The sequence below is a fragment of the Rhizobium acaciae genome (assembly GCF_025941625.1).
GTDB lineage: Bacteria > Pseudomonadota > Alphaproteobacteria > Rhizobiales > Rhizobiaceae > Rhizobium > Rhizobium acaciae.
Window position 1 is genome coordinate 1 of the sequence record NZ_JAPCZO010000026.1, and the last position, 109,083, is coordinate 109,083.

General features: G+C 60.3%; 110 protein-coding genes and 4 pseudogenes. 44 read left to right on the plus strand and 70 right to left on the minus strand.

Translation table 11 applies throughout. The annotated features are described in order from the left end of the window. The 10 genes and pseudogenes from OLZ32_RS31390 to OLZ32_RS31430 form a co-directional block, all read right to left on the minus strand. Positions 1 to 763, minus strand: a 763-nt coding sequence (locus OLZ32_RS31390; RefSeq protein ID WP_264424330.1) for an anti-sigma factor family protein, incomplete at its 3' end; no start/stop codon positions are given. Continuing rightward, positions 760 to 1,287, minus strand: a complete 528-nt coding sequence (locus OLZ32_RS31395; protein WP_003550265.1) for an RNA polymerase sigma factor — start codon at positions 1,285 to 1,287, stop codon at positions 760 to 762. The genes OLZ32_RS31390 and OLZ32_RS31395, both read right to left, overlap by 4 nt. Before the next feature lie 51 nt (positions 1,288 to 1,338). Next, positions 1,339 to 2,799: a YncE family protein gene (locus OLZ32_RS31400; RefSeq protein WP_264396233.1), complete on the minus strand. Its 1,461-nt coding sequence runs from the start codon at positions 2,797 to 2,799 to the stop codon at positions 1,339 to 1,341. A gap of 17 nt (positions 2,800 to 2,816) precedes the next feature. After that, positions 2,817 to 3,290 carry a DUF305 domain-containing protein gene (locus OLZ32_RS31405; RefSeq protein ID WP_264396234.1) on the minus strand — a complete coding sequence of 158 codons (474 nt, stop codon included), beginning with the start codon at positions 3,288 to 3,290 and terminating at the stop codon, positions 2,817 to 2,819. Positions 3,291 to 3,580: 290 nt separating this feature from the next. Further along, positions 3,581 to 3,764 (minus strand): annotated as a pseudogene (locus tag OLZ32_RS39275) (DUF302 domain-containing protein); the annotation flags it as partial. 16 nt (positions 3,765 to 3,780) lie between these two features. Next, positions 3,781 to 6,987, minus strand: a complete 3,207-nt coding sequence (locus tag OLZ32_RS31410) for an efflux RND transporter permease subunit (protein WP_264396235.1) — start codon at positions 6,985 to 6,987, stop codon at positions 3,781 to 3,783. After that, positions 6,984 to 7,946 (minus strand): efflux RND transporter periplasmic adaptor subunit, encoded by a 963-nt coding sequence (locus tag OLZ32_RS31415; protein ID WP_003550261.1) that lies wholly within the window; start codon positions 7,944 to 7,946, stop codon positions 6,984 to 6,986. Before OLZ32_RS31415 ends, OLZ32_RS31410 begins: the two co-directional genes overlap by 4 nt. Before the next feature lie 11 nt (positions 7,947 to 7,957). Beyond that, the gene (locus tag OLZ32_RS31420) at positions 7,958 to 8,158 is read right to left on the minus strand and encodes a YgaP family membrane protein (RefSeq protein WP_003550260.1); all 201 of its coding nucleotides are present in this window, start codon (positions 8,156 to 8,158) and stop codon (positions 7,958 to 7,960) included. A gap of 31 nt (positions 8,159 to 8,189) precedes the next feature. Then, entirely contained in the window at positions 8,190 to 9,497 is a 1,308-nt protein-coding gene (locus OLZ32_RS31425) for an NAD(P)/FAD-dependent oxidoreductase (RefSeq protein WP_264396236.1), read from the minus strand. A gap of 98 nt (positions 9,498 to 9,595) precedes the next feature. Beyond that, positions 9,596 to 9,943, minus strand: coding sequence for a carboxymuconolactone decarboxylase family protein (locus OLZ32_RS31430; RefSeq protein WP_264396237.1), 348 nt, complete (start codon positions 9,941 to 9,943; stop codon positions 9,596 to 9,598). Between the two features lie 76 nt (positions 9,944 to 10,019). On the opposite strand from OLZ32_RS31430, the gene OLZ32_RS31435 reads away from it, so the two are divergent. The 3 genes and pseudogenes from OLZ32_RS31435 to OLZ32_RS31445 form a co-directional block, all read left to right on the plus strand. Beyond that, entirely contained in the window at positions 10,020 to 10,316 is a 297-nt protein-coding gene (locus tag OLZ32_RS31435) for an ArsR/SmtB family transcription factor (RefSeq protein WP_264396238.1), read from the plus strand. A gap of 711 nt (positions 10,317 to 11,027) precedes the next feature. Further along, entirely contained in the window at positions 11,028 to 12,308 is a 1,281-nt protein-coding gene (locus OLZ32_RS31440; RefSeq protein ID WP_264424332.1) for an adenylate/guanylate cyclase domain-containing protein, read from the plus strand. 121 nt (positions 12,309 to 12,429) lie between these two features. Then, positions 12,430 to 12,648, plus strand: a pseudogene (locus OLZ32_RS31445) (ArdC-like ssDNA-binding domain-containing protein); the annotation flags it as partial. A gap of 172 nt (positions 12,649 to 12,820) precedes the next feature. Here OLZ32_RS31445 and OLZ32_RS31450 read toward each other — a convergent pair. Next, the gene (locus tag OLZ32_RS31450; protein ID WP_264396240.1) at positions 12,821 to 13,771 is read right to left on the minus strand and encodes a LysR family transcriptional regulator; all 951 of its coding nucleotides are present in this window, start codon (positions 13,769 to 13,771) and stop codon (positions 12,821 to 12,823) included. 95 nt (positions 13,772 to 13,866) lie between these two features. Between OLZ32_RS31450 and OLZ32_RS31455 the strand changes: the two genes are divergently transcribed. The 10 genes and pseudogenes from OLZ32_RS31455 to OLZ32_RS31500 form a co-directional block, all read left to right on the plus strand. After that, positions 13,867 to 14,730, plus strand: coding sequence for a dioxygenase family protein (locus OLZ32_RS31455; RefSeq protein ID WP_264396241.1), 864 nt, complete (start codon positions 13,867 to 13,869; stop codon positions 14,728 to 14,730). Beyond that, positions 14,727 to 15,785, plus strand: coding sequence for a maleylacetate reductase (locus OLZ32_RS31460; RefSeq protein WP_264396242.1), 1,059 nt, complete (start codon positions 14,727 to 14,729; stop codon positions 15,783 to 15,785). Before OLZ32_RS31455 ends, OLZ32_RS31460 begins: the two co-directional genes overlap by 4 nt. A gap of 55 nt (positions 15,786 to 15,840) precedes the next feature. Continuing rightward, complete coding sequence (locus tag OLZ32_RS31465; RefSeq protein ID WP_264396243.1) at positions 15,841 to 17,121, plus strand: ABC transporter substrate-binding protein; 1,281 nt, start codon at positions 15,841 to 15,843, stop codon at positions 17,119 to 17,121. Between the two features lie 65 nt (positions 17,122 to 17,186). Then, entirely contained in the window at positions 17,187 to 17,906 is a 720-nt protein-coding gene (locus tag OLZ32_RS31470; protein WP_264396244.1) for an ABC transporter ATP-binding protein, read from the plus strand. Next, a complete protein-coding gene (locus OLZ32_RS31475; protein ID WP_264396245.1) occupies positions 17,906 to 18,625 on the plus strand; it encodes an ABC transporter ATP-binding protein in 720 nt (239 codons plus the stop codon). The genes OLZ32_RS31470 and OLZ32_RS31475 overlap by 1 nt, the downstream gene beginning before the upstream one ends. After that, complete coding sequence (locus OLZ32_RS31480; protein WP_003550246.1) at positions 18,612 to 19,475, plus strand: branched-chain amino acid ABC transporter permease; 864 nt, start codon at positions 18,612 to 18,614, stop codon at positions 19,473 to 19,475. The genes OLZ32_RS31475 and OLZ32_RS31480 overlap by 14 nt, the downstream gene beginning before the upstream one ends. 9 nt (positions 19,476 to 19,484) lie before the next feature. Further along, positions 19,485 to 20,570, plus strand: a complete 1,086-nt coding sequence (locus OLZ32_RS31485) for a branched-chain amino acid ABC transporter permease (protein ID WP_264396246.1) — start codon at positions 19,485 to 19,487, stop codon at positions 20,568 to 20,570. Continuing rightward, positions 20,563 to 22,317 carry an FAD-dependent oxidoreductase gene (locus OLZ32_RS31490; protein WP_264396247.1) on the plus strand — a complete coding sequence of 585 codons (1,755 nt, stop codon included), beginning with the start codon at positions 20,563 to 20,565 and terminating at the stop codon, positions 22,315 to 22,317. Before OLZ32_RS31485 ends, OLZ32_RS31490 begins: the two co-directional genes overlap by 8 nt. A gap of 7 nt (positions 22,318 to 22,324) precedes the next feature. Further along, a complete protein-coding gene (locus OLZ32_RS31495; protein WP_003550243.1) occupies positions 22,325 to 23,209 on the plus strand; it encodes an intradiol ring-cleavage dioxygenase in 885 nt (294 codons plus the stop codon). 310 nt (positions 23,210 to 23,519) lie between these two features. After that, a pseudogene (locus OLZ32_RS31500) lies at positions 23,520 to 23,693 on the plus strand (helix-turn-helix domain-containing protein); the annotation flags it as partial. Between the two features lie 50 nt (positions 23,694 to 23,743). Here OLZ32_RS31500 and OLZ32_RS31505 read toward each other — a convergent pair. Genes OLZ32_RS31505 through OLZ32_RS31525 form a run of 5 tightly spaced genes read right to left on the minus strand, consistent with a single transcriptional unit; the run spans position 23,744 to position 27,654 of the window. Next, the gene (locus OLZ32_RS31505) at positions 23,744 to 24,901 is read right to left on the minus strand and encodes a glutathionylspermidine synthase family protein (protein ID WP_264396248.1); all 1,158 of its coding nucleotides are present in this window, start codon (positions 24,899 to 24,901) and stop codon (positions 23,744 to 23,746) included. A gap of 1 nt (position 24,902) precedes the next feature. After that, the gene (locus OLZ32_RS31510; protein ID WP_003550238.1) at positions 24,903 to 25,496 is read right to left on the minus strand and encodes a DUF1190 domain-containing protein; all 594 of its coding nucleotides are present in this window, start codon (positions 25,494 to 25,496) and stop codon (positions 24,903 to 24,905) included. A 12-nt stretch (positions 25,497 to 25,508) separates the two neighbouring features. Next, positions 25,509 to 25,910 carry a DUF350 domain-containing protein gene (locus OLZ32_RS31515; protein ID WP_003550237.1) on the minus strand — a complete coding sequence of 134 codons (402 nt, stop codon included), beginning with the start codon at positions 25,908 to 25,910 and terminating at the stop codon, positions 25,509 to 25,511. A gap of 35 nt (positions 25,911 to 25,945) precedes the next feature. Continuing rightward, entirely contained in the window at positions 25,946 to 26,602 is a 657-nt protein-coding gene (locus tag OLZ32_RS31520) for a YjfK family protein (protein WP_264396249.1), read from the minus strand. Beyond that, positions 26,599 to 27,654 (minus strand): ion channel, encoded by a 1,056-nt coding sequence (locus OLZ32_RS31525; protein WP_264396250.1) that lies wholly within the window; start codon positions 27,652 to 27,654, stop codon positions 26,599 to 26,601. Before OLZ32_RS31525 ends, OLZ32_RS31520 begins: the two co-directional genes overlap by 4 nt. 103 nt (positions 27,655 to 27,757) lie before the next feature. Here OLZ32_RS31525 and OLZ32_RS31530 point away from each other — a divergent pair, with 103 nt between their 5' ends. The 6 genes from OLZ32_RS31530 (at position 27,758) to OLZ32_RS31555 (ending at position 30,936) form a co-directional block, all read left to right on the plus strand. Beyond that, positions 27,758 to 28,204 (plus strand): YjfI family protein, encoded by a 447-nt coding sequence (locus OLZ32_RS31530; RefSeq protein WP_032992943.1) that lies wholly within the window; start codon positions 27,758 to 27,760, stop codon positions 28,202 to 28,204. Then, on the plus strand, positions 28,201 to 28,935 hold the full coding sequence (locus OLZ32_RS31535) for a PspA/IM30 family protein (protein ID WP_017991277.1): 735 nt from the start codon (positions 28,201 to 28,203) through the stop codon (positions 28,933 to 28,935). The genes OLZ32_RS31530 and OLZ32_RS31535 overlap by 4 nt, the downstream gene beginning before the upstream one ends. Positions 28,936 to 29,208: 273 nt before the next feature. After that, positions 29,209 to 29,694, plus strand: a complete 486-nt coding sequence (parS, locus tag OLZ32_RS31540) for a type II RES/Xre toxin-antitoxin system antitoxin (RefSeq protein WP_003550231.1) — start codon at positions 29,209 to 29,211, stop codon at positions 29,692 to 29,694. After that, the gene (locus tag OLZ32_RS31545) at positions 29,691 to 30,197 is read left to right on the plus strand and encodes an RES family NAD+ phosphorylase (RefSeq protein WP_003550230.1); all 507 of its coding nucleotides are present in this window, start codon (positions 29,691 to 29,693) and stop codon (positions 30,195 to 30,197) included. The genes parS and OLZ32_RS31545 overlap by 4 nt, the downstream gene beginning before the upstream one ends. A gap of 110 nt (positions 30,198 to 30,307) precedes the next feature. Further along, on the plus strand, positions 30,308 to 30,565 hold the full coding sequence (locus OLZ32_RS31550) for a ribbon-helix-helix domain-containing protein (RefSeq protein ID WP_003550229.1): 258 nt from the start codon (positions 30,308 to 30,310) through the stop codon (positions 30,563 to 30,565). Next, the gene (locus tag OLZ32_RS31555) at positions 30,565 to 30,936 is read left to right on the plus strand and encodes a type II toxin-antitoxin system RelE/ParE family toxin (protein WP_264396251.1); all 372 of its coding nucleotides are present in this window, start codon (positions 30,565 to 30,567) and stop codon (positions 30,934 to 30,936) included. The genes OLZ32_RS31550 and OLZ32_RS31555 overlap by 1 nt, the downstream gene beginning before the upstream one ends. A gap of 47 nt (positions 30,937 to 30,983) precedes the next feature. Here the strand turns inward: OLZ32_RS31555 and OLZ32_RS31560 are convergent, their stop codons facing one another. The 5 genes from OLZ32_RS31560 to OLZ32_RS31580 all read right to left on the minus strand — a co-directional run bounded on the left by OLZ32_RS31560 (position 30,984) and on the right by OLZ32_RS31580 (position 34,632). Then, positions 30,984 to 31,709, minus strand: a complete 726-nt coding sequence (locus OLZ32_RS31560) for an amino acid ABC transporter ATP-binding protein (RefSeq protein WP_003550227.1) — start codon at positions 31,707 to 31,709, stop codon at positions 30,984 to 30,986. Continuing rightward, the gene (locus OLZ32_RS31565; protein ID WP_003550226.1) at positions 31,687 to 32,346 is read right to left on the minus strand and encodes an amino acid ABC transporter permease; all 660 of its coding nucleotides are present in this window, start codon (positions 32,344 to 32,346) and stop codon (positions 31,687 to 31,689) included. The genes OLZ32_RS31560 and OLZ32_RS31565 overlap by 23 nt, the downstream gene beginning before the upstream one ends. Continuing rightward, positions 32,343 to 33,014 carry an amino acid ABC transporter permease gene (locus tag OLZ32_RS31570; RefSeq protein WP_264396252.1) on the minus strand — a complete coding sequence of 224 codons (672 nt, stop codon included), beginning with the start codon at positions 33,012 to 33,014 and terminating at the stop codon, positions 32,343 to 32,345. Before OLZ32_RS31570 ends, OLZ32_RS31565 begins: the two co-directional genes overlap by 4 nt. Before the next feature lie 77 nt (positions 33,015 to 33,091). Then, on the minus strand, positions 33,092 to 33,877 hold the full coding sequence (locus OLZ32_RS31575) for a transporter substrate-binding domain-containing protein (protein ID WP_003550224.1): 786 nt from the start codon (positions 33,875 to 33,877) through the stop codon (positions 33,092 to 33,094). Then, positions 33,871 to 34,632, minus strand: a complete 762-nt coding sequence (locus tag OLZ32_RS31580; protein WP_264396253.1) for a GntR family transcriptional regulator — start codon at positions 34,630 to 34,632, stop codon at positions 33,871 to 33,873. Before OLZ32_RS31580 ends, OLZ32_RS31575 begins: the two co-directional genes overlap by 7 nt. Before the next feature lie 256 nt (positions 34,633 to 34,888). On the opposite strand from OLZ32_RS31580, the gene OLZ32_RS31585 reads away from it, so the two are divergent. Both OLZ32_RS31585 and OLZ32_RS31590 read left to right on the plus strand, forming a co-directional pair. Continuing rightward, the gene (locus OLZ32_RS31585; protein WP_017991284.1) at positions 34,889 to 35,155 is read left to right on the plus strand and encodes a type II toxin-antitoxin system Phd/YefM family antitoxin; all 267 of its coding nucleotides are present in this window, start codon (positions 34,889 to 34,891) and stop codon (positions 35,153 to 35,155) included. Continuing rightward, positions 35,152 to 35,580 (plus strand): type II toxin-antitoxin system VapC family toxin, encoded by a 429-nt coding sequence (locus OLZ32_RS31590; protein ID WP_264396254.1) that lies wholly within the window; start codon positions 35,152 to 35,154, stop codon positions 35,578 to 35,580. Before OLZ32_RS31585 ends, OLZ32_RS31590 begins: the two co-directional genes overlap by 4 nt. 96 nt (positions 35,581 to 35,676) lie before the next feature. On the opposite strand, the gene OLZ32_RS31595 is transcribed toward OLZ32_RS31590, so the two are convergent. The 5 genes from OLZ32_RS31595 to OLZ32_RS31615 form a co-directional block, all read right to left on the minus strand. Further along, positions 35,677 to 36,447 carry an amino acid ABC transporter ATP-binding protein gene (locus OLZ32_RS31595; protein WP_264396255.1) on the minus strand — a complete coding sequence of 257 codons (771 nt, stop codon included), beginning with the start codon at positions 36,445 to 36,447 and terminating at the stop codon, positions 35,677 to 35,679. A gap of 12 nt (positions 36,448 to 36,459) precedes the next feature. Continuing rightward, complete coding sequence (locus tag OLZ32_RS31600; RefSeq protein WP_003550218.1) at positions 36,460 to 37,119, minus strand: amino acid ABC transporter permease; 660 nt, start codon at positions 37,117 to 37,119, stop codon at positions 36,460 to 36,462. A 4-nt stretch (positions 37,120 to 37,123) separates the two neighbouring features. After that, positions 37,124 to 37,786: an amino acid ABC transporter permease gene (locus OLZ32_RS31605; RefSeq protein ID WP_003550217.1), complete on the minus strand. Its 663-nt coding sequence runs from the start codon at positions 37,784 to 37,786 to the stop codon at positions 37,124 to 37,126. A 117-nt stretch (positions 37,787 to 37,903) separates the two neighbouring features. After that, complete coding sequence (locus OLZ32_RS31610; RefSeq protein ID WP_003550216.1) at positions 37,904 to 38,743, minus strand: transporter substrate-binding domain-containing protein; 840 nt, start codon at positions 38,741 to 38,743, stop codon at positions 37,904 to 37,906. 256 nt (positions 38,744 to 38,999) lie between these two features. Beyond that, positions 39,000 to 39,590, minus strand: a complete 591-nt coding sequence (locus OLZ32_RS31615) for a TetR/AcrR family transcriptional regulator (protein WP_406649146.1) — start codon at positions 39,588 to 39,590, stop codon at positions 39,000 to 39,002. Positions 39,591 to 39,678: 88 nt separating this feature from the next. On the opposite strand from OLZ32_RS31615, the gene OLZ32_RS31620 reads away from it, so the two are divergent. Further along, a complete protein-coding gene (locus OLZ32_RS31620; RefSeq protein ID WP_264396258.1) occupies positions 39,679 to 40,482 on the plus strand; it encodes a crotonase/enoyl-CoA hydratase family protein in 804 nt (267 codons plus the stop codon). Between the two features lie 39 nt (positions 40,483 to 40,521). On the opposite strand, the gene OLZ32_RS31625 is transcribed toward OLZ32_RS31620, so the two are convergent. The 3 genes from OLZ32_RS31625 to OLZ32_RS31635 all read right to left on the minus strand — a co-directional run bounded on the left by OLZ32_RS31625 (position 40,522) and on the right by OLZ32_RS31635 (position 45,599). Further along, positions 40,522 to 42,309, minus strand: coding sequence for a methyl-accepting chemotaxis protein (locus OLZ32_RS31625; RefSeq protein ID WP_406649123.1), 1,788 nt, complete (start codon positions 42,307 to 42,309; stop codon positions 40,522 to 40,524). A 218-nt stretch (positions 42,310 to 42,527) separates the two neighbouring features. After that, the gene (locus OLZ32_RS31630; RefSeq protein WP_264396260.1) at positions 42,528 to 44,711 is read right to left on the minus strand and encodes a DUF1217 domain-containing protein; all 2,184 of its coding nucleotides are present in this window, start codon (positions 44,709 to 44,711) and stop codon (positions 42,528 to 42,530) included. Between the two features lie 240 nt (positions 44,712 to 44,951). Beyond that, complete coding sequence (locus tag OLZ32_RS31635) at positions 44,952 to 45,599, minus strand: TetR/AcrR family transcriptional regulator (protein WP_003550211.1); 648 nt, start codon at positions 45,597 to 45,599, stop codon at positions 44,952 to 44,954. 164 nt (positions 45,600 to 45,763) lie between these two features. On the opposite strand from OLZ32_RS31635, the gene OLZ32_RS31640 reads away from it, so the two are divergent. From OLZ32_RS31640 to OLZ32_RS31675, 8 genes are all read left to right on the plus strand, one after another. After that, entirely contained in the window at positions 45,764 to 46,615 is an 852-nt protein-coding gene (locus OLZ32_RS31640) for an EF-hand domain-containing protein (RefSeq protein WP_264396261.1), read from the plus strand. Between the two features lie 320 nt (positions 46,616 to 46,935). Further along, a complete protein-coding gene (locus tag OLZ32_RS31645) occupies positions 46,936 to 48,228 on the plus strand; it encodes a flagellar hook protein FlgE (protein ID WP_264396262.1) in 1,293 nt (430 codons plus the stop codon). A 13-nt stretch (positions 48,229 to 48,241) separates the two neighbouring features. Then, positions 48,242 to 49,702: a flagellar hook-associated protein FlgK gene (gene flgK, locus OLZ32_RS31650; protein WP_264396263.1), complete on the plus strand. Its 1,461-nt coding sequence runs from the start codon at positions 48,242 to 48,244 to the stop codon at positions 49,700 to 49,702. A gap of 2 nt (positions 49,703 to 49,704) precedes the next feature. Next, positions 49,705 to 50,751, plus strand: a complete 1,047-nt coding sequence (locus tag OLZ32_RS31655; RefSeq protein WP_264396264.1) for a flagellar hook-associated family protein — start codon at positions 49,705 to 49,707, stop codon at positions 50,749 to 50,751. 11 nt (positions 50,752 to 50,762) lie between these two features. Further along, positions 50,763 to 51,137, plus strand: coding sequence for a DnaT-like ssDNA-binding protein (locus OLZ32_RS31660; protein WP_003550205.1), 375 nt, complete (start codon positions 50,763 to 50,765; stop codon positions 51,135 to 51,137). A gap of 155 nt (positions 51,138 to 51,292) precedes the next feature. Beyond that, the gene (locus OLZ32_RS31665) at positions 51,293 to 52,186 is read left to right on the plus strand and encodes a DUF6502 family protein (protein WP_017991295.1); all 894 of its coding nucleotides are present in this window, start codon (positions 51,293 to 51,295) and stop codon (positions 52,184 to 52,186) included. Next, positions 52,183 to 53,268: a DUF5666 domain-containing protein gene (locus tag OLZ32_RS31670; RefSeq protein WP_264396265.1), complete on the plus strand. Its 1,086-nt coding sequence runs from the start codon at positions 52,183 to 52,185 to the stop codon at positions 53,266 to 53,268. Before OLZ32_RS31665 ends, OLZ32_RS31670 begins: the two co-directional genes overlap by 4 nt. Positions 53,269 to 53,523: 255 nt before the next feature. After that, entirely contained in the window at positions 53,524 to 53,772 is a 249-nt protein-coding gene (locus OLZ32_RS31675; protein WP_264396266.1) for a hypothetical protein, read from the plus strand. Between the two features lie 40 nt (positions 53,773 to 53,812). Here the strand turns inward: OLZ32_RS31675 and OLZ32_RS31680 are convergent, their stop codons facing one another. Together OLZ32_RS31680 and OLZ32_RS31685 are read right to left on the minus strand one after the other, a co-directional pair. Then, positions 53,813 to 54,226, minus strand: a complete 414-nt coding sequence (locus OLZ32_RS31680; RefSeq protein ID WP_264396267.1) for a type II toxin-antitoxin system VapC family toxin — start codon at positions 54,224 to 54,226, stop codon at positions 53,813 to 53,815. Further along, positions 54,223 to 54,471, minus strand: coding sequence for a plasmid stabilization protein (locus OLZ32_RS31685; RefSeq protein ID WP_264396268.1), 249 nt, complete (start codon positions 54,469 to 54,471; stop codon positions 54,223 to 54,225). Before OLZ32_RS31685 ends, OLZ32_RS31680 begins: the two co-directional genes overlap by 4 nt. A gap of 210 nt (positions 54,472 to 54,681) precedes the next feature. On the opposite strand from OLZ32_RS31685, the gene OLZ32_RS31690 reads away from it, so the two are divergent. Then, on the plus strand, positions 54,682 to 56,499 hold the full coding sequence (locus OLZ32_RS31690) for a methyl-accepting chemotaxis protein (protein ID WP_264396269.1): 1,818 nt from the start codon (positions 54,682 to 54,684) through the stop codon (positions 56,497 to 56,499). Between the two features lie 44 nt (positions 56,500 to 56,543). Here OLZ32_RS31690 and doeB read toward each other — a convergent pair whose 3' ends face one another. The 10 genes from doeB to ehuR form a co-directional block, all read right to left on the minus strand. Continuing rightward, complete coding sequence (gene doeB, locus OLZ32_RS31695; protein ID WP_264396270.1) at positions 56,544 to 57,551, minus strand: N(2)-acetyl-L-2,4-diaminobutanoate deacetylase DoeB; 1,008 nt, start codon at positions 57,549 to 57,551, stop codon at positions 56,544 to 56,546. 7 nt (positions 57,552 to 57,558) lie between these two features. Further along, a complete protein-coding gene (doeA, locus tag OLZ32_RS31700) occupies positions 57,559 to 58,740 on the minus strand; it encodes an ectoine hydrolase DoeA (protein ID WP_003550197.1) in 1,182 nt (393 codons plus the stop codon). Positions 58,741 to 58,772: 32 nt separating this feature from the next. Further along, positions 58,773 to 59,765, minus strand: coding sequence for an ectoine utilization protein EutC (gene eutC / locus OLZ32_RS31705; RefSeq protein ID WP_264396271.1), 993 nt, complete (start codon positions 59,763 to 59,765; stop codon positions 58,773 to 58,775). Continuing rightward, positions 59,762 to 60,763: a hydroxyectoine utilization dehydratase EutB gene (eutB, locus tag OLZ32_RS31710; RefSeq protein ID WP_264396272.1), complete on the minus strand. Its 1,002-nt coding sequence runs from the start codon at positions 60,761 to 60,763 to the stop codon at positions 59,762 to 59,764. The genes eutC and eutB overlap by 4 nt, the downstream gene beginning before the upstream one ends. Positions 60,764 to 60,767: 4 nt before the next feature. Then, positions 60,768 to 61,547, minus strand: a complete 780-nt coding sequence (gene eutA / locus OLZ32_RS31715) for an ectoine utilization protein EutA (RefSeq protein WP_264396273.1) — start codon at positions 61,545 to 61,547, stop codon at positions 60,768 to 60,770. A gap of 2 nt (positions 61,548 to 61,549) precedes the next feature. Then, complete coding sequence (gene ehuD / locus OLZ32_RS31720) at positions 61,550 to 62,209, minus strand: ectoine/hydroxyectoine ABC transporter permease subunit EhuD (protein ID WP_130713013.1); 660 nt, start codon at positions 62,207 to 62,209, stop codon at positions 61,550 to 61,552. 4 nt (positions 62,210 to 62,213) lie between these two features. Further along, positions 62,214 to 62,873, minus strand: a complete 660-nt coding sequence (gene ehuC / locus OLZ32_RS31725) for an ectoine/hydroxyectoine ABC transporter permease subunit EhuC (RefSeq protein ID WP_003550191.1) — start codon at positions 62,871 to 62,873, stop codon at positions 62,214 to 62,216. Positions 62,874 to 62,943: 70 nt separating this feature from the next. Then, positions 62,944 to 63,792 (minus strand): ectoine/hydroxyectoine ABC transporter substrate-binding protein EhuB, encoded by an 849-nt coding sequence (gene ehuB, locus OLZ32_RS31730; protein WP_264396274.1) that lies wholly within the window; start codon positions 63,790 to 63,792, stop codon positions 62,944 to 62,946. A gap of 56 nt (positions 63,793 to 63,848) precedes the next feature. Further along, positions 63,849 to 64,634, minus strand: coding sequence for an ectoine/hydroxyectoine ABC transporter ATP-binding protein EhuA (ehuA, locus tag OLZ32_RS31735; protein ID WP_003550189.1), 786 nt, complete (start codon positions 64,632 to 64,634; stop codon positions 63,849 to 63,851). A gap of 122 nt (positions 64,635 to 64,756) precedes the next feature. Continuing rightward, complete coding sequence (gene ehuR / locus OLZ32_RS31740; RefSeq protein WP_264396275.1) at positions 64,757 to 66,142, minus strand: MocR-like ectoine utilization transcription factor EhuR; 1,386 nt, start codon at positions 66,140 to 66,142, stop codon at positions 64,757 to 64,759. Between the two features lie 101 nt (positions 66,143 to 66,243). Here ehuR and OLZ32_RS31745 point away from each other — a divergent pair, with 101 nt between their 5' ends. The 5 genes from OLZ32_RS31745 (at position 66,244) to OLZ32_RS31765 (ending at position 71,448) form a co-directional block, all read left to right on the plus strand. Beyond that, entirely contained in the window at positions 66,244 to 66,741 is a 498-nt protein-coding gene (locus tag OLZ32_RS31745; protein WP_017991305.1) for an Lrp/AsnC family transcriptional regulator, read from the plus strand. A gap of 120 nt (positions 66,742 to 66,861) precedes the next feature. Beyond that, a complete protein-coding gene (locus OLZ32_RS31750) occupies positions 66,862 to 68,358 on the plus strand; it encodes an NAD-dependent succinate-semialdehyde dehydrogenase (RefSeq protein ID WP_264424335.1) in 1,497 nt (498 codons plus the stop codon). A gap of 56 nt (positions 68,359 to 68,414) precedes the next feature. Beyond that, positions 68,415 to 69,794, plus strand: a complete 1,380-nt coding sequence (locus tag OLZ32_RS31755; protein WP_264424337.1) for an aspartate aminotransferase family protein — start codon at positions 68,415 to 68,417, stop codon at positions 69,792 to 69,794. A gap of 14 nt (positions 69,795 to 69,808) precedes the next feature. Further along, positions 69,809 to 70,882 (plus strand): alcohol dehydrogenase family protein, encoded by a 1,074-nt coding sequence (locus OLZ32_RS31760; protein ID WP_003550182.1) that lies wholly within the window; start codon positions 69,809 to 69,811, stop codon positions 70,880 to 70,882. Between the two features lie 170 nt (positions 70,883 to 71,052). After that, positions 71,053 to 71,448: a DUF4112 domain-containing protein gene (locus OLZ32_RS31765; protein ID WP_003550181.1), complete on the plus strand. Its 396-nt coding sequence runs from the start codon at positions 71,053 to 71,055 to the stop codon at positions 71,446 to 71,448. 146 nt (positions 71,449 to 71,594) lie between these two features. Here the strand turns inward: OLZ32_RS31765 and OLZ32_RS31770 are convergent, their stop codons facing one another. From OLZ32_RS31770 to OLZ32_RS31795, 6 genes are all read right to left on the minus strand, one after another. Next, positions 71,595 to 72,632, minus strand: a complete 1,038-nt coding sequence (locus OLZ32_RS31770) for a Gfo/Idh/MocA family protein (protein ID WP_264424339.1) — start codon at positions 72,630 to 72,632, stop codon at positions 71,595 to 71,597. A gap of 163 nt (positions 72,633 to 72,795) precedes the next feature. Further along, entirely contained in the window at positions 72,796 to 73,581 is a 786-nt protein-coding gene (locus tag OLZ32_RS31775) for a ThuA domain-containing protein (protein ID WP_017991310.1), read from the minus strand. 63 nt (positions 73,582 to 73,644) lie between these two features. Then, positions 73,645 to 74,670, minus strand: coding sequence for an ABC transporter ATP-binding protein (locus OLZ32_RS31780; RefSeq protein ID WP_017991311.1), 1,026 nt, complete (start codon positions 74,668 to 74,670; stop codon positions 73,645 to 73,647). 11 nt (positions 74,671 to 74,681) lie between these two features. Then, the gene (locus OLZ32_RS31785; RefSeq protein WP_264396277.1) at positions 74,682 to 75,512 is read right to left on the minus strand and encodes a carbohydrate ABC transporter permease; all 831 of its coding nucleotides are present in this window, start codon (positions 75,510 to 75,512) and stop codon (positions 74,682 to 74,684) included. Beyond that, positions 75,512 to 76,498 carry a carbohydrate ABC transporter permease gene (locus OLZ32_RS31790; RefSeq protein ID WP_003550171.1) on the minus strand — a complete coding sequence of 329 codons (987 nt, stop codon included), beginning with the start codon at positions 76,496 to 76,498 and terminating at the stop codon, positions 75,512 to 75,514. The genes OLZ32_RS31785 and OLZ32_RS31790 overlap by 1 nt, the downstream gene beginning before the upstream one ends. Before the next feature lie 69 nt (positions 76,499 to 76,567). After that, positions 76,568 to 77,830 (minus strand): ABC transporter substrate-binding protein, encoded by a 1,263-nt coding sequence (locus OLZ32_RS31795; RefSeq protein WP_264396278.1) that lies wholly within the window; start codon positions 77,828 to 77,830, stop codon positions 76,568 to 76,570. 269 nt (positions 77,831 to 78,099) lie between these two features. On the opposite strand from OLZ32_RS31795, the gene OLZ32_RS31800 reads away from it, so the two are divergent. Next, positions 78,100 to 79,113 (plus strand): substrate-binding domain-containing protein, encoded by a 1,014-nt coding sequence (locus OLZ32_RS31800; protein WP_264396279.1) that lies wholly within the window; start codon positions 78,100 to 78,102, stop codon positions 79,111 to 79,113. A gap of 122 nt (positions 79,114 to 79,235) precedes the next feature. Here OLZ32_RS31800 and OLZ32_RS31805 read toward each other — a convergent pair whose 3' ends face one another. From OLZ32_RS31805 to OLZ32_RS31840, 8 genes are all read right to left on the minus strand, one after another. Then, positions 79,236 to 80,201: an ROK family protein gene (locus tag OLZ32_RS31805; protein WP_264396296.1), complete on the minus strand. Its 966-nt coding sequence runs from the start codon at positions 80,199 to 80,201 to the stop codon at positions 79,236 to 79,238. A gap of 14 nt (positions 80,202 to 80,215) precedes the next feature. Next, the gene (locus OLZ32_RS31810) at positions 80,216 to 80,917 is read right to left on the minus strand and encodes a ribulose-phosphate 3-epimerase (protein WP_264396280.1); all 702 of its coding nucleotides are present in this window, start codon (positions 80,915 to 80,917) and stop codon (positions 80,216 to 80,218) included. 4 nt (positions 80,918 to 80,921) lie between these two features. Next, on the minus strand, positions 80,922 to 81,731 hold the full coding sequence (locus tag OLZ32_RS31815) for an alpha/beta fold hydrolase (protein WP_264396281.1): 810 nt from the start codon (positions 81,729 to 81,731) through the stop codon (positions 80,922 to 80,924). Next, positions 81,728 to 82,573: a sugar phosphate isomerase/epimerase family protein gene (locus OLZ32_RS31820; RefSeq protein WP_264396282.1), complete on the minus strand. Its 846-nt coding sequence runs from the start codon at positions 82,571 to 82,573 to the stop codon at positions 81,728 to 81,730. The genes OLZ32_RS31815 and OLZ32_RS31820 overlap by 4 nt, the downstream gene beginning before the upstream one ends. Then, a complete protein-coding gene (locus OLZ32_RS31825) occupies positions 82,573 to 83,649 on the minus strand; it encodes a Gfo/Idh/MocA family protein (protein ID WP_222407303.1) in 1,077 nt (358 codons plus the stop codon). Before OLZ32_RS31825 ends, OLZ32_RS31820 begins: the two co-directional genes overlap by 1 nt. 133 nt (positions 83,650 to 83,782) lie before the next feature. Further along, entirely contained in the window at positions 83,783 to 84,928 is a 1,146-nt protein-coding gene (locus OLZ32_RS31830; RefSeq protein WP_020047087.1) for an ABC transporter ATP-binding protein, read from the minus strand. A gap of 339 nt (positions 84,929 to 85,267) precedes the next feature. Then, the gene (locus OLZ32_RS31835; protein ID WP_003550160.1) at positions 85,268 to 86,209 is read right to left on the minus strand and encodes a PfkB family carbohydrate kinase; all 942 of its coding nucleotides are present in this window, start codon (positions 86,207 to 86,209) and stop codon (positions 85,268 to 85,270) included. 3 nt (positions 86,210 to 86,212) lie between these two features. Beyond that, entirely contained in the window at positions 86,213 to 87,013 is an 801-nt protein-coding gene (locus tag OLZ32_RS31840; protein ID WP_028744131.1) for a beta/alpha barrel domain-containing protein, read from the minus strand. Positions 87,014 to 87,267: 254 nt separating this feature from the next. Here OLZ32_RS31840 and OLZ32_RS31845 point away from each other — a divergent pair, with 254 nt between their 5' ends. After that, on the plus strand, positions 87,268 to 88,029 hold the full coding sequence (locus OLZ32_RS31845) for a DeoR/GlpR family DNA-binding transcription regulator (protein WP_003550157.1): 762 nt from the start codon (positions 87,268 to 87,270) through the stop codon (positions 88,027 to 88,029). 92 nt (positions 88,030 to 88,121) lie between these two features. Here OLZ32_RS31845 and OLZ32_RS31850 read toward each other — a convergent pair whose 3' ends face one another. Continuing rightward, complete coding sequence (locus tag OLZ32_RS31850; RefSeq protein WP_003550156.1) at positions 88,122 to 88,940, minus strand: sugar phosphate isomerase/epimerase family protein; 819 nt, start codon at positions 88,938 to 88,940, stop codon at positions 88,122 to 88,124. Positions 88,941 to 89,222: 282 nt separating this feature from the next. Between OLZ32_RS31850 and OLZ32_RS31855 the strand changes: the two genes are divergently transcribed. Together OLZ32_RS31855 and OLZ32_RS31860 are read left to right on the plus strand one after the other, a co-directional pair. Further along, the gene (locus OLZ32_RS31855; RefSeq protein WP_264396283.1) at positions 89,223 to 90,371 is read left to right on the plus strand and encodes a Gfo/Idh/MocA family protein; all 1,149 of its coding nucleotides are present in this window, start codon (positions 89,223 to 89,225) and stop codon (positions 90,369 to 90,371) included. Next, positions 90,368 to 91,303 (plus strand): alpha/beta hydrolase, encoded by a 936-nt coding sequence (locus OLZ32_RS31860; RefSeq protein ID WP_003550154.1) that lies wholly within the window; start codon positions 90,368 to 90,370, stop codon positions 91,301 to 91,303. Before OLZ32_RS31855 ends, OLZ32_RS31860 begins: the two co-directional genes overlap by 4 nt. A 15-nt stretch (positions 91,304 to 91,318) precedes the next feature. Here OLZ32_RS31860 and OLZ32_RS31865 read toward each other — a convergent pair whose 3' ends face one another. Beyond that, positions 91,319 to 92,353, minus strand: coding sequence for a LacI family DNA-binding transcriptional regulator (locus tag OLZ32_RS31865; RefSeq protein WP_264396284.1), 1,035 nt, complete (start codon positions 92,351 to 92,353; stop codon positions 91,319 to 91,321). 573 nt (positions 92,354 to 92,926) lie between these two features. Between OLZ32_RS31865 and OLZ32_RS31870 the strand changes: the two genes are divergently transcribed. The 3 genes from OLZ32_RS31870 to OLZ32_RS31880 all read left to right on the plus strand — a co-directional run bounded on the left by OLZ32_RS31870 (position 92,927) and on the right by OLZ32_RS31880 (position 96,050). After that, a complete protein-coding gene (locus OLZ32_RS31870; RefSeq protein WP_003550152.1) occupies positions 92,927 to 94,174 on the plus strand; it encodes an ABC transporter substrate-binding protein in 1,248 nt (415 codons plus the stop codon). 88 nt (positions 94,175 to 94,262) lie between these two features. Continuing rightward, entirely contained in the window at positions 94,263 to 95,201 is a 939-nt protein-coding gene (locus OLZ32_RS31875; protein ID WP_003550151.1) for a carbohydrate ABC transporter permease, read from the plus strand. Positions 95,202 to 95,204: 3 nt separating this feature from the next. After that, positions 95,205 to 96,050, plus strand: coding sequence for a carbohydrate ABC transporter permease (locus OLZ32_RS31880; protein ID WP_003550150.1), 846 nt, complete (start codon positions 95,205 to 95,207; stop codon positions 96,048 to 96,050). Here OLZ32_RS31880 and OLZ32_RS31885 read toward each other — a convergent pair. The 7 genes from OLZ32_RS31885 to ugpB all read right to left on the minus strand — a co-directional run bounded on the left by OLZ32_RS31885 (position 96,008) and on the right by ugpB (position 102,631). Next, positions 96,008 to 96,853: an HAD-IIB family hydrolase gene (locus tag OLZ32_RS31885; RefSeq protein ID WP_264424343.1), complete on the minus strand. Its 846-nt coding sequence runs from the start codon at positions 96,851 to 96,853 to the stop codon at positions 96,008 to 96,010. The genes OLZ32_RS31880 and OLZ32_RS31885 overlap by 43 nt on opposite strands. Next, the gene (locus OLZ32_RS31890) at positions 96,850 to 97,635 is read right to left on the minus strand and encodes a DeoR/GlpR family DNA-binding transcription regulator (protein ID WP_264396286.1); all 786 of its coding nucleotides are present in this window, start codon (positions 97,633 to 97,635) and stop codon (positions 96,850 to 96,852) included. The genes OLZ32_RS31885 and OLZ32_RS31890 overlap by 4 nt, the downstream gene beginning before the upstream one ends. A 9-nt stretch (positions 97,636 to 97,644) precedes the next feature. Next, positions 97,645 to 98,394, minus strand: coding sequence for a glycerophosphoryl diester phosphodiesterase (locus OLZ32_RS31895; protein WP_264424345.1), 750 nt, complete (start codon positions 98,392 to 98,394; stop codon positions 97,645 to 97,647). A 55-nt stretch (positions 98,395 to 98,449) separates the two neighbouring features. After that, a complete protein-coding gene (locus OLZ32_RS31900) occupies positions 98,450 to 99,496 on the minus strand; it encodes a sn-glycerol-3-phosphate import ATP-binding protein UgpC (RefSeq protein ID WP_264396288.1) in 1,047 nt (348 codons plus the stop codon). Position 99,497: 1 nt separating this feature from the next. Continuing rightward, positions 99,498 to 100,346 (minus strand): sn-glycerol-3-phosphate ABC transporter permease UgpE, encoded by an 849-nt coding sequence (gene ugpE, locus OLZ32_RS31905; protein ID WP_003562583.1) that lies wholly within the window; start codon positions 100,344 to 100,346, stop codon positions 99,498 to 99,500. 12 nt (positions 100,347 to 100,358) lie between these two features. Beyond that, a complete protein-coding gene (gene ugpA / locus OLZ32_RS31910; RefSeq protein WP_018073118.1) occupies positions 100,359 to 101,243 on the minus strand; it encodes a sn-glycerol-3-phosphate ABC transporter permease UgpA in 885 nt (294 codons plus the stop codon). A 65-nt stretch (positions 101,244 to 101,308) separates the two neighbouring features. Next, a complete protein-coding gene (gene ugpB, locus OLZ32_RS31915) occupies positions 101,309 to 102,631 on the minus strand; it encodes a sn-glycerol-3-phosphate ABC transporter substrate-binding protein UgpB (protein WP_026160235.1) in 1,323 nt (440 codons plus the stop codon). A 213-nt stretch (positions 102,632 to 102,844) separates the two neighbouring features. On the opposite strand from ugpB, the pseudogene OLZ32_RS31920 reads away from it, so the two are divergent. Continuing rightward, positions 102,845 to 103,271: pseudogene (locus OLZ32_RS31920) on the plus strand (anion permease); the annotation flags it as partial. Here OLZ32_RS31920 and OLZ32_RS31925 read toward each other — a convergent pair. The 6 genes from OLZ32_RS31925 to OLZ32_RS31950 are packed head-to-tail and all read right to left on the minus strand — an operon-like array spanning position 103,244 to position 108,967. Beyond that, entirely contained in the window at positions 103,244 to 104,242 is a 999-nt protein-coding gene (locus tag OLZ32_RS31925; protein ID WP_264396289.1) for a sugar kinase, read from the minus strand. The pseudogene OLZ32_RS31920 and the gene OLZ32_RS31925 sit on opposite strands and share 28 nt — an antisense overlap. 18 nt (positions 104,243 to 104,260) lie before the next feature. Further along, a complete protein-coding gene (locus OLZ32_RS31930; protein ID WP_003550140.1) occupies positions 104,261 to 105,076 on the minus strand; it encodes a carbohydrate ABC transporter permease in 816 nt (271 codons plus the stop codon). Further along, the gene (locus OLZ32_RS31935; protein WP_017991331.1) at positions 105,076 to 106,014 is read right to left on the minus strand and encodes a carbohydrate ABC transporter permease; all 939 of its coding nucleotides are present in this window, start codon (positions 106,012 to 106,014) and stop codon (positions 105,076 to 105,078) included. The genes OLZ32_RS31930 and OLZ32_RS31935 overlap by 1 nt, the downstream gene beginning before the upstream one ends. Continuing rightward, entirely contained in the window at positions 106,014 to 107,342 is a 1,329-nt protein-coding gene (locus OLZ32_RS31940) for an ABC transporter substrate-binding protein (RefSeq protein WP_003550137.1), read from the minus strand. Before OLZ32_RS31940 ends, OLZ32_RS31935 begins: the two co-directional genes overlap by 1 nt. Before the next feature lie 55 nt (positions 107,343 to 107,397). Further along, entirely contained in the window at positions 107,398 to 108,075 is a 678-nt protein-coding gene (locus OLZ32_RS31945) for a GntR family transcriptional regulator (RefSeq protein WP_017991332.1), read from the minus strand. A 7-nt stretch (positions 108,076 to 108,082) separates the two neighbouring features. Then, entirely contained in the window at positions 108,083 to 108,967 is an 885-nt protein-coding gene (locus OLZ32_RS31950) for a dihydrodipicolinate synthase family protein (RefSeq protein WP_017991333.1), read from the minus strand. Between the last annotated feature and the right edge of the window lie 116 nt (positions 108,968 to 109,083).

Genomic DNA, 109,083 nt, shown 5'->3' on the forward strand with positions numbered 1-109,083 from the left:
CTTGCGAGCGCACTGCATCGGCGAGCGGGTGAAGCTCTTCTGACGGCAACGATCCAACCAGGCTGTAGCCCATGCCGTTCTTTGCCCAGCTCCAGCCGCGGATATCGTCCTTGCCGCTTTTGACCATCGGCTTGTCCTGATCCACCGTCATGTGGCGCGCGAGCATGACGATCCGGCTGCCCTTGTCGTTGTCATACATCAGCATGAAGCCAGGACCATGCGCCGTCGGGATCACGCGACCGCCCATGAGGCGATAGCCCGACTTGCTGAGATCTGGGATAGCGGCAGAGCGCCCTAGCGTCGCGGCGGCAAACTGCTGCAGATTCTCGCTGCCGTCAAACCTGACTTCAACGGGGCGAAGCCGGTCGGGGGCGAAGACGCTGTAGCTCGCGGAAGCTTCCTGCGCGAGCGCAGCAACACCTTCCATCGATGGGATCGTGTAGCCTCTGGTGATCCAGCCGCCCGTCGCGCCGACGGCAAGCATAAGGACAGCAGCGGCAGCAAGCCGGAACCATTGCGGTCTACGGGAAATGGGGCGCGCTGCCATGATAGTCTTGAGGTTGAGCCTCGACGGCACAGGCTCGCGCGCCACAAGGTCCATTGTCGAGCGCAACGCCGCGGCTTGGGTCCGGTAGGAGGAGACACGTGCGGCAGCCTCGGGGTTCGCCAGCAGATATTCGGACACGTCGCGACGCCGCTCAGCATCGAGCGCATTGTCGACAAAGGCCTGGAGGTCGTCTTCGATAATTGGTCTCATGGTCATTTTACCCTCCAGATATACGGACGGCCGGCTGAGCCACCCGACGGCTTGGTTTCCAGTATCGTCCTCAACTGCTCCCGCGCTCGCGAAAGCCTTGACATCACCGTGCCGAGAGGAATTTCCAGTACCTTCGCCGCCTCCGCGTAAGTCAGATCTTCGACCGAGATCAGGAGCAGAATGCTGCGCTGATCCGGCGGCAGGCGTTCGATCGCCGCCATCACCTCATGGCCATAGACCGTATCCTCCTGCGTTGCCGCCCGCGCGCCCGTAGCCTCGGGAACGTCCTCGATTGGCACGGAGCCGCCACGCCGGGCATCCTGCCTGAGCCTATTCACTGCCAGGTTGTGCAGAATGGCGAACACCCACGAACGCGGATTGTCGTCGCGCCGGCGGCTCCAGTTGAGAACCACCCTCTCCAGGCAGTCCTGAACGATATCATCAGCAGCTTCGATGTCCCGCACAAGACCTCTGGCGTAACGCCTCAAGGCAGGGATCATCGGCTCTACCTGTAGAAGCAAGTCATCCATATCCTGACCTCCAGACAGACGGCCCGCTGTTCCGCGGGCCGTCGGTTCGCTTTACTCCGCAGTTTGTACCTGCAGGACGTTGCCCGACTTGCCGTCTTCAACCGAGGCAATCACGAGGTAACGCCGCTCGTCCTGGTGCTTGGCTTCCACGATCTGCCGGATCGGCCCGACAGCGTTGACGATCGCCGAGCCGGCTGGGTTGGTCATAAAGTTTGAGAGGCCCTGGAGTGGTCCGCTGCCATCTGCCTTTTCGGAAAGTGCCAAAACATACATCTTCTTCGGCTCCAGTCCAGTGACGGATGCCTGCAGAACTTGGGTCAGACCCTGATCGAACAGGGACACGCTCGTCGGTGCCTTGTTTACCTTGTCGCCCTTCATTTCGAGCTTCAGGTGAGCGGCGACGCCCGCGGTCCCGAGTGGTTGCAGGTTCTGCAGGCCATCGCCCTCCGGTACCGCGTTCGGGACATAATTGACAGCCTGCGCTGCTTGGCCGATCGGTATCGTGGCGATAACCTTGTTCGTCAGCGTGTCGATCGCAGCCATGGCGTCGGCGTTTTCCAGGCCGACATAGACGCGGGTCCCATCACCCGACGGCCAGATTCCGTGCGGCAGATTGCCGACCGGGATCGTCGCGACCTGCTCGAAATTGTCGGTCCGGAAGACCTTGACCTCGTTCAATCCGCCGACTGTCACGTAAGCGAAGCTGCCATTCTTGTTGGTGACGAGGTTGACGTGGTTGGTGATTGGTCCGGTATCGATCGTTTTGATCAGGTCGAATGGCGCCTGAGCATTGAACACCTGGGCCTTGCCGATGTCCTTCAGCGTGAACCAGACTTGCTTGCCATCCGGCGAGGCAGCGATATTCGGGCAGAACGGGCTCGCCTGCTTCACGTGGCCGACGATCTGATGGTCGGCGACGGTGACCACGACCGTCTCGGGGTTGAACGACGAGCAGATATAGCCGTACTTTCCGTCCGGCGAGAAGATCTGCATGCCAGGACCCGCAGGCACCTTGATCTGGGTCTTCTCCTCGAACGTGTTGGCGTCGATGACGGAAATGTAATCCTCACCCCGGACGGTGATCCAGACTTCCTTGCCGTCCGGGGTATAGAAGGCTTCATGCGGCGAGCGACCGACGTAGGTCGTATGCTTCACCGTGTTGGTCGCAGTGTCGATGAAGGTGACGGAGTTCGAGCCGATGGAGACGACCGCGATCGTCTTCTTGTCGGGCGAAAAGCCCATACCATGGACCAGAACCTGCCCCTTGTAGAGCGGCGAGAGGTTGCCGGGCTGAGGATCGCCAAGCTTGATCACGCCAAGAAGCTGGTTGGTCGCCGGATCGGTGACCGAGACCGTATTCGAAAACTGCTCGGCGGCGTAGACGCGGTCCTTACTGCTCACCGGAATATCCGGGGCGGAATCTGCGAAGGGCGCTTGGCCGGCGAAGGCAGAAAAAGGCAATAGCATGCTGCCCGCCAGCAAGCTGGCGGCGAAAGATGTCCGAATGTTCATGGGTAACGACCTTTGGGTTACATCTTCATTCCTGGATCCATGCCCTGCATGGATTCGGCGGGGGTAGTCTCCGGTGCGACCTGTGTCGGGGCGGCGTCGGATGGGGGAAGCGGATCGCCGATCGCAAGCTTCATTGCCGCAATCTCCTGCTGCTGATCCACGATGATCTCTTGCGCGATGCGCTTAAGCTGTTCGTTCTTGCCGTATTTCAGGACGGCGAGTGCCATATCGATCGCGCCCTGGTGATGCGGCGTCATCATCGCCACGAAATCACGATCGACATCGCCGGTCGGCTTGACCTCCATGTCCGCCATCATCTTGTCCATGGCCGTATTGTTCTCGGCGAGAAAGGCAGCCTCTGTAGAGTCGGCCACCAGCTTGGCCGGATGTGTGTGCTGCACCGGGTCATGCGCGAATGCCGCACATGTTCCGGCTGTGGCCAGGATCGCGGCCGCAAGGACCGTTGACGTACGGTGGGACCAGATGTTCATCGACTTCTTCCTTCTTGTTATATCCGGGGTAGACACCTGAGGGCGGTGTCTATTCCCGAAGAGAGCGTCTTTTTTTATGCCGTCGGGTCTTCGAGTCCGAAGGACGCGACAAGAGCGAAGGCGAGCAGACCGAGTGCGATCTCGAGGCCTGCACCGACCATCAGGACGTTTCTTGATGTCTCGGGATGATTTCGGTTGAGCGGCACGATCAAGTAACGGTTCGCGATTGCCAGGCATGCCATGGCCAGTGCGACACAGATTCGGTAGCCGGCTCTCCGTAAGATCGGGTATCAAATGTCCGTCACGACATCCGCAAGCACCGAGCGGACCTTGCCTGCCAGACTGGTCAGCATTTCGTTGTCGATCGCTCGCATAGGCGCGACCGGATCGATGGCGCTCACCATGACATTGCCGCCACCGACTGCGCGGATTGCAGGCTCCGAGGATGAGGTAGTCGTCGATGTCGGCGTCGAGATCCGCACGATCTCGGTCAGGTCTTCACCACGCGATAGATGGCCGGAATGACTAACACCGTCAGCAAGGTCGACGAGGCCAGGCCGAACAGTAGGGAGATTGCCAGCCCCTGGAAGATCGGATCGCTGAGGATGACGACCGCCCCGATCATCGCCGCAACAGCGGTGAGCAGAATGGGCTTCGAACGGATCGCGCCGGCCTCGATCAGGATTTCGGACAGTGGCTGGTTTGGCGCCTCGTTGTGGCGAATGAAGTCGACCAACAGGATGGAGTTACGGACAATAATGCCTGCGAGCGCGATAAAGCCGATCATCGACGTCGCCGAGAAGGGCGCGCCGAACAGCCAGTGCCCGCCGAGGATGCCGATGAAGGTCAACGGGATCGGCGTCAGAATAACCAGCGGCACCTTGAACGAACCGAACTGCGCGACGACCAGGATATAGATGCCGAGGAGAGCCACCATGAAGGCGGCGCCCATGTCGCGGAACGTTACCCAGGTGACCTCCCATTCGCCATCCCAGAGCAGCGTCGAGACGCTCTCGTCATCAGGCTGGCCATGCAGCGATATGCGTGGCTTGGAAAGGCCGGTCCAGTCTTCGGCATCGAGCGCCCTCTGGACGGCGATCATCCCGTAGAGAGGTGCCTCATAGGCGCCGGCGAGTTCGGCCGTCACCATTTCAGCGGCGCGGCCGTTGTGGCGGAAGATGGGAAAGGATGCCTTTTCCTCGGCGGTATGAAGGACATCACCAAGTTCGACGACACCGCGATCTCCCGGAAGAACATTTGCCGGGATCGGCGTAGTGAGAAACCGTTCGTTCAGCACGCGATCGCTTTTCGGCAACTCCAGCCGGATCGGGATCGGCTGCCTGCCACCGCCTCTATGCGAATAGCCGACGGTCTCACCGTTGTTGAGGATCGAGATGGTATCGAAGACATCGCTGTCCTCGACATGGAAAAATTCCGCGTCATCGGTCGAGATGGTCGCACGCAGACGCCGGGCCGGGGTTCCGTAGGAATTATCCGCATCGACGATGAATGGAACGGAACGGAAGGCTGTTTCGACCTTCCCGGCGACCTTTCTGCGGGTATCCCCGTCCGGACCATAGATCTCGGCAAGAAGCGTCGCGATCACCGGCGGCCCCGGGGGAGGCTCGACCACCTTCAGGCTGGTGTCAGCCGGAATCGGGATCTCGCCGAGGCGGTTCCGTATGGCGACGGCCAACTCATGGCTGGTTCGGGAGCGCTCGGCCTTCGACAGCAACTCGATGGCGACCTCCCCCTGTTCGGGACTGGCCCGCAGGTAATAGTGACGCACGAGGCCATTGAAATTGAAGGGCGCTGCACTGCCGGCATAGGTCTGTGCGGACTTCACCTCGGGGAATTGCATCACCAGCCGCGCGATCGATTGCGCCATCGCATCCGTCGCCTCAACGGAAGAGCCTTCAGGCAGGTCGACCATCACCGACAGTTCCGACTTGTTGTCGAAGGGCAACAGCTTGACCGTGACGTCCTCGGTATAGAAGAGGGCAAGCGAGCCGAGTGTCAGCAAGCCGACGACGACGAGGAATATCCAGCTCGACGTCTTCGAGGCAAGCAGCGGGCGCGCGACCAGCGTATAGAGACGACCGATCATGCCGCCCCGGGCATGGGACGACTGCCTTTCGTGAGCCTTGTCGCCCCTGCCAGCGATCTTCAGCATCAGCCAGGGCGTTACCGTTACCGCTATGAAGAAGGAAAAGATCATGGCGGCCGAGGCATTTGCCGGGATCGGGCTCATATAGGGGCCCATCATGCCGGAAACGAAGAGCATCGGCAGCAATGCCGTGACGACCGTCAGGGTGGCGATGATCGTCGGGTTTCCCACTTCCGCGACCGCGTCGATCGCAGCTTGCCGGCGGCTACGGTCATCTCCCATGCTCCAATGGCGGGCGATGTTCTCGATGATGACGATGGCATCGTCAACGAGAATGCCGATCGAAAATATCAATGCAAACAGCGAGACGCGGTTGAGCGTATAGCCCATCAGCTTCGAGGCAAAGAGCGTCAGCAGGATTGTCACCGGGATAACGACGGCAACCACCGATGCTTCACGCCAGCCGATCGAGACGCCAACGAGCACGATGATCGACACGGTTGCAAGGCCAAGATGAAGCAGCAGCTCGTTGGCCTTGTCATTGGCCGTCTCACCGTAATTGCGCGTGACGTCAATGCTCATCTCGGCGGGAATCAGTGTTCCCCTGAGAGCTTCGACGCGTGCCAGGACCGATTGCGCCACGGTGACGGCATTTGCCCCCGGCCTCTTGGCGATTGCCACGGTGACGGCGGGCAGCCGGACCACGCCCTTTTCGCCGTGCACGAGGCTTGCTGACACCGTCTCGTTGGAAGCGGTCGCCAGGCCAATGTTTGCGACATCACGCACATAGACCGGGCGGCCGTCGCGCGCGGTCAGGAGCAGATTGCCGATGTCGGTGGGGGACGCCAGCGTCTCGCCGGCGACGAGACCGATCTGCTCGCCCTTGTCACGGATCTGCCCCGCGGGAAAGGCGCGGTTCGCGCCGGAAACCTTGGCTGCCAATTGCTGGAGCGTCACGCCGTAGAGCGCCAGCCTGGCCGGATCGGGCGCGACGCGCATGACTTCGTCGGACTCGCCTACAAGATAGGTCAGTCCGACATTCTCCACCTTTGAAAGTTCGGTTTTCAGCTCGCGAGCGACACGGGTCAGGTCATTGCCCTTGGTGCGGCCGGCCGCGTCAATGGTCGGCGTCAGCGTCAGCGACAGGATGGCGACGTCGTCTATGCCCCGGCCGACGATTAGCGGCGCCGGAATCCCGACCGGGATCCTGTCCATATTGGCCTGGACCTTCTCGTGGACCCGCAAGACGGCGGAGTCGGATGAGGTCCCGACGAGAAATCGCGCCGTGACGAGAACCTGATCGTCGTAGGTCTGGGAATAGACGTGCTCGACGCCGTCTATCCCCTTGACGATGGTCTCCAGCGGCTCCGTAATCAGCTTGACGGCATCCTCCGCCTTCAATCCGTCGGCACGCACATGGATATCGACCATCGGAACCGAAATCTGCGGCTCTTCCTCACGGGGCAGCGTCATGAGCGCGATGACGCCGAAGGCCAGGGCGGCGAGCAGAAGCAATGGCGTCAGCGGCGAGACGATGAAGGTGCGGGTCAGACGGCCCGCAATGCCAAGGCTGGATTCATCCTGTCTCATGGAACGACGACCTCGTCGCCAGCGGCAAGGCCGGTCAGTATCTCGACAAAGCGGCCGTCCGGCCGGACGATGTGCTCGCCAGGGATGACGGTCCGTTCGACCTCGGTCGCGCCGTCGTTCACCTTGACGAAATCCAGTCCGGAACGGGTGAAGACTGCATCCTCCGGCACCAGCAGAGCCGCCCTTTGGCTCACCGGCACCTCGACCAGAACGCGAGCCTCGACAAAGGGGGTGTCGAGTTGATCCGCCTCCACGTCGGCGATCACCCGGCCGTTGTCGATCTGTGGATAGATCTTGACCAACTGTCCGGACAATTGCCTGCCATTGGCGCTGATCCTTATGGTCGCGCCCTGCTTCAGGAATGCCGCATGGCGCTCCGGAATGGCCAAGCGCAGGAACAGGCCGCCGCCACCGACGGTCGACACCGTTTCACCCGCCAAGATGACGGCGCCCCTAGTGATCGGCACTGTGAGAACCTTGCCATCCGTCGGAGCGTCGACCTCGCCTTCGGACTGTTGCTGCAAGACAACAGAACGCTGGGCATGGGTCGCAGAGATCTGGTTTTGAGTGACAACGACCTGCGTGCGCAATGCGTCAGACTGCTGAACGGTAACTGCGCCCCTTGCAACGAGAGTTTCCGCGCGGGCTAGATCCGCCTGCGCAGTCGACAATTGCGATTGAAGCGCGTTGATCTGAGCATCCAGGGCGGCAATTTGAAAGGCAAGCTTCTCATCCCGGACAAGAGCGATCTTCTGCCCCGACTTGACCGTATCGCCTTCGGTGACGTTCAGTTCGACGATCGTGCCGCCAATGCGGGCACGAGCTGCGACGGTGTTTCGCGCCTCTATGGTTCCGTAGACGGCTTTCCATTCGGTTATAGTGGTCGGTTGCAGCGTCATCGTCGCGGCCGAGGCCGAGCAGGCCAAGGCCAGCCCGGCCATCAGTAAGATCAGGCGCATGGGGCAGCATCCTAGAAAGCCGTGCCGGGCTTGATGCCCAGCTTACGAAAAACGATTGCCGCTGGGCAGAAACCGGTGAATGCGGACTGCAGCATGTTGGCGCCGACGAACACCGTCAGCCACACGAAATAGGCTGACACCCAGAAGGTCAGCGTCACTGATAGCAGCACCATGATACCCGCAAAGGCGAGAACGGATCGATCCAATGTCATTTCCCAAAACTCCGTTTGGAGGACCGTCCCGCTATTGCGGGGCGGATGCCTCAGTCTCTTCAATCTTGATGTCCTTGAGCTTCTCTATTCCGAGCGCATGAAGCGCCAGCCGCTCGTAGATCGGCTCGGCCGTGCCAGAGCGCATCTTGTGCAGGTAGTACTTCTCAAAGCCGACCTTGGCCGCATGAACCCAGGCACCACTGGAAGACCAGTTGACGTTCCGGGGCGGTATTTGCGGCTGGGCGACGAAGGCCACCCCGGAATCGCCGAAGTCGGCCAGGCAGACGGCATTCCAGGTCGCCTCGGCATCCGGGAGTTCATTCCTCAGCAATCGTTTGATGTTCCTGACCGTCGCGGTGACCATCGATTCGATCATGAAACCTGTCTTCGGTACGCCCACTGCCACCGGAGTGGTAGCCATGGGAGGAATTGCGACGCAGACGCCAACGGCAAAAATCTCGGGGAATGCCGGATTGCGCTGACGCTTGTCGATCAGGACGAAGCCGCGGGGATTGGTAAGCCCCGTTATTCCCCGGATGGCCTCGACACCGCGAAAAGCCGGCAACAGCATGGTGAAACTGCTGGCAAGCTCATGTACACGAATGACGGGGCCATCTTCGGCGAGTTCTGAAACAGAAATCTTGCCGCTCTCGATCTTTTCGACCTTTGCGTTACAGATCCATTTGATGTGCTTCTGCCGCAACTCGCTTTCGAGAAGCCCTTTCGTATCGCCGACACCATCGATGCCCAGATGGCCGATGTAGGGTTCGGAGGTCACGAAAGTCATTGGTACGCGATCACGAACCTTCGCATCGCGCAGCGCCTTATCGAGAATGAAAGCGAATTCGTAGGCCGGACCGAAACAGGAGGCTCCCTGGACCGCGCCGACCACCACGGGGCCCGGATGCCGAATGAGCCTCTCGACGGCCTCCTTAGTTTGCACGGCATGGTCGGCCCGGCAGATCGAATACGTGCCAGCGTCGGGGCCTAATCCCTCGATCTCATCGAATGCGAGATCCGGGCCTGTCGCGATAACGAGGTAATCATAAGAGACGGATGCGCCATCCATCAGCTCGATCCGCCGTTCGGCAGCGTCCAGACGGCGCGCACCCTGGGAATAGAAGCCGATCTTACGTCGTTTGAAGACTGGGACGAGATTGACTTCGATGGAGGACCGATCCCGCCAGCCAACCGCCACCCACGGGTTGGATGGGACGAAGCTGAAACGCTCACCCCAGCCAACCACGGAAACGTTGTGCTCCGCGCCAAGCTCGTCACGAAGCTGATAGGCTGCGATCGTCCCGCCCAAACCCGCGCCTATGACAACAATGTGCGCCATGTCTTCCTCCAACCATCTTTTCCTTCACGTTCTCCAGCAGACTAGCGCAACGTTGGTGCCCGCCATTGATGTCGATCAAGATCGGCAGAATCTTACGCCTATGCCGCTTCACTAAACTGGTCGTAGGCGCGAAGCGCATCCGCTGCGTACATCAGCGCCGGGCCTCCGCCCATGTAGACGCACGTCGCCATGATCTCAGCGATCTCTTCGCGGGTTGCACCGAGGTCCTTCAATGCCTTGGCATGGAAGGCGATGCAGCCATCGCAGTGCTGGATGACCCCGATTGCGAGCGCGACCAGTTCCTTGGTCTTGCGATCGACGCTACCACCCGCGCCCGCCGCTTTCGAAAGAGCATGGAAGCCTTGCATGGCGTCCGGGGTAAGCTTGCGCATTTCGGCCGTGTAAGCCGATATATCCCGTGCTATTTCCCGATAATCTTTTGGCATTTGATGTCGTCCTTGATCTGGCCCTCAATTCACGATATGCTAATATCATAGAAATATGAATTGTAAAGATGGCAATATGAACTTCGCACAAGCAATGGAGAAGAAAGCTGGTGATGCAGCCGACTTCGTCAGCGGTCTGGCCAATGAGCACCGTCTCTTGGTGTTATGCCAGTTGCTTGACGGGGAACGAAACGTCACCGCATTGATTGAAGCGACCAATATTCCGCAGACGTCGATGTCGCAGCATCTTGCGAAGCTCAAGAAGGAAGGGATCGTGGATTTTCGGCGGGAACACCGGACACTCTACTATTACATCAGGGATCCCGCGGTCATCGAGATCATGAAGATACTCTACGAGCGCTTCTGCCGGTGAATATATTGTCTCGACCTGCGCCTGGCGGAGCGGAGGCCGGAACGGCCTATCTTGCTTATTTCTTGACGTTCGCCGGCGACGGCATGCCCGAATAAGGAGGTGAAGGCATGGGTGAAGCTTCAAAACGCGAGGACCTTCCGCGTTGGAACAACGGTTTTCCAATGAGGTTTATCTCTTCTTGCTGAGCCTGCGCTGACAGAGCGTATTTTTCGGGCATATGCCTCACCGTTGCACCGGGTGGACTGCCGCTTCTCCATGGCCACGGGCCCCATGGAGGACCAAGTCACAGTAGCATGGCGGCTCTTGTCGATCCGGTCACCCGGATACCGGGGGAGGCTTCGTTCCCATGGGGCAGACATCCACTTGAAACGACTCCGCAAGATCGCTTCCTCGACGCTTTTGTGGCTCAACATCGTGCCTGCACCGAAATCAGCTCGGGATCGCGATGGGTCATTGCTGACGAAGGCTGCCGGAGAGAAGGGACTGTCCCACGACGTTGGCGAGCGGTTGCCGATTCCGCGGTGAGGAGGTCAATAATCGGCTGGTGACAAGATCAATCTGATGCCCGAACTCCCGATCTTTTTGGCAGGAAGGGCGCCATTCGCTTCGATAGCCGCTGCCGTCAGTTTTTGAAACGTCGCACGATGGATGATTGAGAACCTTCGGGGTAGAACTTGAAGCGTGCTGGTGCGAATTTTGAAAGGCGGAGCGATGGCAACCTTTTTGAGTGGGGAGCCGGAAGAGCATGGGATATTTCTGGATGCCGAAATAGAGGCAGAAAGGACGCTTGCCTTCCTCAGACTCCTCTCGGCATTCACTCTGTCCATTCCGCACTTTTCGGCGCTGTCCCTCAGTCCAACGGACATAGCTTTTGGAGTGCAGTTGCCCTCCATGCTTGCTCTGGCAACTTTTTTCCTGACCGGAACGTGCGCGCTGTTTTTGATCAGGTACGGACAGTTCCGCTTGTGGATGCGATATGTGTTCGCAGTCGTTGATGCAATCATGGTCGCTTCGGTCTGCTATTTATCGCTCAAACTGAACAGTCTTTCGGGCGCATGGCTTTTTGCGGCCCCGGTAACTTGGTCGATCCCACTGCTTTTGACGGTTGGTGCGCTTCGCTATCGGCCAGCTATTCAGATCTGGTCCACTCTTCTATTCGTTTTTGCTCTGGCTTTCGTATTCATCAGTCTCCCGCCGGTCTCCAATAACCAGTTCACCTCCTCGCCAGGCGTCCAACGACTTTTCTCTTTGCTGCCTTCGGTCTCGCGTTTGTGCCTCATTATGTTGACCGGTCTGGCCTCGATTGTAGTGATGTACCGCGCACGGTCATTGCTGATCCGGGCAGAGGAGCAGGCCTACGCCACTGCTGCACTGGCTAGGTTTCTGCCACCCGAAATCGTTCCTCTTGTTGCTAAAGGCGATGAATGGATTCATGGCCGACGTCAGGTTGTCACTGTGCTCTTTGTCGATATCAGGAATTCAACGCAAATTGCCGAAGGACTCGATCCAAAGGCACTGTCACAACTCATCTCATCCTTTCGAAGGATTGTTCAGCAGGCCGCCAAGGAAAACGGCGGCGTGATAGATAAATTCATCGGCGACGGGGCCATGATCTTGTTCGGAGTGCCCGATCCGACGACCGACGACGCAAGACGAGGGTTGAACTGCGCGCGCGATATTCTCCGACTCATCGCGGAGTGGCATATCGATTCGCTCGCTTCGCACCAACTCACAGTTGGCCTAGGTGTCCACCGAGGAAAGGTTTATTGCGGTATCGTTGGAGACGAGAACCGGCGCGAATTCACGGTCATTGGCGATGCGGTAAATGTGGCTTCCCGTATTGAGCAGGCAACGAAGCAATTTCGAGTTCCGTTTCTCGCCTCCCGGGAGGTTGTGATCGCTGCAAACGAAGATAGTAGATGGGATCTTATCAGTTCAGAACCGCTTCGTGGAAAACAAAATTCCGTATCTCTGATGGCGCCGAAGATTTAATATGCCATTTCTCGAACATACTTTAAATATCAAGCTGGGAATACCGAGAAACGACTACGATTCTTCCAGACGAGGCGACCGCCGCCATAGTGTCAATACAAAAAGAAGTGTCGGGAGGCGGTCCGAAGCCATCGCCCGTGGCTTTGCCTCATCAAGGTGGATGACGTTTCACCAGGCAATCGAGCTCGGCGGCGCCGTTCGCAAGGGCGAAACCGGCACAACCGTCATCTTCGCCAGTTCGTTCATCCGCACCGAGGCGACCGAGACGGTCACCGAGATCGAACAGGACATTCCGTTCCTCAAAGCCTACACGGTGTTCAACACCGATCAGATCGCCGGTTTCCTCAGTTGATGAAATGCCTGCATGACCGGACCGCTCCGCGGGCCTTCCAAGCCCTCTTGGTGAAAACCAACGCGCCGCTCCGCAGCCTGATCATGCCACCGCCGAGATCCTTGCCCAGACCGAACGATGAAGCGGCGCCAACTGCCTGCAGCACGTTCTCGCATATTGTTCATGAGCCCCAGACCACTGACTGCTCGTGCCGCTTGATCAGGTGCTTGAGGTTATCGAAGCTCGTGCAGATGTGGCGGGCGAAGTGATCGGCGGCGGGCGTGCGGGGAGCGTCCGAACGCTTCAGCAAACCGAGCGCGCGCTCCGAATGGGGGATGGGGACTGGCAGGGCGGTGATGGATTTTTCGTTGCGCAATGCGAAGACGACGCTGTGCGGCATGATCGTCAGCGCATCAGCCGCTTTCATGTAGTGGACGACGCTCATGAGGGAGCCGCCCGAATAGCGAATCTTGACTTCGGTTGCGCCGAAAGACAGCAGCATGCTGCGCAGATCGGTGAGTAGCGGGCTGCCTGGCGGGGGCGCCACCCAAGGAAAATCGAGAAGGTGCGCCGGCTGAGGTCGCCGCTTCAACAGCAAAGGATGGGTGACCCGGCAGGCGACGACGTTGCGGCCGGGCAGGATCTGCTGAAATTCAAGGCCGGAGCCCTCGTCGAGAATATCGATCGGACAGATGGCAAGGTCGATCTGGTCGGCATTGAGCGCGGCCCGGAGGTCTGGAAAATAACCATAGGTCTGGTCGATGCGCACGTCTGGATGCAGGTTCTGGAACTCGGCGATCATCCCCGCGATCAAAGCATCCATGAAAAAAGGCGTACCACCGACGCGCACCACGCCGCTTCGGCCGGCCTGAAAGCTTTCGACGACATCAGAGGCCTTGCGCGATGCCGACAGCATGGTCTGACCGTGATCGGCCAGCGCTCGTCCCAATGGCGTTGGCTGCAGCGGCCGTCGCCCTTTGAGGAACAGTGGTTCGCCGATGCGAGCCTCGAGCATCGAGAGCGTGCGCGAAACAGCCGGCTGCGATAGGCCGAGCAGGGCAGCTCCCTCGGTGACCCCGCCGGTTTTAACGACTGCCGCAAGTTGGACAAGGTGGCGTTCGTCTATCTTCATAACGATATGATATATTAATCGCGAATAAAATCATTACTGTCATGTAGCGATTGGATTAAATTTGTCTCCACCAGCCATTGCCTTGGAGGAGACGCATGACGCCGGGTCCGATGGCGCTGAATTTCAGCGAGGCCACCTCGCATGACATGTTCGCGCAACGACTACCGCCATCAAGGGACAACAGCCTACCGCAGGTTCTCGCGGCAGCGGTGACGCATCTTCATGCCCTGATCCGCGAACTGCGGCCCACCCAGGCGGAATGGCGCCAAGTCATCGAATTCTTGACCGATGTCGGCCATGCCAGCGACGAGCGGCGCCAGGAGTGGGTGCTGCTGTCGGATCTGCTCGGCGCTTCCGCACTGGTCGAGGAGATCAATTCGCGCCGTCCGAAGACGGCCACCCCCAACACCGTGCGCGGACCTTTCTTCCGCGCCGACGTTCCGCAACTGCCACTCGGCGGCAATATTTCGCTCGACGGGATCGGCGAGACGCTTGATGTTTCCGGCCGCGTGCAGGATCTCGATGGCGATCCCATCGCAAATGCCGAGATCATCACCTGGCAGGCCAATGCTCAAGGATTTTACGAAAACCAGCAGCCGGATCTGCAGCCGGAATTCAACCTGCGCGGCGGCTTCCGCACCGATGCGGACGGACGTTTCCACTATCGGACCATCAAGCCATGCGGCTATGGCGTGCCGGACGACGGGCCGGTGGGAAAACTTCTGCGGCAGGCGGGCTATCCGCTGCGCCGCCCCGCGCATCTTCATTTCATGATCAAGGCCCCGGGCTTCGAGACGATCACCACGCATATCTATGACGGCAGCGATCCGCATCTGGCCGAAGACGCGATCTTCGCCGTCAAGCCGGAGCTGGTGCGAACCTTCGAGCCGCGGGGCAAGGGGTGGCTGTTGGATCTGACCTTCGTCATGGTCCGCGCCAGGCAAGGAGCCGAGATATGAGCCGCGATTTCATCTATAGCGGCAGCCCCGCCCATATCGTCTTCGGCGAAGGCAAGAGCGCTGCCGCCGGCGAGTGGGTGGAAAAGCTCGGATGCGCCAATGCGCTCGTCCTCTCTACGCCGCATCAGAAGGCCGATGCCGAAGCGCTGGCCGCGCGGCTGGGTTCTCTCGCTGTCGGCGTCTTTGCGGGCGCCGTCATGCACACACCTGTTGATGTCACCGAAGAGGCGAGGGAGGTCGTTCTCCGAACGCAGGCCGACTGCGTCGTTTCGCTCGGCGGCGGCTCGACCACCGGGCTTGGCAAGGCAATCGCCTATCGCACGGATCTGCCGCAGATCGTCATTCCGACGACCTATGCCGGATCGGAAGTGACGCCTATCCTCGGCCAGACGGAGGGTGGGCGCAAGACGACCGTGCGCCATGCGAGCATCCTGCCTGAGGTGGTGATCTACGACCCGGCGCTGACGCTTGGCCTGCCGGTCGGCATGAGCGTCACCTCAGGGCTGAATGCCATGGCCCATGCGGTCGAGGCGCTCTATGCCCGGGATCGCAACCCGATTTCGACACTGATGGCGGCCGAGGGGCTGCGGGCCTTCAAGACCAGTCTGCCTGACATCGTCGCCGTGCCGCGGGCTGCCGATGTCCGCGCCGATGCGCTCTACGGCGCCTGGCTCTGCGGCACCGTGCTCGGCACGGTCGGCATGGCCCTGCACCACAAGATCTGCCACACGCTGGGCGGCACCTTCGATACGCCGCATGCCGATACGCATGCGATCATGCTGCCGCACACCGCCGCCTACAATGCCGCAGCCGTGCCGGAGCTTCTGGCGCCGGTCGCCGATATCTTCGGCGGTTCGGTCGGCGGCGGGCTTTGGGATTTCGCGAGACAAATCGGTTCACCGCTGGCGCTGAAGGATCTCGGCCTCAGCGAAGCCGATCTCGATCGCGCAGCCGAGATCGCCACCGAAAATCCCTACTGGAATCCAAGGCCGATCGACCGGCAATCCATTCGCGCCCTGCTGCAGGATGCCTGGGAGGGCACGCGGCCGGCATAGGTTGACGACAGACATCACGCTCTCTGGGAGGAGAGAAAAAATGGGAGGAGGAAACATGTTTACCAGACGCGATTTTCTGAAGACGACGGCCGCCACCGGTGCATTGGCGGTGACCTCAGGGCTCGCCGCACCTGCGATCGCGCAGGATGCCGCGATCAAGCTAGGTTATGTCAGCCCGCAGACGGGGCCGCTAGCTGCCTTCGGCGAGGCCGACAAGTTCGTCATCGACAGTTTTCTGGCGACCACCAAGTCGATGGGTCTCAACTATGAGGTTGTCGTCAAGGACAGCCAGTCCAATCCGAACCGGGCGGCTGAGGTCGCCAAGGAACTGATCGTCACCGATGAGGTGAACCTGATCCTCGTCGCCTCGACGCCGGAGACCACCAATCCGGTGGCGACCACCTGCGAGGCCGAGGAAATGCCCTGCATCTCGACGGTGGCGCCCTGGCAGCCATGGTTCATCGGCCAGCAGGGCAATCCCGGCGACCCCACGTCCTGGAAGCCGTTCAACTACGCCTATCACTTCTTCTGGGGTCTCGAAGACGTCATCTCGGTCTTCACCAACATGTGGGCGCAGATCGAAACCAACAAGAAGGTCGGCGGCCTGTTCCCCAACGATGGCGACGGCAATGCCTGGGGCGACAAGGTCGTCGGCTTCCCGCCGGTGCTGGAAAAGATGGGCTATGGCCTGATCGACCCCGGCCGCTACCAGAACATGACGGATGATTTCTCGGCGCAGATCAATGCCTTCAAATCGGGCCAGTGCGAAATCATCACCGGCGTCGTCATTCCGCCTGACTTCACCACCTTCTGGAACCAGGCCAAGCAGCAGGGTTTCGCGCCGAAGATCGCCTCGATCGGCAAGGCGCTGCTCTTCCCGCAGACGGTGGAGGCGCTCGGCAATGCCGGCCACAATCTGTCGTCGGAAGTCTGGTGGACGCCGAGCCACCCGTTCAAGTCGTCCTTGACGGGGGAAAGTACAGCACAGGTGGCAGACGCCTTTACCAAGGCGACCAACAGGCCCTGGACGCAGCCGATCGGTTTCGCCCATGCGCTGTTCGAGCTGGCGGTGGATGCGATGAAGCGGGCCGGAGATCCGACAGACGGGGATGCCGTCGCGCAGGCGATTGCCGCCACCAAGCTCGATACGCTGGTCGGTCCGATCGCCTGGGACGGCAAGGGCCTGCCGCCGTTTGCGGCCAAGAACATCGCCAAGACACCGCTCGTCGGCGGCCAGTGGCGGTTGAAGGACGGCGGCGGCTACGACCTCGTCATCACCGACAACAAGACGGCGCCGAACATTCCGGTCGGCGGCACGATGGAAGCAATCGCCTGATTTTGGGCGCCTGATTTTTGGCGCGGGGCCTGCTAGAGGCCCCGCCTGTTCTGGGAGGAATGGGTTTGGCAATTCTCGAACTCGATGGTGTCTCGAAGAAATTCGGTGCATTGACCGTCGCCGAGCAGATTTCCTTTGCCGTCGGCGAAGGCGAGGCGCTGGGCATTATCGGGCCGAACGGCGCCGGCAAGTCGACGCTGTTCAATCTGATCACCGGCAATATCCCCGCCGATAGCGGCAGCATCCGCTTTCTCGGCAGCGACGTGACCCGCACGCCGCCGATGGCGCGCTGCCTGTCGGGCATGGGCCGCACCTTCCAGATCCCGCAGCCGTTCGAGAAGCTGACGGTCTTCGAAAACCTCCTGGTCGCCGGCGCTTTCGGCTCGCGGCGGCGCGAGGCCGAGGTGTCGGACTGCTGCGCCGAAATCCTGGTGGACACAGGGCTGATCGACAAGGCGAATGTGCTGGCCGGAAGCCTGTCGCTGCTGCAGCGCAAGCGGCTGGAACTGGCGCGAGCGCTGGCGACGGAGCCGAAGCTGCTGCTGCTCGATGAAATCGCTGGCGGACTGACCGAGGGCGAGTGCCGGTCGCTGGTCGCCACCATCCGCGCCATTCATGCGCGCGGCGTTGCCGTCATCTGGATCGAGCACGTGCTGCATGCGCTGAATTCCGTCGTCGAGCGGCTGCTGGTGCTGCATTTCGGCAGGGTCATCGGTATCGGCAAGCCGGAGGACATTATGGCGTCGCGCGATGTGCGTGAAATCTATCTGGGGATCGAGATCTGATGGCGCTGCTCGAAACCAGAGGCTTGACCGCTTCCTACGGCGACTTCCAGGCGCTGTTCGGCGTCGATATCATGGTCGGCACCGGCGAGACCATCGCCATCATCGGCGCCAATGGGGCCGGCAAGACGACGCTGATGCGCTCGATCTCCGGCGTGCTCGCCAATGCGCCGGCATCGATCCTTTACCGCGATGAGCCGATCGGGGCGCTGCCGGCGCCGGACATTCTGGCGCGCGGCATTGCCATGGTGCCGGAAGGGCGAAAACTCTTTCCGTCGCTGAGTGTCGAGGAAAACCTGCTGATCGGCAATTATAGCCGCAAGGTCGATGGCCCGTGGACGCTCGAAAGCATCTTCGCGCTGTTCCCGATCCTGAAGGAGCGGCGCAACAACCCGGCCACAGCACTTTCCGGCGGGCAGCAGCAGATGGTGGCGATCGGCCGCGGGCTGATGTCCAATCCGGCGCTACTGCTCTGCGACGAGATCAGCCTTGGCCTTGCGCCGGTCGTGGTCCGCGATATCTACGCCGCCTTCCCGCGCATCCGCGAGACCGGCGCTTCGATCGTCATCGTCGAGCAGGATATCGCCCAGGCGCTGAAGGTGGCCGACCGCGTCTACTGCATGATGGAAGGGCGGGTGACGCTCTCCGGCCGCGCCGCCGACCTCAGCCGCGACGACATCCACAGGGCCTATTTCGGGACGGATCACCATGAACTGGCTTGATACCATTCTCCAGGGCGTGCTGCTCGGCGGGCTCTACGCGCTGTTTGCGGCGGGCTTGAGCCTCGTCTTCGGCATCATGCGGCTGGTCAACCTCGCCCATGGCGATCTGATCGTGCTTGCCGCCTTCCTGATCCTGGTCCTGGTGACGACACTTGGGCTCAATCCGTTCGTAGCTGCCGCGATCGCGATGCCGTTGATGTTCGCCATCGGCTGGGGCCTGCAATATTTCCTGCTCAACCGCACGCTCGGCAAGGATATCCTGCCGCCGCTGCTTGTCACCTTCGGCCTGTCGATCGTCATCCAGAACGGCCTGCTCGAAGGATTTTCGGCCGATAGCCGCCGCGTCTTTGCCGGCAGCCTAGAAAGCGCCTCCGTCAATCTAGGTCCTGTCACCGCCGGCATCATGCCGCTGATGACCTTCTTTTCCGCCGTCGCCGTCATCGTCTGTCTCAACCAGCTCATCTACCGCACCTCCGTCGGCCGCGCCTTCCGGGCAACCTCGGACGATCCGGTGACGGCAGGGCTGATGGGCATTCGGCCGCAGCGCATCTTCGCGATGGCGACGGGGCTCGCCATGATCGTGGTGACGATCGCTGCCCTCTATCTCGGGACACGCGCCAATTTCGATCCAACGTCAGGGCCGGCGCGGCTGATCTACGCCTTCGAAGCGGTGATCATCGGCGGCCTCGGCTCGCTCTGGGGCACGCTCGCCGGCGGCATCATCCTCGGCGTTGCCCAGACTGTGGGTGCCGCGATCAATCCGGAATGGCAGATCCTTGCCGGCCACCTGGCATTCCTCGCCGTTCTCCTGTTCAAGCCGCGCGGCCTTTTCCCGCGCGCGGTGGATTGAGGTGCATCGATGACCATGGCCATTCCATCCTTCACCGTCGAGACGCGTACCAGGGCATCGACATTGTCCGCCGTCGCGGTCGTTGCCCTTCTGTTGCTTGCCTTTGCCGCACCCTTCATCGCCTCCCGTGGCGTCATCCAGGACCTGTTCTTCATCCTCACCATGCTGGTGCTGGCGCAGAACTGGAACCTGCTTGCCGGTTATGCCGGGCTGATCTCGGTCGGCCAGCAGGTGTTCGTCGGCTTTGGCGCCTATACGATGTTCGGCTGCGTCATCCTTTTCGGCGTCGATCCTGTTGTGGCCATCCTGATTGCCGGCGTATTTTCCGTCGCCCTTGCCGTTCCGACGGCCTTCTTCACGTTCCGGCTCTACGGTCCCTATTTCGCCATCGGCACCTGGGTGGTGGCCGAGGTCGTGCGGCTGCTGCTGGCCCAGTGGAAGGCGCTCGGCGGCGGCACCGGCACCTCGCTGCCGCGCGATGCTACGCGTGACATGATGGGTGTCGGCGTGATGCGCGACCTGTTCGGCATGAAGGCTTCTGAGGCGGGCGATGCGTTGACTTACTGGCTGGCGCTGATCCTCGTGGTCGCCACAATCGGCTTCATCTATGGACTGCTGCGCAGCAAGCAGGGTCTCGGTCTCGCGGCCGTTCGTGACAACGAACAGGCCGCCCGCGCCGTCGGCGTCGATGCGCGGCGGATGAAGACGCTGGTCTATCTCGCCACCGCCTTCATGACAGGCATCGCTGGGGCGCTGATCTACGTGCAGAAGGCGCGCATCTCGCCGGACGCCGCCTTCTCGGTCACCGACTGGACGGCCTATGTCATCTTCATCGTCGTGATCGGCGGCATCGGTACGATCGAGGGACCGATCCTCGGCGTCATCATCTTCTTTCTCTTACAGAACCTCTTGGCCGACTACGGCTCCTGGTACCTGCTGATGCTCGGTCTTCTCGGCATCGCCATCATGCTTCTCGCGCCGCGCGGCCTCTGGGGATTGTTCTCCGAGCGCACCGGCATCCAGCTTTTCCCGGTTCGCCGCGTCCTGAAGGGCGGGCCGCTCAATCTCACGCATAGGGGAGGGCCTCATGGCTGACATTACCACCGACGTACTCATCATCGGCACCGGCCCAGCAGGCTCCGCCACCGCTGCCCTGCTCTCGTCCTACGGGGTCGAGAACCTGGTGATCAACCGCTACCGCTGGCTCGCCAGCACGCCGCGCGCCCACATCACCAACCAGCGTACCATGGAAGTGCTGCGCGATCTTGGCCGCGACGTGGAGGACGAGGCCTATATGTTCGCGGCCGAGCAGGACCTGATGGGTGAGAACGTGTTTTGCACCTCGCTCACCGGCGAAGAGATCGGCCGGATGAAGAGCTGGGGCAAACATCCGCTGTCGCGCGCCGAGCACCAGTTGTCGTCGCCGACCCATATGAACGACCTCCCGCAGACCTTCATGGAGCCGCTGCTCTTCAAGACGGCTTGTTCGCGCGGCAGCCAGTCGCGCATGTCGACGGAATATCTGGGCCATGCGCAGGACGAAGACGGGGTCACGACGACCTGTCTCGACCGGCTGACCGGCAAGGAATTTACCGTCCGCTCGAAATATCTGGTCGGCGCCGATGGCGGCAATTCCAAGGTTGCGGAACATGCCGGCCTGACATTCGAAGGCAAGATGGGCGTTGCCGGCTCGATGAACATTCTGTTCAAGGCCGATCTGTCGCGGCTGGTCGCCCATCGTCCATCGGTGCTTTACTGGGTGCTGCAGCCGGGTGCCGATGTCGGCGGCATCGGCATGGGGCTGGTGCGCATGGTCAGGCCTTGGAACGAATGGCTGATCGTCTGGGGTTACGACATCAACCAGCCGGCGCCTGAGGTGGACGAAGCGCATGCGAAGAAGGTCGTGCGCGACCTGGTCGGCGATCCCGATCTCGAGATGACCATCAAGTCGGTCTCGACCTGGACCGTCAACAATATGTACGCTACGTCAATTTCGAATGGCCGCGTCTTCTGCATGGGCGACGCCACCCACCGCCATCCGCCGTCAAACGGGCTCGGCTCGAACACCTCGATCCAGGATGCATTCAACCTCGCATGGAAGCTGGCTTTCGTCCTCAAGGGCACCGCTGACCCGAAACTTCTCGATAGCTATCAGGATGAGCGAGCGCCTGTCGCCAAGCAGATCGTCACCCGCGCAAATAAGTCGATCGAAGAATTCGGGCCGATCTTCAAGGCGCTGGGACTGCTTGATTCGATCGACCCGGTGAAGATGCAGCAGAACATGGATGCCCGCTGCAACAACACGGTTGCTGCTGAAGAACAACGCGCCGCCATCCGCAAGGCGATCGCCGACAAGGTCTACGAGTTCGATTGCCATGGCGTCGAGATGAACCAGCGCTACCGCTCCGGTGCTGCGATATCAGATGGACAGGCCGAGCCCGCCTTTACCAAGGACCCGGAACTGCATTGCCAGCAGACGAGCTGGCCCGGCGCGCGGCTGCCGCATGCCTGGCTCTTCTCTGCGACCGGCGAGAAGGTTTCGACGCTCGACCTCACCGGCCGTGGCAAATTGACCGTGCTGACCGGCATCGGCGGGCAGGGCTGGGTCGAGGCGGCCCGCAGTCTCGGCAAGGAATTCGGCATTGAGATCGTTGCCCGGGTCATCGGGCCCCGCCAGCCGTGGCAGGATTTTACCGGCGACTGGGCCAATATCCGCGAAATACGCGACAGCGGCATCCTGCTGGTTCGTCCCGACCACCACGTCGCCTGGCGGCGCGAGGCGATGGTCGACGATCCGACGACTGAACTGCGCCGCGCGCTGACAGCAATTCTTGGAAAGTGAGGCCGTGATGGACGCGCATGAGAAAGGCTTCTTCACCGAAGAGAACTCCGTCGAAGTCGTCACCGGCCGCAACAAGAATGCCAAGGACGAGCGGCTGAAGCAGATCATGGAAGTGATCACCCGCAAGCTGCATGAGGCGGTGAAGGAGATCGAACCGACCCAGGACGAATGGATGCAGGCGATCCTGTTTCTGACGCGCACCGGCCAGATGTGCAACGAATGGCGGCAAGAGTTCATCCTGCTGTCGGACGTTCTCGGCGTCTCGATGCTGGTGGATGCGATCAACAACCGCAAGCCGTCGGGCGCATCCGAAAGCACGGTGCTCGGTCCCTTCCATGTCGAGGGTGCGCCGGAACTGGCGATGGGCGCCAATATCTGCCTCGATGCCAAGGGCGAGGACATGGTGATCGGCGGGCGGATCCTCGATACGGCCGGGCAACCCATCAAGGATGCGGTTATCGACGTCTGGCAGGCCAATGACGAGGGCTTCTACGACGTGCAGCAGCAGGGGATCCAACCAGACTTCAACCTTCGCGGCGTTTTCCGCACCGGCGCCGACGGCCGCTATTGGTTTCGAGCGGTCAAGCCCAAGTATTACCCGATCCCGGACGACGGACCCGTTGGAAAGCTGCTCGGCGCGCTCGGTCGCCATCCCTACAGGCCCGCCCACCTGCACTATATCATCAAGGCCGACGGCTTCGAGACGCTCACGACACACATCTTCGATCCGGACGACCCGTACATCCAATCTGACGCAGTCTTCGGCGTGAAGGAGAGCTTGCTTGCCAAGTTCCAGCACGTTGAGGATTCGGTACGCGCTAACGAGCTCGGTTTCTCTGGCAAGTTCTGGCAGATAGAGCACGATTTCGTGCTGGCTCGGCCCGAGGAGTAGCATGCTCGCCAGCCGGCGTTCTAACGAAGAAGGCCGTGATAGCCGATGCAATGGAGATGATCGCGCCGCAAAGGAACGCGGCTCGAATTCCGTCAGTCATAGCCGCAGCGGCATCGGCGCCAGCCAACGCGGCATTTGAGCCGGTCTTTGCTGTGGCAAGCGCCCAAACAATATGCAAGCCAATATACCCACACATAGTTCCATAACGTTGATTACGCCACAATATTTTGTAGCCGCAAAGTTGAAGTGTCCTGTTTCTGCAAAGTTGGAATGTCACACTCCCCGGGTTTGATGACGGTGGAGATTGCGGATGGGACTGATAGCGATGAGCGAGCGCGACCTGCAGCGGATCGAGATTTTGTCGAAAGTGATGGCCGGCCGGATGACGATGGTGTCGGCGGCGCATGTGCTTGATCTGAGCACGCGCCAGGTGCGTCGTCTGTTGGATCGGATAAGCACTGGCGGCGCGGCGTCGATCCGGCACTCGGGCGGCATCGCTCGAAGATAGCTGCGCCTGAAGCGATATATCTCCTATTATCCGACTATGACGTGCGGTACGAAACGCGACAAGTTGGCGGTTATGCGCGAGCGGTCCTCGCGGACCGCAAGACCGCAGGCGCGATCACCGACGATCCAGCTGCCGAGCACGGCGAAGCCGCCATCGCTTTCGAAAAGCGGGGCATAGGCCTGGACGATAAAACCTTCGTCACCATAATCGCCGGGGGCGGAAATCAATTCCCGGCCATCGCGGAATATCGTGACGTTCTCGCCTTCTCGCGACAGCAGTGGTTTGCGCACATAATCGCTCAAACTCGACGCCGCCGGGTCGTCTGCGAAATAGCTAGCCAGCAGGTTGGGATGATTGGGGTGCCGCTGCCAGAGCAGAGGCAGAAGCCCTTTGTTGGAGAGCACGGCCTTCCAGGCGGGCTCGACGAAAACATCGCCCGAGCGCACGAGGTTGCGAGCGAACGGCTCGCGCAGCATGAATTCCCACGGATACAGCTTGAAGCAACGGTCGATCACCCGATCCTGGAGGTCGGTGTAACGGCCCTGCGCATCGATGCCGATCTCGCGGATGTCCAGAAGCTCGACACGATGGCCGGCTTGCACTGCACAGTCCATCAGATAGACCGTCGTGCCGCGATCCTCCTCATTGTCGGTCATCGCCGCGAAGTGGAAGATCGGCTCCTTGGAAAATTGCTCGAACGCCTCAACGAGGCTTTCCTGCAAGGAATTATACTGGTCCGCGTCCTTGGGCAGGATACCCAAAGCCACCTGGTCGGTCAGCCAGTTGAACTGGAAATAGGCTGTCTCGAACACCGAAGTGGGAGTATCGGCGTTATATTCGAGCAACTTAACCGGGCCAGTACCGTCGTAAGCAAGATCGAACCGGCCGTAGAGGTGCCGGTCGCGGCGCTGCCAGGAGCGCTGCACCACATCGCGCAGGTCCTCCGGAATGGCTAGCCTGTCGAGCGACTCTTCGCTTCTGACGATATCATCGACCAGATCCATGCACATGTCGTGCAGTTCCTGGCTCGGTTCTTCAATCTGCATCTCGATCTCATCGAGCGTGAATGTATAGGCGGCATCGTCGAGCCAGTAGGGTTCGCCATACATGACGTGAAACCCGAAGCCGACAGCGCGCGCCTTGTCAAGCCAATCAGGACGCGCCGGAAGGGTGATGCGTTTCATATCAGCCGCCGAAACTGAACGACGAACGGCCCCCGAAGCCTTGACGGGCAACGGTGCGGGTGTTGACGTTGACCGGCTTGACAGTCTGACGCGAGGGCGCGATCGCGGTGCCGTTGCCGCCCGAGCGAACAGTCGTTGTCACCGTTTGTCCCGAGCGATTGCGATAGATCGGTGTCGAGCCGTAGGAGCCACTCTCCTCCTGGCGCCGGCGATAATTGTAATAGTCGCCGATGTTGTTCAGTGCGGAAGACAGCACGTAGCCTGTCAGGAACGGCACGAAAAAGCTGCCGCCTCCCCCGCTATTGTTGGGGACGGCACTGGCCGACTGTTCCGTGCACTGGCCCGAGCCGTATTCGGCCTCGCAGGCGGCCATGCCGTTGAAACGCGGCGCGGCGGCGAGATGCGCCCGCATGGCATCCTGATAGCCGGCCTGGCAGACCTGCCGGTCCATGCCGGAAGTCACGCATTGGTCGACGGAGGTGAACATTGCCTCCGAGGGAGTCTGATCGCCGCAACCGGACAGCGCCAGGGTCGAGGCAGCGATGGTGCCGAGGGCCAGGAAAGGTCGTTTGTGCCCGCTCTTACGTCTGCGCATCGTGCCCTCCCCTCAATAGGTCATGCAGGCGGCGTTGAGAATACCGATGACCAGCGCGATGCCGCCGCCCCATATGCCAGCGGCGATATCGCCGGCAGTGATCTTTTCATGCAGATCCGTCATGGTGAAATTGGCAATATAGTAAGCTAGGATCTGCGCCAGAATGCCGACCACCGCCCATATGATGTAGTCGACGATGCTGACCGAATTGGCTGCGGCCGAAGCCAGAGGCAGGCTGAAACCGACAAGCGCGCCCAAGAATGCCGTGACGGCGGCAAGATTGCCTGCGCGAATGAGTTGGACTTCCTTCTGCGGCGTCAGGAATGTGTAGATCACCGCGAAAACGCCGTAGGCGGCAAGACCAACGGCGAAATAGCCGAGGAAGGCAGGCAGACCCGCCACGTAATCGAGCATTGAAAAATTCCTCCGTTGAAATTGATAGGATCCCCTCAGACGCGGCGAACATCGGCCGGAGCGAGTCCGTAGCCGATCAGAAATTCCACCGAGCTGCCTGCCTGGCTCTGTCCGAGATCGAGGTCGCGCTCGACATTGATCAAAAGCATTTCGCGCGTCGAGCCAAGCGGGCGATAATACAGCATGCAGGTCTGGTGAATGGAGCGCTGCGCCTCACCGTCGTCGACCTTCTCGACAAACTCCGCCAATGGGGTGCGTTCCGGGCCCTCGCCCCAGAAGCGGCTATAGAGGATGCCGTCGGCATCGTAGCTTGGCTGGCCGATCAGGCCGTCGGGCCCGGTCCAGCGGTTCCATTCGCCCTGCCCGGCAGGCACGACGCTGTCCCAGGGCTGATAAAAGCTGATGTCGTCGACATCCCCCGGCTGGCCCGACGTCGACATCACCTGCACCATCCGATGGTCTTCATCGTAGTAGCGCGACAGAACGGTCGCGGCATCGAGCGAAACCTCACCGTAGGCGGCAATGATGAACGGGCCGCTCCGTGGCAGCGGCATCGCCGGCTGGCCGGCCAAAGCCTCGGCTTCGAGGGAGAGGAAATCGATCTCCAACGCCCCGCCGATGGCGGCGCTCAACGGGCCAAGTTCTTTGGGTAAGGGCCTTTCGTTCTTGTCTCTGCCGAACCAGCCGATCATGATACCTCTCCCATTCGAGCCCAAGCGATGGCAGCGGGATCTAGCCGCATTCCGCTGATGTAGTAAAGAGTCTCGCCGCCCCGAAGCGGCGCCTCGTCTCCGCAATTGAGGTCGGTCACGCCCTGGCTCAGCATGCCCACCAGCGTCACATTGTGCTGACGCTTGAGGCTTAAAAACACGTCTCCATAGAGCAGCGGTGTCTGCAGAGGCGGTACCGGCAGGGAAAAGGCCGTGTCGGTGGAGGCGGCCGACAGCAGCCGTGCGGCGATTTCCGAAGAGCCCGGATCACGGGCGGAACGCGACAGCAGCTCCTCGGCGAGCGAGCCCACCGCCTCGACGCGCGGCCGGCGTTGTTTGACCATCTGTGCCGTGCGGTCGTCGGCGAAATAGGCCACGATATGGACATTAGGCGCATGGTCTTCGGCAATCAGCACCGCGGCCAGCGTCTCGTCGTCATTTGCTCCGCGCGCGATGATCGCGCGCGCCTTCGCCACTCCGGCCCGCACCAGAGCGTCGGCATCACCAAGCCGCTCGGTTCTGATATAGTCGGCGTAATTGCTGGCGGGATTTTCCGGCAGGTCCTTGGCAACCAGAACACTCATCGGTTCGTTGGCCTGTCGTTCGGCATGCAGCAGCCGCAGCGTCTGGTATGTCTGCCCCTCTTGCCAGCCCAGGACAATGATATGGCCGGCGCGCTCGCTGTAATCACCCAATCCACGCATGCGGTTCCTCCAGATCGTACCGATAGTTGTCAACAACTTGCCAAGAACAGCGGTGAAGATGGCAATGCCGCCGGGAAGAACGAACAGGACGGCAATTAATCGGCCAGGCCCCGATTTTGGAGAAAGATCGCCATAGCCGACAGTCGTTGCCGTCACCATGTAGTAATAAAGAAAATCGACCGGATTGCCGACGAGATCGCCTTCGCCGGCCAACAGGAAGAGCAGGTAAGAAGCGACCAGGTGGATCACGAGGATAACAAAAAGGGCTGACCAGGCCAATTCGCTGAGCGAGAGATATACACGCCGCAGCAATGAAGCGATAAATGGCAAGCGATTCGCCCCCGTTCCCAACGCGTACCCTAGCGAAATTTATTTAGCGCACCAGATCTTTACGTTGCAAACCGATTACCCAAATATTTTGACGTTCCAACCGATGGAGGACTTTTTGGAGACCTGGAACCTCACCACTTTAACGCGCCTGTTCGCCGCCGATCCCGACGCACTGGGCGATGTGGATGTAGCCGTACCCGAACAGGGCGACGTCATATGCGTGACTCTTAAGGAAAAAGGCGATCTCGACGTCTTCGTCGCGGTGAGCGGGGAGCGCGACATCCTTGTCAGCGCTGTTCTGGTGCCGTGCAAGGACGTGCCCAATCGAGAAGCCTTCGAACGGATGGTGCTGAAGACCCACAAGTTCGTGCCGCTTTCCAGCTTCGGCATCACCACGATCGACGGTGAGGAATGGTATGAATTGTTCGGCTCGCTGTCAGCACGCTCGCCGGCCGAGACGGTGGTCGAGGAGGTCGCGATTCTGGCTGCCAATGCCGTCGATGCGGCCCACATGATTGAAGAATGGAAAAGCGGGGAGATTGCAGCGTGAGCACCTGGGGCAAGATTTTCACCGCCATTCGCGGCGGCATTAACGAGGCAGCGGAAGCGGCCGCCGACAGTCAGTCCATGCGTGTCCTTGATCAAGAAATCCGCGATGCTGAACAGTCGTTGCGCGGGGCGCGATCCGATCTGGCCGGCATCATGGCGTCCAACAAGAGCGTCATGCGCCGACTTGAAGAAAACCGCGCCAAGGAGACCAAGGATACCGACAGCGCTCGCGCTGCGATCTCCGCGGGCCGCACGGATCTCGCTCAGGGTCTCGCTCAGCGCATTGCCGGTACCCGAGCCGAAGTGCAGCGCGACCAGGAAGAGCTCGACCGGCTGCTGCCCCGCCAGCAGCAGATGCTGCGCACGATCCAGGAGACCGAAGCGCGCATTGCTCAGATGAAGCGTGAGGTGGAGAATGTCAAAGCCAATGAGTCGCTGCTGCGCGCTCAGTCGGCGATCGCCCATAGCCAGTCGGGCATCAATACCCGCCTCGGTAGCGCCGTCGAAAGTCTCGAGCGTATCAAAAAACGCCAGGAAATCACTGCCGGCCGCATCGAAGCCGGTGCTGAACTGGCCGCGCTGGAAAACGGCAGCGACCTCGATCGTCAGCTGCGCGAGGCCGGCATTGGCAGTTCGAGCCACTCGGCCGACGACATTCTTGCACAGCTGATGGCACCGAAACATTCGGTCGAGCCCATCTTGTTGCCAGCGCCGACCAGCCAAAAAGACTGACAATCCCGGGAGCGGCAGCCCTGCCTGCCATCCGCGCGCTTATGGAATTGGAGCGCCGCAACCCAGCCTCTTAAAGCAGTGGGGATCGCGGCATTTCAATCCGCTGCAAGCTGCCCTTGGCAGGCGGTGCCATCGCCGCCTGCCCGCTTGTTTGGCGCCGGCAGCGAGAAAGGCACGGTTCCGCGGCCGATACGCGGGATACGCCCGTCAGATCTTGAAATTTGTCGCGACACATGACATATAAAAAGCGACAGATGACGCAGGAGAAAGATCATGGCCGTCGCAGCAAAAGCACCTTCTTCAGCGGCAGGCGGTGGTGAACTGCAAAAAATAGAAGCACTGCTCGGCGGTTCGCGCATTCTGTCGCGTAGCCTGACCAATGCCCTCGACGCCCATGAGCTGCTCCTGCACGGCCTGCCTGCAACGGCACTGGATCATCTTGTCGGCACTCTCGTCGTCCTCGGCAAGAACGAGTCCCTCGAAAAGGCGGTGGGCATGAGCTTGCGCACCTGGCAGCGGCGGAAGGACACGCCTTCCAAGCCGCTCAGCCAGGAACAGAGCGGCCGAGCGTGGAAATTCGCCGAGATCCTCGCAAAGGCAACGGATATCTTCGGATCGCAGGCAGAAGCCGAACTATGGCTGGAGCGTCCGGCGGTCGGACTTGAGCAGCGCCGCCCGATCGATCTTCTCGGGACGCCTGCCGGCGTCGAGCTTGTCGAGGATCATCTCGATCGCCTGGAATACGGCGTCTATGCATGACCCTTTTGCCGATCGCGCTCGGCGGGACCGAGCTGGTCGCGTGGCGGCTCGATCAGGCCGTCCATGCGCCGACTTGGGATAGCGGAGAAGGCGCCTATCGGGTTGGCGGCCGCTGGAACAGCAAGGGGGTTCGCGCGGTCTATTGCTCTCTCGATCCCGCGACGGCGATCCTTGAAGTCGCGGTCCACAAGGGGTTCCGGGCGCTCGACACCGTGGCGCACAGGATGACGGCAGCTGTCATTGCCGATTCTGGCGATGTCCATGTTGTCGATCCGGGAAACGTGCCCAATCCCAACTGGTTGCGCCCGGGCATTCCGAGCGCCGGACAGCAGGCCTTCGGAGACGATTTGCTCCGACAGCATCGTTTCGTTGCGATCCCGAGCGCGGTCTCGCGGCATAGCTGGAACCTGATTTTTCTGGCAGGCGGTGCGACGGGCGCCTATGCACTGAAGTTCCAGGAGGCCTTTGCCCTCGATACACGGCTGCATCCGCCCACGTCATGAACGTCTCGGAGCCACGGGGATATTTGGAAGGGACCGAATCTCAATGTCAAATATTGACATCGCGACCCGGATGCAGAACAATTTCAGGAATTTGATAAGGAGGGTGCTACATGACCAGCAGCCTGCATGTGAGCTTGCCCGATGAAATGCGCGCCTTCGTCGATATGCGCGCCAACGGGAAGAGCCAGTACACGACGCCGAGCGAATATGTACGCGCCCTTATTCGCGAAGATATGGCACGCGAAGAAGATCGCCGCTATGCCATCCGCTCGCTGCTGCGGGCGGAAGAGGAATTCCGGCGCGGAGAGATGCTGCCCCTTTCCGCTCTGGATGCTATCGACGCGGAGCTGGATGAAGAACTGCGCTAGTGGCTCCTCGCGTTCTGATCCTGCCGACCGCCTTTGATAACTACCGTCTGGCAGTCCGCGAAACGGCGCGAAAATGGTCCACCGAACAGGCCAAAGCATATGGCCGCTTGCTGCGGGCGGGATTTGAAGGCATCCCCGAAGCCTATGCCCGCGTAGGGATAAAGAAAGACGAGCGCGCCGGGAATTCGCTCTTCCGGCTCCACAAGATAGAACACCATTACGCCGTATACATCGTCGTTGACGACTCAACCTTCGTCATTGCCGCGGTCTTGCATGAGCGGATGGATATTCCCGCACAGCTGAGGACAATCGAACGATTGACCGACAGAGAGTATGCAGCGTTGATGGGACATCCTCGGCCGAAGTCCTGAGGACGGTCGGCCGCGATCACCGGCGGCGCCGATATTGTCACTGCCTCTCAGTTGACACCGAGAAATTGCTTCAACTCCGCTGTCTGCGGCTTGGCGAAGACTTCCTCCGGCGGGCCTGCTTCATGGACCCGGCCCTGATGCATGAAGATCACGCGGTTGCAGACGTCGCGGGCGAACTTCATCTCGTGCGTTACCATCAGCAGTGTCATTCCCTCTGCGGCGAGTTCGCGCACGACGGCCAGAACTTCGGCGACCAGTTCCGGATCGAGCGCCGAGGTGATCTCGTCGCAAAGAAGTGCAGTCGGCTGCATGGCCAGTGCACGGGCGATGGCGACACGCTGCTGCTGGCCGCCCGAGAGCTCGTCCGGATAGGCGTCGAACCTGTGGCCCAACCCTACCCGCTCCAACATCTTGCGGGCGGTCGCCTCGGCTTCGGCTTTCGGGGTCTTCTTGACCACGGTCTGCGACAGCATGACGTTGCCGCCGACGGTCAGGTGCGGGAAGAGGTTGAACTGCTGAAAGATCATGCCGACCTTGAGGCGCAGTGCCTTCAGATGCACTTCGTCATCAACGAGCTGCGCGCCGGCCACGGAGATGGAGCCGTCGGTGATGGTCTCCAGGCCGTTGATGCAGCGAAGCAGGGTCGATTTGCCTGAACCGCTCTTGCCGATAATGGCGATAACTTCGCCGGCCTCCACATCGAGATTGATGCCTTTCAGCACCTCGGTGGTGCCAAAGCTCTTGCGGACTTCAGTGATTTCGATGAGCGACATTGAGCTTCCTTTCCAGGATCTGGCTGCTTTTCGACAAAGGCCAGCAAAGGGCGAAGTAGATGAGGGCGACGAGCCCGTAGACGGTGAAGGGCTGGAAAGTGGCATTGGTGACCACCGTGCCGGCTTTCGACAATTCGACGAAACCGATGATCGAGGTCAGCGCCGTTCCCTTGACGATTTGAACGGAGAAACCGACCGTCGGCGGTATGGCGACCCTCAGTGCCTGGGGCAAGATGACATAACGCATCTGCTGCAACCGACCCATGCCGAGGCTGGCGGAGGCTTCCCACTGACCCTTCACGACCGCTTCGACGCAGCCTCGCCAGATTTCGGCGAGAAAGGCGGCGCTCCATAGGGTGAGTGCCAATCCTGCAGCAAGCCAGGCCGGTACGTCTATCCCGAAGAGGCCGAGACCGAAAAATGCGATGAAGAGCTGCATCAGCAGCGGCGTGCCCTGGAAGAGCTCGATGTAATATTTTGCGACTACCCTGAACGCCTTGCGCTTGCTGATGCGCAGGAACAGCAGCCCCAGTCCGACCGCGCCGCCGCCGATGAACGAGACGAGCGAAAGCAGGATCGTCCAGCGGGTGGCGAGCAGCAGGTTGCGCAGGATGTCCCAGAGTGTGAACTCGATCATCGTGCTGCTCTCCTCGGGAAAATGAACCCGCCGACCACCGCCAGCACCTGCCGGAGCAGGATCGCCAGCACAAGATAGATGGCTGTCGAGACGATGTAGGCTTCGAAGGCGCGGAAGGTTCGCGATTGTATGAAGTTCGCGGCAAAGGTCAGATCCTCGGCGGCGATCTGCGAGACGACCGATGAGCCGAGCATGACGATGACGACTTGCGACGACAGCGCCGGCCAGATGCGCTGCAGGGATGGTACGAGAACGACATGCCGGAAGGTTTCGAAGCGCGTCATGGCAAGGCTCTCGCCTGCCTCGAACTGGCCCTTCGGGGTTGCCTGGATGCCCGCGCGGATAATTTCGCAGCTATAGGCGCCGAGATTGACGACCATCGCGAGATTGGCGGCCGTCAGTTCGGAAAGCTGGAGGCCGAGCGACGGAAGGCCGAAGAAGATGAAAAAGAGCTGGATGAGGAACGGCGTGTTGCGGATCAGCTCGACATAGGTCGCCACGACAGGCTTCAGCCAGGTCGGGCCGAGTGCACGCACCCAGGCGCAGAAGATGCCGAGCGATATGCCGAGCACGCCGCCGATGGCGATAAGCTCCAGTGTGATCAGTATGCCCTTGATGATCTCAGGATAATATTCAAGCAGCCAGCCGAATTCGAAATGGTAACTCAAGGAATTGTCCCCTCTTGTGGCGACGGAGCGTCATGTCATCCCGCGCGGGCGCGGGATGACATCCGTGAGACCGGCCCTTAGAGATCCGACGGAAGATCGGCGCCAAGCCACTTCTGCGATATGGCGTTCAGCGTGCCATCGGTTTTTGCGGCGGCGATAATGCCGTTCACTTTCTCCAGAAGAGCTGCCTGTTCCTTGTTGAGACCGATGTAGCAGGGTGAGTTCTTGATAAGGAACTTCATCTCAGGGCGCTTGGGAGGATTTTTGGCGAGGATCGCAGCAGCTACGACGTTGCCGGTCGCGATGGTGTCGACCTGGCCAGACAGAAAGGCCGAGATAGTGCCGTTATTGTCTTCGTAGCGCTTGATCGTCGCGTCGGCCGGCGCGATCTTCGTCAGCTCGAGATCTTCGACAGCGCCGCGCGTGACGCCGATGCTCTTGCCCGCGAGGTCTTCCACCTTGGCGATCGAAACATCGGCAGGCGCGAACACACCGTTGAAGAAGGGTGCGTAGGCCGTGGTGAAATCGATCACCTTTTCGCGCTCCGCATTCTTGCCGAGGCTTGATATGACCAGATCGACCTTATTCGTCTGCAGATAGGGAACGCGGTTGGCGCTGGTGACCGGCACGAGTTCGGTCTTGACGCCCAGCTTCTCGGCAATGAGATTGGCTACATCGATATCGTAGCCCATCGGCGCCATATCGGTACCGACGCTGCCGAAGGGCGGGAAATCCTGCGGAACGGCGACACGCAGCGTACCGCGCGCCGTGATGTCGGCAAGAGCATCGGCGTAAGACGCGGAGCCGAAGCCGAAGGTTGCAGCCAGGGTCGCGATTGCGAAGAAGACTCGTCTTGTCAGCATGGTTTAATTGCTCCTTTGAAGTTGGGGGTTTTTGGTTCTGACAGTTGGGAGACCGTGGGCATAGTCTTGGGAGGAAGCGACAGGGAACTGCGCAGTTCCGAGAGCGGATCGGGGCGCGTGGTGAGGTCGAGGCCCATTTCCACTTCGTCCAGATGTTCGATAGAGAGCTCGGCAGCTCTGGCGAAATCGCCCGCTTGCATGGCCTCGAAGATGCGGCAATGCCCGTCATGAGACTGTGCTGCGTGAAATTCAGACTGATAGAGCATCGAAATGAGGATCGTCCTCGCGGTGAGATCGCGGAGGATATCGACGATGATGGCGTTCCCGCTCAATTCTGCGATGCGGATGTGGAAATCGCCCATCAAATAGGTCAGGCGCTGGCGGTCGCCCGCAGCCATTGCGGTCTTTTCCTCTTTCAAATGCACGTCGAGAGCTTTGCTTCCCTCGTCCGTCAATACGCGCATGCTGCGCAGCAATCCGGCCTCGATGACGCGCCGTGCCTCATAGACCGCGATCGCCTCTTCAGCGGACGGCTCGACGACAAACCAGCCTCGTCTCGGACTGACATGCACGATACCGCGTGTTTCCAATCGCATCATGGCTTCACGGACGCGGGTTCGAGACACGCTGAAAAGCGTTGCCAGCTGGTTTTCACTGAGACGCGTCCCAGGCCGAATTTTGGCTGAAAGAATCCCGGAGACGATCGTCTCCTCGATGGTCTTCTGCGTGCTCTCAGATGTGTGGCTATCTTGCATACAAGACAGGAAAGCAAAGCTCGTGCCAAAATCCTGTATTCAGGATTTCCAAGATGTCTCGGATCCCTCCCCCTGGAATTTGCACGCTGAGAATGCAGACTGAGCGCAAATTGAGCGAGTCCCCGCAATTCCTTGCAAACTCCTCAGCGTCGGCCGCCGAAAGCCGGCAAAGCCCCTTCCCTGCCGAAAAGTTGCTTGCGGCTAGACCGTTTCGGCTTATATAGTCATGTTAGTCACTATAGTCAGGATGTAGCGAATGCAGCCATCACGACCAGAGGATAAAAGTTGGACCGTCGCCAGTGCGAAGGCCAAGCTGTCTGAGGTTATCGAACGCGCGCAAGCAACGCCGCAAACGATCATGCGCAACGGTAAACCGAGCGTCGTTGTCGTTTCGGCCGAGGAATGGCAGCGAAAGACCGCGCGCAAGGGCACCCTCGCAGAGTTTCTGATGCAATCGCCGCTGCGTGGCGCCGATCTGGACCTCGAACGGCAGCGCGACGAACCGCGTGATCTCCAGCTGTGAGACTTCTGCTGGACACCAATGTGCTTTCCGAGGTGACAAGGCCGCGTCCCGATGCACATGTCCTACAATGGCTGGACGATCTCGACGAGGATCGCTCATTCATCAGCACCGTATCGATCGCGGAGATCCGGCGTGGTGTTGCATTGATGGAAAGCGGTCGGAAGCGCGACGCGCTGGCTGAATGGCTTGCCCAGGACCTGCCGCAGCGCTTCGAGCAGCGTGTCATCCCTGTAGACCAGGCGGTTGCGATAACCTGGGGAGACTTGATGGGGCTCGCAAAGCGAAGCGGACGCGGCTTGTCGTCAATGGACGGCCTGATTGCCGCCACCGCGATTGCTCACGATCTCACCCTCGCCACGCGCAATATAAAGGATTTCGAGGGCTTGGGGATCGAGCTTGTCGATCCTTGGACTGAGCGCCCATGACGATCCGCAGAGCGGACCGTCACGGGATCTTTCTTTAAGTTTTTGTTTATGCAAATCGTTATCCCAAAACCGCTGCGCACTTTTGGGCGACATGCATTAGTTGAAACTCGAGGTCTTGAGGAATTCCGCCAGCCGTTCGGTCTTCGGATGCACGAACATGTCCTTCGGATCGCCCTCCTCGCAGATGACGCCCTGGTTCATGAAGATGACCCGTGACGAAACGTCGTAGGCAAAGCGCATCTCGTGCGTGACGAGCAGCATGGTCATGCCGTCGGCGGCAAGTCCCTTGATGACCTGGAGCACTTCGCCCACCAGTTCCGGGTCGAGCGCGGAAGTCACTTCGTCGAACAGCATCAGCCTCGGCGACATGGCGATGGCGCGGGCGATCGCGACGCGCTGCTGCTGACCGCCGGAAAGCTGTCCGGGATAATGGTTCGAGCGGGCGGAAAGGCCGACACGATCGAGCCATTTTTCCGCGATGGCGCGGGCATCCGGCTTGGTCATTTTCTTCACCTTGACGAGGCCGAGCATGACGTTTTCAGCGGCACTCATATGCGGAAAAAGATTGAACTGCTGAAACGCCATGCCGGTCAGCGCGCGCTGGCGCGCAATCTCTTTCTCGCTCTTGCGGCGCCGCGTCGCGCCTTCGGCGCGGTATCCGATCTCCTCGCCGTCGAGGCTGATCGTGCCGCCCTGGAACTCTTCGAGCATGTTGATGCAGCGCAGCAAGGTGGTCTTTCCGGAGCCGGACGAGCCGATGATGGAAATGACTTCGCCCTCCTCAACGGTGCAATCGACGCCCTTGAGGACTTCGTGGATGCCGTAAGTCTTGCGCAGACCCTGGATGTCGAGAATGGTCTTGGCCATCGGAAAGTCTCCTCAGGACGGCAGGGCGGTCTTGCGCTCGACATATTTGCCGAAGTGCTCGATGCCATAGTTGATGATGAAATAGAGACCGCCAGCCAGGAAATAGAACTGGAGGCTCATGAAATTGCGGGAGATGATCTCCTGCGTGCGTAGGAGAAGCTCGGCGACGCCGATGACGGAGAGCAGTGTCGAGGCTTTCACCATCTCGGCCGCCGTATTCACCCAGGCCGGCAGGCACTGGCGCATGGCCTGTGGCCACAGCACCGAGGTGAAGGTCTGGGTAAAGGTCAGGCCGATCGCCTTGGCAGCTTCGGTCTGCCCCTTCGGGATTGCCTGAAGCGCCCCGCGCACGATTTCGCCGACATGGGAGGAGCAGAAGATGGCAAGGGCGAGCACGCCGGCCGAAAACGGCCCGAGATCGAGGCCGACGGCGGCCGAGACATAGTAGCTCGCCAGCACGAGCACGAGCACCGGCGTGCCGCGGATGATGTCCGTATAGGCGCGCACGGCCAGACGCAAAACAATGCCGCCATAGACGAGCGCCAAGCCGACGAAAACACCGAGTACGGAACCCGCGAGGATGGCCAGCAGGGAGATCGACACGGTCACGCCGATGCCGTTCATAATGACGTAGCGGGCGATCCAGAGTTGTTCGAGAAAGGTGTGGGACATCGGCTTATCTCGGCAGGGCCAGACGGCGCTCGACGAAGCGCATCACGGCGGCGATGAGGAAACAGGTCGCGACATAAAGCGCCGATGTCACCATCCAGGTCTCAATGACGCGAAAGCTCTCGACATTGATCTTGCGGGCAGCAAACGTCAGTTCCGGCACGGCGATGGCGGCGGCAAGCGAGGTGTCCTTGAAGAGCGAGATGATCGTCGAGGACAGCGATGGCAGCACGTTGCGCAGCATCAGCGGAGCGATGATGGAACTGCGGATCTGCATCCCCGTCAGGCCGATGGCAAGACCCGCTTCCGTCAATCCTCTCGGGATTGACAGCAGCCCGGCGCGGAACACCTCGGCCAGATAGGCGCCGGAGTAAAGCGATAGGACCAGGACGAAGCTCTTTATCTTGTCGAGGCGCAGCCCCATCTGCGGCAGCGCGAAAAAGGCAAAAAGCACCAGGACGAGAATTGGCAGGTTGCGGATGACCGTGACATAGACTCGCGCCGGCACGACCGCAAAGCGGCTTTTGGACGTCAGCGCGAAGGCCACCACAAGGCCGATCGCGGCTCCGATCAGGATCGAGATCACCGCAAGGCCGAGACTGAGTGCGAGCCCGCTCAAAAGAAAATCGAAATTGCGCCAGACGGCAGCGAAATTCAACGTGTAACCCATACGGGCCGCCCTTTCAGACCAGAGCATGATGCCGAAAAGTCTGAGCGATTTTCGGACGACGTCATGCTCTCACTCTTTGAATGCGGAGCGGGAAACATGTCCCGCTCCGCATGGCTGTTACTTGAATTCGACCGGGAAGCCGATCTGCGGCGGCGTCAGATCTTTGCCGAACCAGGTCTTGAAGGACTTGGCGTAAAAGTCGAATTCGACGCCGGTCATGGCTTCGTGCAGGGCGGTGTTGACGAAGTTCAGCCAATCCTGATCGCCGCGCTTGACGGCGCAGGCGTAGGTCTGCGGGTTCCAGCCGTAGCCGGCATCTTTATAGCGACCCGGATTCTGCGTCATGTACCAGGCAAGCGACGACTGGTCAGTGGCGACAGCATCGGCGCGTCCCGATTCCAGTGCCTGATAGATCAGGTCGACGGAATCGTACTGGTCGACGGTCGCCTCCGGTAATGCCGCATGCACCATCGCCTCGGCGTAGACGTTCTGGAGAACCGAGATGGTAACGGAGGAACCGGCCGCCTTGAGGGCGGCGTAGTCGGCATATTTGCCATCCGCCTTGAGCATCAGGCCGACACCCTCGCGATAATAAGGAATGGTGAAGGCAACCTGCTGGGCGCGCTCGCCGGTAACGGTCATGAACTGGCAGGTGATGTCGACTTTGTCGGTGGTGATGTTCGGGATGCGCGCGTCGGAGGACTGGTTCACATACTCGATCTTTTCAGGATCGCCGAAGAGCGCCTTGGCGATGATGTGGCCCATGTCGACGTCGAATCCCTGAAGCTTGTCGTCGGCGCTCTTGAAGTGCCAAGGCGCATTGGTGCTGCCCGTGCCGAGGACGAGATGGCCGCGGGCCAGCACTTCATCGAGCTTGCTGCCTTCGGCCAGCGCAGGCGTGGACAACAGAGCGGCGACTGCCAGCGACATCACGCCGGTGCGAAAGGAAATGGTCATGGCGTTCCCCTTATGGATGATTCCTATTGTTCCAGTATAATGGACGCATGTCTGTTTTACTGGAACAATGTTATGAAGTGCCATCAAGGATGAATTGTCAATGGGTCATGCTGAAAAAACGCGCAGCGGCGCGCGTGGTGATTTTTTCGGCAGTGCAGCATTGTTTTGTTGTTTAGAGGCTCAACATCGTGCTCTTCCCGCTCAGCGACCTCAGGCCATGCCGAAAGCGAAAGATGCGGTCTTCAGAGCGAGCGCCTCACGCGTTTGCGTTTGCGGTCGCAGCGCGGATCAGTGAACCAGCCGCCTCGCCTGCCGCTTCCATGTAGGTCGGATCGCGATGCAACAGAACGACGGCGAACGAGCCATCGAGCAGCAGGACGATCTGCCGGGCGAGTTGCGGCGCTTCCGCCTTGATTCCGGCCGCCTCGAACGTCACGCGTAACCAGGCCTCGACCCTCTTTTTGTGTTCAATCCCGACTTTCATGGCTGGATGGCCGGGCATATTGGCGAGTTCCGCAGAGGTGCGCAGGAAGCCACAGCCCTTCCACTTCGGATGGCGGGCCGCGCGGGCGAGATTGCGAAAGATGCCTTGCACCTTATCCGCCGGTTCGCCCGTCGTTTCCGCGTACCAGCGTTTGAACAGAGCGAGGTTGGGCTGGTCGCGCGCCTCCAGATAGGCTCCGATGAGGTCGTCCTTGCTGGCGAAATGGTAGTAAAGGGTGCGTTTCGTGACGCCGGCCTCTTCAGCCACCGCATCGACGCTGACGCTCCTGATGCCCTCGTTGTAAAACAGCTTGGCGGCGGCCGAGATAATGCGTTCGCGCGTTGGAATTGCAGGTGAGATCATGCCGTTATGTATACCGACTAGTGAATATACACAAGCATCGACCGGCGGCATACTTCTCCTGACGCAGCATACGGGAAAGGAAAACCGAATGGCCGACACTGTTTTGATCGACAGCCGCGACGGAATCGCCACGCTCACTCTCAATCGCCCGGAAAAGCTCAATGTGCTGAATTACGCCTTGATAGACCGCTTTCTCGCGATCCTCGACGCCATCGAAACCGACAGTTCAATCCGGGTGATCATCCTCACCGGCGCAGGCGAGCGGGCATTCTCGGCGGGCGGCGATATCTACGAATTCTCGGAAAGCCTGGCGCAGGGCGCCGATGTCGCCATGCGCGATTTCGTCGCGCGCGGACAGCGATTAACTGCGCGGCTAGAAGCCTTCCGAAAACCCGTCATCGCCGCCGTCAACGGCCTTGCCTTTGGCGGAGGCTGCGAGATCACCGAGGCTGTGCCCCTCGCCATCGCCAGCGAACGCGCCCTGTTCGCCAAGCCCGAGATCAATCTCGCAATGCCGCCGACCTTTGGCGGAACGCAGCGTTTGCCGAGGTTGGCCGGGCGCAAGCGCGCCCTCGAACTGCTGTTGACGGGCGACGCATTCTCCCCGCAGCGCGCCCTCGAACTCGGCCTTGTCAACCAAGTTGTCCCGCATGACGCTCTCATGCCGGCCGCCCACGACCTCGCGCGGCGCATTCTGGGTCATTCACCGCTGGCGGCGGCGAGCATTCTGACGGCGGTGACGCGCGGCATCAACCAGAGCATCGCGGAGGGGCTGTTGATCGAAGGCGAACAATTCGCCCGGATGGCGCCAACCGCCGATTTGCGCGAAGGGCTCGACGCGTGGATCGAGCGTCGCAAGCCGAACTATCCCGGCTCGTGGTCGCTCGATTGATTGCCGCCAATACTGCCGAGAATGGCTCAGTCAGCGTAATCAGAACTCTTCCCAGTCGGACTTCAGCGCGGCGGAGGCCGACCCGTGCTGGACGGATGCGAGGGGCGAATTACGAACGACTTTCAAAGCCGTCGGTGCGGCAGGATGACGATCCGCCTGCGCAAACGAAGACCTGGATCTCGGCGCATCGTGGAAACGGAACTGTTCAAGAAGCTCGAACAGCGCGGCAGCCTCTCGGGCAAGGCCGTGGCTCGCGGCCGTCTGTTCCTCGACCATTGCGGCATTCTGCTGCGTTCCCTGGTCGACGGTGTTGATGGACTGGCTGATCTCGCCGAGCGCGGTCGATTGCTCGCGCGCCGCCTCCACGATCGCTGTGACGTTGGTATTGATTTCGTGAACCTGACTGGCGATTTCCTGGAGCGCGGATCCGGCATTCGTCACGAGGGCGACGCCGTTTGCGACATGGGAACCGGACGCTGTGATCAGGCTCTTTATCTCCTTGGCAGCTTTCGCCGACCGCTGCGCCAGCTCACGGACCTCCTGGGCAACGACCGCAAAACCCTTGCCCGCCTCCCCTGCTCGTGCCGCCTCTACGCCGGCATTGAGCGCCAAAAGGTTCGTCTGGAAGGCAATCTCATCGATAACACCGATGATATTGGAAATTTCGCGTGACGAGTTTTCGATCTGGTCCATCGCCCCGATGGCGTCACGCACCACCTGGCCGGAATGCTCGGCGTGACTTCTGGCGCGCCCCACGAGTTGACCGGCCTCCTCCGCGCGGCGGCTCGAATCCTTGACCGTCGTCGTGATTTCCTCAAGGGCGGCGGCCGTCTCTTCGACGGATGCAGCTTGCTGCTCGGTACGCTTTGCCAGGTCGTCGGCCGCTGTGCGAATTTCGTTGGAACCGGCTGATATCGCCTTGGCATTTTCGGCAACCGTCGTCATTGCGCCCTTCAACTTCCCCGAGGCGCTGTTGAAGTCGGCACGCAGCCTTTCCAGCGAAGGAATGAAAGGCTTCTGGATCATCTGCGACAGGTCGCCGTCCGCAAGATTCGTCAGGCAACGGGCAAGTTGTTCGACATTTTCGACGCGCGCCGTGACATCGGTTGCGAATTTCACGACTTTGAACACTTTGCCGTTCAGGTCGAAAATCGGATTGTAGGAAGCCTGGATATAGACCTTCCGTCCGCCCTTGCCCACGCGCATGAATTCGTCGGCAACCAGCTGGCCGCTCGCTAGTTTCCGCCAGAATTCCTTGTAAGCCTCCGATCTCGAGTAGTCGGCTTCACAGAACATCGAGTGATGTTTGCCCTGGATTTCGGCAAGCGAATAACCAAGCGTCGACAGGAAATTGTCGTTCGCGGTCAGGATTTCGCCGGCCGGCGTGAACTCGATGATCGCCTGAGCCCGGGACAATGCATCGATCTTGCCCGAATCCTCAGCAGACCTCAGCTTCTGCGCAGTGATATCAGTTGCAATCTTGATGACCTTGACCGGCTTCCCGCGTCGGAACACGGGATTGTAGGATGCTTCGATCCAGACCTCGCGCCCGCCTTTTCCGAGACGCTTATATTGCTGCTGGTCGAATTTCCCGGCTGCGAGCTTCGTCCAGAAAGCCTTGTATTCCGTTGAGGATGCATAAGCAGGCTCGACAAACATGCTGTGATGTTTTCCGACAATCTCCCTCAGCTCGTAGCCGAGCGCCCGGCAGAAGTTTTCGTTTGCGGTGAGGATCCTGCCCGATAGATCAAACTCGATCATGGCTTGCGAATTCGATAAAGCGGCAAGAGCCGCGACAGCATTTGCACCACGATCAAGAATACTCACGCGCAATCCCCCTAGATTTCATTGCTGTTGGTCCAGCCATGTCACGAATATTCGCTTATGCTTATTAACGGGGATTTAATTATGAATATAACGTGCAGGATATTTTGCTTTCAACCAGCGCTGCGTCCATCAGCCACATCCGGGCAAAGGCAGCCGGCCCCCTGCCCTGCCATGGGCAGCGATGCAGGCTCTCCGGGAACGGGGGGCCTGCAGGCCGCTCAACCGCTTTTCAATTGCGCCATCGCAAGCAGCGTATCGGCGCTTATCGTCGCCGAGCCGGTCAGGATCGACAGCGCCGTCGACGTGGTGCCTGTGCCGTTGGCCATATCATACATGGCAGTAAAGCGTTTGATCAGATCATCGACTTTGTCAGGATCCGACAGATCCTCGATGTCGATAAAATTGTCGATCATCTCGGCTTGTTTATCGACGTCCATGTTCGAGACGTAACTGGACAGGTTGAAGCTGGTCGTGAAAAACTCGAAGAGCGCGCTGTCGCCCAGAATGTCGTAGGCGCTCGAGATCTCCGGCGCCTTGCGCTGGAAGTAGAGGGCAAGGCGCACGCCGGTGTTGCTGTCGCCCTGATCATCCTCCAGCGTCAGCCTGACATAGGCGTCGATCGTCTCCAGCACGTCGCCGCGCTGCTGCACCGTCCCGGTCGGATCGGCCGAAATATTGCCGTCCTGATCGAAATTGAACGCGCCGACGAGTTCGGCGAAACGATTGTCGTCCAGCTTGTTGACGTAACTGTCTTCGTCGTCGAGATCGGAAGAAAACATCTCTTCCAACGCGTCCGACGTGACATCATCAGGATCGAGCCCCTTTGCCTCGAGCACGAAGGAAACCAGACGATCATCGGCCAGGAATTCGCTGGCCGTGGTGATCGTCGCCATCTGCTCGCGAAAATAGGTGATCTCCTCGTCCGCCGCGTCGGTCGCTTCCGTCAGCTCGTCGCTTTCGAGGTATCGGATCTTGTTCTGCTTGTAATAGGCAGCATAGTCGTCGACGACGGATTCCGACATGGCCTGCAGCGGAACGGTCACGTCGCCATTATCGTCGAAGTTGAAGGCTTTGCGAAAGGCGACGAACCGGTCGTCGTCGAGGCTGTTGACATAGCTTTTCGAGTCCGAGGGATCGCTTTCGAGAATTTTCCGGACCTCGCTTCTCGAAACGCTGTCCGGGTCTATGTCATACGCTCGCAACGCCATTTCCCACAGTTCCGGGAGATCGTCGTTGTCGTCATCGTCGTCGTCATCATTCGACACCAGGAAATCATCGATCGAGGTGACGCTGGCGATGCGCGTCGTATAGTTGTCGACGGCGTCTTCAGTGTCGGTGTTGGCGATCAGCACTTCATAATTTTCATCGAAGGCCGCCGTGGTGGCGGCGGTCTGTTCCGATGTCTGGGCCGTGTCGCCATCGGCAAGCGCGCCGTCTTCATCGAAATTGAAGGCATCGTGCAGCTCGGACAAGCCGATCGCGTCGGCGATGTCGGCGCTTTTCAGCGCCGCAGAAATGAAGTTATCCGTTTCGCTATCGGTAAGCCCATAGGCAGTTCTCAGATAGGAAACCAGTTTGACGTCGCTCATCAACTCATCGACGGAGGTGATGTTGCCGATTTGCGCCGCGAAATAAGTGTCATAGGCCTCCCCGGTTTCCGAGGAAGCGATCGTTGCCGAGGCTACCGCATAAGCGCTTGTGACCAGCGAAGTCTGATCTTCCGACATCACGTCGCCGTCGGTCGAGCCATCCTCGTTGAAGTTGAAGGCCTTCGCCAGGTTGACATAGACCTCGTCGTCAAGCTGGTTGACGAAACTATCGGCATCGTCGAGATCGCTCGTCAAAACACTCTTCAGGAAGCTGGTCGAGGTATATTCGGTGCTGAGCCCGAAAGCCGTCAGCACATAGTTCTTCAGCTTCGAACTCGACAGAAGATCGTCGACCGAGGTGATCGACGAGATATTCTCTTCAAAATAGTCCGTCGCGTCGGCGATATCTTCCGCCTCGGTGTCGAAGGACTCCTCATAAGCATCGAGCAGATTGTCCCGCTGCACGTCCGATTGCGCCGTCTTCGTCTCGCCAGCGAATTTGAAGGCGGCAGCGAACTCGGCATAACGGGTGTCGCTCAAGCTGTTGGCGAAGCTCGATGAATCGCTGAGATCGCTCTCCAGCACCTTCTTCATGAAGGCCTTGGCATATGTCATGTCTTCAAGGCCGTAGGCCTTCATGGCATAGGAATAAAGCTTGTAATCGCTCATGAATTCATCGGCGGTCGTGACCTTGTCGATGTTTTCCTTGTAGTAGGCGCTGTCGCGGGCAACCGTTGCCTGTGAAGCCACGTTCGAGAGGCTGGCGTTCAGATTTCGCGCGACCGTGAGATAGCTTACATAGGTGGAAACCAACGTCTGTCCCTTTCATAGGCACGGCGGTGCCGCGCGAAAGCCTGTCGGCAGTCACGGGTGAACATTTTCATCTCTGCGGGAATGTCATCGCCGGTCATGGCGAAGCGCAGCCACGTACATGTGACCGAATCAACTTAATAGAACTCTATGGTTCTATAATTAATCCAATGCGGAATTGGAAGCGAAAGTCAAGGGATCTTGTTCTGCCGGGCGAAAGCGCGAGGAGCGAATCTGAGCGCTTTAGGTGGCGCCGACGCCTGCGGCAAAGATGGCAATGCAGCGGCGAAGATGGGCAAACAGTTGAGCCCGATCGGGCCAGGCCTGAGCGCGCCCTTCCGGCGGACCCATGCCGCCGAGGATCATATCCATCAGCATCCGGGCTCCGCTCGCCGTATCGTCCAGCGTCAATCTGCCTTCCGACCGGCGTTCGCTCAGCCAGTCGGCGAGATGCTGGCGGCTGGCAAGCATGCCTTCGCGCTGCAGGATATCGACAAGTTCGGGAAATTGCGCCGCTTCGCGAAAGACGAGTTGCAGGAATCCGGTGCGATCCGCATCCTTGTCCTCATCCATATCGATCATGAAAATGCGCTCGAGGCTCGCGGCAATCGAGATATCTTCGGCAGGCCTGGGCAGATCGAGCATCAGGCGTCGATGCGCACCGACCACGGCAGCAAACAACTCTTCCTTGCTCTGAAACAGCTTATAGAGCGTCTGCTTCGAAACGCCCGCCTCGGAGGCGACGATCGCGGTCGTGCTTCCGGCATAACCGTATTTGACGAAAACGCGGCCGGCGACTTCGACGATATGCGCCCGCTTATCCTCGTCGCTGGAAACTTTCGGTCGACCGCGTTTGCGCGGCTCGTCCGCAGGTTCGTCGATAATATCCATGGCGGTCTAGACCACCCTGCCGAAACGCGTGCCGACGACCTGAGAACGTAGACTACGATTTCTGAGGGGCAATTTTTTCGGTTGTGGCATTAGTGATTTCGATTTAGAGAACTTATCAGTTCTGTAATGCGTTGCATCCTCACCCTCCTAGCGATGGAGCGCTTATGACGACCATTTCCGCTGCAACATCAGTCTCTTCCTATTCCTATAGCAAGTACCCGACATCCGCGTCCGAGGAGATCCTATCCTCTAATACGGTTTCGTCGGCAAAAGCAACCAAAAGCGGGCAGCTCGATGAAGACGCGTCCAGCAGCGCCGACAAACTCCTGTCCCAACTGATGACGCTGTCGATGAACCGCTTCTCCGATCAGTCGGTATCCGGCGAGGATGAGGATGGCGGCGAAGGCATGGATGTTGCCCAATTGGACAGCGATGGCGACGGCTACGTGACTAAGGCCGAGTTCGTCGCGGCCCGGCCGTCCGACGTGACGGAGGACCAGGCCACCACGCTTTTCGACAGCTTCGACAGCGAAAGCACTGGCTCGCTATCGGTCGATGTGCTCGCCGAGGCCATGTCCGCTCAGCAGTCGCAACGCCCCGGCGGCGACGATCTTGCATCCCTGCTCTCCGATCTCGATACCGATGGCGACGGCTCCATCAGCAAGGACGAGTTCGTCGCAGGCCGGCCGTCCGATGTGACGGACGACCAGGCCGGCACGCTTTTTGACAGCTTCGACAGCGAAGGAGCGGGTTCGCTATCGGTCGATGCGCTGACAGAGGCCATGTCGGCCGAGCAGTCGCAACGTTCTGAAGGACCGCCACCGCCGCCGCCCGCAGAAGACGACCAGTCTCAATCCCTGCTCTCCGATCTCGATACGAATGGAGACGGGCTCGTGACATTGGACGAGTTCATGGCAAGCAAGCCCGAGGACGTCACCGAAAGCCAGGCGAGCCAGCTCTTTAGTCTGCTCGACACATCCGACACCGGTTCATTGTCCGTACAGTCTGCGGGCTGACGGCGGATACGGAGCGTCGCCATTGCAGTTGCTGGAGAAGCTGCAATGAGACGATCTGAAAGTGGCCCGGCCGTGGAGCTGGCAGAGCCTTCAGCCGGGCCGCTCCTGAAATGCTGAAACGTTGGTGCGCCGCCACAGGCGCACGATACTAGCGCGCGGATGAGCCGAAGCGCCTATCGCCATCACGGGGTCAGTCCAGACAATCAGATCATCGACCGGTGTCGGCCTTTGCCCGGCGCCAGCGATGTCGTGCGCCCGCAATCCGGGCCCTGGAAGCCCCTCGTCACATGGCATGTTCCCAAACCTTAAAGGATCGAGCCATGAGCATTTTTGGAAGCATGAAAACCGCCGTCTCCGGCATGAGCGCCCAGGCAAACCGGCTGAGCACGGTTTCCGACAATATCGCCAACGCGAACACCACCGGCTACAAAGCCGTTTCCACGTCCTTTTCGTCATTGGTTCTGCCGTCTTCCTCGGGCAATTATAATTCAGGCGGCGTTCAGACCTCAGTGCGTCAGGCGATTTCCCAACAGGGCGACATTTCCTATACGACCTCGGCCTACGACCTGGCGATCTCGGGAGACGGGTTCTTCATCGTGGAAAGCGCCGACGGCACGCCTGTGCTCACCCGGGCCGGCGACTTCTCGGTCGACAGCGACGGCAATCTCGTCAACGGCGCCGGTTTCACGCTGATGGGATATTCCTATGATTCCGGCGTGCCGGCGGTGGTCGTCAACGGCTTCGACGGCCTGGTGCCGGTCAACGTATCCCAATCGGGGTTGAGCGCCGTCGCTTCCAGCAGCGCCTATTTCAGCGGCAACCTGAACTCCGAAGCGACCGTCGTCACGGATACGACGACGCTGCCGAGCGCCAACACGGCAAGCGTCACCGACGACACGCAGAAGATGTCGCTGGTTGCCTATGACAGCCTCGGCGGCACCGTCCAGTACGACTACTACTTCACCAAGACCGGCGTCACGACGGATGCGAGCGGCGCGGTCACCGGCAGCACCTGGGAGGTCGCGGTTTACCGCAATGCCGATGCAGCCACCGGCAGCACGACGTCCTTTCCCTACTCTTCCGATGCCGTGAGCGTTGCAACGCTCTCCTTCGACGCCGATGGCCAGCTGACCACCGCAACCGACACCGACATCGTCGATCCGGTAACGGCAAAGACGGTCACCATGGACTATTCCGACTTCACCCAGCTTGCCTCCGACTTCTCGGCGACGGGATCCGCAGACGGCCAGGCCGCAAGTGCGGTGAGCTCGGTGTCTATCGGCGCGGACGGCGTGGTGTCGGTGTCCTATGCGAACGGCGCGACAAAGGCTCTCTATCAGATCCCTCTCGCGACAGTCGCCAGCCCCGACAATCTGACGCTGCTCAGCGGCAACGTCTACAGTGCCAACGGATTGTCCGGCGTCACGGTCACCGGCTTCCCGCAGACGAACGGGCTTGGCTCCATCCAGTCCGGCGCTCTCGAAAGCTCGAACGTCGATCTCGCCGGCGAACTGACGGAGATGATCGAGGCGCAGCGCAGCTATACCGCCAATTCCAAGGTGTTTCAGACCGGCTCCGATATCATGGATGTCCTCGTCAATCTGAAACGATAGGGAGGGCGCCGGCATGTCGCTCACCTCCGCCTTGAACAGCGTGCAAAGTATTTTCAACACTACGGGCCAGCAAAGCAGCGTCATCTCGACGAATATCGCCAATGTCGGAAATTCCGACTATGTGAGACGGGAGGCGTCGGTTACGACGTCTCTTTCCGGCGCCCAGGTCGTCAGCATCAGCCGGGCGCAGGAAACTGCGCTGCTTGCCCAGTATCTGCAAACGAATGCCAAGGACAGCGCCCAGCAGACGCTGGTGACCGGTCTCGAAAGCCTGAAGTCGCTGGTGGGCGGCAATGACTATGAAACCTCGCCGAGTACCTATCTCACGGCATTCCAGCAGGCGCTCCAGACATTCGGCACGTCGCCAAGCAGCACGACCGCGGCGCAATCGGCCGTGACCGCCGCGCGGGATCTCGCCAATTCGCTAAATACCGCAAGCGGCGGCGTCCAGTCGATCAGAGCCGAGGCGGATGCGGAGATCGCCACACAGGTCTCCACCCTGAATACGCTGCTGTCTGAGTTCGAGGCGGCCAACAATGCGGTCAAGCTGGCGACATCGACCGGCACCGATACATCCTCGGCGCTCGACGAGCGTGAAAAGCTCCTGAAGCAGATCTCCTCGATCGTCGGCGTCACCTCCACCGTGCGCGACAATAACGATATGGCGCTCTACACCTCTGATGGCACCGTGCTGTTCGAGACCATACCCCGCACCGTCACCTTCGCGCCGACAGCGACTTACGTCGCGGGAACGGAAGGCAATTCCATCTATATCGACGGCGTTGCGCTCGACGCCGGCGAGGGATCGACGACGAGTGCCTCGGGCAGCCTGCAGGCACTGCTGCAGCTTCGCGACGAGATCGCCCCGACATTCCAGGCTCAACTCGACGAGATCGCCAAATCGCTCGTCCAGATCTTCTCGGAAACAGACGGCAGCACGAGCGCGCCGGGACTTTTCGTCTGGACGACGGCGTCAGGCGCAACCGGGGCAACACCTGCTGCTTCCGACGATACGACAGGGATCGCCTCCACCATCTCGGTCAATCTGGCCGTTGTCACCAGCGAGGGCGGCGATGCGACAAAGCTGCGCGATGGCTCCATCAGCGGGATCACCGATCTCAACACCTCGGGAGACAGCGGCTTCTCGGACAATCTCGACGCCCTGTATGAGGCGCTGACGGAACAGCGCTCGTTCTCTTCCGACGCCGGTCTCTCGACGTCGCAAAGCCTGACGGACTACGCCAGCGCCTCCATCGGCTGGCTCGAGCAATATCGAAGCGACGCCACCTCGGCCTCCGAAACCACGGCTGCCGCCTTGTCGCGCTCCGACGAGGCCTATTCCAACGAAACCGGCGTCAACCTCGACGAGGAACTGACACTGCTTCTCGACATCGAACAATCCTACAAAGCGGCGACAAAGATCCTGAACGTCATCGACGAGATGTTCCAGTCGCTCCTCGACATAGCGAGCTAGTCATGAAAGCATCTTTTGTCTCATCATCGGCGATGCAGAATGTTTTGCGGCTCACCATCAGCCAGTCCCAAAACAAGCTGCAGCAGGCCTCGACGGAAGCGACCACAGGAACCTACGCCGATATCGGCGTATCCCTCGGCGCCGGCGCTGCAAAGTCGATCAATCTCACCAGTGCTATCGCGCAGGCCGCCTCTTTCAAGATGAGTAATGCCGTCGTCGAATTGCGCATGAACGCATCGCAAACCGCCCTTTCGAGCCTCAAGGATGCCGGCGACAGTCTGGTCTCGAACCTGACCGCACTCCAGGCGAGCCAGGATACGACGAGCATCGCCGTTGCCTTGCAGACGGCGAGCGCCACGATTTCGCAGCTAGTCTCGACGGCAAACACGTCGGTCAATGGCGAATTCCTGTTCGGCGGAACGAACCTCGACAGCCAGCCTCTGAGCGATCAATCCTCGGCGGTCTCGGATACGATCGTTTCGGCTCTGAACGATTATGCAACCGGTCTCGGAAAAGACGTCAACGAGTTGACAGGCGAGGAAATCGGCAGCTTCATCACCGACACGGTCGAGCCGATGTTCTCCGAGAGCGCCTGGACGGACACTTCCGACGGCTGGTCGAGCGCTTCCAGCACCGACATGACGAGCCGGATCAGCGGATCGGAAACCATCACCTCGTCGACCAACGCCAATTCCGAAGGCATGCGTTATCTCGCGCTGGCATCCGTCGTCGTCTCCGCCCTCTTCGGCCAGGATCTCAGCTCCGACGCGCAGAGCACCGTCGCATCCAAGGCGATCGCCTATGCGGCGCAGGCGACCTCCGGGATCGTGACGCAGCAAAGCGAACTCGGCCTCGCCCAGGAACGGCTCGAAAAGGCAAATGACGCGCTCGACGCTCAATCCACTCTGCTTCAGGGAAACCTCGTCGATCTCCAGGGCGTGGATACCTATGAAGCCTCGACGCTCGTCAACCAGCTGCAGACGCAATTGGAAACGGCCTACACGCTCGTTTCGAAACTCCAGAGCCTGAGCCTGGTCAACTATCTCTGACGGATTGAAAAATGCGGGAATTCAAGCAGTTGCAAATACCGGCTCTCACGAAGGAGCCCAACACGACGTGTTCCGAAATCGTGGCGGAGGCGGCCTTCGCGCTTGCCTCCGGCATCATCGATACGATCCCCTTCGTCGGCAGCAAACTCGACGAGCAACAGACGCGGGCATGGCCGCGATCGGGTGTCTTCACGGATGACGGCGTCGAGATGACCGCTACGCCCCCTGAAATATTCGAGCTTTGCGAGTTGCTGGCAGCCCACATCGAGAAAGGTACGTCATTCGACGTTTTCGAGGTTTTCCACAAGATTGCGCGCATCGACCGGCTGATCGACTGGCGCCACGGCGCAGTGCTGTCACCCGAGCCGCATCCGGTAACGCATTGACAGAAGACGCAAAATGCTTTCCCAATGGTGGCGCGATCACGGCCGCGCCGCCAGCAATCATGGCATAGGCTGGTCTTGCCTAGGGCTTGTCCGTTGCGGCAGTCTGGACTTTCCCATAGGGGAGACTGGGGACGATTGCCGAAGGTCTGCCGGCAATGGTCTTTCAGAGACCGAGTGTGTTCTTGATGTCGAAGCCGCGCGCGAAGCTACCCTTCTCCGAAGAGACCTTGCAGGCCATGCTGATCCGCGTGCTTCGCCCGCTGGTCAAGCTCGCACTCGCCTCCGGCTTCAACTTCATCGCTTTTTCGACCGTTCTTCGCCGCCTTTATATCGAGGTCGCAGAGAAGGAATTCGCGCTGCCGAACAAGAGCCAGACGGATAGCCGCATCTCGCTCCTGACCGGCATTCACCGCAAGGACGTCAACCGGCTGCGCGGACAGGTGCTTGCGGCATCCTTCCTGACCACCGGCGTTTCGCAGACGAGCCGCATTCTCGCCAGATGGCTTGCCGATCCGTTTTATTGCGATGCGGAGGATCGGCCGAGTGCCCTGCCCCGGACCTCCAGCGACGGCGGTCCGTCATTCGAGAGCCTGGTGAGCGACATCACCAAGGACGTCCACCCCCGCTCCATCCTGGACGACTGGCTGGACAAAGGCATCGTCGTTGTCGATCAGAACGGCTGGATCCAGCTCGATCTCTCATCGATCGTCCCCAATGCCGGCGACGAGGCCCGCCGGCATTATTTTACCCGCAACCTCCGTGACCATGTGCAGGCGTCGGTCATGAACCTGATGAACGAGCCTCCTCCGAACTTCGAACGCGCCGTCCATTATGACGGGATATCGCCCGTTCTGGCGGCCCGGCTCGACGAGATCGCGCGCGCGGAAGGAATGGCGCTGCTCCTGAAACTCAACAAGATCGCCCATCAGGCCATCAAGGACGACCCCGGCGGCAACAGCCGCTGGATCACCGGGCTCTATCTCATGACCGAGGAGGGCGAGGCCGATCGTCAGGCAGACACCGCATCCAAGACGGAGACGGACGAATGACCCCGTCGGCGATCTCGAGAAGGCAATTTCTGCTGGCCGGAATAGCGCTTCAGGTTCTGGGGCCCAAGATTGCCGCCGCGCAGCCGACGGGCACCAGCGATCATGGCATCGGCGGATCCGGACTTTCCATCAAGGGCGGCGGAGAGAACGAAGATCACGGCATCGGCGGGACAGGCATCGTCGGAACCATCCAGGGTTTTGGAAGCATCATCGTCAACAACATCCACATCCCGTTCAGTGCGACGACACCGATCGAAATCGACGGCCGACGCGTTCGCGCGAGCGCGATGAAGGTGGGCCATGTCGCCCGGGTGCTGCTGACGGGCAAGCTTGCCGCCCGCATCACCATCGCCAGCGAAGTCCAGGGCCGCATCGACCGGATGAACAAGACCGGCATGACCATACTGGGGCAAACGATCGACACGACGGGTGTCACGACGAAGGGCCTGCGCAAGGGCAAGCGGGTCGCCGTGTTTGGCATCCGCAAACCTGACGGTACGATCATTGCCCGGCGCATCGAGCCCCGCTCCGTTTCCGAAGGCGCCCATGTTCGAGGCATCCCCGTCAAGAGCAGCAATCGCGTCCTGATCGGCGGTCTTTCGCTTGGAAGCACGCATGGATACCTGGCCGGCAAGCAAACGCTCGTGCGTCTCAAGGCCGTCGCCGATCGATTGATCATCACGCGCATTCAGGCTGAACCCCTGGTGCCGGGCTTGAAACACGGCATCGTCAACGTCGAGACCTTCCGGCCGACCGATAAGGACCGGCCGGGCGCGGGACCCGGAGGGTCCGCGCCTTTCGGCTCGACGCCGCCATCTCCTGATGGTCATGGCTTCGTCGATGTCGGCGTGCGGGACTCAAGCAGAATGACCGGCTTTCCCGACGGGCGTGTTCCGGACGGCTTCGGTCCGCGACGTCCAGGTGGGCCTTCGGATCGACCGCCGCCCGATCGTTCGCCCTTCGGCAGAGGCGGGCCGGACCGAGATTTTTCCGCTCCGGATAGAGGGGGGCGGCCAACGCAGGACGGCCCGCCGCCTGGGCCGCCGCCCCCAGGCCCGGGTCCGGGTCCGGGTCCGCACTGAAAGCGCTGTCGCCCCATGTTGACAAATGGGAAATTTTCCCATTTATAGTTCATGCGAATTCTGCTTCGGGTGATTCCAGGGAGGGTTTGCCGATTGGCTAACGTGTCCGCCCCACACCCGCTAGCCAATCGTTTGATTTTCAATCGTTCCGAGACTGTCAAAACCATGTTCCTGAGTCATCGCAGTAATGGCCCATCCCATAGGCTGGATGGCGCCATCCGAACCAATCCGTCACCGCCCAAGAGGAGTCAGGAATTGTTTTTGCTGGAACGCGAACCGGACATGTCGGTGAAGATGGACGAACCGACCATCGTTGCAACCTGGGAAAACCGCGCTCAAATCATCGAAATTATGAGCAGCGCACGCACCATGAGCCAGGAATTTCAAGATCTTTGGAACAGCAGCGGTGGAACGGGCCGGCTCAGCCAGGAAAACACGGACAGATTGGTCGAACTCCTGCGCGAGATCGGCGCCCTGAACGAAAAGCTCATGCGCTTGGCTTGAACGGCCTCTCAGCTACGAGCGCCAAGCATGTTTCGGGAATTCAAAATTGCCATGGTGAAATCAACTCAAGGCCTGTGGTCGCAAAGTCCCCCAGGTTTCGCGTCGCAAGTCGACCGCCATTAACCCGCGCAATGGCGGCTATCATGCCATCCGGAGCCGACATTCCACGCCCTTGACGAGCAGCAAGGCCCATAATGTCGCCATAAGCAAGAGTTGCCTCTTCGGTCAGACCGAAAATCCGGTCCGCGAAGCGACGGCGCCAGTCGGACAGCCCTTGTTCGAGGCGTTCGGCTCGCTGATCGGGTCGGATCTTCTGGATTCCAAGAGCTATTTCCGCAATTGTCACCGTCGGTAACGCCAATTCTGCATCATGACGGATCAGCCATGCAATCACGGCCTCGTCGGGCGACTTTTTTAGGGTTTCCGATATGACGTTGGTATCGAGAAAGATCAAAGTTCGATGCCCATGTGTGCGTGCCTGTCCTCTTTGATAACTGATTCAAGGTCGATATCCGTGCCACTTTGCTGCAAAAGACGAGCATAGAAGGTCGTGGCTGCCTCGCGGCCGGCATCCCGTATTTCATACGATTCCAGAGCCCGCTCAACGATGTCAGCTATTGAGCGATTTTCGCGCCGGGCAAGCCGATGCGCAAGTTCGCGTGCCTTCGCGCTGCGCACGGAAAGTTGAGGTTCAGCCATGTCGGTCTCGGTCTCCTTTCATCTGTATATAAACATCAGCCTGCTAGCCACCAAGATGGCAACTGATGGCTGGATACCACAAGTATTCACGACCCCTACTATGTTCCGATGCCAAAAGAATTAACCATATCTCAGTATTCTTGCGAAATAATGCCATAGGTAGATCAGGCATCTCGAAGCAGAGAGGCCAAAAGTTATTTGGAGACAGTCTTGGCATTTACCATTGCTCGTAGTTTGGTGGCGTTTGGTGTCGCCGTTTCAGCCGGCCTTTTCATGTCGATCGGTTTGCAGCAATCGGCGCTCGAACGGCTGAAAGTCAACGGTCCGGTTTACGAGCAGGTCGTCTACGGCAAGGATTTGATCGCCGATATTCTGCCGCCGCCGCTGTTTGTGGTCGAATCCTACATGCTGTCCTTCGAGGCGAGCAAATTTCCCGAGCTCACAGAAACCAATCTTGCCAAGATCGCAAATCTCAAGGCCGCCTACGACGACCGCCGCGCCTATTGGAAAACCACTCGGCTGCCGCAGGCGTTGAAGGACGAGCTTGAAAACGATGTCATCGCCAAGGGCGACGCATTCTGGGGGGTGATGAACCGTGAGATCATCCCGGCCCTGAATGCCAGGGATGAAGACAAGGCATATGGTGCGATCGAGCAGCTGCGCGTCGCCTTTCATTCACATCAGGACGCGGTCGAGAAACTCGTCGCCAATTCCGACGCTTTCCTGAAGGGCGAGGAACGCAATGCGGCCTCGGAGATCGTCACCTGGACGATCTATGCGGGTGCTGCGGGCTTCGGATCGTTCGGGCTATTGCTGGTGGGGCTCTATCTTCTGCGACGCCGGGCGATCGTGCCGCTCGATGGCATGAAGGCCTATATGGGCAATCTTGCTGAAGGCGATTTTTCGACTGACGTTCCCTACGCCAACCGTTCCGACGAGATCGGAGCCATGTCCAAGGCCGTGGCGGTATTCCGCCGCAACGCGCTCGAGCGGCAGGACGCGCAGAGGCGCGAGACCGCACTTCGCGATGCGGAATTCGAGCGTGAACGCAGCCAGCTGGCCGAAAAGGCCGCCGAGGAGCAGATCCGCGAAACGGTGATCGATCAGCTGACATACGGACTGGAACAGCTATCGACCGGCAATCTCGATTGCCGAATCAAGACACCCTTCGCCGCTGCCTACGAGACTTTGCGCGCGAAGTTCAACGACAGTATGGACGCGCTTTGTGCGTCGATGGCGGAGATTGCCCAGACCTCCAAGCAAGTGGGCAGCTCCTCGGCCGGCATCACCGATGCCGCCGACAGCCTTGCGTCGCGCACGGAACAGCAGGCCGCGATGCTCGAAGAGGCGACAGCCGCGCTCGATGAAATGAATATCAAAGCCAAAGATGCCTCCGACCATGCCGGCAGAGCGACAGGCATGATGGCTCAGACCCGCACCAGCGCCGAACATTCGGCGGCCGTCGTTCGCGAAGCAATCGCCGCCATGGAAAGGATCGAAGGTTCGTCCTCCCAGATCGGCGAGATCGTGAATGTCATCGATGAAATCGCCTTCCAGACCAATCTTCTGGCGCTCAATGCCGGGGTTGAAGCAGCGCGGGCGGGCGAAGCAGGCAAGGGTTTTGCCGTCGTGGCGCAGGAAGTGCGTGAACTTGCCATGCGCTCGGCCAACGCCGCCAAGGAGATCAGAGCTCTGATCTCCACCTCCTCGGCCCAGGTCTCCACCGGTGTGGAGCTCGTCAACCGAACCGGCAAGGCGCTCCTGGAAATCGAAGGGCAAGTCGAGCAGGTTGCCGGCCTGATCGCCCGCATCGTTTCGGTGTCCTCCGAACAGGCGGTGGCGATCGGCGAGATCAACGCCTCGGTCAACGCGCTCGATCAGGTAACGCAACGCAACGCAGCCATGGCCGTCGAAACCGCCTCAGCCTGCCGCGCGCTCGGCAGCCAGACACAGACGCTGGAGGGGGTCGTCAACCGCTTTCAGGTCGATGCGGGAGCCAGCACGTCCAGACCACAGAAAGCTGCTTGAGGTGTGATCAGCAGTTTGATCCCGCCTCTGCCTGTCCGACCACCTCAGCCCGTAACGATCGCCACAACGGCAACGCAGTCTCCAGCCTTGACCAGCCCCGAGAAATGCCGGGCGCAAAGAATGCCGTTCATGCTGGCGCGGATCTCGCGGGGCGCCACCCCGGTCCGCCCAGTCGGGTAGATGCGAGCGATGACGGCATCGGCTGTGACGGCTTCACCGAGATCAATGACAGGTTCGATCAGCCCGCCCTCCTCTGCGAAGGAGAAGCAGCGGCCGTCCGGCATGTCGAGCCAGGTCGTCGGACCGGTATCGACGGCACCGGCGACGATCCCTGCGTGGCGTAGCACGTTCATGGTGCCGCGCTTGGCAATCGCAGCACTTTTGGCCGTAGCAGTGCCGCCGCCGCCGAGTTCCGTGGTGATGAAGATCTTGCCCATCTCCTCGGCCGCGGTGTCGTACATGCCGACCGCATCGATCTCCAGCATCTTCATCGAATAGGGAGCGGCAAAGGCCGTCACGAATTCGAAGGCTTTTTCCTGCTGTTGCTTGTTCGGCAGGATGTGGGCCGCGCAGAATGGCAGAAAATCGAGCGTCTTGCCGCCGGAATGGAAGTCGAGGACGAGATCGGCCATCGGCAGAAGCACACGGCTGAAATAGTCGGCGATCTTCTCCGTCACCGTGCCGTCCGGCCGGCCCGGAAAGCTGCGGTTCATGTTGCCCCTGTCGATCGGCGAGGTCCTGGTTCCTGCCAGGAATGCCGGATAATTCATGGCCGGCACGATGATGACAGTGCCCCTCACCTCTTCCGCCTTCAGCGAACGGGCAAGTTCGAAAAGCGCGATCGGTCCCTCATACTCGTCGCCGTGATTGCCGCCGGTCAAAAGGGCCGTTGGCCCCTTGCCGTTCCGGACGACCGTTATCGGCACCATCACCGATCCCCAAGCGGAATCGTCGCGGCTGTAAGGCAGGCGCAGAAAGCCGTGCTGGACGCCCTCGGCGGCAAAATTGACCGTCGCGCTGATCGGCGACGGCCGCAAGCAAATCTCTGTCATGACAGCCTCAATCCTTGACCATCAGTCTGCGCGGCACGTTCGCGAAGCACTCGACACCGCTGTCGGTGATGAGGATGCTCTCGGTCGTCTCGAAGCCCATGTCTTCGAGCCAGAGGCCGGTCATGAAATGGAAGGTCATGCCGGGCTTCAGCTCCGTCCGGTCGCCCGGCCGCAGGCTCATGGTGCGCTCGCCCCAGTCCGGCGGATAGGAAAGGCCGATCGGGTAACCCGTGCGGTTGTCCTTGACGATGCCGTATTTCTTCAGCACCGCGAAGAAGGCGTTGGCGATATCCTCACAGCTATTGCCGGGTCTGGCGACCGCAAGACCGGCTTCCATGCCCTCCAGCGTCGCTTTTTCGGCATCGAGAAAGGCCTGCGTCGGCTTGCCGAGGAAGACGGTTCGCGACAGCGGCAGGTGATAGCGGTTGTAGCAGCCGGCGATCTCGAAGAAGGTGCCCTCGCCCTTCTTCATCGGCCGGTCGTCCCAGGTCAGATGCGGTGCGGACGCTTCGACGCCGGACGGCAGCAGCGGCACGATCGCCGGATAATCGCCGCCGATGCCGTCGACGCCGCGGGTGCCGGCATCGTAAATTTCCGCGACCAGATCGCACTTGCGCATGCCGACCTCGATCTTGTCGAAGATGCGGGCGTGCATCGCCTCGACGATACGGGCGGCATTGCGCATGTAGCCGATCTCGGTCTCGCTCTTGACGGCTCGCTGCCAGTTGACGAGCGCGGTCGCGTCGACGAAACGCGCATTCGGCAAGTGCTTCTGCAGCGCCGCAAAGGCCGCCGCCGAAAACCAGTAATTGTCCATCTCGACGCCGATCGTCAGCTTGCCGAAGCCGCGCTCGGTCAGGATGCCCGAGAGGTAGTCCATGGGGTGGCGCTCGGTCGACTGCACATAGTGATCGGGATAGCCGACGATGTTGTCGTGTTTCAGATAGGCGGTGAACTTGGCGCCATTGGCATCCTGGCCGCGGCCGAACCAGATCGGCTCGCCCTGCGGCGGCACGATCACCGCCTGGTGCACATAGAAGGACCAGCCGTCATAGCCGGTCAGCCAGGCCATGTTCGACGGGTCGCTGACAACAAGCAGGTCAACACCCTTCGTCTCCATGGCACGCCGTGTCTTTTCCAGCCGCGCGGCATATTCGCCGAGCGAGAATTTGAGCTTGGACTGGGTCATGTTTCTTCCCTTCTCTTCCGGCGCCGCGCCGGTCAGCTTTCGAACGTGGTCCCGGCTTTCGCCGCGCCGGCGCGGGCAAAGGCGAGCGTGGCGATGGCGGTGTCCTGGATGCCGGTCCCGGTCAGGTCCGCAATGGTGATCTGGTCGTTACGCGTCCGTCCCGGCGTCCGGCCGGCAACGATCTGACCGAGCTCGGCAAAGACCGCATCGCCTGCGACCAGCCCGGCATCGATTGCGTGATGCAATTCGCCGAGACGCCGCGTCTGCTTCAAGCTGTCGGCAACGTAAAGGTCGGCCCCCGCGATGGCGGCCGGATCGATCTCATTCTTGTGCTCCGCATCCGAGCCCATGGCCGTCAGATGCTGTCCGGGTCCCAGCCATCCGGCCACGATGATCGGCGTTTCCGACGGCGTGGTGGTGACGATGAGATCAGCGTCGGTCATTGCGCCTCTGGCGTCCGGTGTCGCGGTGACGGGGAAGCCGAGCTTTGCCCCCAATTCCGCTGCCACGCTTTGCGCCTTGGCGGCATCGCGCGCCCATATCCTGGCCTCGCGGATCGGACGGACCAGAGTCAGTGCTTCAAGCTGCAGCCGCGCCTGCATACCTGCACCGAAGATCGCGGCCACGGACGCATTTTCCCGCGACAGATGTTTCGCCGCCACAGCGCCGGCTGCTGCGGTGCGCACGTCGGTGAGATAGCCGTTGTCCAGCAGCAGCGCCTGCACCAGTCCGGTTCGGCTCGACAGCAGCACCATCATGCCGTTGGTGCTCGGCAGGCCGATTTTGGGATTGTCGAAGAAGCCGGGGCTGATCTTGATTGCGAAGCCCTCGATGCCGGGCACATAGGCGGTCTTCACGTCGACTTCGCCGCGATTTTCCGGAATGTCGAGCCGCAGGATCGGCGGCATGGCGACAGCCTTGGTCGCAAGGGCTGCGAAAGCGGCCTCGACGCAGGCGACCGTATCTCGGTCAAGCCCGATGACTTTCCTCAGTTCCGCTTCCGTCAGAATGAGCATCCGGCTCATGGTCTCTCCTCGCCGTAGAGCGGCAGCGTAGCGCTGATCACCCGCCGATGCTGCTCCATGTCGACATTCGCCCCGGACAGGATCGCGACGATGGGACCTCCGCCCCTGATTTTTCCGGCAAGCAGTGCGGCGATGCCGACCGCGCCAGCGCCTTCGACGACCTGGCGTTCGCAGGCATAGGCATGGCGCATGCCCACGGCGATTTCCGCCTCGGTCAGCAAGATGACGTCGTCGAGAAGGTCGCGACACATGGCAAAGGTGACGCGATTGCCGAGGCCAATGCCGCCGCCGAGCGAGTCGGCAAGGCTCGGCACTTCCTCGACCTGCACCGGCCGCCCGGCATCGAGGCTTGCCTTCATCGCAGCACCCTTCTCCATCGTCAGGCCGATCACCTTGGTGTTCGGACTGATGCCTTTGACAGCGGCGGCAACGCCGGCCGCAAGGCCGCCGCCCGAGAGCGGCACCAGCACGATTGCCGCCTCCGGCACGGTGTCGATGATTTCGAGCCCCAGCGTCCCCTGCCCGGCCACGACATCAGGATGGTCGAAGGGCGGGACCATCACCAGCCCCTCCTCGCGAACCAGCCGGTCGACCTCCTGCTGCGCCTCGTCCTGCGATACGCCGACGATGCGGACATGGGCTCCGAGGCGGCGGATCTCCGAAACCTTGTTCTCCGGCACCAGCCGCGACATGCAGATGGTCGCGACGGCGCCTTCCGCCTTTGCCGCATAGGCAAGCGCACGGCCGTGATTTCCGGTCGAGGCCGCGACGACGCCGCGCGAGCGCTCTGCCGGCGACAAGGAGAGCACCGCATTGGTTGCCCCACGCAGTTTGAAGCTGCCGGTCGTCTGGTGATGCTCGAGCTTGAGATGGACAGGCACGTCGGCCAATTCGCCAAGGGAAGCGGACTGCACCATCGGCGTGCCGATCACGCGGCCGGCAATCCGGCGCGCCGCAGCGCGGAAATCCTCCAGCGAAACGGGCAAGGCGCTCACCATGATCTCAGCCTTCCCGATAGGGCTTGGCCATCAATTGACCGAGTTCGGGCCGCGCCCGATCATCGCCGCAAAGCCGCAGGCAAGCCCAGGCGGTCGCGAGATTGCTGGTGACCACCGGCTTGCCGATTTCAGCCTCGATCCGGGCCGCGACCTCTGCTGCCCGCACCGCCGTACAGGAGATAAACAGCGCGTCCGACTGCGGCGCCAGCGCCTGGTGCGCGAAGGCAAGGATCTCGTCCGGCGCGATCCGCGCCATCTCGCGGTCATCGGTCAGGCCGAGACAGGTGAAGCGGTCGATCGCAAAGCCGAGATCCGAAAAATAGTCCGCCATCGGCCGGCTGGTCGCGATCGTATAGGGCGTCAGCACCGAAATCCGTCTGGCGCCCAGCGCCTTCAGGCCGGTCACGGCGGCAGCCGTCGGCGTCACGACGGGAACGCCGGGCTTGGCCGCATGGATCGCCCCCTCGATGTTCCGGTCGCCGATCACCACCGAGGCGGAGGTGCAGGAATAGACGATGGCATCGAGCGCCTCGTCCGGCAGGATCAGTGCCGCGCCTCCGGTCAGCGACGGCTGCATCCTCAAGAGGTTTTCCGGCGTGACCGGATTGGCATAATGGATGCGGCTGACATAGACGCCGAGGCGATCGCTGGCGACCATGCGCTGGAAGTCGACTTCCGTCGTGTGGTCGGTCGCGAGGATGACCAGGCCGATGCGCTTTTCCAGCGGCCGGTCCTCCATCCGCGGTGGCCGGCCGGCTGCGATGATCTCAATCTCTACGGTCATGATCAGTCGTCCATCCTGGCGTAGCGTTCCTCGAGCCAGCGTAACCCCACCACCGAGATCAGGCTGATGACGAGGAAGAAGATGCCGACCAGCGTCATCGGCTCGATGTAGCGGTAATTGCTGTTGGCGATGCTCTTTGCCTGGTTCATGAGTTCGAGCACGGTGATCGCCGAAAGCAGCGGCGTCTCCTTGAACATGGCGATAAAATAATTGGCGAGCGCCGGAATCATCGGCGGGATTGCCTGCGGCAGGATCACGTGGATCCAGGCCTGGCGCGTCGTCAGATTGGTGGCCTTGGCCGCCTCCCATTGTCCGCGCGGCACGTTCTCGATGCCGGCGCGATAGACTTCGGCGGTATAGGTCGCATAGTGAATGCCCATGCCGATGACGCCGGCGACCAGCGGCGCCAGCCGGATGCCGATATCCGGCAGCACGTAGAAGATAAAGTAGAGCTGCACCAGCAATGGCGTACCGCGGATGAATTCCGAGACGAAAGCGACGGTCCTGGAAATGCCGGCGACCGGTGATCGCCGCGCAATGGCGAGCCCCAGGCCGACGATCATGGCGACGGCAGCGCCGAGGATGGTCGCGAGAAGAGTGATCTTGAACCCTTCGAGAAGGGTAGGCATGATCTGCCAGACGAAGTCCCAATCCCATTCCATCCGATCAGGTCCTTATGCCGTCGAGGCTGCGCGCCATCCGCCGCTCCAGCCAGCGCATCGTCGCGGAGATCGCCGAGGCCATGAGAAAATAGAGGATGAGGATCGTCGCGAAGGGCACCAGCGTATTGCCGGTCTGAGCCCGCACCACCTGCGCCTGGAACGTCATATCCGTCAGCGAGATCAGCGACACGACAGCCGTGCCCTTCAGGAGTTCGATCGCATTGTTGCAGAAGGTCGGCAGCATCAGCGGCAGCGCCTGCGGCAGGATGACGTGGCGCATGCGCTGGTATCGCGAAAGGTTGAGCGCGATGCAGGCTTCCGACTGTTCGCGCCCGACGGCCTTCACGGCGCCGCGCACCACTTCCGCCGCATAGGCTCCGACATTCAGCCCGAGCGCCAGCACGCCTGCCTGCAGCGGCGTCAGGGTCAAGCCCGCAAACGGCAACACGAAATAGACCCAGAAGAGCTGGACGAAGATCGAGGTGCCGCGGAAGAACTCGATATAGGCCGTCGCCAGAGCCCGCACGGCGAAGAAGCGCGACAGACGGCCGAGGCCCGCCAGGAAGGCCATCACCAGCGCCAGTGCAGACCCCATGATCGTCAATTCGAGCGTCACCAGGGCGCCCTCAAGGATCAGTGTCAGATAGCCGGACCATACCGACATCGGCAGCTCACTTCTCTGGAGATAGGACGATCCGGCCATGCCTGGGGCATGGCCGGCTGCTTACCCTTTGTTACTTCGCCGCAGCGCAGAGCTTTTCGCGGCTCGTCGACATCGCCGCCTTGGCCGAGAAACCGTAGGGCTCGATGATCTTGGCGAATTCGCCGGATTCCTTCAGCTTCTTCAGCTCGACATCGAAGGCGTCGCGGAGCGCAACGTCCTGCTTGCGGAAGGCAGCGCCATCGCAATAGACCGGCGCATTGACGACGGGAGCGACGGTTTCAAGGTTCGGATCGTTTGCCTTGGCCATCAGGTCATGGATCGAAAGGACCGGCAGCGAGTAGACGTCGATGCGGCCGTCCTGCAGCATCTTGATGCCGCTCTGGCCATCCGGAACGACGATGACGCGATCGCGCGGCACGCCGGCCTCGAGCGCCAGCTTCTCCTCGGTGCCGCCGCCCGGCGCGCCGATCTTGGCGTCCGGATTGTCGGCGATGTCCTTGTAGCTCGTCAGCTTGAGCGGGTTGCCCTTCTTGAGAGCGAAAGCTTCGGCGTCGCAAAGGATCGGCTCGGAATAGGCGACGGCGTTGCAGCGCTCTGGCTTCATGAATAGGCCCGCGGTGATCGCGTCATGACGGCCGGCCTGCAGGCCGGGGATCATCGCGCCATATTCCGAGATCGAGGCGACCACTTCCTTGACACCCAGCTTTTCGAAGATTGCGCGGGCCACATCGGGTGCAGCGCCGGACACCTTGCCGTCGGCGCCGACGGCGGTGAACGGCGGCTCGTTGGCGATGGCGATACGCGCAAAGCCTTGCTCCTTCAGCTGCTCGAGCTTCTCATCGGCGGCGGAGGCAGGCGAAGCCGCCGTGATCAGAAGCACCGACAGGCTGGCGGCGCTCAAAAGATATCCTGTTTTCATCGTTCCCAACTCCTCTGATTTTCCTTGAGTTTTGTTCTTGCGGGCAATGTCTGAGGTCAGACGCGGTGCCCCGCCGCAATGATCTTGCGCAGGAAGGTCTGCGTCCTCTCCTGCGTCGGATTGCGAAAGATGTCGCCCGGCTTGCCTTCCTCGACGATCTTGCCGCGATCGAAGAAGAGCACACGGTCGGCGAAATCATGGGCAAAGCCCATTTCATGCGTGACGAGAAGCATGGTCATGTCGGTCTCGGAGGCGAGCCGCCGCATGACGTTCAGCACCTCCTCGACCAGTTCCGGGTCAAGCGCCGAGGTCACCTCGTCGAACAGCATGATCTTCGGTGACAGCGCCAGCGCCCTAGCAATGGCGACGCGCTGCTTCTGCCCGCCGGAAAGTTGCGCCGGGACACTTTTAGCCTTGTCGGCCAGGCCGACCATATCGAGAAGCTCCATCGCCCGCTTTTCGGCCACGGGCCTCTTGATGCCCTTGGTCAGCATCGGCGCCAGCGTCACGTTGTCGAGCACGCATTTATGCGGGAACAGATTGAAATGCTGAAAGACCATGCCGATCTTTTCGCGCATGCGATGCAGATGCCGTTCATCGGCCGGCACCAGCCCGCCGCCATTTGGCATATGGTAGAGCTGTTCGCCGTCGACCTCGATATGGCCGCCGCTGATCGTCTCCAGAGTCATCAGAATGCGCAGGATCGTCGTCTTGCCGGAGCCGGACGGCCCGATCAGCGCCAGCTTCTCGCCCGGCATGACATTCATCGACAAGCCGTCGAGCACGGTCAGCGGGCCGTATTTCTTGACGATGTTGTCGATGCGGATGATGGGCGGAAGCATTCATGTCTCTCCCTGTTGAGACAAGTAATGTCCTAACGATGACGGTCCATCAAAATCATGTCAATTCGTAAAATAATATCATGACAATTATTCTGACTATGCTCAAACGCAAGGCAGCGGCATCAAATCGCAAGCAGCAGCTCTTCCGGATTTCCTTGCGCCAATGAGGCGACGATGCCGAGCCCGGTCCGCAGCTCGCCTTCGGTTGTCGAACCAAGCGAGATGCGCACGGCCGGCGTCCAGCCCTGATCGGTGGTGTGGAACGATTTGCCTGGCGCGATCGCCACGCCGCGCAGCCTTGCCTGCGATACGAAACCGTCCTCCGTATGGTTGCCTGAGAGCGGCAGCCAGACGTGCAGGCTTTGCGGGTGCGCCCGGTACGGCAGGCCGGCCAGCATCTCCGCCGCGATCGCGTGCCGGCTCAAAAGCGCACGGCGCTGCCAGTGGACGAGTTCCATCGCCGTGCCGTCGCTGACCCAGCGGGTGGCGATCTCGGCCATGGCAGGCGTCGCCATCCAGTTGGAGACGAGATGCCGGTTGGCGACGGCGGCGACATAGCGGTCAGGCGCGGTGAGATAGCCGATCCGCAAACCAGGAACGGTAATCTTCGTGAAGCTCGTAACGTAGAGTGTCCGCTCCGGCGCAAACGCGGCCATCGGCGGCGCACGACCCTCGACCATCGGGCCGAGAATATCGTTTTCGATGATCGCGATATCATGTTTCGCAGCGACGCTGGCAAGCGCCTGCCTGCGCTCCGCGCTCATCAGCGCCGCCATCGGATTGATCACCGAGGGCTGCAGGAAAATGGCCCGGATCGGTCCCTTTCGGCAGGCTTCGTCCAGCGCTTCGGGGATCATGCCCTCCTCGTCGATCGCCAGCCCTTCCAGATGCAGACCGAGATAGGTCGAGAGCGGCACCAGCGTATGATGGCTGATCGCTTCGGTCGCAACCGTCGAACCGGGCGGGGCAACGCTCATCAACGCCACCGTCATGCCCGATGTCGCACCGTTCGTCACGCTGATGTTCAGCGGCGATACCTCCAGCCCGCAGCGCGCCAGCCATTCCGTGGCGACGGCGCGGTGGCGCGGAAACACCATGTTCGGCCTGAACGAAAGGGCCGAGCTGGAAGGCAGGTTTTCCGAAAGCCAGCCGAAGGCCTGCCGCAGCCTTTCCAAATGGATCTGCTCGCAGACCGGCTTCAGGATCGACAGATCGATCACCTCGCCCAGCCTTTCCGGCAGATAGGGTGGCTCCGGCTCGCGCGGCCTGGTCTGGACAAAGCTGCCGCGTCCGATCTCGCCTGATATCAGCCCCCGGCGGATCAGCTCGTCATAGGCGCGGCTGACCGTTTGCACGGAAAGATGCAGATCATCCGCCATCTTGCGATGCGGCGGCAATTGTGTGCCGTCGGAGAGCTTGCCGTCGGTGATCGCGCTTGCGATCTGTTCGGCAAGCGAGAGATAGGCCGGCCGGCGGAGTTGAGAGGGATCGGGGCGCCACTTTGTCATGATTTTAACACTGCTGAAAATCAGTTCAATTGACAATGCCAAAATGCGCTCCCATTGTCTTTTCCCTGCGTTTGAAATGATTTCTTTCTAAAGAAAGCACCATGAAGCTCGACGCCATCGACCTGCGCATTCTCGACGCCGTCCAGCGCGACGGCCGCATCACCAAACTGGCGCTGGCCGAAAAGGCTGGGCTGTCGCCGACGCCGTGCTGGATGCGGCTACGCAAGCTCGAAAAGGCCGGGATCATCACCGGTTACCACGCGCGTATCGCGCCGCGGCGCATCGCGCCGGTCGCCAGCGTGATGATGGAAGTGACACTCGCCAATCATCGCCAGGCGGATTTCGAACGCTTCGAGCGCGCCGTGACCGCAATCCCGGAGATTGTCGCCTGCTGGTCGGTCGGCGGCGGCGTCGATTACATTCTGAAGATCATCGCGCCCGATATCGACGCCTATCAGCGGCTGGTCGACGGGCTTCTCGACCGCGAACTCGGCATCGACCGTTACTTCACCTACATCGTCACCAAGACGGTCAAGGAGGACACAGTCCTTCCGGTCTCTTCCTTCACTGCCATCGGTGAAGAACAGAGCGCGTCGTAGACAATCTCTCTGCCAGGCCGCCGTTCTTTAGACCATCTCTCTGTTTTCGCATCCGCCAACAGACAATCTCTCGCCCGCTCCCGTGGAAGACTGACGTCAACCGCCACGAGGAGACTGGATATGACCGCCGTTTTTGCCCGCCCCGCCTATCATGACGCGCTGTCGCGGCTCGCCGACCGTCATCTCCTGCGCGATCTGGCCTATGTCGGCGGCCGATGGATCGCCAGCCAATCAGGGAAAAGTATCGAGGTCACCGATCCCGCCTCTTCGGCGACGCTGGCCTGGGTTGCTAGCCTTGGCGCGGATGAGACGGCAGTGTCGATCGATGCTGCGTCGGAGGCTTTTGCCGGCTGGCGCGCAATGCTGCCGCAGAGCCGCGCGGCGATCCTGCGCAAATGGTTTGAGCTGATGCTTGCGGCCAAAGAGGATCTGGCGCTGATCATGACGCTCGAACAGGGCAAGCCGCTGGCGGAATCGCGTGGCGAGATCGATTATGCCGCCTCCTTCGTCGAATGGTATGCCGAGGAAGGCAAGCGGCTGAACGCAGAAAGCGTCACCAGCCATCTGCCCGGCGCGGAAATGATCGTTCGGCGCGAGGCGCTCGGCGTCGTCGGCATCGTCACGCCCTGGAATTTCCCTTCTGCGATGCTCACCCGAAAGGTTGCCGCAGCGCTGGCCGCCGGCTGCACGGTCGTTGCCCACCCCTCCTCCGAGACGCCGCTTTCGGCACTTGCCCTTGCCGAGCTCGGCGAGCGTGCCGGCATTCCCGCCGGCGTCTTCAACGTTGTCACTGGCAACGCCGCAACGATCGTCGGACGGATGTGCGCCGACAATCGCGTGCGCGCCATGAGCTTTACCGGCTCCACCGGGATCGGACGGCTGATCGCCGCCCAATGCGCGCCGACCCTGAAGCGGCTGGTGATGGAACTCGGCGGCCACGCTCCGCTGATCATCTTCGACGACGCCGATATCGAAAAGGCGGTCGAAATCGCCCTCAACGCCAAGTTTGCAACCTCCGGCCAGGATTGCCTCGCCGCCAATCGCATTTTCGTCCAGCGGCGCATTGCCGATACCTTTACCAAGGCCTTCGCAGACCGCATTGCCGAACTGAAGGTTGGTCCAGGGCTCGAGGATAGCGCCGAGATCGGACCGCTGATGCATGAACGCGCTGTCGCCAAAGTCGAGGAACAGGTCTCCGACGCGCTGGGACATGGCGCACGGCTCGTCACCGGCGGCAGGCGTCACAAGGCCGGCTGGCTTTTCTATGAGCCGACGCTGCTGACCGATGTGCCGGCGGATGCGCTGATCATGCGCGAGGAGACTTTCGGGCCCGTGGCGGCCATTGCCGCCTTCGACACGGAAGACGAGGTTATCGCCCGCGCCAACGATACCGAATACGGCCTCGTCGCCTATATCGTCACGGAGAACGGCGCCCGCCAGATGCGGCTTGGCCGTGCGCTGGAATACGGCATGGTGGCCGTCAACCGGGTGAAGATCACCGGCGCTCCCATTCCCTTCGGCGGCTGGAAGCAATCCGGTCTCGGCCGCGAGGGGTCGCGCCATGGGCTCGAGGCCTTCACCGAGCTCAAATATCTCTGCATCGACACGGCCGCCTGACCCATTTCAAGTGAGACCCCATTTTCAAGCCCCCATTTCAAGAAAGAGGCTACGACATGCTCGACAGAAGCAACGAACTCACCGCCTGGGACCGTGATCACTTCTTCCACCCCTCGACCCATATGGGCGGGCATGCCCGCGGCGAGACGCCGACCCGTGTCGTCGCCAGCGGCGAAGGTGTCTACATCACCGACACGACAGGCCGCAAAAGCCTCGACGCCTTTGCCGGCCTCTATTGCGTCAATGTCGGCTACGGCCGCCAGAAGATCGCCGACGCGATCGCCGAGCAGGCAAAGAACCTCGCCTATTACCACGCCTATGTCGGCCACGGCACGGAAGCCTCGATTACGCTGTCGAAGATGATCATCGACCGCGCCCCCACCGGCATGAGCCGCGTCTATTTCGGCCTCTCCGGCTCGGATGCCAACGAGACCAACATCAAGCTCATCTGGTATTACAACAACATCCTCGGCCGTCCGGAAAAGAAGAAGATCATCTCCCGCTGGCGGGGTTATCACGGCTCCGGCGTCATGACCGGCAGCCTCACCGGCCTTGCCCTCTTTCACAACGCTTTCGATCTGCCGCGGGCGCCGGTGCTGCACACCGAAGCACCCTATTATTTCCGCCGCCCCGACCGGTCGATGAGTGAGGAGCAGTTCTCGCAATATTGCGCCGACAAGCTCGAGGAGATGATCATCGCCGAAGGCCCGGAAACGGTCGCCGCCTTCATCGGCGAACCCATCCTCGGCACCGGCGGCATCGTGCCGCCGCCGAAAACCTACTGGCAGAAGATCCAGGCCGTGCTCGACAAATATGACATCCTGCTCGTGGCCGATGAAGTCGTCACCGGCTTCGGCCGCCTCGGCACGATGTTCGGCTCGGATCATTACGGCATGAAACCGGACCTGATCACCATCGCCAAGGGACTGACCTCGGCCTACGCTCCCCTTTCCGGCACAATCGTTTCGAACAAGATGTGGCAAGTCCTGGTGCAGGGTTCCGATCAGATGGGAGCGATCGGTCACGGCTGGACCTATTCCGCCCATCCGATCTGTGCTGCCGCAGGCATTGCCAATCTCGAACTGATCGATGAACTCGGCATTGTCGAGAATGCCGGCGCGACTGGCGCCTATTTCCGCTCGGAACTCGCAAAGGCCGTCGGCGGCCACCGAAACGTCGGCGAAGTCCGCGGCGACGGGCTGATGGCGGCCGTCGAATTCGTCGAGGACAAGGACGACCGAAGGTTCTTCGATGCCGGCCGCAAGATCGGCCCGCAGGTCGCCTCTGCCCTCCTCGAACGCGGCGTCATCGGCCGCGCCATGCCGCAGGGCGACATCCTCGGCTTCGCCCCACCGCTCTGCCTGACACGCGAGGAGGCCGACATCGTGGTCAAGGCCGCGGCGGATGCGATCGAAACCGTCTTCAAGAACATCTGAGGGAGAAGATCGGCATGACGATCCCGGAAAAGATGGCGGCCGTATTGCTCACCGGCCATGGCGGTCTGGACAAGCTCGTCTATGACAGCGACGTGCCCGTCCCGAGACCCGCGGACGGCGAGGTTCTGATCCGCGTCACGGCCTGCGGCATGAACAATACCGACGTCTGGGTCCGCCAAGGCGCCTATGGCACCGAGGACGATCCGTCGGCTGTCTCCACATGGCGCAGGCAAGGCAATACGCTGACATTCCCGCGCATTCAGGGCACCGATACGGTCGGCCATATTGTCGGCGTCGGCCCCGGCGTTGATCCGGCACGCATCGGCGAACGTGTCATGGTCGACTTCTCGATCTATAACCGCGACGACGACAGCCTCGCCGACATCGATTACATGGGCCATGGCCGCGACGGCGGTTATGCAGAATATATGGCACTGCCGGCCGAGAATGCCCATGTCGTCGCAACCGATCTGACCGACGTCGAACTCGCCACCTTCTGCTGTGCCTATCTGACCGGCGAGCGCATGCTGGAACGGGCAAGGCTTGTCGCCGGTGAACGCGTCCTGGTGACCGGCGCCTCGGGTGGCGTCGGTTCGGCGATCATCCAGCTCGCGCGGGCCCGCGGCGCCATCCCGATCGCGGTCGCCGGCCCCGGAAAGGAGGCGGCGATGCTCGACATCGGCGCCGAGGCGGTAGTAACCCGCGGCAAGGGCGATCTGGTCGAAGCCGTCCATGCCGCCAGCCGTGGCCAGCCGATCGATGTCGTCGCGGATCTCGTCGGCGGACCGCTGTTCAACGATCTCCTGAAGATCCTGCGCCCCGAAGGCCGCTACACGACAGCCGGCGCCATCGCCGGCCCGGTCGTCCAGCTCGATTTGCGGACCATGTATCTGAAGCAGCTGGAGCTGCACGGCTCAAGCCAGGGAAGCCGCGCCGACTTCCGTCGGATCGTCGGCTATATCGAAAGGGGGAAGATCCGGCCTCTCGTCGGCGGCGTCTATCCGCTATCGGAATTCCACCGCGCGCAGACCGATTTCATGGCGAAGAACTTTGTGGGCAAATTGGTCGTGGTTCCCGACGAGACATGATCCTTGCTTTCGCGGGCAACCTTATCGGGTTTGCAGCGTTTCACGGCCATGGAACATCATGATGGCACCGGGCTTTCGCTGCGTCGGAATATTTCGCAGCAATGCGATGACATCCTTCCCGCGCCCTCATTCGAGGAGGCGGAACGGTCGTCCGCGCCAAAAGGTCGCTGATGCCAGCCTCGGCCAGCACGAAACATCTGACGTCCATCGAACTTGGAAGAATTCGGCGCGCCGTCGGCATAGCGCGCCTGATGGATACCGCGGTCAGATTGCCTGTCATCGGCGTGCGGATCGGTGCAGACTCGATTCTCGGCCTTATTCCGGCCGTCGGCGACATTGCCGCATCCCTCATCGGTCTTTTCATCATCGATGAGGCAAGACGCCTCGGCATTCCCACCCACAAGCTCGCACGCATGGCCGTCAATCTCGGGATCGACGCCGCCGGCGGAACCATTCCCCTGCTCGGCGATATCTTCGACGTCTATTTCAAATCTCATCGCCGAAACGTCGGCATCATTCTCGACCACTTTGGGATCAGCGAAGACGAATTGAACCGGCGCATCTGACCAAGCCGACGTCCCTTTGCAATTCCCCTGTCGAGGAATTTGTACGAGGCTGTCAGCGCCGGTTCCAAGGAGGCCGCATAACCGGTGCCCTCGCCTTGAAACGACGAGCAACCTGCAAAGGTGGCACCGAACTGGAGCGCCTTCGCTTAAAGTTCGGTCAGAGCGCCGGCCGTCTTCACTGCGTGGTCGAGAACGAATTGCAGCTTGGCTGCGTGGCCGAAACCAGGCTCATCCGGCTGCCCGTTTTGCACGGCATTTGCAAAACGCTGGAAATTGGTGATTACCGGTTCGACCTCGATCTTACGCCAGATTGCCTTGTCGGCATCGGGACCTTCGCAGGCCCTGAGTGTCGAACCTTCAGGCGTATGCACCACCTCCAGCGCGCCCTTGTCTCCATGCAGGCGTAGGCGCAATTCGTTCAGATGGCCAGTCGCCCAGCGCGTTGCGTGGATGACGCCAGCGGCACCGTTTTCGAGTTCAGCCATCATCAGGAAACTGTCATTGGCGTCGAGATCATACTCGCCGATCCGATTTCCGGGGCTCTTGTCGAACACCTTGAGATGCGATGCGGCCGCCTTGACGTCACTTCCGGCAGCAAAAACCGCGAAGTCGAGAATATGGATACCGACATCGCCCAGCACGCCATTGGAACCGTGCTTTGTCGACAGCCGCCAAAGCCATTGCGATTCCTTGGTCCAGTCGCCCCACGCCTTTGAGACCAGCCAGCTCTGGAGATAGGACGCTTCGAAGTGGCGGATCGCGCCGAGGCGTCCGTCCAGCACCATTTTACGCGCTGCTTGCAGCGGCGCTACATTACGATAGGTAAGGTTTACCATCGTGACCTTGCCGGACGCAGCAGCAGCGTCGGCCATCTCTTTGGCTTCACGGTAGTTTACCGCCAGCGGCTTCTCGCAGAGGACATGCTTGCCGGCGCCGAGTATCTTCATTGTCGTGGAATAATGCGCGCGATCCGGCGTGACATTGGTCACGGCGTCAAACTCTCCCCAGGCAAGGGCGTCATCAAGCGACGTGAAAGTAAGTGGGATACTATGCCTGAGCGCGAAGGCCCGCAGCCGGACCTCGTCCGTATCGACAGCAGCAACAATTTTTACGTCGGCGATTTCGGAAAAATTCATGGCATGGGTGTTTGCCCATCCTCCGGTTCCGAGAATGATCAAGCGCATTTTTGTCCTCATGGTCGTTTATCGAAATCATTAGCGCCAAAACCGTCGTCTTTCACAAGCGGCAGAGGGTCTTGCCAAATGGAGAGCGACGACTGTCAGCGCAGTGTTTTCCCGGGCCGACCGCACGCGTGGCGTCTAAGCCCAAGGAAGGTGTTTCAGTTCCTCAGCGGTAACCGGCTTCGCCGGCCTGGTGCAGTCTCGGGCCGCGTTCGACGATCGGCTCCAATGCTTTTTCTACCGGGACATTTGGAGCATCGGTAATGCTCTTCAATGCACCCTCAGGGTTATGGGCCCACTTCACGCCGTTGATCAGCACCTTCTGGACATTGACGTCGTGATAGGTCGGATAGGTCTCGTGGCCGGGGCGGAAATAGAAGATGTTGCCGGCGCCACGGCGCCAGGTCAGGCCAGAGCGGAACACTTCGCCGCCCTGGAACCAGGAGATGAACACCGTTTCGAGCGGTTCCGGCACAGAGAACTGCTCGCCGTACATTTCCTCGTTCTCAAGCTCGAAATGCTCGCCGATGCCGGCGGCGATCGGATGGCGCTGGTTGATCGTCCACAGTCGCTCGCGCTCACCCGCCTCGCGCCATTTCAGCGCGCAGGGCGTACCCATCAGCCGCTTGAAGATCTTCGAGAAATGGCCGGAATGCAGCACCAGCAGGCCCATGCCTTCCCAGACGCGCTTGGCAACACGCTCGACGACGACGTCGGAGACCGCGCCGTGATCCTTGTGGCCCCACCAGGTCAAGACGTCGGTCTCAGTAAGGCGGGCTTCGCTGAGGCCGTGTTCCGGCTCCTGCAGCGTCGCCGTCGTCGCCGAGATACTTGGATCGGTGTTTAGCGCATTGGCGATCGTCGTGTGCATGCCCTCAGGATAGATCCCCCGGACGATCTCATTGGTAGTCTCGTGGATATTCTCTCCCCACACAACGGTGCGAATGGTCACGTCGTTCTCTCCTTATAGTTAAAAACGGATCGAGCCTTGGGAGGAACATCGACCCTGGGAAAATCAGGCAGCCCGCATGGATGCTCGCTCAAGCGCCCGGCCCGACCGGTCGAAACGGTGAACGTGGCCGGCAAGTGGTACAAGGCCAAGTGTTTGGCCGGGCGCGTGGCGGGAGACACCGGCTTCCCGCACGACGAACGGCTCATCCGCCCCGATATCCAGATAGACGAAGCTATCGGCGCCGAGGATTTCTGAATGGATGACCGTGCCGCTCCAAACGGGCGACTCGGGCGTGATGCGAACATGCTCTGCGCGCACGCCAATCGTATGGCTATCATAGGGTTGCGCCAGCCCGCCCGAGAGGAAATTCATTTTCGGCGAACCGATGAAGCCGGCAACGAAGACCGAATTGGGGCTTTCGTAAAGTTCCAGCGGCGTGCCGATCTGCTCGACGACGCCGTCCCTCAACACGCAGATCCGATCGGCGAGTGTCATGGCCTCGACCTGGTCATGGGTCACATAGATCATCGTCGTGTTGTGCATGCTGCGATGAAGCTTCGCGATTTCCAGCCTCGTCGCGACGCGAAGCGCCGCATCGAGGTTGGACAGCGGCTCGTCGAAGAGAAAGACCTTGGGATCGCGTACTATCGCCCGGCCGATTGCGACGCGCTGACGCTGCCCGCCGGAAAGCTGTCGCGGCAAGCGGTCCAAGTAGGGTGAGAGCTGCAGCATGCCGGCGGCCTGTTCAACACGCTGGCGGCATTCGTCTCTGGTGCTCCCGGACAGTTTCATGCCGAAAGCCATGTTGTCGAAGACCGTCATATGCGGATAGAGCGCGTAGGACTGGAACACCATGGCGATCCCCCTCTTCGACGGCGCGTGCTGGTTCACCGTCTTGTTGTCGAAGGAGAGGGTTCCCGACGTGATGTCCTCGAGCCCAGAGATAAGCCGCAGCAGCGTGGACTTGCCGCATCCCGACGGCCCCACGAACACCATGAACTCGCCCCGGCGGATGTCCATCGTCACGCCTTTGATCACCTCGAAAGCGCCGAAGCTCTTGCGGATATTCTCCAGTCGGATTTCTGCCATGTCCTACTCCCTCAACCCTTGACGCCGCCGGCGGTCAGCCCCGAAATGATCCGGCGCTGGAATATCAAAACAAGCACGACGACCGGCACGGTGACGATCACTGAAGCCGCCATGATGTTGCCCCAGGGAATCTCGAATTCGCTGTTGCCCGAAAGCAGGGCGATCGCAACCGGGACGGTTCGCTGCGTATCCGACGATGTGAACGTCAGCGCGAAAAGAAACTCGTTCCAGGCAGTGATGAAGGCGAGCAGCCCCGTCGTCACCAGCGCCGGCCACATCAACGGCATGAACACCTGGGTGATGATGATCCATGGTGAGGCGCCGTCGACGATCGCCGCCTCCTCGATCTCGATCGGCAATTCCCGCATGAAGGTCGTCAGCACCCAGACGGTGAAGGGGAGCGTGAAGATCATGTAGGAAAAGATCAGCGCGAAGGGCGTGTTGAAGATGCCGATCCAGCGGATGAGTTCGAAGAGGCCCGCAAGAACGGCAATCTGCGGAAACATCGACACCGAGAGGATGGTCAACATCAACAGTGCCCGCCCGCGGAAGTGCACCCGGGCCAAAGCGAAGGAGGCGGTGATCGAAAGTAGCAGCGATGCTGAAACCACGACGCAGGCGATCATCGCAGAATTCGCCAGACTGCGGACGAAACCGCCCTGGCCCATCACGGAAGTATAGTTGCCGAAGGAGATCGAGGTCGGCCAATAATCGACCTTGAAAAGGGCCGTGCCGGTCTTCAGGCTCGTGAGGATTGCATAGTAGAACGGAAATACCGCAATGATGACGATGATTGTGACGAGCAGGTAGAAGAGCGTATTTTTGGCGATCGAAAGCAGCATCAACGTTCCTCCCCGCCGAGCTTGACGCGACCGAGCCAGATATAAAGGACGGTTACGGAGGCAATGATGAGGAAAAGTACCGTTGACGCGGTGGCGCCGTAGGCGAACTTGTCGAAGTCGAACAGGTTCTCGCGCGCCATGACCGACATGGTCTTCGTCTGCGCATTGTTGGGTGTCAGAACATAGATCAGGTCGAAGATGCGCATCGCATCCAGCATCCGGAAGATCACGGCAACCATGATGGCCGGTCGGATCAGCGGCAGCGTCAGGCGCCAGAAAACCTTGACCGGATTGACGCCGTCGATCTTAGCAGCCTCATAGATGTCTCCCGGAACCATCTGTAGTCCCGCAAGAATCAGAAGCGCCATGAAGGGCGTCGTCTTCCAGACATCGACGATCAGCACTGCGATCATCGCCGTTTCCAGATTGGCGGTCCAGGCAATCTTCTCGCTGATAAGACCGAAGCCGAGCAGAATATCGTTCAGAATGCCGAACTGATCATTGAGCATCCAGGCCCACATCTTTGCTGAGACGATTGTTGGGATCGCCCAAGGAATGAGGATTGCGGCCCGTACGATCCCACGCCCGACGAACCGTGCGTTCAGCACCAAGGCGACGATCAGCCCGAGCACGGTCTCGATTACCACCGAAAGGACGGTAAACTTGGCAGTGTTCCAGACGGCATTCCACCAGACCGGATCGGCAAGCAGCCCGCGAAAGACGGTCCTTCCGCTCTTCAGTGTCACCCACGACAAATAATTGTCAAAGCCGACGAACTGCGCATTACCAAGGTCGTTCAGCGACGCATTCGTAAAACTGAAATAGATCGTTCTGAACAGCGGCCAGCCAGCGACGATTGCCAAGATCAACAGCGTCGGCGCCAGAAACATCCATGCCGATCGAATGCGCTCGGACCGCAACTCCGTGGTGGCTCTGAAATGGGAAACCCTGGGCTTGACTGCTTGTGGAACTACGATTTCGCTCATGAAACGTCTATCCCTCGTTAGCGCGTCCGAAGACCCGACCGACGGCCTGACAGCCGCCGGTCGGAATACTCACCAAGCGTCTCCTCTGAGGGTCGTTAGGTCGGCTTCGAGAAGCTCGAGGTTCTCGGCAGCCGAGCCGCTGCCTGACAAGGTATTGTGCACTGCAGTCCAGAACTTCGAGGACACCTCGTTGTACTTTACCTTGGCCGTCGCCGAAGGGCGTGGCACCGCGTCCTGGAAAATGGGTTTCCAGTTCGGCATGAAGGGCTGCGCGGCAGCGACATCCTTGTCGTCATAGAGATCCGTCAGGGTCGGCAAATTGGAGAGTTCGATGGCACGTGCCTTTTGAACGTCCTTCGACGCCAGGAATTTGACCAGCGCGACCGCTGCGTCCTGCTTTTCGGAATATTTCGAAACCGCCAGGTTCCAGCCGCCAAGTGTCGAAGACGGCTTATCGCCGACGGCCGCAACCGGTAGCGTCATCACGTCGAACTTGCCCTTCACCGCGCTGTCGGCACCGTTTCCGAGAGAATAGGCATAAGGCCAGTTGCGCATGAAGACGGCGTTGCCGGTCTGCCAGACGCCGCGCGATTCTTCTTCCTGATATGCGAGCACCCCTGGCGGTGAGATGGTGCCAATCCAGCCCTTGGCCCGTTCTAGCGCTGCTGCCGCCTTCTCGTTATTGATCGAGATCGTCCCGTCCGGCTCGACGATCTGGCCGCCGCCCGACGACTTCACCCATTCCAGTCCGTTGCAGGTAAGCCCTTCGTAGGAATTGCCCTGGAAGACGTAGCCCCAGAGGTCCTTCTGTCCGGCCTGGCGTTCTTTATCCTGAATCTCTTTGGCGGTTGCGGCCATCTCGTCCCAGGTCTTCGGCGGCTGTTTTCCATATTTCTCCAGCAGGTCCTTTCGGTAAAACAGCGCCGGAGCATCGGTAAACAATGGCAGCGCCACAAGCCGGCCATTGACAGTCTGAGACGCGACGATCGACGGGAAGAACTGGCCGACCACGTCCTTGGCTGCCTCCTTCAGATCGACGAACTGGTCGGCAAGCTGCGGTGCCCAGATAACATCAGTCTGATAGACATCGACGTCCTTGTTTCCAGCAGCAAGCCACAGGCGATATTGAGAAAACTGCTCGCTGCTCGATGACGGCATGGTGACGAGCTTGACCTGATTACCGGTATTCTTCTCGAAAATTGCGAGCTGGTTGTGAAGGAATTCGACGTTTTTGCCGGTGGTATTTGCGGCAAACGAAATTTCAGCGGCACGGACAGAGCCGGCAGCGATAGCGACGCTGAGTGCCGACAAAGCTAAAGCAAACTTTTTCATGATCTCCTCCCAGAAATTGAAATCGATTTGGCCACCAAACCATTGCAGAAGGTCACAGAGGCGTCAAGCCATCACGATTAACGATCCTCAGTTGTATTCCGATGAGAGAAAGCCAGATATACAGTGATTGGGGGTATTTTTTGCCCCTGTAAGCAGAGATTCAAAGCAACAAAATTGAAACCGATTTCAATTTTTGGCCGGACTGGTACTTGCCCGTTGCGCATCGCCAACGCTTCGTCCATTGATTGCCGGGACAAAGAAGACATCCGATGAAACTTCGTGAATTTGCAAAGCAGCTTGGGCTCTCTCCGACGACGGTCAGCCGTGCGCTCAGCGGTTATCCCGAGGTGAGCGAAGCCACGCGCGCCCGGGTTGCGAGCGAAGCAATGCGGCTTGGCTATCGCCCCGATATCAATGCCGTGCGGCTAAAGACCGGGAGAGCCGGAGCGATAGGCGTCATGATGGCGCGTTCGGGAGAAATCCATTTCGCTGAATTCATGTCGGGGATGGCGCAGCGTCTGGAAACGGCCGATACCGATATTCTCATCACGCCTATTACCGCGCACAATGATGACGACGAAATGCAGGCCTACCGACGCCTGGTCGAGAGTCGCCGAGTGGATGCAGTGATCATTCATTCGCCTCGCCCCAAGGACCCGCGGATCGAGCTGCTGAACAGCCTGGGTCTGCCTTTCCTGGTTCACGGCCGCTCGGAGACCGAGCACGTTCACGCGTGGCTCGATATCGATAATGAAAATGCCGTGCGTAGAGCCACCGAACACCTGTTCGATCTCGGGCACCGGCGCATTGCCATGATCAATGGCCTGCGGGGCAAGACGTATTCGATCCATCGCGAACATGGTTTTCGGATTGCCCATCAGGAGCGTGGACTCGTGGTCGATACCAACCTGATGGTCTGCGATAAATTCTCCGACGAGAGCGGCTTTCGTCATGCCCGCTCTTTTCTGGAGAGCGCGAATGCGCCGACCGCCATCGTTGCCGGTTCCACGATGACAGCGCTTGGTGTTTACCGTGCCGTCCGTTCGCTTGGGATGACGGTGGGGCAGGATGTGTCGGTTATCGCCCATGACGACGTTTTCCCTTATCTGATGGCAGAAAGCATGGTGCCGTCGCTCTCGACAACACGATCGTCCATGCGTGCCGCGGGCATGCGCTGCGCTGAGCTAGCGCTACAGCTTATCGCTGGACGTGCCGTGGATGAGGTCCACGAATTGTGGCCAGTCGAACTGATCCTGAGGGAAAGTACCGCCCCGCCGCCCTGACGAAGAGCAACCTCTCGATACGGAAAGGGGACATCGACTAGTTTGACTTAGACCCTGTCGCACAAACCGTTGCCGCGTTTCCAGGGGCCTTGCGCCGACGCACGCAGGATCGGCCTGCTTTTCTAAAGCTGATCGACCGCAGTGACCTTGCCGGTCAGAAACGCCAGAGCCGCTGCGCCGACGAGGCCCGAGTTCTGGTCCAATGCCGCCAGCATTACCCTGACATCCTTGAATGCCGGCATCGCCCATTGCGTGATGTAGCCTTGAATGCCCGGTTGCAGCCGGTCGAACTCGTGGGAAAGCCCGCCTCCCATCACGATGATATCGGGACTGAAGATATGGATCAGGCTGGTGAAGCCGCGACCGAGAATTTCCGCTTCCTCGTCAATCAGTTGATTTGCGAGACGATCGCCATCTCTTGCGGCCGCGAAAACGCTGCGGCTGTCGATGGCGCCGCCATCGCTGCCTATCGTCGTCCCGCTGGATTCCATAGCCCGCATTTGGGCGCGGCGCGCAAAGGCCGTTCCGGATCCGTAGGCCTCGAAACAACCCCTGTTGCCGCAGGGGCAAAGCTCTCCGTTCGGCACGACCGACATGTGCCCGACATGGGCTGCCATGCCCTTGCGGCCGCGCACGACGCGACCGTCCGACACAACCCCACCGCCAATGCCGGTGCTCACGGTGACATAGACCAGATTATCGAGCCCCTTGCCGGCTCCGAACTGCCACTCGCCGATGGCAGCGGCAATGGCATCGTTCTCGAGGTCGACCGGAAACGGAAACCGCTTCTGCAATTCCGCCTTCAGCGGAAAATCGACAAAGCCGGAGAGCGTCGGGATATTCGAGGCGACGCCCGCGACCGTATCGAGTGGACCCGGAGCGGATACGCCGACGCCCACCACCGAGGCAGGGTTCGATGCTGCAAGCAGTCCATCGGTCAGGCCGCAGATTTGGGCGAGCACGCGGTCGGGGCCCGCCAGCGCATCCGTCGGTTCGGCTGCACGTGCCAGGATCCTGCCCTGCTCGTCGACGAGGGCAGCGCGCACCTGCGTCCCACCGAGGTCGATTCCAATGGCAATCTGCTGCATGCGAAGACCATGAGTTAGAGTGCGCGCACCCATGCCATCCGCTCGTCGAGCGACGGCGCGTTGAAAGCCAGGGAACCGAGGACGACCGTTTCCGCACCCGACTGGCGCAGAAGAGGCACGGTGTGCTCGCGAATACCGCCGTCGGCCGCCAGCACGATCCGATGCGCCGCGCCGCAACCGGCGATGATCTGCTTTGCCTGCTGAAGCCGCGCTCCGGCTTTTTCGTCGAGACCCTGGCCCTTCACGCCGATCGCCGTGCCGAGCAGCGTCACAAAGCGCAGCCGGGAAGCGTATTTCTCGACGCGTTCGACAGGGGTATCAACCTTCAGCACCATGCCGGCTGCGACGCCGCGGCGATCGAGAAGATCGAGAGCTTCAGCGGCGACACTTTCGTTTTCAACATGAAGACTGATCAGATCGCTGCCCGCATCGGCGAACTGCTCGATCTGCGACAGGAGGATGCTGTCGGCGACCATCAGGTGAACGTGGATCGGGCGCGCGGAAACTTTGCGCACACCTGCAACAAGATCGGGGAAAAACAACATTGCCGGCGCGAAATGGCCATCGGCGACATCGATGTGGAGGATGTCGACGTAAGGATCGACACGCGCCAGATCATCCGCCAGACGTACGAGATCGGCCGACCAGACGGAGAATTCGGCAATCAGGCGGTCCTTCGGAAGATCGGCGATCCAGGTCTTGGAGGGGGTCGTCATTGTTTCAGAGCTCCTTCAGAAAATTGCCCATGGCAAGCCGGAAGTCGGCGACGTATTGCGCACGGCTCTCGGTCTTCGATGTGATCTGCACCAAACGCGCGCCGGCAATCCGCTCGGCAAGAGCACGCGCATGGCTGAGAAGATGAATGCTGTCCCGATCATGGCCGATGACCAGCGTCGGCATGGAGAGATTGCCGACCTCTTCGTCGGTCACATGAGGACCGTCATTGGAAATCCGGGTGAGCAGTTCGGCGGTCACATCCAAAGGCGTGCGGGAGAAAAAGCCGGCAAGCGACGCCAGATTGTCCGGCGCCTCGGCGGCGAGCCGCACGCCCACCGGCCCGGCGAGGAATGCGGTCTTTGCCTCATCCGGCGGCAGAGTTTTCAAAAGCCGCCCGACCTCGGCGTTGGGTGCCATATTCTCCGGCGCGGATGCCGTCAGCCAGGCCGGCCTCGCGATGATCAGAGCCTTGACAAGATCGGGCCGCTTGACCGCGAGGCGCAAGGCGATCGCAGCACCCATCGAGATGCCGCCGATCACGATCGGCGGCGTAAGGTTTTTCTCGATATAGGCGGCGATATCATCGCAGAAGGTCGCAATCGACAACTGCTCCAGATTGCCGGCCCGGGAATGGCCGTGGCCGCGCGCTTCGATGGTAACCCGGCGAAAACCCGCGTCGAGCGGAAAGACTTCATCGGTCTGCGCCGCGTCGCCGCATAGACCGTGCTGGAATATGACGGACGCGCCTTCGCCCGCCATATCGACATTGAGAATGGTTCCATCGCTGGTTTCGAACGGTTGTGCCCGTTTCATCGCCCTGCCCCCACAGCTTCGCCGCCGAGACTGTTCTTCAGGAAAGTCGCCACACCGGCCGCCTCCGCGGCCGAAAGACCATGCGTGACGAGACTGCCCTTAAAGCCAATCGCCTTGAGACGGCCGAGATAATGCGCGTAGTCGAGGACACCCTTGCCGGCGGTCGCAAAACTACCGTCCGGATTGCGATCTTTCGCATGCGCCATCACGATCCGATCGGCCAGAAGGTCGATGGCGGAAGACACAATGCTCCGCTGTTCATCCAGCGTCGCCACCTCGAAGAGATTGGCCGGATCGAGTACGATCTTGATGCGGGGGCTCTTCAGGGCCGCGATCAGCCGGTAAGCCTTCTCAGCCGAGTTGACGACATTGGCAAGCTCGGGCTCGATGCCGAGATCCACGTCATAGCGCTCGGCGATCTCGATGGCCGCCCCCATGGCCTCGAGGAGATCCCGCCAGGCCTCCGGCGTGTCGTTGTCGGCATGCGCCTTCCACTGGTCGATGGGATCGCGCGTGCCGGTGCAGAGCGTGATCAAGGTCGTCGACATGCTGGTGCTGCGCTCGGCCAGCGTTGTCAGTCTGCGAAGGCCGGCCTCGCGAACGGCGGGATCCGGATGGATCATGTTGAAGGTGCCCGAAACGGCAACGATTTCGACGCCGCTGCTCAGCGCCGCTTCGCCGACTGCGCGGGCCTGGGCTTCCGTGATGATCTCCGGCATCGGCGAAAGGCCCGAGCAGGCCATATTGTATTGTGCGCAGGTGAACCCGGCGCCAGCGACCGAGTTGAGAACGGTTGCGGGTTCCGTTCCCTCGAAGGTCTTTGCGAAGATGCCGAGCTTCATCACACGCCACCCGTGACGTCGGACAGCGCAACCGCCTTGCCGCTTTCGACGGAGCGCGCAACCGCGACCATGGCCCGGACGGATGCCAGGCCATCATCGATATCGGCGCCTTCCATCACCGCGCCATCCAGAATGGTGCGGGCGAAGCCCTCGACCTGACGGCGATAGAAATGGCCGTCGGCACCGAGAACGCGATGGGTGGCGCCGTCTGCTTCCCGGAAAATGTCCACCTCGCTGGTCTTGTAGTACCATGGGTTATAGGTCTTGCCCAAAATGCTGCCGTTCTTGCCGTAGATCTGGAAGCCTTCGTGCCAATCCATGCGCACCTGGACGGTAAGATCGAGATGGCCGAGCGTGCCGGAGGCAAATTCCACATCCACGAACCAGCACCAGATACCGGCGCGCTCGGACAGACGAGCGTTGACGGAGACGATGTCGCCGGCGAAATACCGTGCCGTGTCGATCAGATGGCAACCATGGGCAAGCATATAGTAGCGCCGCAGATCGGCCTTCGGATTGGTGGAGGGTTTCTTCGCATTGGCGCTGGTGACGATCAGAGGCTGGACCGCATCGGTCATCGGATAGCGGTGCGTGCTGTCGCAATACCATGCTTTGAGAGCGACCATCTCGCCCATTTCATCGCGGATGAAGGATTTGGCAGCTTGGAGCCCCGCGTCGAAACGCTTCATGTGCCCGACCTGAAACACCTTTCCCGACTTGTCGACTGCGGCCTTCAGTTCAAGGCATTCCTCGATGGTGACGCCGACCGGTTTTTCGCACAGCACATGTTTGCCCGCCTGAAGGGCGCGAAGAGAAGCCGGGACGTGAAAGGCATCGGCCGTCGCGATGACCACGGCATCGAGGTCGGGATCGGCCAGCATCTGATCGTAATCGCCATAGGTTTTTTCCGCCCCGTGGGTGATAGCCATGCGTTCGCGGAGATCCTCGGCGACGTCGCAAATCGCATAGAGGTCGGCATTGGCTGCCTTCGTGCAGCTCTCGAAGTGCGCGGCCTGGGCAATCTGGCCCGCTCCCAACACGCCGATGCGGAGACGTCGTTCCTGTTTTGCTGGCATCGATAAGCCCTTTGGATCGGATATTGAAGATGAATGCTGGTTTCGGCGTCGGATGGAATGCTTTCAAGACATCGAACGTCGCCGGCGTCTTCTGGCCAGACCGCCACCGGCGTGTCGGCTCTCCCTCGTCACTTCACAGCGCCATATGTGTTTGAGGATTGAAAAAGTGAAGTTTCGCCGGGTCGATGGCCAGATCGATCGATTGGCCCGTCTCGACCGCGCTGACCGCTTCGAACCGCGCGACGGCGTTGGCGGCCCCGCTCAGGTCCTCGACGGCATCGGGATCGCCCGAGTCGATCCGGACCGCGTCGATCTTCAAATGCACGATCAACTCAGAGCCGAGCTCCTCGATCGACTTTACGACAACCGGGATCGTCGGATGGGAGGCTCCCGACGGCAACCGGCTGTCGTAGAGGTCTTCGGGCCTGACCCCAAAGATCACATCCTTTCCCTCGAAAGCGGATAGACCGGGAGCGCGCTCGAAGGCGCCGCCGGACAAGGGAATGGAGAAGCCCGGCAGATGGATCCGTCCGCTCGCTAGACGCCCTTCGAAAAGGTTCATCGACGGCGAACCGATAAAGCCCGCGACAAACGCATTGACCGGGCGGTGATACAGAGCCTTGGGTGTATCCACCTGCTGAAGTACACCGCCCTTCAGCACCGCGACCCGATCGCCCATGGTCAGCGCTTCGGTCTGGTCATGGGTCACGTAGATCGTCGTCACGCCCAGCTGTCTCTGCAGGCTGGCGATCTCCGCCCGCATCTGAACACGCAGCTTTGCATCGAGGTTGGAGAGCGGTTCGTCCATGAGAAATGCCGCAGGCTCGCGGACCATGGCGCGGCCCATCGCAACACGCTGGCGCTGGCCGCCGGAGAGCTGCGCGGGCTTGTTGCCCAGCAAGGGCTCCAGTTGCAGGATCTTGGCGATCTCATGCACCCGCTTGGTGCGTTCGGCCTTGTTCTTTCCGGCCAGCTTCATCGAAAAGGCGATGTTGTCGAAGACGGTCATGTGCGGATAAAGCGCATAGCTCTGAAAGACCATGGCAATGTCCCGGTCCTTGGGCGCGAGATCCACGACGTCCTGACCGCCGATGCTCAATGTTCCGCTGCTGATTTCCTCGAGCCCGGCAATCATCCGCAGAGCGGTCGATTTTCCGCATCCGGACGGCCCGACCAGAATCAGAAACTCGCCATCATGGATCGTCAGGCTCAGATCCTTGATCGCATGGTAGCTGTTTCCATAGGTCTTGCAGATCTTGTCGAGTACAACCACAGCCACGTCTCGTCCTCCCGTACCAGTTCGGATCATATCTTCAGACGGCGCTCGCGCCGTCTCCGATCCTTTCGACAAGAAAGCTCAGGCCTGAGCTTCAAAGTCAATCAAAGAATCGAGGATAGTTCGCCGAAGATCACCAAACGTTTCCAATATCTATTTGAAAAATATAAATGTTTTGAGCGAAATTAAAAATCAAATGCGGAATTATATTTTTTACCGCGCGTAACTTTTATGGTTGAAGTTGCAGCCGTTGAGAGATCGCTCAGTGCGATTCAATGACACGTGACCCGTGAGGCTCTGTTGGGGCGGTCGACCGGAGCCAGCACCCATCGCCGCCCGCGCTCATTCTTGACATCCGGAAATCGGGAGCGGCGCGGGCGCATTCTCCGCCGCCATCCATGCCATGCACGTCTGGTGATCTGGCAGGCCTCTGCGCCCTCCCCGTGCGGTCACCGAGATGGCGGCCGCCGCCGTGGCATAGGCAGCGCAATCAAGCGGGCTCTTACCCCTAGCGAGGGCAAGGGCGTAGGCACCGTGAAAACAATCACCGGCGCCGGTCGTGTCGACCGCCTGTACCTGATAGGCCGGCATATGCCACCGGGTGGCATCGCCCTTCTGGCGGAGGTAGGTCCCTCGTTCGCCATCAGTCAGAACAACCGCGGACCGATCCTTTGACCAGAGCTTATCCAGGATCATCGTTGGATCACCCTCGCCGGTGTACTCCCGTCCGAAGGCAATCGGCAGCACCAGGTGATCTGCGAAAGCCAGGATCCGGTCGGTCGCGGCACCGACCGTCCATTCGATATCGGCTATCACGGCTAGGCCCAAGGCGCGTGCGCGCGCCACGACACTTTCCGAGTGCGTGGCATAGCCATCGATCAGCAGTACCGGGGCCTGCATCAGAACGTCGTCGGGCAATGCATCCGACGTGCCGTGCAGCACATCGTCGTCATAAGCGATGAACCGGTCGCCGTCGGGACCGACCGTGATCACGGAGCGGATCGGCGCGGCATCCGCGTGGCGGGGAGCCAGCGATATGTCGACGCCGTCTCGTTCGAGCTCGCTGCCTGCCACGTCGGCCGTTGTCTCATCGCCGAGCCAGCCGATGAAGCCGGCCTGACCGCCGAGCCGGGCGACGGCAACAAGGGCCGTCGCCACGTTGCCGCCATGGTCCGTGGCGCGCTTCGTCAACTTCCCCTTGCCGGCCGTCAGCCCCCGATCGACATAGATGATGTCATCGATTGCCAGGGCGCCGAAGCCCAGAACCTGGAAAGGGCGCGACACGTCTCAAGCACCGGCCGCCGCCAGCGCATCCTCCGGCGCCATCCCATTGTGAATGACGAATTTGAAGGCGCGCGCGGCCATGGTCGTATCGCCGTGACCCCAGAGGTTGCGTCCGACGACCGCGCCTTTGGCCCCAGCGCGCAATGCTTCCGACGTCTGGACGAGCGCTCCGAGCAGCGTATCGGTCTTCGGGCCGCCGGCGATCACGACCGGGATCGGGCAGGTCGCAACGGTCTCGCGGAAGGACTCGAAGTCGCCGGTGTAGCCGACCTTGATCACGTCGACGCCGGCCTCGAAGCCGATGCGCACGGCATAAGCGATTTCATCCGGGGTGAACACGATCTTGCCGCCGTCGGAGAAATCGCGGGGATAGACGTGGGCGACCACCGGCATCTCGAAGCGGGCAGCGGCGTTGACAGTATCGGTGAGCCAGCGGATATACTCGCCTTCGGTGGCGCCGCGCACGGGAATGGCGACAGCCAGAGCGTCCGCACCATAACGCACCGCGTCCTCCGGGGTCGCAATGAGCTGGCGAATACGGTCGTCGGCGGTGAAGCAACCGCCCTGAATGACGAGCGCTGCCTTTCCGGCATATTCCGACCAGAGGTGGCGCGCCGCGCCAGGCTGGATGCTGATGTAGTCGGGGCCTCCCGCCATGACGCGTCTGAGCGCACCCGGCAGGTCGGCAAGCCCGCCCTCACGCACATTGCCGTAACCGACAAAATGATCGACGGCGCCTCCGAACAAATGACCCGATGGGTTCGAAAACAGGCGTGCGAGGCGGATTTTGGTTCCGAGACCCATGGCGAGACTTCCTTTGTGATTGCCGACTTTGTGCAGGCTTGCGATTGCCGGCGCCGATGCTGGAAAAACCCTAACTCGAAAACAAACAAACATTCAATATTTCGATTTCTTTCGTTTTTGCAGGAATGATGAATTTTTGACGTGCATTTTCGTCATTGAACGGTTATTTCTGCAGCAAGAGCCATGGAATAAGACGGCGAACTTTCGTTTTTCAAAAGTCGCATTGTTGCATATAACGGCAGTCGGGATCACATATGCTTGCAGAGCAGAGGCGGCAGCAGATCATGCTGGAACTTCAACGGGTCGGCCAGGCACGCACCCGCCAGCTCGCGGAATTCTTCGAGGTCTCGGAAGTGACGATCCGCTCCGATCTCGAAATCATGGACGCCAAGAAGCAGCTGATCAAAACGCATGGCGGGGCAATCGCCCTGCCGTCCGACTCGCCGGCAGCGGCCTTCGAGGAACGCATGCAACGCAATTTCGATGCGAAGCGACGCATCGCCCAGATGGCTGCGAGACAGATCATCGATAACCAGTCGATCGTCTTCGACAGCGGCTCGACGCTGCTACAGGTGGCCATGCAGATGCCACCGGTCAACAACGTCGTGGTTGCGACAACGGCAATGAACATCGCCCAGCATCTGATGTACCGGCCAGGGCTCGACGTGCACATGATCGGCGGCCGCGTGTTTCCCAGCACCGTGAGCACGATCGTACAGGACTCCGACAAAGCGGTCGGCGGCCTCGTCGCCCACCAGGCTTTTGTCGGCGCCCACGCGATCGATCAGGCCTTCGATGTCGTCGATGTCTCCGAGGACGTGGCACGGACCAAGCGCAACCTGGTTCGGATGGCCCGGCGTGTTGTCCTCGTGGCGGATTCGAGCAAATTTGACATCGGCGCCTCCTCCAAAGCCTTCTCGCTGTCGCGCGTCGATCTGATCATCACGGACAGCAACATGCCGCACAGCATTCGCCACCGGCTGGACAAGCTGGGCGTGGAGGTTCGCTACGCGTGACCTGCAGTCAACCTCTCCACTTTAGAAGAGATCCGGGAGGAGCTTGGGCGCCGACCGGTGGCTTCGGCCGACGCCGGGGAAAACAAGATGTGTTAGAAGCCCAGACGTCGAAGCGTTTCGCGGTTCTCGCGAACGGCGGCGGCAGGATCGGTTCCGGCATGGTCCGATTCTTCTTCCACCACGATCCAGCCGATAAAGTTCGGTGCATCCTGCACGGCCGAAATCACGGCAGGCACGTCGCAGACGCCTTCGCCCAGCATCGCCCAGATCCCGCCGGCGTCGACATCCTTCAGATGCACGTAGCGGATCCGGTCCCGGTGGGCGGCCAGCGTATCGCCGATCGGCTGGCCGCCACGCAGGATATGGCCGGTATCCGGCACCCAACCCACTTGTGTATCCAAGAGAGCAAACAGCTGATCATAGTCGTTCCGCGTGAAGAGCAGCGTATTGTGGTGCGAGGAAGGATGGACAGCTACAGTGACGCCAGCCGACTGTCCGATCTCGGTCGCACGATTGTAGCACTCGGCCGCAATGGCGAACTTCTCGTCGCGCGGACCATCCGAGACGACCGTCGCCGACCCCATCGATATCATCGCGTCGGGAAAATTCGCCGCGAAATCGACCCATCGCCGCGCCGTGTCGAGATCGGAGGCAATCTTTTCCGCCACCGTGAAGCCGCTGGCGGAGCCGAAGGCAAAGGAAACCAGCGCCAAACCGGCATCCGTCAGGGTGCGGGCAAAGTCGGCAGGCTTGAGCGCGTAGTGACCGATCATCGTGTCGGTGATTTCGATACCGGCATATCCGCCATCAGCGATGGCGCGCACCAGATCGTCCGGACCGCCGCCCCAACCCGTACCCAGCATCTCCCAGGTGAATGTTTGGCAGCCGATCTGCGGCTCAGCATTTTTCATATCGCGGTCCTGACCTATTCGTTGATGACAGCCGATACCGAAGCCGGCGGCTTCCCACGCGGGCAATCCTCGGGGGCTTCGCCGGCCTTGCCAAACTCCTTCCGCCTGGAGAGGCGGCCGAAGACCGGAACGGCGGGCTCTTCAGCGGGGATTGCGACGCCAGCGTCTTGCCATTACGTACGGTCAAATGTTACCGTGCGTCAATATATTTTATTCCTTGCGATTAAAATGTAACGCACCCCTCAACCCTTCGCACCCGCAACGGCAAAATCAGGTTCTTAGATGACACAGACCAATGGTATGAAACTCAGGATCGGCGTTGTGGGATGCGGCAACATTTCGCTCGCCTATATGCGCAACGCGCCGCTGTTTCGCGGCGTCGAAATCATCGCCTGTGCAGACCTCAACGCCGACGCCGCCAAGCGGCGCGCGGCGGAGTTCGATCTGCGCGCGGTTGACGTCGATAGCCTCATCGACGACAGGAACATCGACCTCATCCTCAATCTGACGATCCCGGCCGCGCATTTTGACGTTTCGATGCGGGCGCTGTCGGCGGGCAAGCATGTCTTTACGGAGAAGCCGCTAGGCATCACGGCCGCGGAAGGACGCCGGCTGGTGGATGCCGCCGCCGTAAAGGGCCTCATGCTCGGCTCGGCGCCAGACACGTTCCTGGGAGCAGCCGGACGCCATGCCCGGCGGCAGATGGAAGCCGGCGCCATCGGCAAGCCGGTGACTGGAACAGCCTTCATGATGGGGCGCGGCATGGAGCACTGGCATCCGGATCCCAGCTTCTACTACCAGGCCGGCGCAGGCCCGGTCATGGATATGGGGCCCTATTATCTGACGATGATGATCAATCTGATGGGGCCGATCCGCCGTGTGCAGGCCGTCGCCACAAGCGGGCAGGAAGAGCGGCTCATCACCGCCGAGGGGCCGAAACAGGGCACTACATTCAGGATCGGTACGCCGACCAGCGTGCTTTCGCTGCTGGAATTCGATTGCGGCGCCACGGTCACCTTCGGCAGCTCCTGGGACGTCTTCCGCCACTCCAACCACCCCATAGAGCTCCACGGGACCGAAGGCTCGCTGCGCCTGCCCGACCCCGACAATTTCGGCGGCTCCGTCGCGCTCTCCAGCCGTGGCGCTCCCTGGCAGGAAACGGATACATCAGGCGAACTCTTCGGTGCCGTCAACTGGCCGATCGCAGCGCCGGATCGTGCCAACTACCGCATGCTTGGTCTTGCCGATCTCGCACGCGCAATCATCGAAGGCCGTGCGCCGCGTGCTTCGGGCGATCTCGCGCTGCATGTGCTCGAAGTCATGGAAGCGATCCTGCGTGCAGGTGAATCCGGTGTCGCCCAGACAATTCCGGGTATTGTCGCGCAGCCAAAAGAATTGCGGGAAGACGAAGCGAGGAGTTTGCTGGCATGACACAACTGGATGAATCCGCCAAACGCGCGCTTGCATGGCCTGGCGATCCGCAAACGCCGGTCGAAAGCTGCACGCCGGCGCTGGCGCGGCAGCAATATCTGGATAGTTTCGCAGACATCCAGCGGCCGCTCGAAGACGTGGTCGAGACCCTGGAAAGGCATGTGGGCGCCATCCGGTTGAAGATATGGCGCGGCCGCGCTGCGCCGCGCCAGGGCGCGCCGGCCTTGCTTTATCTCCATGGCGGCGGTTTTGTGATCGGCGCGCCGGAAACCCATGAGGATATCTGCCGGACGCTTGCCAATATGGCAGGCGCCGTCGTGGTTTCGCCCGACTATCGCCTGGCCCCGGAACATCCCTTTCCTGCTGCCATTGACGACTGCGCCGCCGCACTCGTCTGGATGACGGAGCAGGCTGATGCGCTCGGCATCGATCCCTTGCGGGTTGTCGTCGCTGGCGATAGCGCCGGTGGCAATCTGGCCGCCGTCGTCGCCCTGCTGGCGCGGGACGGACAGGTGCCGGCTGTCATCGGACAGGTGCTGATCTATCCGGTGACCGACCAGTTGCAGACAAGCGACAGCTACTCACGTTACGAAGAGGATTTCGGCCTGACGGCAGCCGCTATGAAATGGTTCCGAGACCACTATCTGCCGGACGCCGCGAGCCGGTCGGACTGGCGAGCCTCGCCGGTTAACGCAGCATCGCTGGCGGGCGTGGCGCCGGCCCTGGTGATCCTTGCCGGATACGACGTGTTGTTCGACGAAGGGGCCGCTTATGCCGAGCGGCTCAGCACCGAAGCGAAGGCAACGACCCGGACCTGGCCCGGACAGATCCATGGCTTCGTATCGAAGAGACGGGCCATTCCGGAGGCGCAAGAGGCCCTGGAAGCCATCGCAACGGCATGGCGCGCCATGGACCCTGCGCTTGCCCGTTAACGCGGAAACACGGCCTCAAGCCGACTCGCGCATGACCAGCGTTGCCTCGAGGATTACCTTGTTCGTCGCAGGGGTGGTTCCATCATCCTCACTCTCGATATGCGCCAGCAAAAGCTCCACGGATTTTGCGGCGATCTCGGGCGCGTTCTGGGCCATGGTCGTCAGCGACGGACAGGTATATCGGCTAAGCGGGTGATCGTCGTGCCCGGCAATGCGCACGTCGCACGCGTCGTTCCGGCCGATTTTCAGTCCCGACGCGAATGCGGCTGCCATTGCGCCGAAAGCAAAGCGGTCGTTGGCGCATAGCAGCGTTTTGCCCGGAAGACTGCCATTCGCAAGAATTCTCTGCATCTGCTCGTATCCGAGACGCTCGAATTCCCAGGAAGGTGGGGCGTCGCAATCGATGACGAGCGGGGAGTGCCCTTCCCTCGCCATGGTCGCGCGGTAGCCCGCCTGCCGCTCGCCGGCATTCTCGGTCATATGCGGAATTTCCAGGAAGATCGGCGGCTCACCGGACCGGCAGAGATATTGCACAATGGCTGCCATGCTTTGCGCGTTATCGTTGCCGACATAAGGAAGGTCGGCGTCGGCAGGATTGTCGAAGCAGACGACGGGGATGGCATCCCTTAGTCTTTCCAGCGCGGAACGGCGCAAACCGGCTCCGAGCGGCGCAACGATCGCGCCTGCAACCTTCAGCGACAGCAAGGTCCGCACGGCCTCGGCCTCCAGCTCCGGCCGCGTGTGCGAAGAGATCTGGACGGGCCAGAATCCCTTTTCGCGCAACTCCAGCTCGATCAGCGATACGACCTGCACATAAAAGGGATCCGACATGGTCGGGACCAGAATCCCGATATTTCTGGTCCGCTTGCGATTGAGATGCCGGGCGAAAAGGTTCGGCTCGAAATGCGACTTCTTGAGAGCCGCCTCGATACGCTTGCGGGTCACCTCCTTGATCTGCGAGGGATCATCGAAATATTTCGACAAGGTCGGACGCGATACGCCGGCGGCAGTCGCGAAGTCGTCCATCGATTTATAATTTTTCTTGGCCATTCAATTCCTTACTGGCGGGACAACGACAACTGATCGGGAATGACTTCACGCAACGGCCGATCCTCTGACGCGCCAAATCACGCATTCGGCGATTTGTACAGGTGATCTTCGTATCCTGAATCGTCGAAAATCACCGCGTAAGCCGGCGTGATCCGTCATTTTTGGTGCAGCTCTGCCCTCCCTTTCGAAAATCGAAATATTCCCTTCATTTGCGACTTGTGCAGTCTGCGCCGCGTGGTTGCAAAAGGCGCTTGTTTCAGCACCCAAAATTCGAAAATTTGCAGTGAAGAAGCCAGGTGCCACGCTTTTCATTTTGTTGGGTAAACTTTCATTTGTTTACGAAAGTAAAGAAAAAATGCGTCACAAGCAATACAAATGCTGCAGAAAAACACTGATGATGTCAACCAATTTTATGATTTTTTATCAATGATTTAACGCAACACGCGCGGTGAATGCCGGCCTCCCATCTTTTCCCGATCGCAGTTCTTCATTGACAGATGGGGGCTTCAGGGAACCTACTTTGCCTACGATCTTGAGGAGGATCGATTAACTGACAATCTTTGGGAGGCACAAATGAATATCAGAAAATTCGGCGTGACGATGCGGGCTGCCGTGGCGGTATGGGCGCTCTGCGCCACATCGGCGTTTGCCGACACCACCATCGAGTTCATTCAATGGTGGGAACCCGAAATGCCGTCGGGCGCTCTGCGCGGCATCATGAACGATTTCGAAGCCAAAAACCCCGGCATCAAGGTGACGCTGGTCAGCGGCCCCTATGCCACGACGCGCGACCAGATCGTCGTCGGCGCCGCCTCCGGAACGCTCAGCGACGTGGTAGGCCTCGATGGTGCCTGGGTAAACGGGCTCTCCAAGCAGGGCGCGATCGCCTCCATGGACGAACTGATGGAGAAGGCGAAATACGACAAGAGCCAGATCACCGATATCGTCAAGGTCGATGGCAAGAGCGTGATGTTCCCGCTGGCATCCTTCGTCTACCCGGTCTTCGTGAACCTCGATATCGCCAAGGCCGCCGGCGTCGACAAGCTGCCGGCCACGCGCACGGAATTTGCCGAAGCAGCGAAGAAGATGACCGACGCCTCGAAGAACCAGTACGGCTGGGTCCTGCCGCTATCGCTGCAGTCTCCGAGCGGAATCCAGAACGACGTCATGTCCTGGGTCTGGGCCTCCGGTGCCTCGATGCTGAAGGACGGCAAGCCTGACCTCGAAAATGACGCCGTCGTCGGCACGCTCGACTATATCGCTTCCCTCAACAAGGAAGGCGTTATTTCTCCCGGCATTTTTGCCAAGAAGGAACAGGACAAGGTCGAGGAATTCGTCAATGGCCGCGTCGGCATGATGGTCGACTCCCTCGCCCATGTGAACCTGATCCGCGAGCGCAATCCGAAGCTCAATTTCGGCATCTCCGCTTTGCCCGCCACTGACGGCTACACCGGCAAGCGCGGCATGCCCTATGCCTCCTGGGGCATCGGCATCAGCGAAGGCAGCCAGCACAAGGAAGAAGCCTGGAAGCTCGTCGAATACCTGATGAGCCCTGACGTCAACGGCCGTCTCGTCTCGATTGCCAACGCCTTCCCCGGCAACGTCCATGCCAAGCCGGACTTCGTGGCCTCGGACCCGATCTTCGCGGAAGCCTTCAAAATCTTCCAGAGCGGCTATCCTGCGAACGAATTCGTCGGCCTTCCGGTTGCCGAAGAGCTGATGCGCGACATGAACGTCGAAGTTCAGAAGATGTTCGACGGCGGGCAGTCAGCCAAGGAGGCAGCTGCCAATACCGAGAAGGCTTGGCTGGCGAAGTTCTAAGCACGTCGCTTTCACGGATCACCGGCAGCGCAACCAGGCGCTGCCGGTGCAAGTCGTCAAATTTCGGCAGAATAGAAAGTCACAGCTCATGAATCATTCGGCTACGGCTCTGGTCGCTGCGCAAGCCAAAGCGCGAAGAAAAGGATGGCTTCGTTACAGCACCCTGAGGAAGCTGGTGCCGTATTTCTACGTTTCGCCGGCGACCCTGCTGCTTGTCCTGCTGATGCTGTTTCCCATGGTGATGGTCTTCAAATATTCACTGATGGACGGCGCCATCATGAAAAAGGACGCTGCCTTCGCGGGCGTCCAGAATTATATGACCATCTTCGAGAATCCGGTCTTCTGGCAGTCCGTCGTACAGACGCTTTATTTCACCATCATGAGCGTCATCTTTCACTTCATCATCGGCCTGGCCTTCGCGCTGCTGTTGAACACCAACCGCGTCGATCCGCTCATTCGCAGCATCCTGCGCGTGCTCTTCATCCTGCCCTGGCTGTTCACGGCCGTCATCATCGCCATCATCTGGCGCCTGCTGCTCGACCCGAACGGCGTCGTCAACAGCGTGCTGATGGCGCTCCATATCATCAACTTCAAGGTCGAGTGGTTCTCCTCCACGCGCACCGCCATCCATGCTTTGACCTTCGCAAACATCTGGGCAGGCTATCCGCTCTACATGGTCAGCCTGCTCGCCGGCCTCCAGGGCATTTCGAAGGAGCTTTACGAGGCGGCCGGTATCGATGGCGCCAACGAAATCCAAAAGTTCTGGTACATCACCATTCCGCAGCTGATGCCGATCATCATCAGCATCGCGCTCCTCGATTTCATCTGGACGATGCAGGTTTTTCCACTCGTATGGATGACGACGGGCGGTGGCCCGATCTATTCGACGGAAGTGCTCTCCACCTTCACTTACAAGCTCGCCTTCTCCCAGTACGAATTCTCGCTGGCTTCGGCGAGCGCAATGATCATCCTCATCATCTCGATGAGCGTCACCTACTTCTACATCAAACACCAGCAGCGCAGGTGATCCATGGCAAAGCGTTCCTTCAAAAGCTCGGTATTGCCGACCATCCTGACCTATCTCGGCCTGGCGATCGGCCTCGTCTTTTCGGCCTTTCCGATCGTGTGGATGTTTTTCAGTTCGCTGAAGTCGAACACGGAAATCTTCGCCCTTCCGCCGCGGCTGTTGCCGGATGACTTTACGGTGGCCGCCTATCTGACGATCTTCAACGATCCCGTGAAAGTGCGGTTCTTCATCAACAGTTACTTCGTCGCCGGCGTCGTCACCGCCCTGACCCTGGTCGTCGCGATCGTAACCGCCTACGGCTTCAGCCGCTATCAGTTCCGGTTCAAGAACACCTTGAACATCTTCATCATCAGTACCCAGACCGTTCCGCCGATCACCCTTCTCATCCCCTATTTCGGAATGGTGGTCGCCTTCAGGATCTTCGATACCTATTTGGCGCTGATCCTCACCTACATGGTCTTCACCCTGCCTTACGCCGTCCTGCTGATGACAGGTTATCTCAACACCCTGCCGAAAGAGCTGGACGAGGCCGTCCTGGTCGACGGCGGTTCAAGCTGGACGGCGCTCTGGCGCGTCATCGTTCCCGTTTCCATCCCCGGGATCGTCGCCACGGCGGTCTACACTTTCCTGCTGGCCTGGAACGAATTCCTCTTCGCGCTGACTCTGACGAAATCGATGGACCTCCGGACGGTTCCGATCGGCATCCAGCTTCTGATGGGCCAGCACGCCTTCGAATGGAACGAGATGATGGCGATGAGCGTGCTCGGTTCGCTTCCTCTTCTGGTACTCTACCTGGTTGCTCAACGCTACTTCCTGGCAGGCATGACCGCAGGCTCGGTCAAAAGCTGACGAGACGTCTCAGAACCTGCGCCAGCCGCGTTCAAGATCGTTCGGGCAATATCGGCAAAGCCAAGCCCGGCGGGCTGCGACGAGACCCATTTCGGCGCGTATTGTAATTGTGAAAGAACCGGGATGATGTTGTTGACCCCGAAGGAGTTGCGGATAAAGCCAAACATCGGTGCATCATTTCGAGAGTCACCGACGAAGGCGGTCACAGCGGCCGTTTCATCGGGATCGACACCAAACATCTCGGTTAGAACGCGTTCGCTCATCGAGCGCTTGTTGTAAGCGCCGATCCATGTGTTGATGTGAATGGAGCTGATCGCAACCGTTCCGCCAATGGCTCTTATACTGGATGCGAGGTCCTCGACCTCACGCGGGTCGTGACCCTGGATATCGATCGCGACGTCCGCCAGCCGGAAGACCTGATCGTGGGCAATTTTGAACGTCTTGCTACCCTGAGAGACCAGCTCTTTGATTGCCTGAAGATGCTGGCGCTGGCGCTCAGCCTGCAGGGTGGCGTCCTCCCAATAGTCGAAGACGACTGCGCCGTCCTGACGGGTGACACAATATGCGCCACTTTCGCCGATGACCGCGGCTACCGGCCAGGCACGAACGATATGTTCGCACCATCCGGCTGAGCCGCCCGTCACCGGCACGACAGCAATGCCGGCCCGGCTGAGATCCCAGAGAGCGCCGTAGGTCTGCGGCAGAAGTTTACCCTCTGTCGTCAGGGTATCGTCGATGTCGGTGAACAGGTAGCGCACATCCTGCAACTCACGAGCTGATGGCGCCAGGTCTACATAGCTCATGTCATATCCTCGCTGCATGTGACCACATCCAAGCCGCTCTCGGCGAGAGCATTGGTGGCGGCCGCGTCGCCAGGCAGCCGATCGGTGTAGAAACGGGTGAGTTTGCTGAATGGCGCAACACGCACGGCCGCGTTGCGCGTCCACTTGCTGACGTCCGCGGCCAGAATCTGCGTTTGTGAATTCTCCAGCAGAGCATTGGTGATCTGGGCTTCGCTGTAGCTGAAGTCCATCAGTCCGTTCAGCGGGCTCAAAGCGCCTGCGCCGACGATTGCGTAAGTCGCATAGAATTTTTCGACGAACCTGATCACATCCGTGCCGACCACGTCGCGGTCATCGTGACGCAAAAGACCGCCCGTCAAATGAACCTCGACGCTCGGCGCGTCGCAAAGGCTCAAGGCGACGTGGATGTTGTTGGTGATCACCGTCAGCCCCTGATGATCACGCAGCGCCTCGGCAACGAATTGAACCGTACTGCCGATCCCGAGAAACACTGTCGCGTCTGCACCTATATCGGAAGCGACACGCTTGGCGATAAGCCGCTTGGCGCGCCGATTGAGTTGGGCGCGAGCATTGAGCGAGATGTTGCTGCCTTCGACCGGCAGATCGACGCCGCCGTGAAAGCGGCGCGCGTGCCCGAGATCGCATAATGCATTGATATCGCGCCGGATCGTCTGCGTCGTCAGTTCGTATCGACGTGCCAGTTCCTCGATGTACTGAACACCTTCCGTCTCGATCAGCGCGAGGATCTCACGTTGCCGGCTCGATATGATCCGCTGCCCCATCGCCGCTCCTTACGTGAGGTAGACACTGGGGTCGTCTGTTATCACACCGGTCAAACCGACATCCCAGAAAGATGCGAGCCGCCTGGGATCGTTGCAGGTCCAAGCCCGCACCGAGATGCCGCGACGAACAGCCTCTTCGAGAAACCCGATACTGAGAGCCTTGTAGTCAAGATGGATGGTCTTTGCTGGTATTGACCGAAGGATATCGGTCCAATCCGCAGGCAGCTTGCTCCACAGCATGGCGAGCTCGTAGCTTGGATCGATCTCGTACATTCCCTTCAGCGCAGCGGCATCAAAGCTCGAGATCATGATCTTGGTATGCGGCGGCCGCGCCTTCAGATGTTGATCAACGAGTTTGACCAGCTGGCCGAGTGACTTGTGATGGGCGTGCTGCTTGATCTCGACATTGGCGTTGAGGCCGAGTTCGCCCAGCGCCGAAACAACGCGGGCCAGCGTCGGCAGTGGTTCGCCTTTGAATTTCGGGCTGAACCATGAGCCGGCATCGATGGCGTCGAGATCCGACGCGGTGAGGTCGGCAAGATTTCCCTTCGACGACGAACAGCGATCGATGGAGACGTCGTGGATGACGACCGGGGTACCGTCAGCAAGAAGTGCAACATCGAGTTCGACCCATTCCGCACCTTGTTCGGCGGCCGCCCGGAAAGCGGCAATGGTATTCTCGGGCGCAATGGCAGAGGCGCCTCGATGCGCCTGAACCTCACTGCGTCTCGGGCCGGATCGCGGCTCTACGGTCGTCATCGTCTCATCTCTTTCGTCGTCTTCTGGGGTGGGATGGAGAAATAATAAGCCGGAGTCAATCTGTGCGTTTTCCGGTATCGCTGTTGAAGGGATGCATCGCGCCGACACGTGCGAAGACGTCGATATTTGCATTCTCGGCAAAATCCGGACGACCCGGTACGGTCAGGACGACCGTCTGCTGGCTTCCGCCCAATCGCACATGCAGATGGCTTTCTCCCCCGATGGGCTCGAGCAATTCGACCGTTGCATTGAGACGAACGGAAGGCTCTACCGGCTTGGTGACGAGCAACGCGTCCGGACGAAGGCCGACCATGTCGGTGCGGGCCGGCAATGCCAGGGCACTTGCGCTGTCGGCTGCCCTAAGGACGTCGATCGGCACGAGATTCATAGGCGGCGAGCCGATGAAGCTGGCGACAAACAGGCTCGCCGGGCGATCGTAGACCGCCACGGGCGTGCCGACCTGTTCGACAAGTCCTCCGTTCATCACGACCAGCCGGTCTGCCAGCGTCATCGCTTCAAGCTGGTCATGGGTGACGTAGATGCTGGTGGTCTTCAGGCGCCGTTGCAGCCGGCGTATTTCAACGCGCATCTGCACCCGCAATTTGGCATCGAGATTGGACAGAGGCTCATCGAACAGGAAGGCGGCCGGCTCGCGAACGATCGCGCGCCCCATCGCAACGCGCTGGCGCTGCCCGCCGGAGAGCTCGCGAGGTTTACGATCCAACATCGGCCCGATTTCGAGGATCTCGGCAGCCTCCGCCACACGGCGGTTGATTTCCGCCCGTTCGGTGCCGCGATTTTTCAAACCATATTCGAGATTTCCGCGTACGGTCATATGCGGATAGAGCGCATAATTCTGAAAGACCATGGCGATATCGCGGTCGGCGGGCTCTGCCTTGTTGACATTGCGGCCGGCAATCTCGACATGGCCCTCGCTGATCGTTTCCAGCCCGGCAATCATGCGAAGCAAAGTTGACTTACCACAACCCGAGGGGCCGACGAGCACGATGAGTTCGCCATCCGCAACAGACAGGTTGATGCCTTTGACCGCCGGGACGGTGCCATAATTCTTCTTGACGTCGATGATGTTGATCGTTGCCATTTCATTTCTCCGTTTCGACCAGGCCTTTGACAAAAAGGCGTTGCATGGCGACGATGACGAGGACAGGTGGTAGTGCGGCCAGAATCACCGCTGCCATCACGAGATTCCAGCGCGGTTCGGCATCGGCAACCGCTGCCATGCGCTGGATTCCCATCACGACGGTATAGAAGCTCTGGTCGGTCGTTATGATGAGCGGCCAGAGATACTGGTTCCAGCCGAGCACGAATAAGATGATGAAGAGCGCCGCGATATTGGTGATCGACAGCGGCAGCAGAATATCCCGGAAGAACTTCATCGGCCCTGCCCCATCGACACGGGCAGCCTCCATGAGTTCGTCGGGGACAGTCAGAAAGAACTGACGAAACAGGAAGGTTGCCGTTGCCGATGCGATCAGCGGAATGATGAGGCCGCCGTAATTGTTCAGCATTCCGAGATCGGCGACGACTTTGTAGGTCGGCACGATGCGCACCTCGACCGGCAGCATCAGCGTGATGAAGATCATCCAAAATGCCAAGGTCCGGAACGGAAACCGGAAATAGACGATAGCAAAGGCCGAAAGGATCGAAATAGCGATCTTCCCGACGGCGACGCCAACCGCCATGATCAGCGAGTTGATCATCATCGGCCCGATCGGCGGCGCCCCCGAGCTTGTCATTCCGGAGGACAGCATCGTCGAATAGTTCTCGATGATGTGGCTTCCCGGAGTCAGCGGCACGACGCCTGACAGGAAGTCGTTTGGGCCGTGGCTCGATGCGATGAAAGCCACGTAGACCGGAAATACGACGATCGTGACGCCAATGATGAGGACAAGGTGCGCCAGGAAATTCAGGAAAGGGCGATTTTCAACCATCCTCGGGATTCCTCAATATTGCACGCGGCGTTCAATGAAACGGAATTGGACCGCGGTCAGAGCGATGACGATCACCATGAGAATGACCGACTGCGCCGCCGACGAACCCAAATTCAGACCGATGAAGCCGTCGAAATAGACCTTGTAGACAAGGATCTCGGTTGCACGCGCCGGTCCGCCTTGGGTGGTCGCATGAATGATGCCGAAGGTATCGAACATCGCGTAAACGATATTGATGACGATCAGATAGAAGGTTGTCGGTGAGATCAGCGGGAACACGATCGTCCAGAAACGCTTCACAGGACCGGCTCCGTCGATGGCCCCGGCTTCCTGAAGCGAACGCGGGACGGATTGCAGCGCAGCCAAGAAGAATAAGAAATTATAGGAAATCTGCTTCCACGTCGCCGCGATGACGATCAGGACCATGGCATCATCTGGATTGATCAGATGGTTCCAGTTGATCCCCATCGCCCGCAACATATAGGCGACGATACCGATCGACGGATTGAACATGAACCACCAAAGAATGCCGGCGATCGCGGGGGCGACGGCATATGGCCAGATGAGCAATGTCGAATAAATTCGAGAGGTGCGCAACACGCGCATCGCCGCTGCAGCCAGGAGCAGCGCAATCGCCGTTGAGAGGACCGTCACAAGAATGGCGAAGATGAGCGTATGGCCAAAGGCATTGATGTAGATCGGATCGGCGAAGAGCCGACGGTAGTTTTCGAACCAGACGAAGGTCGTTTTGAAACCGAAAGCGTCCTGGCGCAGGAAAGATTGCCAGAATGCAGTTGCCGCGGGCCAGAGGAAGAATACCACGGTCACGAAAATTTGGGGTGCGATGAGCAGGTAAGGCAAAAGCTTGTTGGGAAATACGGTCCGTTTGGTTTGCATAGGCCCTCACACTGACGGATGGGAAACGGGGGCCGGTCTCTCATCAGCCCCCGTCGCGAAGCCCATTAGTTGGCGGACTGGAAATCGCGAAGCTGTTCGTTGCCTCGTGCGACTACGGAATCAACCGCTTCCTTCGCCGTCTTCTTCCCACCCAGCAAGGCTGCAAACTCGTCGTCGATGATGCCACGCACCTGGACGTAGTTGCCGAACCGGATACCCTTCGAATTGTCGGTGGGTGTCACCCGCGTCAGTTGCTTGATGCCGATATCTGCTCCGGGATTCTTCTCGTAGTAGCCCTGGTCCTGGCCCAGCTTATACGCAGCCTCGGTTATCGGCAGGTAGCCCGAGAACTGATGCCAATCGGCTTGGACTTCCGGCTTCTGCAGGTAGGTGAAGAATTTCGCGACCCCTTTGTACTCCTCTTCCGGGCGACCTTTCAGCGTCCAGAGCGTGGCGCCGCCGATAATCGAATTGAGCGGCTGCGGAATGACGTCGTCATAGTAGGGAAGCGGCGCAAACCCGACCTTGAAAGCCTTCGCGTTGTTGATGACACCGGCCCGGCCGGCCGAGGAATTCATGTACATCGCGCATTCCTGCGAATAGAACATCGGAGGAGCATTATCGCCGCCGCCAGGCCCGCCGAATTTGAAGAGCCCCTCGTCCTGCCACTTCTTCAGATTGCCCCAATGGCGGATCGTCAGATCGTTGTTGAAGGTGAATTCCGCATCCAAGCCGCCAAAACCGTTGGCCTTGGTGGAGTAAGGCTTGTCATGCAAGGCATTGAGGTTTTCGGTCTGGATCCAGGAGATCCAGGCGCTGGTAAAGCCGCATTTGGCTGCGCCGGACTTCATGATCGTCCGCGAAAAGGCTTCGACGTCCGCCCATGTTTTTGGCGGTGTTTCCGGATCGAGCCCCGCCTTTTTGAAGACATCCTTGTTGTAATACATGATCGGCGTCGAGGAATTGAACGGCAAGGACAAGACGTTGCCGCTGGTGTCTGAGTAATAGCCGACGACCGGCGCAATGAATTTGCTCTGGTCCCAGGCCTCCCCCTCGTCTTTCATCAACTGGTAGACGGGATAGACCGCGCCTTGTGCTGCCATCATCGTGCCGGTGCCGACTTCATAGACCTGTACGATTGCCGGCTGCTGGTTGGCACGAAACGCAGCAATTGCGCCGGTCAGCGTCTCGTCATAGGTGCCTTTGAAGACCGGGACGATCTCATAGTCAGATTGAGACGCGTTGAACCCCTTGGCGATCTGTTCAAGCTTCGCGCCATTCTCGCCGCCCATTGCGTGCCACCACTGGATCTTCGTGGCGGCCATGGCCGGAACGGATAACGAAAGGCTGGTCAGTCCTGCGGACAGGAAAAAAGCGATCTTGTTCATTCTCACTCCCACTTGTTGTCGATTCATAGCCTCCCGCTACGAACGTGAGCCGATCGTAACAGGCGAGTTTCACTTTGCAAATATGGAATGTTCATATGAACACTCGATGACACCAAGCCCGACGGTCATATAGCGCGGCTGGCTGGAAGTATGAGTTGACTGGCAGATCGATTTGCGCCCTGGCCCGGTTTTGGGATGGCTCGCCTGATAGCCCTCCAGTTTGTGTCCGCCTCCCTCTATTCCCTCGGCCATAGGGGCAATGACGCTCAAAAGACGATGGGCATCATCGCCGTTTGCTATATTCGCTTGGATAGTTGGCGGGTGATTTCCATGGGCCGCTCTTGGTCGTCCTTTCATGCCAAAGTGCGTTAGCACTCGGTACGCTTTTCGGCGGCTGGCGGATGGTCCACGCCATGGGATCGAAGAGTACGCGTCTCAACCCAATGCAGGCCTTTTGTGCCGAAACAGGTGGAGCTCTGACATTGGTTGGCGCAACCTGGCTAGGCATTCCGCTTTCGACCACCCATACGATCAACGCTGGGGCTTGGCGGGCAACATTGTTGTTGCCTGGATTGTCACACGCCCCGTCGCTGCGATCATTTCAGCCTTAGGCTATTGGCGTTCGGACCTCTTCCATTGACGATCCGTCATCTTGGTCATCGGCACGTCCCAATCCCGCAGGCCATCGCAGACCTCGGCTCTGCTGGGCGCGCCTGTACGACCGCCGAATACCTGGCATTTGAGCGCTGCCGCCATGGATGCCCAGCGCATCGTCTCTTCGATCGGCAAGCCTTCGGCGACAGCCAGCGCGAAAGCGCCATGAAAGATATCGCCGGCTGCGAGCGTATCGACCGCCCTCACCTTCGGAGCGGCAAGATGGGCGATTTCACCGGTTCGGTCATCGAACCAGAAGGAACCATTTTCGCCAGCCGTGACGCTGATGAAAGCTCGCTCGAACTTTCGTTTCAGAAGGCCGACGATCTTCACCAGCTCGGCTGCACCCGCAAGCCGCTCGGCGGCCGGCTGCGAGAATACGATGTGGCTGGCCGCCGGTGCAAGCATCTCGATCACGCCATCGCCTGCAACGTCGCCATCGAGAATGGCCGGCTTTCCCGCCTCTCGGGCGGCCAATAGCGTTCGCAATGCAAGCTTCGGCCACCGCACGTCGACCAGCACCGCATCGAAAGATGAAACCTCCTGTCTGGTGACCGGCTTGACCGTTTCATGCAGGCCCGCATCGTAGAAGGGCACGATCAAGCGTTCGCCCTGGTCGTCGACAAGGATGGTCGAGATCGCCGAGCGGGCGTCTTCGACGCGCAGCATGCCGCTCGTGTCTATGCCGCTCTCGCTGAGATCAGCAATGATCCGTTCGCCAACGGCGTCATTGCCGACTGCGCCCCAGAGGCTGGCATCGCCGCCCAGCCGGGCGACCGCAAAGGCCGCACTCGATGCCATGCCTTCGGCGATCTGGAGCATATCGTAGGGCAGAATTTTGCCCTGGCCGGTCGGCAAGGTGCGCACCCGAAACAGAGTGTCCATAACCGCCGCGCCGACACACAAAACGCGGCGCTCCCGACCGGGAGGCGCATCGAAGGCAGAAGAAGTCGTCAAAGCCTTTGTCTCACCCGCTTACTTGACGGCTCCGGCCGTCAGGCCCGCCACGATCTGCCGTTGTGCAAACACCGTCAATATCAGCACGGGCAAGGTGACGATCAACGCCGCCGCCGCCAATGGTCCCCAACTGACCTGCTCGAAAGAGAGCATGTTGTAGACGGCGACGGGAAGCGTGCGCGTCTCGCGGCTGGCAAGCACGATGCCGAAGACGAAGTTGTTCCACGAGAAGATGACCGACAGAATGAAGGCGACAACGATGCCCGGCCTGGCGATCGGCAAGGCGACCAGGCGGAAAACCTGCCAGGGCGTTGCGCCGTCGATGCTTGCAGCCTCTTCCAGCTCCATCGGCGTCGTTTCGAAATAACCGATCATGATCCATACGACGATCGGCACGGTGACCACGAGATGGATGATGATCTGCGGCATGAGCGTGCCGAGCAGGTTCAGCCACTGGAACAGCAGGAAGAGCGGGATCAGGAAGGAAAGGCCGGGCGTCATGCGCGCGATCATGATGACCATCGCGGACTTCTCGGCCTTCAGCCGCGCGATGCCATATCCGGCCGGCACGCCGATCAGCAGCGCCAGAAGCGTGGCGGCACCCGTCACCAGCACCGAATTCCAGAGATAGAGGAAGAAATTGTTCTCCTCGAAAACCTTCAGATAGTTCGACCAGGCCAAGCGCTCCGGAATGAAGATCGGCGGATAGGCGCCGTTGTCGATCTCATATTTCAGCGACAGCGAGATCATCCAGAGGAAGAACAGGACGACCGGTGAGATCATCACCAGGGCAACAAACAGCAGTCCGATGCGATCGAGCGTCTTGCGCTTCATCAGCGTGCCTCCCCGTCGGACCAGTTCACCCGCTGCCGGAGCATCATAAGGACGAAGGAGAGCAGTACGATGAGGATGAAGAAGACAACCGCCATGGCCGAGCCATACCCGATATCGTAGTAGGCGAAAGCGGTGTTGTAGAGATAGATGTTGATCGTCTCCGACGCCGTGCCGGGGCCGCCTTGGGTCATGGCATAGATGATGTCGAAACTTTTCACCGCGTCGATGCTGCGGATGATCACGGCAATCATCAGGAACGGCGCGATCATCGGCAGCGTCAGATAGCGAAATTTTTGCCAGACATTGGCTCCATCGATTTCAGCACTCTCATAGGGTTCACGCGGGACCGCCGCCAGACCGCCGAGCACGATCAGCATGATAAGCGGCGTCCATTGCCAGGTCTCGACCAGCACCAGCGACGGGATGACGCTGCTCTGATTATAAATCCACTCCTGCGGGCCGATGCCGATGAAGGAGAGGAGATAGTTGAGGACGCCGAGCTGCGGATGGTACATCATCGTCCAGACGAGAGCGATGGCGACAGGTGTGGCCATCATCGGCATCACGAATATGCCGCGGATAAGACCACGCAACGGAAATTGAGCATCGAAGATCAGCGCCGCGAGCGTCCCCAGAAAAAGGGGAACCACAACGGAGAGCGTCGTATAGAGCACCGTATGCCACAGCGACTCCCAAAAGCGCATGTCGGTGGCGAGGCGCGCGTAATTGTCCAGCCCTGCAAAGACCTGTGACTGGCCGAGCGTCCAGCTGTTGACGCTCATCCAAAGCGTAAACACCCATGGGAAAACGATGACGGCCGCAATGACGATGAGCGCCGGGATGACGAAAGGCCAGTAGTTGGGAGCAAACCGATCCGGTTTGCTCCTTCCCTTCGACGTCTTGGCCAATGCGGCCGTTTCGATGCTTGTCGAGGCCATTATCCCTCGCTTTTCGCCAGGACGGGTTCGAACTGTGCCGTCGCTGCCTTCAGCTCGGTTTCGGGATCGGCGCCGCCGATCATGTTGGTGAGACCGACACCATAGACGTCGCGGAACTCGGTGACCGGAATAATGACCGGCAGCGCGAGCTGCGAGATCTTGCCGGAACCGACGACGGCATCAAGCCAGGCGCCCGGCATCTTGACGCCTTCGCGGACCTTCGCATCCTCGAGGACGGACTGGCGGAAAGGAACGCCGGCGCCGGCCTGCAGCAGACGTGCGCCCATTTCATGCGAAATCGCCCATTGGCAGAAGAGGTACCCGGCTTCTTTCTTCTGGCTTGCCGCGACGACGCCAAGGCCGTCGCCGAAGGTGCCTGCGGCCTGTGCCTTCGGACCTTTCGGCATGATGCCGTAACCGACTTGGCCGACGACACGCGACTTTTCCGGATTCTCGATCGGCGGTGCAAAACCGACGCCGTCCAGCCACATGCCGATCTTGCCCTGCAGGAAGGCCGACTGCGCCTCGGCCCAGTTGAAGCCGGAAACGCCGGGAGGGGCGGTCTTGGTCATCAGCTTTTGATAGAGCGTCGCAGCATCGATCGCTTCCTGCGATGTCGTGCGCAGCTTGCCATCCGGGCCGAGCGGGCTCGAACCATAGCCGAGCAGCAGCGACGTCCAGACCGGCGTATTGGCGTTCTTCAGGCCGCGGGCGACGAAGCCGTAGGTGTTGCTCGAAGGATCGGTGAGCGCTTCCGCAGCACTGGCGAGTTCTTCGAACGTCGTCGGGTAGGCAAGCCCCTTCTTCTCGAACAGCGTCTTGTTCCAGTAGATGATCCAGTAATCGACCGAGAATGGAAGCGAACGCAGAACGCCGTCCGGATCTTTGGCAAAAGTCAGGCCCGCTTCGGCGAAATCCGTTTCAACCAGAGAGGGGTCGGTCAGAGAGGGGTCCTTGAGAAAACCGCCGATATCGGCAAGCCAGCCGCCTTTTTCGAATTGCCGCTTCTGGACATGATAGCTCATGTGCACGACATCGAAGCTCGGCTTGCCGGAGCTCAGCTCGATGGTCGTCTTCTGGCGCTGCTGTTGTTCGGGCGTCGCTTCGGCATTGACCTTGATGCCGGTGAGTTCCTCGAATTCGGACAGGTACTTCAGAAGTATTTCGCTGCGCGGGCTCTTGACCAGGTTGACTTCGAGCGTCGTGCCGGCAAAGCGCTTCCAATCGACGGCAGCCGATGCCAACCGGACGCCGAGCATGCTGCTGGCGCCAAAAGCGGCCGTACCCGCCAGAAAGCCGCGTCTCGTCGGGTTCAAAAACGATGACATGTGATTCCTCCTCCTTTTGCCGGCGATCTCCTCACCCCCGGCTGTTTATTTCCGATTATATCCTGAGCGCACGATCTCTTGCATGATTGATATGTGCGACAAGGCTGTTGACGGCGTCCTCCGCCGATCGTCGTTCGATCGCCTCGAGCACCTTCAAGTGCTCAACCATGACAGGCCCGACGTGACCTTCGATGCGAAAACGGTCCTGACTGATCAGGCGCATCTTGATCGAGTTCACCCGGTAGGCATTCGAGATGATGGTATTTCCAAGGGCATCGATGAAGGCGTCGTGCATGCCCCAATCGACAGCCTGCGCATGCACCTCCAATTCGTGCGATCCATCGCCGCTTCGAATGGCGTCGGCGATGTCCCGATGCTGCTTCAGGAGCCCGGCGACCGTCTCGTGAGACGCAGAGCGGGTGAAAAGCGCGACCGCTTCCTTCTCCAGGAATACGCGCAGCTGGAACGCCTCGCGAATGAGGTTCAGATCGATATGAGCGATCTGCAACCCCCGCTGGGGCACCGTCTTGATCAGCCCTTCGGCTTCCAGCCGGGGGATGAGTTCGCGAATGGCGCCAAGCGTCAGCCCCGTCAACTCGACGAGACGACGCTGCGAAACGAACTGGCCGGGGCGCACGTCACGCGCAAGAAGATGACGTGTGAAGCTCTCATACGCCTTTTCCCGCAGTGTCGGCTGCTCGTCCGTTCCGTCCATCGCCTCTCCCAGAAACATCTCCGACCTATGCCGCCTTCGAGCGGAAAAGCGTATCGAACGCAAGAGCGAGTTGTGCCTGCCCTTCGCCAGATATTGAAACGAGTGGCGGGCGAACCGCAAGCCAGATTTCATCCGACGTCAGATGAGCGACCATCGCTTTCACGGCAGCGGTCACCGGAAATTTCAGCAGTTCGTCCACAAAATCCTCGATGCGAGAATCGTCCTTGCCTTCCTCCGCCATCAGCTTGACTTCGCGAGGTACGAAATTCGCCATGCCGGAGATCGCACCCTGGCCGCCAAGCCGCACGCCCTTCGCCAGGTGACGTTCGTCGCCCACCAGGATGACGAGATCGCCATGCGCCTTCAGCAGCGTTTCGGTAAAAGGCCAGTCGCCGGAGGAATCCTTGACGCCTGTAACCACATTGGGAAAGGCGGTCCGCAGCCGGCCGATCAGCGATACGCTCAGCGGAACCATGGTGACCGAGGGAATGTTGTAGACGATAATGTCTCGCGCCTTGTCGCCCAGGATGGCGAAGACAGCCGAAAACCACTGAAAGACGCCGTCATCACTCACGTTCTTGAAATAGGAAGGAGGAGCAAGAAGGATATTGCGGGCTCCGTTGGAAAGCGCATGGCCGGCCTGCATCGCCGCATCCTCGGCCGCGTCGACCAGCACCCCGACGATGATCTGCTTTGCTGCTATCCCACTATCGAGCAAGGAAGCGAAAACACGCTCACGTTCCTGCGTGCCGATGGAAGAACCTTCACCCGTCGTCCCGAACAGAGTCACACTCGAGCACCCCGCAGCGAGGCTTCGGCGTGCCTGCTCGATCATCGCCTCGATCGCAATATCGCCATTGCTGTCGAACGGCGTGGCAAGAGCAACCGAGAGCCCGAATTTTTGTGTCAACTATGCTTCCTCCCAATGAACGGATCAGATGTAGCAAACTAACATGTTAGCTGTAAAGAGGTGATTGCGCACTGCTTCGTTACCTGACTGCCGAGACAGTCGCTTCTCACGCTCAA

What these genes read in the sequence shown, in the direction of transcription:
- OLZ32_RS31395 (WP_003550265.1), bottom strand. Translation starts at nt 1,287, where the DNA reads ATGGATGACTTGCTTCTACAGGTAGAGCCGATGATCCCTGCCTTGAGG.
- OLZ32_RS31400 (WP_264396233.1), bottom strand. Translation starts at nt 2,799, where the DNA reads ATGAACATTCGGACATCTTTCGCCGCCAGCTTGCTGGCGGGCAGCATG.
- OLZ32_RS31405 (WP_264396234.1), bottom strand. Translation starts at nt 3,290, where the DNA reads ATGAACATCTGGTCCCACCGTACGTCAACGGTCCTTGCGGCCGCGATC.
- OLZ32_RS31410 (WP_264396235.1), bottom strand. Translation starts at nt 6,987, where the DNA reads ATGAGACAGGATGAATCCAGCCTTGGCATTGCGGGCCGTCTGACCCGC.
- OLZ32_RS31415 (WP_003550261.1), bottom strand. Translation starts at nt 7,946, where the DNA reads ATGCGCCTGATCTTACTGATGGCCGGGCTGGCCTTGGCCTGCTCGGCC.
- OLZ32_RS31420 (WP_003550260.1), bottom strand. Translation starts at nt 8,158, where the DNA reads ATGACATTGGATCGATCCGTTCTCGCCTTTGCGGGTATCATGGTGCTG.
- OLZ32_RS31425 (WP_264396236.1), bottom strand. Translation starts at nt 9,497, where the DNA reads ATGGCGCACATTGTTGTCATAGGCGCGGGTTTGGGCGGGACGATCGCA.
- OLZ32_RS31430 (WP_264396237.1), bottom strand. Translation starts at nt 9,943, where the DNA reads ATGCCAAAAGATTATCGGGAAATAGCACGGGATATATCGGCTTACACG.
- OLZ32_RS31435 (WP_264396238.1), top strand. Translation starts at nt 10,020, where the DNA reads ATGAACTTCGCACAAGCAATGGAGAAGAAAGCTGGTGATGCAGCCGAC.
- OLZ32_RS31440 (WP_264424332.1), top strand. Translation starts at nt 11,028, where the DNA reads ATGGCAACCTTTTTGAGTGGGGAGCCGGAAGAGCATGGGATATTTCTG.
- OLZ32_RS31450 (WP_264396240.1), bottom strand. Translation starts at nt 13,771, where the DNA reads ATGAAGATAGACGAACGCCACCTTGTCCAACTTGCGGCAGTCGTTAAA.
- OLZ32_RS31455 (WP_264396241.1), top strand. Translation starts at nt 13,867, where the DNA reads ATGACGCCGGGTCCGATGGCGCTGAATTTCAGCGAGGCCACCTCGCAT.
- OLZ32_RS31460 (WP_264396242.1), top strand. Translation starts at nt 14,727, where the DNA reads ATGAGCCGCGATTTCATCTATAGCGGCAGCCCCGCCCATATCGTCTTC.
- OLZ32_RS31465 (WP_264396243.1), top strand. Translation starts at nt 15,841, where the DNA reads ATGTTTACCAGACGCGATTTTCTGAAGACGACGGCCGCCACCGGTGCA.
- OLZ32_RS31475 (WP_264396245.1), top strand. Translation starts at nt 17,906, where the DNA reads ATGGCGCTGCTCGAAACCAGAGGCTTGACCGCTTCCTACGGCGACTTC.
- OLZ32_RS31480 (WP_003550246.1), top strand. Translation starts at nt 18,612, where the DNA reads ATGAACTGGCTTGATACCATTCTCCAGGGCGTGCTGCTCGGCGGGCTC.
- OLZ32_RS31485 (WP_264396246.1), top strand. Translation starts at nt 19,485, where the DNA reads ATGACCATGGCCATTCCATCCTTCACCGTCGAGACGCGTACCAGGGCA.
- OLZ32_RS31490 (WP_264396247.1), top strand. Translation starts at nt 20,563, where the DNA reads ATGGCTGACATTACCACCGACGTACTCATCATCGGCACCGGCCCAGCA.
- OLZ32_RS31495 (WP_003550243.1), top strand. Translation starts at nt 22,325, where the DNA reads ATGGACGCGCATGAGAAAGGCTTCTTCACCGAAGAGAACTCCGTCGAA.
- OLZ32_RS31505 (WP_264396248.1), bottom strand. Translation starts at nt 24,901, where the DNA reads ATGAAACGCATCACCCTTCCGGCGCGTCCTGATTGGCTTGACAAGGCG.
- OLZ32_RS31510 (WP_003550238.1), bottom strand. Translation starts at nt 25,496, where the DNA reads ATGCGCAGACGTAAGAGCGGGCACAAACGACCTTTCCTGGCCCTCGGC.
- OLZ32_RS31515 (WP_003550237.1), bottom strand. Translation starts at nt 25,910, where the DNA reads ATGCTCGATTACGTGGCGGGTCTGCCTGCCTTCCTCGGCTATTTCGCC.
- OLZ32_RS31520 (WP_264396249.1), bottom strand. Translation starts at nt 26,602, where the DNA reads ATGATCGGCTGGTTCGGCAGAGACAAGAACGAAAGGCCCTTACCCAAA.
- OLZ32_RS31530 (WP_032992943.1), top strand. Translation starts at nt 27,758, where the DNA reads ATGGAGGACTTTTTGGAGACCTGGAACCTCACCACTTTAACGCGCCTG.
- parS (WP_003550231.1), top strand. Translation starts at nt 29,209, where the DNA reads ATGGCCGTCGCAGCAAAAGCACCTTCTTCAGCGGCAGGCGGTGGTGAA.
- OLZ32_RS31545 (WP_003550230.1), top strand. Translation starts at nt 29,691, where the DNA reads ATGACCCTTTTGCCGATCGCGCTCGGCGGGACCGAGCTGGTCGCGTGG.
- OLZ32_RS31550 (WP_003550229.1), top strand. Translation starts at nt 30,308, where the DNA reads ATGACCAGCAGCCTGCATGTGAGCTTGCCCGATGAAATGCGCGCCTTC.
- OLZ32_RS31560 (WP_003550227.1), bottom strand. Translation starts at nt 31,709, where the DNA reads ATGTCGCTCATCGAAATCACTGAAGTCCGCAAGAGCTTTGGCACCACC.
- OLZ32_RS31565 (WP_003550226.1), bottom strand. Translation starts at nt 32,346, where the DNA reads ATGATCGAGTTCACACTCTGGGACATCCTGCGCAACCTGCTGCTCGCC.
- OLZ32_RS31575 (WP_003550224.1), bottom strand. Translation starts at nt 33,877, where the DNA reads ATGCTGACAAGACGAGTCTTCTTCGCAATCGCGACCCTGGCTGCAACC.
- OLZ32_RS31580 (WP_264396253.1), bottom strand. Translation starts at nt 34,632, where the DNA reads ATGCAAGATAGCCACACATCTGAGAGCACGCAGAAGACCATCGAGGAG.
- OLZ32_RS31585 (WP_017991284.1), top strand. Translation starts at nt 34,889, where the DNA reads ATGCAGCCATCACGACCAGAGGATAAAAGTTGGACCGTCGCCAGTGCG.
- OLZ32_RS31595 (WP_264396255.1), bottom strand. Translation starts at nt 36,447, where the DNA reads ATGGCCAAGACCATTCTCGACATCCAGGGTCTGCGCAAGACTTACGGC.
- OLZ32_RS31600 (WP_003550218.1), bottom strand. Translation starts at nt 37,119, where the DNA reads ATGTCCCACACCTTTCTCGAACAACTCTGGATCGCCCGCTACGTCATT.
- OLZ32_RS31605 (WP_003550217.1), bottom strand. Translation starts at nt 37,786, where the DNA reads ATGGGTTACACGTTGAATTTCGCTGCCGTCTGGCGCAATTTCGATTTT.
- OLZ32_RS31610 (WP_003550216.1), bottom strand. Translation starts at nt 38,743, where the DNA reads ATGACCATTTCCTTTCGCACCGGCGTGATGTCGCTGGCAGTCGCCGCT.
- OLZ32_RS31615 (WP_406649146.1), bottom strand. Translation starts at nt 39,590, where the DNA reads ATGATCTCACCTGCAATTCCAACGCGCGAACGCATTATCTCGGCCGCC.
- OLZ32_RS31620 (WP_264396258.1), top strand. Translation starts at nt 39,679, where the DNA reads ATGGCCGACACTGTTTTGATCGACAGCCGCGACGGAATCGCCACGCTC.
- OLZ32_RS31635 (WP_003550211.1), bottom strand. Translation starts at nt 45,599, where the DNA reads ATGGATATTATCGACGAACCTGCGGACGAGCCGCGCAAACGCGGTCGA.
- OLZ32_RS31640 (WP_264396261.1), top strand. Translation starts at nt 45,764, where the DNA reads ATGACGACCATTTCCGCTGCAACATCAGTCTCTTCCTATTCCTATAGC.
- OLZ32_RS31645 (WP_264396262.1), top strand. Translation starts at nt 46,936, where the DNA reads ATGAGCATTTTTGGAAGCATGAAAACCGCCGTCTCCGGCATGAGCGCC.
- flgK (WP_264396263.1), top strand. Translation starts at nt 48,242, where the DNA reads ATGTCGCTCACCTCCGCCTTGAACAGCGTGCAAAGTATTTTCAACACT.
- OLZ32_RS31655 (WP_264396264.1), top strand. Translation starts at nt 49,705, where the DNA reads ATGAAAGCATCTTTTGTCTCATCATCGGCGATGCAGAATGTTTTGCGG.
- OLZ32_RS31660 (WP_003550205.1), top strand. Translation starts at nt 50,763, where the DNA reads ATGCGGGAATTCAAGCAGTTGCAAATACCGGCTCTCACGAAGGAGCCC.
- OLZ32_RS31665 (WP_017991295.1), top strand. Translation starts at nt 51,293, where the DNA reads ATGGTCTTTCAGAGACCGAGTGTGTTCTTGATGTCGAAGCCGCGCGCG.
- OLZ32_RS31670 (WP_264396265.1), top strand. Translation starts at nt 52,183, where the DNA reads ATGACCCCGTCGGCGATCTCGAGAAGGCAATTTCTGCTGGCCGGAATA.
- OLZ32_RS31685 (WP_264396268.1), bottom strand. Translation starts at nt 54,471, where the DNA reads ATGGCTGAACCTCAACTTTCCGTGCGCAGCGCGAAGGCACGCGAACTT.
- doeB (WP_264396270.1), bottom strand. Translation starts at nt 57,551, where the DNA reads ATGACAGAGATTTGCTTGCGGCCGTCGCCGATCAGCGCGACGGTCAAT.
- doeA (WP_003550197.1), bottom strand. Translation starts at nt 58,740, where the DNA reads ATGACCCAGTCCAAGCTCAAATTCTCGCTCGGCGAATATGCCGCGCGG.
- eutC (WP_264396271.1), bottom strand. Translation starts at nt 59,765, where the DNA reads ATGAGCCGGATGCTCATTCTGACGGAAGCGGAACTGAGGAAAGTCATC.
- eutB (WP_264396272.1), bottom strand. Translation starts at nt 60,763, where the DNA reads ATGGTGAGCGCCTTGCCCGTTTCGCTGGAGGATTTCCGCGCTGCGGCG.
- eutA (WP_264396273.1), bottom strand. Translation starts at nt 61,547, where the DNA reads ATGACCGTAGAGATTGAGATCATCGCAGCCGGCCGGCCACCGCGGATG.
- ehuD (WP_130713013.1), bottom strand. Translation starts at nt 62,209, where the DNA reads ATGGAATGGGATTGGGACTTCGTCTGGCAGATCATGCCTACCCTTCTC.
- ehuC (WP_003550191.1), bottom strand. Translation starts at nt 62,873, where the DNA reads ATGTCGGTATGGTCCGGCTATCTGACACTGATCCTTGAGGGCGCCCTG.
- ehuB (WP_264396274.1), bottom strand. Translation starts at nt 63,792, where the DNA reads ATGAAAACAGGATATCTTTTGAGCGCCGCCAGCCTGTCGGTGCTTCTG.
- ehuA (WP_003550189.1), bottom strand. Translation starts at nt 64,634, where the DNA reads ATGCTTCCGCCCATCATCCGCATCGACAACATCGTCAAGAAATACGGC.
- ehuR (WP_264396275.1), bottom strand. Translation starts at nt 66,142, where the DNA reads ATGACAAAGTGGCGCCCCGATCCCTCTCAACTCCGCCGGCCGGCCTAT.
- OLZ32_RS31745 (WP_017991305.1), top strand. Translation starts at nt 66,244, where the DNA reads ATGAAGCTCGACGCCATCGACCTGCGCATTCTCGACGCCGTCCAGCGC.
- OLZ32_RS31750 (WP_264424335.1), top strand. Translation starts at nt 66,862, where the DNA reads ATGACCGCCGTTTTTGCCCGCCCCGCCTATCATGACGCGCTGTCGCGG.
- OLZ32_RS31755 (WP_264424337.1), top strand. Translation starts at nt 68,415, where the DNA reads ATGCTCGACAGAAGCAACGAACTCACCGCCTGGGACCGTGATCACTTC.
- OLZ32_RS31760 (WP_003550182.1), top strand. Translation starts at nt 69,809, where the DNA reads ATGACGATCCCGGAAAAGATGGCGGCCGTATTGCTCACCGGCCATGGC.
- OLZ32_RS31765 (WP_003550181.1), top strand. Translation starts at nt 71,053, where the DNA reads ATGCCAGCCTCGGCCAGCACGAAACATCTGACGTCCATCGAACTTGGA.
- OLZ32_RS31770 (WP_264424339.1), bottom strand. Translation starts at nt 72,632, where the DNA reads ATGCGCTTGATCATTCTCGGAACCGGAGGATGGGCAAACACCCATGCC.
- OLZ32_RS31780 (WP_017991311.1), bottom strand. Translation starts at nt 74,670, where the DNA reads ATGGCAGAAATCCGACTGGAGAATATCCGCAAGAGCTTCGGCGCTTTC.
- OLZ32_RS31785 (WP_264396277.1), bottom strand. Translation starts at nt 75,512, where the DNA reads ATGCTGCTTTCGATCGCCAAAAATACGCTCTTCTACCTGCTCGTCACA.
- OLZ32_RS31790 (WP_003550171.1), bottom strand. Translation starts at nt 76,498, where the DNA reads ATGAGCGAAATCGTAGTTCCACAAGCAGTCAAGCCCAGGGTTTCCCAT.
- OLZ32_RS31795 (WP_264396278.1), bottom strand. Translation starts at nt 77,830, where the DNA reads ATGAAAAAGTTTGCTTTAGCTTTGTCGGCACTCAGCGTCGCTATCGCT.
- OLZ32_RS31800 (WP_264396279.1), top strand. Translation starts at nt 78,100, where the DNA reads ATGAAACTTCGTGAATTTGCAAAGCAGCTTGGGCTCTCTCCGACGACG.
- OLZ32_RS31805 (WP_264396296.1), bottom strand. Translation starts at nt 80,201, where the DNA reads ATGCAGCAGATTGCCATTGGAATCGACCTCGGTGGGACGCAGGTGCGC.
- OLZ32_RS31810 (WP_264396280.1), bottom strand. Translation starts at nt 80,917, where the DNA reads ATGACGACCCCCTCCAAGACCTGGATCGCCGATCTTCCGAAGGACCGC.
- OLZ32_RS31815 (WP_264396281.1), bottom strand. Translation starts at nt 81,731, where the DNA reads ATGAAACGGGCACAACCGTTCGAAACCAGCGATGGAACCATTCTCAAT.
- OLZ32_RS31820 (WP_264396282.1), bottom strand. Translation starts at nt 82,573, where the DNA reads ATGAAGCTCGGCATCTTCGCAAAGACCTTCGAGGGAACGGAACCCGCA.
- OLZ32_RS31825 (WP_222407303.1), bottom strand. Translation starts at nt 83,649, where the DNA reads ATGCCAGCAAAACAGGAACGACGTCTCCGCATCGGCGTGTTGGGAGCG.
- OLZ32_RS31840 (WP_028744131.1), bottom strand. Translation starts at nt 87,013, where the DNA reads ATGGGTCTCGGAACCAAAATCCGCCTCGCACGCCTGTTTTCGAACCCA.
- OLZ32_RS31845 (WP_003550157.1), top strand. Translation starts at nt 87,268, where the DNA reads ATGCTTGCAGAGCAGAGGCGGCAGCAGATCATGCTGGAACTTCAACGG.
- OLZ32_RS31850 (WP_003550156.1), bottom strand. Translation starts at nt 88,940, where the DNA reads ATGAAAAATGCTGAGCCGCAGATCGGCTGCCAAACATTCACCTGGGAG.
- OLZ32_RS31855 (WP_264396283.1), top strand. Translation starts at nt 89,223, where the DNA reads ATGACACAGACCAATGGTATGAAACTCAGGATCGGCGTTGTGGGATGC.
- OLZ32_RS31860 (WP_003550154.1), top strand. Translation starts at nt 90,368, where the DNA reads ATGACACAACTGGATGAATCCGCCAAACGCGCGCTTGCATGGCCTGGC.
- OLZ32_RS31865 (WP_264396284.1), bottom strand. Translation starts at nt 92,353, where the DNA reads ATGGCCAAGAAAAATTATAAATCGATGGACGACTTCGCGACTGCCGCC.
- OLZ32_RS31870 (WP_003550152.1), top strand. Translation starts at nt 92,927, where the DNA reads ATGAATATCAGAAAATTCGGCGTGACGATGCGGGCTGCCGTGGCGGTA.
- OLZ32_RS31875 (WP_003550151.1), top strand. Translation starts at nt 94,263, where the DNA reads ATGAATCATTCGGCTACGGCTCTGGTCGCTGCGCAAGCCAAAGCGCGA.
- OLZ32_RS31880 (WP_003550150.1), top strand. Translation starts at nt 95,205, where the DNA reads ATGGCAAAGCGTTCCTTCAAAAGCTCGGTATTGCCGACCATCCTGACC.
- OLZ32_RS31885 (WP_264424343.1), bottom strand. Translation starts at nt 96,853, where the DNA reads ATGAGCTATGTAGACCTGGCGCCATCAGCTCGTGAGTTGCAGGATGTG.
- OLZ32_RS31890 (WP_264396286.1), bottom strand. Translation starts at nt 97,635, where the DNA reads ATGGGGCAGCGGATCATATCGAGCCGGCAACGTGAGATCCTCGCGCTG.
- OLZ32_RS31895 (WP_264424345.1), bottom strand. Translation starts at nt 98,394, where the DNA reads ATGACGACCGTAGAGCCGCGATCCGGCCCGAGACGCAGTGAGGTTCAG.
- OLZ32_RS31900 (WP_264396288.1), bottom strand. Translation starts at nt 99,496, where the DNA reads ATGGCAACGATCAACATCATCGACGTCAAGAAGAATTATGGCACCGTC.
- ugpE (WP_003562583.1), bottom strand. Translation starts at nt 100,346, where the DNA reads ATGGTTGAAAATCGCCCTTTCCTGAATTTCCTGGCGCACCTTGTCCTC.
- ugpA (WP_018073118.1), bottom strand. Translation starts at nt 101,243, where the DNA reads ATGCAAACCAAACGGACCGTATTTCCCAACAAGCTTTTGCCTTACCTG.
- ugpB (WP_026160235.1), bottom strand. Translation starts at nt 102,631, where the DNA reads ATGAACAAGATCGCTTTTTTCCTGTCCGCAGGACTGACCAGCCTTTCG.
- OLZ32_RS31930 (WP_003550140.1), bottom strand. Translation starts at nt 105,076, where the DNA reads ATGAAGCGCAAGACGCTCGATCGCATCGGACTGCTGTTTGTTGCCCTG.
- OLZ32_RS31935 (WP_017991331.1), bottom strand. Translation starts at nt 106,014, where the DNA reads ATGGCCTCGACAAGCATCGAAACGGCCGCATTGGCCAAGACGTCGAAG.
- OLZ32_RS31940 (WP_003550137.1), bottom strand. Translation starts at nt 107,342, where the DNA reads ATGTCATCGTTTTTGAACCCGACGAGACGCGGCTTTCTGGCGGGTACG.
- OLZ32_RS31945 (WP_017991332.1), bottom strand. Translation starts at nt 108,075, where the DNA reads ATGTTTCTGGGAGAGGCGATGGACGGAACGGACGAGCAGCCGACACTG.